The sequence below is a fragment of the Pseudoalteromonas sp. L1 genome, assembly GCF_021728095.1.
GTDB lineage: Bacteria > Pseudomonadota > Gammaproteobacteria > Enterobacterales > Alteromonadaceae > Pseudoalteromonas.
On the sequence record NZ_JAKKCT010000002.1, the window covers coordinates 115344 to 230686 of the forward strand.

Annotated in this window: 110 protein-coding genes (2 of these 110 cut by a window edge); 36 read left to right on the forward strand and 74 right to left on the reverse strand. The window is 40.1% G+C overall.

The window, feature by feature from the left end:
- The 4 genes from L3V38_RS06725 to L3V38_RS06740 form a co-directional block, all read right to left on the reverse strand.
- Nucleotides 1–86, reverse strand: partial view of an iron ABC transporter permease gene (locus L3V38_RS06725; protein ID WP_130152090.1) — the beginning only. It extends 1414 nt beyond the left edge of the window; only the first 86 of its 1500 coding nucleotides appear in the window; the start codon lies at nucleotides 84–86; its stop codon lies off the left edge, out of view.
- Nucleotides 86–1126, reverse strand: coding sequence for an extracellular solute-binding protein (locus L3V38_RS06730; protein ID WP_237118849.1), 1041 nt, complete (start codon nucleotides 1124–1126; stop codon nucleotides 86–88). Before L3V38_RS06730 ends, L3V38_RS06725 begins: the two co-directional genes overlap by 1 nt.
- Nucleotides 1126–1938: a hypothetical protein gene (locus L3V38_RS06735; RefSeq protein ID WP_130152092.1), complete on the reverse strand. Its 813-nt coding sequence runs from the start codon at nucleotides 1936–1938 to the stop codon at nucleotides 1126–1128. Before L3V38_RS06735 ends, L3V38_RS06730 begins: the two co-directional genes overlap by 1 nt.
- A gap of 94 nt (nucleotides 1939–2032) precedes the next feature.
- On the reverse strand, nucleotides 2033–2488 hold the full coding sequence (locus tag L3V38_RS06740; RefSeq protein ID WP_237118850.1) for a MarR family winged helix-turn-helix transcriptional regulator: 456 nt from the start codon (nucleotides 2486–2488) through the stop codon (nucleotides 2033–2035).
- Between the two features lie 103 nt (nucleotides 2489–2591).
- Here L3V38_RS06740 and hmgA point away from each other — a divergent pair, with 103 nt between their 5' ends.
- Together hmgA and maiA are read left to right on the forward strand one after the other, a co-directional pair.
- Nucleotides 2592–3896: a homogentisate 1,2-dioxygenase gene (hmgA, locus tag L3V38_RS06745; protein WP_237118851.1), complete on the forward strand. Its 1305-nt coding sequence runs from the start codon at nucleotides 2592–2594 to the stop codon at nucleotides 3894–3896.
- Entirely contained in the window at nucleotides 3896–4525 is a 630-nt protein-coding gene (gene maiA / locus L3V38_RS06750) for a maleylacetoacetate isomerase (protein WP_237118852.1), read from the forward strand. The genes hmgA and maiA overlap by 1 nt, the downstream gene beginning before the upstream one ends.
- 66 nt (nucleotides 4526–4591) lie before the next feature.
- On the opposite strand, the gene L3V38_RS06755 is transcribed toward maiA, so the two are convergent.
- Entirely contained in the window at nucleotides 4592–4822 is a 231-nt protein-coding gene (locus tag L3V38_RS06755) for a TIGR02647 family protein (RefSeq protein ID WP_130152096.1), read from the reverse strand.
- Between the two features lie 121 nt (nucleotides 4823–4943).
- On the opposite strand from L3V38_RS06755, the gene L3V38_RS06760 reads away from it, so the two are divergent.
- Together L3V38_RS06760 and L3V38_RS06765 are read left to right on the forward strand one after the other, a co-directional pair.
- Complete coding sequence (locus tag L3V38_RS06760; RefSeq protein ID WP_130152097.1) at nucleotides 4944–5213, forward strand: DUF1496 domain-containing protein; 270 nt, start codon at nucleotides 4944–4946, stop codon at nucleotides 5211–5213.
- Between the two features lie 67 nt (nucleotides 5214–5280).
- A complete protein-coding gene (locus tag L3V38_RS06765) occupies nucleotides 5281–5547 on the forward strand; it encodes a VF530 family protein (protein WP_237118853.1) in 267 nt (88 codons plus the stop codon).
- Nucleotides 5548–5549: 2 nt separating this feature from the next.
- Here the strand turns inward: L3V38_RS06765 and L3V38_RS06770 are convergent, their stop codons facing one another.
- A complete protein-coding gene (locus L3V38_RS06770; protein ID WP_237118854.1) occupies nucleotides 5550–7172 on the reverse strand; it encodes a diacylglycerol kinase family protein in 1623 nt (540 codons plus the stop codon).
- A gap of 343 nt (nucleotides 7173–7515) precedes the next feature.
- On the opposite strand from L3V38_RS06770, the gene L3V38_RS06775 reads away from it, so the two are divergent.
- The 6 genes from L3V38_RS06775 (at nucleotide 7516) to L3V38_RS06800 (ending at nucleotide 13121) form a co-directional block, all read left to right on the forward strand.
- Nucleotides 7516–8046, forward strand: a complete 531-nt coding sequence (locus L3V38_RS06775; RefSeq protein WP_062567927.1) for a sigma-70 family RNA polymerase sigma factor — start codon at nucleotides 7516–7518, stop codon at nucleotides 8044–8046.
- Nucleotides 8043–8732: an anti-sigma factor gene (locus L3V38_RS06780; RefSeq protein ID WP_130152100.1), complete on the forward strand. Its 690-nt coding sequence runs from the start codon at nucleotides 8043–8045 to the stop codon at nucleotides 8730–8732. Before L3V38_RS06775 ends, L3V38_RS06780 begins: the two co-directional genes overlap by 4 nt.
- 124 nt (nucleotides 8733–8856) lie before the next feature.
- Nucleotides 8857–10449 (forward strand): DUF4331 domain-containing protein, encoded by a 1593-nt coding sequence (locus tag L3V38_RS06785; protein ID WP_130152101.1) that lies wholly within the window; start codon nucleotides 8857–8859, stop codon nucleotides 10447–10449.
- A gap of 10 nt (nucleotides 10450–10459) precedes the next feature.
- On the forward strand, nucleotides 10460–10972 hold the full coding sequence (locus L3V38_RS06790) for an Ig-like domain-containing protein (protein ID WP_130152102.1): 513 nt from the start codon (nucleotides 10460–10462) through the stop codon (nucleotides 10970–10972).
- 40 nt (nucleotides 10973–11012) lie between these two features.
- Nucleotides 11013–12011 carry a hypothetical protein gene (locus L3V38_RS06795; protein ID WP_237118855.1) on the forward strand — a complete coding sequence of 333 codons (999 nt, stop codon included), beginning with the start codon at nucleotides 11013–11015 and terminating at the stop codon, nucleotides 12009–12011.
- A gap of 9 nt (nucleotides 12012–12020) precedes the next feature.
- On the forward strand, nucleotides 12021–13121 hold the full coding sequence (locus L3V38_RS06800; protein WP_237118856.1) for a HupE/UreJ family protein: 1101 nt from the start codon (nucleotides 12021–12023) through the stop codon (nucleotides 13119–13121).
- A 31-nt stretch (nucleotides 13122–13152) separates the two neighbouring features.
- On the opposite strand, the gene L3V38_RS06805 is transcribed toward L3V38_RS06800, so the two are convergent.
- The 10 genes from L3V38_RS06805 to L3V38_RS06850 all read right to left on the reverse strand — a co-directional run bounded on the left by L3V38_RS06805 (nucleotide 13153) and on the right by L3V38_RS06850 (nucleotide 27250).
- Nucleotides 13153–13770, reverse strand: coding sequence for a TetR/AcrR family transcriptional regulator (locus L3V38_RS06805; protein WP_237118857.1), 618 nt, complete (start codon nucleotides 13768–13770; stop codon nucleotides 13153–13155).
- 128 nt (nucleotides 13771–13898) lie between these two features.
- Nucleotides 13899–15302 (reverse strand): efflux transporter outer membrane subunit, encoded by a 1404-nt coding sequence (locus tag L3V38_RS06810; protein WP_237118858.1) that lies wholly within the window; start codon nucleotides 15300–15302, stop codon nucleotides 13899–13901.
- Nucleotides 15302–18433, reverse strand: a complete 3132-nt coding sequence (locus L3V38_RS06815; RefSeq protein ID WP_062567935.1) for an efflux RND transporter permease subunit — start codon at nucleotides 18431–18433, stop codon at nucleotides 15302–15304. The genes L3V38_RS06810 and L3V38_RS06815 overlap by 1 nt, the downstream gene beginning before the upstream one ends.
- Nucleotides 18434–18445: 12 nt before the next feature.
- Entirely contained in the window at nucleotides 18446–19609 is a 1164-nt protein-coding gene (locus L3V38_RS06820; RefSeq protein ID WP_130152108.1) for an efflux RND transporter periplasmic adaptor subunit, read from the reverse strand.
- Between the two features lie 205 nt (nucleotides 19610–19814).
- A complete protein-coding gene (locus L3V38_RS06825; RefSeq protein ID WP_237118859.1) occupies nucleotides 19815–20903 on the reverse strand; it encodes an ATP-dependent 6-phosphofructokinase in 1089 nt (362 codons plus the stop codon).
- Nucleotides 20904–21016: 113 nt separating this feature from the next.
- On the reverse strand, nucleotides 21017–22681 hold the full coding sequence (locus tag L3V38_RS06830; protein WP_237118860.1) for a cyanophycinase: 1665 nt from the start codon (nucleotides 22679–22681) through the stop codon (nucleotides 21017–21019).
- A 78-nt stretch (nucleotides 22682–22759) separates the two neighbouring features.
- Complete coding sequence (locus L3V38_RS06835; protein WP_237118861.1) at nucleotides 22760–24052, reverse strand: hemolysin family protein; 1293 nt, start codon at nucleotides 24050–24052, stop codon at nucleotides 22760–22762.
- Nucleotides 24053–24242: 190 nt separating this feature from the next.
- The gene (locus L3V38_RS06840; protein WP_237118862.1) at nucleotides 24243–24941 is read right to left on the reverse strand and encodes a transporter substrate-binding domain-containing protein; all 699 of its coding nucleotides are present in this window, start codon (nucleotides 24939–24941) and stop codon (nucleotides 24243–24245) included.
- A gap of 128 nt (nucleotides 24942–25069) precedes the next feature.
- Nucleotides 25070–26179 (reverse strand): arginase family protein, encoded by a 1110-nt coding sequence (locus L3V38_RS06845; protein WP_237118863.1) that lies wholly within the window; start codon nucleotides 26177–26179, stop codon nucleotides 25070–25072.
- A 291-nt stretch (nucleotides 26180–26470) separates the two neighbouring features.
- Complete coding sequence (locus tag L3V38_RS06850; RefSeq protein WP_237118864.1) at nucleotides 26471–27250, reverse strand: DUF2189 domain-containing protein; 780 nt, start codon at nucleotides 27248–27250, stop codon at nucleotides 26471–26473.
- A 142-nt stretch (nucleotides 27251–27392) separates the two neighbouring features.
- Here L3V38_RS06850 and udp point away from each other — a divergent pair, with 142 nt between their 5' ends.
- On the forward strand, nucleotides 27393–28148 hold the full coding sequence (gene udp / locus L3V38_RS06855) for a uridine phosphorylase (RefSeq protein WP_062567943.1): 756 nt from the start codon (nucleotides 27393–27395) through the stop codon (nucleotides 28146–28148).
- Here the strand turns inward: udp and cdd are convergent.
- Together cdd and L3V38_RS06865 are read right to left on the reverse strand one after the other, a co-directional pair.
- The gene (gene cdd, locus L3V38_RS06860) at nucleotides 28137–29066 is read right to left on the reverse strand and encodes a cytidine deaminase (protein ID WP_237118865.1); all 930 of its coding nucleotides are present in this window, start codon (nucleotides 29064–29066) and stop codon (nucleotides 28137–28139) included. The genes udp and cdd overlap by 12 nt on opposite strands.
- A 117-nt stretch (nucleotides 29067–29183) precedes the next feature.
- Entirely contained in the window at nucleotides 29184–29552 is a 369-nt protein-coding gene (locus L3V38_RS06865) for a hypothetical protein (protein WP_237115598.1), read from the reverse strand.
- Between the two features lie 340 nt (nucleotides 29553–29892).
- Here L3V38_RS06865 and L3V38_RS06870 point away from each other — a divergent pair, with 340 nt between their 5' ends.
- A complete protein-coding gene (locus L3V38_RS06870; RefSeq protein ID WP_237118866.1) occupies nucleotides 29893–31941 on the forward strand; it encodes a tetratricopeptide repeat-containing sensor histidine kinase in 2049 nt (682 codons plus the stop codon).
- Here the strand turns inward: L3V38_RS06870 and ppc are convergent.
- Nucleotides 31938–34583 carry a phosphoenolpyruvate carboxylase gene (gene ppc / locus L3V38_RS06875; RefSeq protein ID WP_130152118.1) on the reverse strand — a complete coding sequence of 882 codons (2646 nt, stop codon included), beginning with the start codon at nucleotides 34581–34583 and terminating at the stop codon, nucleotides 31938–31940. The genes L3V38_RS06870 and ppc overlap by 4 nt on opposite strands.
- Nucleotides 34584–35006: 423 nt before the next feature.
- On the opposite strand from ppc, the gene L3V38_RS06880 reads away from it, so the two are divergent.
- Together L3V38_RS06880 and L3V38_RS06885 are read left to right on the forward strand one after the other, a co-directional pair.
- Nucleotides 35007–35753: an SDR family NAD(P)-dependent oxidoreductase gene (locus L3V38_RS06880; protein ID WP_237118867.1), complete on the forward strand. Its 747-nt coding sequence runs from the start codon at nucleotides 35007–35009 to the stop codon at nucleotides 35751–35753.
- Nucleotides 35754–35764: 11 nt separating this feature from the next.
- Entirely contained in the window at nucleotides 35765–36373 is a 609-nt protein-coding gene (locus L3V38_RS06885) for a flavin reductase (RefSeq protein ID WP_237118868.1), read from the forward strand.
- A gap of 3 nt (nucleotides 36374–36376) precedes the next feature.
- On the opposite strand, the gene L3V38_RS06890 is transcribed toward L3V38_RS06885, so the two are convergent.
- Nucleotides 36377–37456 (reverse strand): Xaa-Pro peptidase family protein, encoded by a 1080-nt coding sequence (locus tag L3V38_RS06890; RefSeq protein ID WP_237118869.1) that lies wholly within the window; start codon nucleotides 37454–37456, stop codon nucleotides 36377–36379.
- 130 nt (nucleotides 37457–37586) lie between these two features.
- Here L3V38_RS06890 and L3V38_RS06895 point away from each other — a divergent pair, with 130 nt between their 5' ends.
- From L3V38_RS06895 to L3V38_RS06905, 3 genes are all read left to right on the forward strand, one after another.
- Complete coding sequence (locus tag L3V38_RS06895; protein ID WP_237118870.1) at nucleotides 37587–38807, forward strand: Xaa-Pro peptidase family protein; 1221 nt, start codon at nucleotides 37587–37589, stop codon at nucleotides 38805–38807.
- Between the two features lie 160 nt (nucleotides 38808–38967).
- Nucleotides 38968–40374: a TIGR00366 family protein gene (locus L3V38_RS06900; RefSeq protein WP_237118871.1), complete on the forward strand. Its 1407-nt coding sequence runs from the start codon at nucleotides 38968–38970 to the stop codon at nucleotides 40372–40374.
- A 422-nt stretch (nucleotides 40375–40796) separates the two neighbouring features.
- Nucleotides 40797–44426 carry a hypothetical protein gene (locus tag L3V38_RS06905; RefSeq protein WP_237118872.1) on the forward strand — a complete coding sequence of 1210 codons (3630 nt, stop codon included), beginning with the start codon at nucleotides 40797–40799 and terminating at the stop codon, nucleotides 44424–44426.
- Between the two features lie 166 nt (nucleotides 44427–44592).
- Here the strand turns inward: L3V38_RS06905 and ppiC are convergent, their stop codons facing one another.
- From ppiC to L3V38_RS06940, 7 genes are all read right to left on the reverse strand, one after another.
- Nucleotides 44593–44871 (reverse strand): peptidylprolyl isomerase PpiC, encoded by a 279-nt coding sequence (ppiC, locus tag L3V38_RS06910; RefSeq protein WP_055021968.1) that lies wholly within the window; start codon nucleotides 44869–44871, stop codon nucleotides 44593–44595.
- 63 nt (nucleotides 44872–44934) lie between these two features.
- On the reverse strand, nucleotides 44935–45567 hold the full coding sequence (locus tag L3V38_RS06915) for a lysoplasmalogenase (RefSeq protein ID WP_237118873.1): 633 nt from the start codon (nucleotides 45565–45567) through the stop codon (nucleotides 44935–44937).
- Between the two features lie 58 nt (nucleotides 45568–45625).
- On the reverse strand, nucleotides 45626–46024 hold the full coding sequence (locus tag L3V38_RS06920; protein WP_346729897.1) for a DCC1-like thiol-disulfide oxidoreductase family protein: 399 nt from the start codon (nucleotides 46022–46024) through the stop codon (nucleotides 45626–45628).
- Between the two features lie 2 nt (nucleotides 46025–46026).
- Nucleotides 46027–47049, reverse strand: a complete 1023-nt coding sequence (locus tag L3V38_RS06925; RefSeq protein WP_237118874.1) for a zinc-binding dehydrogenase — start codon at nucleotides 47047–47049, stop codon at nucleotides 46027–46029.
- A 13-nt stretch (nucleotides 47050–47062) separates the two neighbouring features.
- On the reverse strand, nucleotides 47063–48469 hold the full coding sequence (locus tag L3V38_RS06930) for a TolC family protein (protein ID WP_237118875.1): 1407 nt from the start codon (nucleotides 48467–48469) through the stop codon (nucleotides 47063–47065).
- On the reverse strand, nucleotides 48462–51608 hold the full coding sequence (locus L3V38_RS06935) for a multidrug efflux RND transporter permease subunit (protein WP_237118876.1): 3147 nt from the start codon (nucleotides 51606–51608) through the stop codon (nucleotides 48462–48464). The genes L3V38_RS06930 and L3V38_RS06935 overlap by 8 nt, the downstream gene beginning before the upstream one ends.
- Nucleotides 51609–51614: 6 nt before the next feature.
- On the reverse strand, nucleotides 51615–52781 hold the full coding sequence (locus L3V38_RS06940; RefSeq protein ID WP_237118877.1) for an efflux RND transporter periplasmic adaptor subunit: 1167 nt from the start codon (nucleotides 52779–52781) through the stop codon (nucleotides 51615–51617).
- Nucleotides 52782–52899: 118 nt separating this feature from the next.
- Between L3V38_RS06940 and L3V38_RS06945 the strand changes: the two genes are divergently transcribed.
- Nucleotides 52900–53850: a LysR family transcriptional regulator gene (locus L3V38_RS06945; protein ID WP_130152137.1), complete on the forward strand. Its 951-nt coding sequence runs from the start codon at nucleotides 52900–52902 to the stop codon at nucleotides 53848–53850.
- 4 nt (nucleotides 53851–53854) lie between these two features.
- Here L3V38_RS06945 and L3V38_RS06950 read toward each other — a convergent pair whose 3' ends face one another.
- Nucleotides 53855–54910 (reverse strand): diguanylate cyclase, encoded by a 1056-nt coding sequence (locus L3V38_RS06950; RefSeq protein WP_237118878.1) that lies wholly within the window; start codon nucleotides 54908–54910, stop codon nucleotides 53855–53857.
- Nucleotides 54911–55135: 225 nt separating this feature from the next.
- On the opposite strand from L3V38_RS06950, the gene L3V38_RS06955 reads away from it, so the two are divergent.
- Nucleotides 55136–55642 carry a hypothetical protein gene (locus L3V38_RS06955; RefSeq protein WP_237118879.1) on the forward strand — a complete coding sequence of 169 codons (507 nt, stop codon included), beginning with the start codon at nucleotides 55136–55138 and terminating at the stop codon, nucleotides 55640–55642.
- 45 nt (nucleotides 55643–55687) lie between these two features.
- Here L3V38_RS06955 and L3V38_RS06960 read toward each other — a convergent pair whose 3' ends face one another.
- Complete coding sequence (locus tag L3V38_RS06960) at nucleotides 55688–56533, reverse strand: DUF6279 family lipoprotein (RefSeq protein ID WP_237118880.1); 846 nt, start codon at nucleotides 56531–56533, stop codon at nucleotides 55688–55690.
- Nucleotides 56534–57071: 538 nt separating this feature from the next.
- Between L3V38_RS06960 and L3V38_RS06965 the strand changes: the two genes are divergently transcribed.
- Nucleotides 57072–57797 (forward strand): tetratricopeptide repeat protein, encoded by a 726-nt coding sequence (locus L3V38_RS06965; RefSeq protein ID WP_237118881.1) that lies wholly within the window; start codon nucleotides 57072–57074, stop codon nucleotides 57795–57797.
- Between the two features lie 16 nt (nucleotides 57798–57813).
- Here the strand turns inward: L3V38_RS06965 and L3V38_RS06970 are convergent, their stop codons facing one another.
- The 13 genes from L3V38_RS06970 to L3V38_RS07030 all read right to left on the reverse strand — a co-directional run bounded on the left by L3V38_RS06970 (nucleotide 57814) and on the right by L3V38_RS07030 (nucleotide 71987).
- On the reverse strand, nucleotides 57814–59211 hold the full coding sequence (locus tag L3V38_RS06970; protein WP_237119321.1) for a coniferyl aldehyde dehydrogenase: 1398 nt from the start codon (nucleotides 59209–59211) through the stop codon (nucleotides 57814–57816).
- Nucleotides 59212–59357: 146 nt separating this feature from the next.
- Complete coding sequence (locus tag L3V38_RS06975; RefSeq protein ID WP_267136340.1) at nucleotides 59358–60788, reverse strand: SLC13 family permease; 1431 nt, start codon at nucleotides 60786–60788, stop codon at nucleotides 59358–59360.
- Between the two features lie 56 nt (nucleotides 60789–60844).
- A complete protein-coding gene (locus L3V38_RS06980) occupies nucleotides 60845–61759 on the reverse strand; it encodes a porin (protein WP_237119323.1) in 915 nt (304 codons plus the stop codon).
- A gap of 230 nt (nucleotides 61760–61989) precedes the next feature.
- Nucleotides 61990–63360: a sigma-54 dependent transcriptional regulator gene (locus L3V38_RS06985; protein ID WP_237118882.1), complete on the reverse strand. Its 1371-nt coding sequence runs from the start codon at nucleotides 63358–63360 to the stop codon at nucleotides 61990–61992.
- Nucleotides 63357–65096, reverse strand: a complete 1740-nt coding sequence (locus L3V38_RS06990) for an ATP-binding protein (protein WP_237118883.1) — start codon at nucleotides 65094–65096, stop codon at nucleotides 63357–63359. Before L3V38_RS06990 ends, L3V38_RS06985 begins: the two co-directional genes overlap by 4 nt.
- 23 nt (nucleotides 65097–65119) lie before the next feature.
- The gene (locus tag L3V38_RS06995) at nucleotides 65120–67138 is read right to left on the reverse strand and encodes a TonB-dependent receptor (RefSeq protein WP_237118884.1); all 2019 of its coding nucleotides are present in this window, start codon (nucleotides 67136–67138) and stop codon (nucleotides 65120–65122) included.
- Between the two features lie 149 nt (nucleotides 67139–67287).
- Nucleotides 67288–67560: a hypothetical protein gene (locus L3V38_RS07000; RefSeq protein ID WP_062567966.1), complete on the reverse strand. Its 273-nt coding sequence runs from the start codon at nucleotides 67558–67560 to the stop codon at nucleotides 67288–67290.
- 149 nt (nucleotides 67561–67709) lie between these two features.
- Nucleotides 67710–67961 (reverse strand): hypothetical protein, encoded by a 252-nt coding sequence (locus L3V38_RS07005; RefSeq protein ID WP_237118885.1) that lies wholly within the window; start codon nucleotides 67959–67961, stop codon nucleotides 67710–67712.
- Nucleotides 67962–68003: 42 nt separating this feature from the next.
- Complete coding sequence (locus L3V38_RS07010) at nucleotides 68004–68408, reverse strand: DUF1761 domain-containing protein (protein ID WP_130152145.1); 405 nt, start codon at nucleotides 68406–68408, stop codon at nucleotides 68004–68006.
- A 99-nt stretch (nucleotides 68409–68507) separates the two neighbouring features.
- Nucleotides 68508–69041: a response regulator gene (locus L3V38_RS07015; protein WP_130152146.1), complete on the reverse strand. Its 534-nt coding sequence runs from the start codon at nucleotides 69039–69041 to the stop codon at nucleotides 68508–68510.
- Nucleotides 69038–70249, reverse strand: a complete 1212-nt coding sequence (locus L3V38_RS07020; RefSeq protein WP_237118886.1) for an ATP-binding protein — start codon at nucleotides 70247–70249, stop codon at nucleotides 69038–69040. The genes L3V38_RS07015 and L3V38_RS07020 overlap by 4 nt, the downstream gene beginning before the upstream one ends.
- A gap of 17 nt (nucleotides 70250–70266) precedes the next feature.
- Nucleotides 70267–70671: a DUF4440 domain-containing protein gene (locus tag L3V38_RS07025; protein WP_062567970.1), complete on the reverse strand. Its 405-nt coding sequence runs from the start codon at nucleotides 70669–70671 to the stop codon at nucleotides 70267–70269.
- A gap of 8 nt (nucleotides 70672–70679) precedes the next feature.
- Nucleotides 70680–71987 carry an amidohydrolase family protein gene (locus L3V38_RS07030; protein ID WP_237118887.1) on the reverse strand — a complete coding sequence of 436 codons (1308 nt, stop codon included), beginning with the start codon at nucleotides 71985–71987 and terminating at the stop codon, nucleotides 70680–70682.
- Nucleotides 71988–72138: 151 nt separating this feature from the next.
- On the opposite strand from L3V38_RS07030, the gene L3V38_RS07035 reads away from it, so the two are divergent.
- Entirely contained in the window at nucleotides 72139–73212 is a 1074-nt protein-coding gene (locus L3V38_RS07035; protein WP_237115620.1) for a ketoacyl-ACP synthase III, read from the forward strand.
- Nucleotides 73213–73269: 57 nt separating this feature from the next.
- Nucleotides 73270–73656, forward strand: a complete 387-nt coding sequence (locus L3V38_RS07040) for a VOC family protein (protein ID WP_237118888.1) — start codon at nucleotides 73270–73272, stop codon at nucleotides 73654–73656.
- A 2-nt stretch (nucleotides 73657–73658) separates the two neighbouring features.
- On the opposite strand, the gene L3V38_RS07045 is transcribed toward L3V38_RS07040, so the two are convergent.
- Both L3V38_RS07045 and L3V38_RS07050 read right to left on the reverse strand, forming a co-directional pair.
- Entirely contained in the window at nucleotides 73659–75020 is a 1362-nt protein-coding gene (locus L3V38_RS07045) for a leucyl aminopeptidase family protein (RefSeq protein WP_237118889.1), read from the reverse strand.
- Nucleotides 75021–75119: 99 nt separating this feature from the next.
- Nucleotides 75120–75530 carry a hypothetical protein gene (locus L3V38_RS07050; RefSeq protein ID WP_062567975.1) on the reverse strand — a complete coding sequence of 137 codons (411 nt, stop codon included), beginning with the start codon at nucleotides 75528–75530 and terminating at the stop codon, nucleotides 75120–75122.
- 102 nt (nucleotides 75531–75632) lie between these two features.
- Here L3V38_RS07050 and L3V38_RS07055 point away from each other — a divergent pair, with 102 nt between their 5' ends.
- From L3V38_RS07055 to L3V38_RS07065, 3 genes are all read left to right on the forward strand, one after another.
- Nucleotides 75633–75788: an oxidoreductase-like domain-containing protein gene (locus tag L3V38_RS07055; RefSeq protein ID WP_130152154.1), complete on the forward strand. Its 156-nt coding sequence runs from the start codon at nucleotides 75633–75635 to the stop codon at nucleotides 75786–75788.
- Nucleotides 75789–76080: 292 nt separating this feature from the next.
- Nucleotides 76081–78666, forward strand: coding sequence for a TonB-dependent receptor (locus L3V38_RS07060; RefSeq protein ID WP_237118890.1), 2586 nt, complete (start codon nucleotides 76081–76083; stop codon nucleotides 78664–78666).
- Nucleotides 78667–78790: 124 nt separating this feature from the next.
- Complete coding sequence (locus L3V38_RS07065; protein ID WP_237118891.1) at nucleotides 78791–80275, forward strand: sulfotransferase; 1485 nt, start codon at nucleotides 78791–78793, stop codon at nucleotides 80273–80275.
- Here L3V38_RS07065 and L3V38_RS07070 read toward each other — a convergent pair.
- The 7 genes from L3V38_RS07070 to L3V38_RS07100 all read right to left on the reverse strand — a co-directional run bounded on the left by L3V38_RS07070 (nucleotide 80208) and on the right by L3V38_RS07100 (nucleotide 86158).
- Nucleotides 80208–81110: an alpha/beta fold hydrolase gene (locus L3V38_RS07070; protein ID WP_237118892.1), complete on the reverse strand. Its 903-nt coding sequence runs from the start codon at nucleotides 81108–81110 to the stop codon at nucleotides 80208–80210. The genes L3V38_RS07065 and L3V38_RS07070 overlap by 68 nt on opposite strands.
- 256 nt (nucleotides 81111–81366) lie before the next feature.
- Nucleotides 81367–82593 (reverse strand): MFS transporter, encoded by a 1227-nt coding sequence (locus tag L3V38_RS07075; RefSeq protein ID WP_130152158.1) that lies wholly within the window; start codon nucleotides 82591–82593, stop codon nucleotides 81367–81369.
- Between the two features lie 764 nt (nucleotides 82594–83357).
- A complete protein-coding gene (locus L3V38_RS07080; protein WP_237118893.1) occupies nucleotides 83358–83870 on the reverse strand; it encodes a ClbS/DfsB family four-helix bundle protein in 513 nt (170 codons plus the stop codon).
- Between the two features lie 110 nt (nucleotides 83871–83980).
- Nucleotides 83981–84418 carry a GNAT family N-acetyltransferase gene (locus L3V38_RS07085; protein WP_237118894.1) on the reverse strand — a complete coding sequence of 146 codons (438 nt, stop codon included), beginning with the start codon at nucleotides 84416–84418 and terminating at the stop codon, nucleotides 83981–83983.
- Nucleotides 84419–84627: 209 nt separating this feature from the next.
- Entirely contained in the window at nucleotides 84628–85128 is a 501-nt protein-coding gene (locus L3V38_RS07090; protein ID WP_237118895.1) for a GNAT family protein, read from the reverse strand.
- A gap of 138 nt (nucleotides 85129–85266) precedes the next feature.
- Nucleotides 85267–85485 carry a DUF6500 family protein gene (locus L3V38_RS07095; RefSeq protein ID WP_130152163.1) on the reverse strand — a complete coding sequence of 73 codons (219 nt, stop codon included), beginning with the start codon at nucleotides 85483–85485 and terminating at the stop codon, nucleotides 85267–85269.
- Between the two features lie 67 nt (nucleotides 85486–85552).
- On the reverse strand, nucleotides 85553–86158 hold the full coding sequence (locus L3V38_RS07100) for a DUF998 domain-containing protein (RefSeq protein ID WP_237118896.1): 606 nt from the start codon (nucleotides 86156–86158) through the stop codon (nucleotides 85553–85555).
- A 731-nt stretch (nucleotides 86159–86889) separates the two neighbouring features.
- Between L3V38_RS07100 and rlmF the strand changes: the two genes are divergently transcribed.
- Complete coding sequence (gene rlmF / locus L3V38_RS07105) at nucleotides 86890–87795, forward strand: 23S rRNA (adenine(1618)-N(6))-methyltransferase RlmF (protein ID WP_237118897.1); 906 nt, start codon at nucleotides 86890–86892, stop codon at nucleotides 87793–87795.
- Between the two features lie 10 nt (nucleotides 87796–87805).
- The gene (ltaE, locus tag L3V38_RS07110) at nucleotides 87806–88813 is read left to right on the forward strand and encodes a low-specificity L-threonine aldolase (protein WP_237118898.1); all 1008 of its coding nucleotides are present in this window, start codon (nucleotides 87806–87808) and stop codon (nucleotides 88811–88813) included.
- Here ltaE and L3V38_RS07115 read toward each other — a convergent pair.
- The 10 genes from L3V38_RS07115 to L3V38_RS07160 form a co-directional block, all read right to left on the reverse strand.
- Complete coding sequence (locus L3V38_RS07115) at nucleotides 88796–89380, reverse strand: thymidine kinase (RefSeq protein WP_130152169.1); 585 nt, start codon at nucleotides 89378–89380, stop codon at nucleotides 88796–88798. The genes ltaE and L3V38_RS07115 overlap by 18 nt on opposite strands.
- Before the next feature lie 87 nt (nucleotides 89381–89467).
- Nucleotides 89468–90001, reverse strand: a complete 534-nt coding sequence (locus L3V38_RS07120; RefSeq protein ID WP_237118899.1) for a hypothetical protein — start codon at nucleotides 89999–90001, stop codon at nucleotides 89468–89470.
- Nucleotides 90002–90330: 329 nt separating this feature from the next.
- Nucleotides 90331–90798: a methylated-DNA--[protein]-cysteine S-methyltransferase gene (locus L3V38_RS07125; protein WP_237119324.1), complete on the reverse strand. Its 468-nt coding sequence runs from the start codon at nucleotides 90796–90798 to the stop codon at nucleotides 90331–90333.
- Between the two features lie 2 nt (nucleotides 90799–90800).
- Entirely contained in the window at nucleotides 90801–92150 is a 1350-nt protein-coding gene (locus L3V38_RS07130; protein ID WP_237118900.1) for an AlkA N-terminal domain-containing protein, read from the reverse strand.
- 91 nt (nucleotides 92151–92241) lie between these two features.
- Nucleotides 92242–92853 carry a superoxide dismutase gene (locus L3V38_RS07135; RefSeq protein WP_237118901.1) on the reverse strand — a complete coding sequence of 204 codons (612 nt, stop codon included), beginning with the start codon at nucleotides 92851–92853 and terminating at the stop codon, nucleotides 92242–92244.
- A 15-nt stretch (nucleotides 92854–92868) separates the two neighbouring features.
- Nucleotides 92869–93375 carry a hypothetical protein gene (locus tag L3V38_RS07140; protein ID WP_062567989.1) on the reverse strand — a complete coding sequence of 169 codons (507 nt, stop codon included), beginning with the start codon at nucleotides 93373–93375 and terminating at the stop codon, nucleotides 92869–92871.
- Nucleotides 93376–93488: 113 nt separating this feature from the next.
- A complete protein-coding gene (locus L3V38_RS07145) occupies nucleotides 93489–93974 on the reverse strand; it encodes a GNAT family N-acetyltransferase (RefSeq protein ID WP_237118902.1) in 486 nt (161 codons plus the stop codon).
- A 132-nt stretch (nucleotides 93975–94106) separates the two neighbouring features.
- Complete coding sequence (locus tag L3V38_RS07150; RefSeq protein ID WP_237118903.1) at nucleotides 94107–97217, reverse strand: CusA/CzcA family heavy metal efflux RND transporter; 3111 nt, start codon at nucleotides 97215–97217, stop codon at nucleotides 94107–94109.
- 9 nt (nucleotides 97218–97226) lie between these two features.
- Nucleotides 97227–98345 (reverse strand): efflux RND transporter periplasmic adaptor subunit, encoded by a 1119-nt coding sequence (locus L3V38_RS07155; protein WP_237118904.1) that lies wholly within the window; start codon nucleotides 98343–98345, stop codon nucleotides 97227–97229.
- Nucleotides 98346–98403: 58 nt separating this feature from the next.
- Nucleotides 98404–98781, reverse strand: coding sequence for a hypothetical protein (locus tag L3V38_RS07160; RefSeq protein ID WP_237118905.1), 378 nt, complete (start codon nucleotides 98779–98781; stop codon nucleotides 98404–98406).
- A gap of 157 nt (nucleotides 98782–98938) precedes the next feature.
- Here L3V38_RS07160 and L3V38_RS07165 point away from each other — a divergent pair, with 157 nt between their 5' ends.
- The 7 genes from L3V38_RS07165 (at nucleotide 98939) to L3V38_RS07195 (ending at nucleotide 105502) form a co-directional block, all read left to right on the forward strand.
- On the forward strand, nucleotides 98939–99799 hold the full coding sequence (locus tag L3V38_RS07165) for a cation diffusion facilitator family transporter (RefSeq protein WP_237118906.1): 861 nt from the start codon (nucleotides 98939–98941) through the stop codon (nucleotides 99797–99799).
- 64 nt (nucleotides 99800–99863) lie between these two features.
- The gene (locus tag L3V38_RS07170; protein ID WP_237119325.1) at nucleotides 99864–100934 is read left to right on the forward strand and encodes a PepSY-associated TM helix domain-containing protein; all 1071 of its coding nucleotides are present in this window, start codon (nucleotides 99864–99866) and stop codon (nucleotides 100932–100934) included.
- 42 nt (nucleotides 100935–100976) lie between these two features.
- Nucleotides 100977–101312 carry a DUF3703 domain-containing protein gene (locus tag L3V38_RS07175; protein ID WP_237118907.1) on the forward strand — a complete coding sequence of 112 codons (336 nt, stop codon included), beginning with the start codon at nucleotides 100977–100979 and terminating at the stop codon, nucleotides 101310–101312.
- A 151-nt stretch (nucleotides 101313–101463) separates the two neighbouring features.
- Entirely contained in the window at nucleotides 101464–103599 is a 2136-nt protein-coding gene (locus tag L3V38_RS07180) for a TonB-dependent receptor (protein WP_237118908.1), read from the forward strand.
- A 211-nt stretch (nucleotides 103600–103810) separates the two neighbouring features.
- Nucleotides 103811–104284: a bacterioferritin gene (gene bfr, locus L3V38_RS07185; protein WP_054552096.1), complete on the forward strand. Its 474-nt coding sequence runs from the start codon at nucleotides 103811–103813 to the stop codon at nucleotides 104282–104284.
- Between the two features lie 11 nt (nucleotides 104285–104295).
- Nucleotides 104296–104760 carry a bacterioferritin gene (bfr, locus tag L3V38_RS07190; protein WP_237118909.1) on the forward strand — a complete coding sequence of 155 codons (465 nt, stop codon included), beginning with the start codon at nucleotides 104296–104298 and terminating at the stop codon, nucleotides 104758–104760.
- Between the two features lie 310 nt (nucleotides 104761–105070).
- Nucleotides 105071–105502: a helix-turn-helix transcriptional regulator gene (locus tag L3V38_RS07195; protein ID WP_237118910.1), complete on the forward strand. Its 432-nt coding sequence runs from the start codon at nucleotides 105071–105073 to the stop codon at nucleotides 105500–105502.
- Nucleotides 105503–105536: 34 nt separating this feature from the next.
- Here the strand turns inward: L3V38_RS07195 and L3V38_RS07200 are convergent, their stop codons facing one another.
- The 6 genes from L3V38_RS07200 to hutH all read right to left on the reverse strand — a co-directional run bounded on the left by L3V38_RS07200 (nucleotide 105537) and on the right by hutH (nucleotide 110792).
- Entirely contained in the window at nucleotides 105537–105992 is a 456-nt protein-coding gene (locus tag L3V38_RS07200; RefSeq protein WP_237118911.1) for a hypothetical protein, read from the reverse strand.
- Between the two features lie 109 nt (nucleotides 105993–106101).
- On the reverse strand, nucleotides 106102–106311 hold the full coding sequence (locus tag L3V38_RS07205) for a hypothetical protein (RefSeq protein WP_237118912.1): 210 nt from the start codon (nucleotides 106309–106311) through the stop codon (nucleotides 106102–106104).
- Between the two features lie 17 nt (nucleotides 106312–106328).
- Nucleotides 106329–106568 carry an HIT domain-containing protein gene (locus tag L3V38_RS07210; protein WP_237118913.1) on the reverse strand — a complete coding sequence of 80 codons (240 nt, stop codon included), beginning with the start codon at nucleotides 106566–106568 and terminating at the stop codon, nucleotides 106329–106331.
- 189 nt (nucleotides 106569–106757) lie between these two features.
- Nucleotides 106758–107165 (reverse strand): GFA family protein, encoded by a 408-nt coding sequence (locus L3V38_RS07215; RefSeq protein ID WP_237118914.1) that lies wholly within the window; start codon nucleotides 107163–107165, stop codon nucleotides 106758–106760.
- A gap of 121 nt (nucleotides 107166–107286) precedes the next feature.
- Entirely contained in the window at nucleotides 107287–109287 is a 2001-nt protein-coding gene (locus tag L3V38_RS07220) for a urocanate hydratase (protein WP_237118915.1), read from the reverse strand.
- Between the two features lie 11 nt (nucleotides 109288–109298).
- Nucleotides 109299–110792 carry a histidine ammonia-lyase gene (hutH, locus tag L3V38_RS07225; protein ID WP_130152187.1) on the reverse strand — a complete coding sequence of 498 codons (1494 nt, stop codon included), beginning with the start codon at nucleotides 110790–110792 and terminating at the stop codon, nucleotides 109299–109301.
- Between the two features lie 120 nt (nucleotides 110793–110912).
- Here hutH and L3V38_RS07230 point away from each other — a divergent pair, with 120 nt between their 5' ends.
- On the forward strand, nucleotides 110913–111809 hold the full coding sequence (locus tag L3V38_RS07230; protein ID WP_237118916.1) for a LysR family transcriptional regulator: 897 nt from the start codon (nucleotides 110913–110915) through the stop codon (nucleotides 111807–111809).
- On the opposite strand, the gene L3V38_RS07235 is transcribed toward L3V38_RS07230, so the two are convergent.
- The 6 genes from L3V38_RS07235 to L3V38_RS07260 form a co-directional block, all read right to left on the reverse strand.
- A complete protein-coding gene (locus L3V38_RS07235) occupies nucleotides 111787–112194 on the reverse strand; it encodes a DoxX-like family protein (RefSeq protein ID WP_237118917.1) in 408 nt (135 codons plus the stop codon). The two genes, L3V38_RS07230 and L3V38_RS07235, sit on opposite strands and share 23 nt — an antisense overlap.
- 56 nt (nucleotides 112195–112250) lie before the next feature.
- Entirely contained in the window at nucleotides 112251–112667 is a 417-nt protein-coding gene (locus tag L3V38_RS07240; RefSeq protein WP_205989592.1) for a DUF805 domain-containing protein, read from the reverse strand.
- Nucleotides 112668–112935: 268 nt separating this feature from the next.
- The gene (locus L3V38_RS07245; protein WP_130152191.1) at nucleotides 112936–113454 is read right to left on the reverse strand and encodes a DUF4240 domain-containing protein; all 519 of its coding nucleotides are present in this window, start codon (nucleotides 113452–113454) and stop codon (nucleotides 112936–112938) included.
- Nucleotides 113451–113645: a YwbE family protein gene (locus L3V38_RS07250; protein ID WP_130152192.1), complete on the reverse strand. Its 195-nt coding sequence runs from the start codon at nucleotides 113643–113645 to the stop codon at nucleotides 113451–113453. Before L3V38_RS07250 ends, L3V38_RS07245 begins: the two co-directional genes overlap by 4 nt.
- Nucleotides 113646–113793: 148 nt before the next feature.
- Complete coding sequence (locus tag L3V38_RS07255; RefSeq protein ID WP_237118918.1) at nucleotides 113794–114072, reverse strand: hypothetical protein; 279 nt, start codon at nucleotides 114070–114072, stop codon at nucleotides 113794–113796.
- Entirely contained in the window at nucleotides 114069–114272 is a 204-nt protein-coding gene (locus L3V38_RS07260; protein ID WP_130152194.1) for a hypothetical protein, read from the reverse strand. Before L3V38_RS07260 ends, L3V38_RS07255 begins: the two co-directional genes overlap by 4 nt.
- Before the next feature lie 88 nt (nucleotides 114273–114360).
- Here L3V38_RS07260 and L3V38_RS07265 point away from each other — a divergent pair, with 88 nt between their 5' ends.
- The gene (locus L3V38_RS07265) at nucleotides 114361–115167 is read left to right on the forward strand and encodes an ion transporter (RefSeq protein ID WP_346729899.1); all 807 of its coding nucleotides are present in this window, start codon (nucleotides 114361–114363) and stop codon (nucleotides 115165–115167) included.
- Between the two features lie 59 nt (nucleotides 115168–115226).
- On the opposite strand, the gene L3V38_RS07270 is transcribed toward L3V38_RS07265, so the two are convergent.
- On the reverse strand, nucleotides 115227–115343 hold the final stretch of the coding sequence (locus tag L3V38_RS07270; protein ID WP_062568013.1) for a VOC family protein. 264 nt of this gene lie beyond the right edge of the window; the window shows 117 of its 381 coding nt (coding positions 265–381); the start codon falls outside the window, past its right edge — the gene reads right to left on this strand; its stop codon occupies nucleotides 115227–115229.

Consider the following 115343-nt stretch of genomic DNA (forward strand, 5'->3'; position numbering starts at 1 on the left):
CTGGCTAATGTGATCAGAATATAAACTGGCACTAACGCCAAAAGCGCTGCAAGCAGCGCCATGGGATAAGAAGCAGGTATGCGCATTATAAAACACCGCTACTGCGCATAAGGTCGAGTGTTGGCCTTAAATCTGCCAATTGAGTTAAATCGATTTTCGGCGGTGAAATATCCGTTAATGCTGGTAAACCAGCTGGTTGTTCAATACCTTGGATCAGTGGAATTTCATAGGCTTCACGCGCTAAGTAACTTTGTACTTCTTCACTTAACAAGTAACGCATGAAATTCATAGCATTAGGATTGTCGGTCAGCGATAATACACCTGACGCATTTACTAAACAACCGGCATCTTGATTAGTGAACGCAAGGTCAAGGTTAGCATCTGGTTTACCTGACTTAAGACGTAATGTGTAATAATGATTTGCAAAACCAATATCAACTTCGCCACGTTCAACCGCCATCACTACACCAAGCTCACCCGCATAGGTTTTTGAGCGTTTTTGAACTTTCTTAAGCCATTTCGCTGTTTTATCTTCACCTTCAAGAATACGCATTGCTGTTACAAACGATTGAAATGACGCATAAGCCGGTGCCCAGCCGATTGATAAATCGCTATCTGCAATCGCCATAATACTATCTGGGATCTGATCTTTGCTAAGGCGCTTAGTGTTATAAGGTAATGTACGAATGCGACCTGTCACTGGAGCCCAACCAGGATAGCGAAACTGTGGTTGTAACTGTGTTTCTAAATCACTTGGTAAAGGTTTAGCCAGACCTGCGTCTGTAACTAAGCCAATTGCACCAGAATCAACGGCCCAAAATAAATCAGCACGTTTTACACCCGCTTTTGCTTCCGCAACAATCATATTAGCTAATGCTGCAGTAGGCCCACGTCGAATCGATAAATTAAGTTTTGGGTTTTTCTTTTGGATTGATTGCAGTACATTTTCATACAAACCGCCTTCGCCGCGGCCTAAATATAATGTTAAATCACCCTCAAGGGCTGGTAAGTCTTTCACTGAAATTGGGCTTGCAACAGTCGCTGCAAAGGCCTGTGATAGAGGTAGCGGCATTGCGCCCACTACCCCAAACGCAGCCAGGCCTTGAATAAAGGTCCTACGCTTCACTAAAATACATCCTTACGTGCTTTTTCGGCTTCTTCTAGTAACACCTTAGCGCGATCTAGTTTTTCTTGCATATCAACAACCACTGCACGTACTTGGTCAACAGACCCTTTATCTGAAATAGCTTTTGGCAGGGTTACGTTAAAATCTTTTTCGAGAACTTCTACTAACTTCGCATCTTTTTCAATCAGTGTACCTTCAACCCCTTCGAATAAGTGAAGGTAAGTATCGTGTACAATCTGTGTTGCTTCTTCGCTTAAACGCTCTGCATATTTTGCAACAACACGATCTAACTTGTGTTTAATTTCATCAATTGTTGCACTTTGCGTCATTGTTTCAGAAGCCGTTGCTTTTACAGCTTTTAATAAACCTTTTTGCTGGAAGTCGGCAGCCAGTTTAACAGCTCCTAAACCTTGCCACAAGGCAGCATTCAAGGCCTTTTGGTGCGTGCGTACTTCGCTTGCTGGCTTTTTATCATCAATGGCCATTTTAATGCCATAGATACTCTGCCAAATTGATGCATAAACCGGTACGTAGTTTGTTTCTATCGCACTGTGAAACTTCACCGATTCCCAATATTCGAGTAGGTCATCGCTTTTTACCGCTTTTGCACCTTTTGTTTCGTAATCGGTTACCAAAGTGTCTACTTTGCCGATCATCCACTCTACGTCCTCAGAATAATCTTTTAAATTTTCTTTTAGATGATTAACGTGCTCACCAATTGGGCCATTTGCCAATACAGGTTGGGCAATAAAAGTAGATGCTAATACTAGGCTAAGGCCTAGCGTTTTCACGGTGTTTAACGCTAATTTCATAGGGAGACATCCAAGTTTCTAATTGTAAATGATAGCCATTATCATATACGTATAGATTGCCTAAATCAATTGCTATAAAGCACTGATTACAGATTTACACATTTTTATTTAAGTGATTGGAAAGCTTAGTAAGAATGTTAAAAAATTGTGTTAATTCATGATTATCTAAGCCACTAACTAAATGTGCTTGCCATGCAATTGCTTCGGGTACAATTTGTTCATGTAAACAGACCCCTTTTTTAGACAACATAAGCAGGTTTGCACGTTTATCTATCGGGTCTGGCTTCGCCGTTAAGAGCTCTCTTGCTAATAGTGACTTTACTGCACGGGATACAGTCGATTTATCCATTTGTGCCATATCACACAAAGCTTTTGAACTACACTGACCATATTGAGCAAGATTGGCAATAACGCGCCATTGCGGCACCGTTAAATCAAATTGTTGTTGATATAGTTCACTAAACTGATCACTCATTTGCACAGCTATATTAGTCAGTGAGTAAGGTAAGAATTTTTGTAAATCGAGTGTTGGCTGTTTATCTGTTGTCATGGCTTCACTACTGTCAAAGAATGTTTACATAATGAAATTCAGCGTGGTTTGAATTTACTCTCACATGAGAGTATCTTACCTAAAACCTTTCAGGAGTCTAGTGATGAATAACGAATTACAATATATGACAGGCTTTGGTAATGAATTTGAAACCGAAGCATTACCCGGTGCATTACCTATCGGTCAATTCAGCCCACAAAAAGTAAAATACGATTTATATGCTGAGCAGTTCAGTACAACGGCATTTACAGCGCCTCGTGCTGATAACCGCCGAACATGGTTTTACCGTATTCGCCCTTCAGTTGTACAAGGTGATTATACACCAATTGATAATGGCCTTATTCGCACCGCACCTATCACAGAAGTACCAACGCCACCGACAATGCTACGTTGGGATCCAATTGAAATACCTGAAAAGCCAACTGATTTTATTGATGGTTTAGTCACCATGGCTGCCAACGGCAGTGCCAATGCACAAACAGGTATTGGTATTCATATTTATGTAGCCAATAAATCAATGCAAAACCGTTACTTTTATAATGCAGATGGTGAAATGTTGTTTGTGCCGCAAGACGGTGAGCTATTGCTGAGAACCGAGTGCGGTAAACTGACCATTCGTGCAGGTGAAATTGCAGTTATTCCTCGAGGGATTAAATTTGCAGTTGATTTATTAACAGATACAGCCCGTGGCTATATTTGTGAAAACTATGGCCATGCCTATATTTTACCAGAGCGCGGCCCAGTGGGTGCTAATGGTTATGCTAATGACCGTGACTTCCACTACCCTGTTGCGGCCTATGAAGACATTGAAGGTGATTTCGAACTAGTTGCTAAATTTAATGGCAATATGTTCCGTTGTGATATCGGCCATTCTCCTTTGGATGTGGTTGCTTGGACGGGTAATAGTGCACCTTACAAATATGATCTTGCCCGATTCAATGTTATGAATACGGTAAGTTATGACCACCCAGATCCATCAATCTTCACCGTATTGACATCACCATCGGGGACTGAGGGGGTTGCTAATATCGACTTTGCTATTTTCCCACCTCGTTGGATGGTTGCAGAGAATACATTCCGCCCACCTTATTATCACCGTAATATTATGAGTGAATTTATGGGCTTAATCGAAGGTGTGTATGATGCAAAAGAGCATGGTTTTGTGCCAGGTGGCTCAAGTTTACATAATTGTATGTCGCCACATGGTCCAGAAGCTGATGTATTTGAAAAAGCCTCAAATGCTGATCTTCAACCACAACGCTACGAAAATACCTTGGCATTTATGTTCGAATCACGTTACGTTATTTCACCAACAAAATATGCCCTTGAAGGTAAAGAGCGTCAGCCTAATTACACAGACTGTTGGCGTACTATTAAAAAACATTTCACTGGTAAACAGGACGCATAATGAAACTTTATAGCTATTTTCGTTCATCTGCTGCATACCGAGTGCGCATTGCCCTTAATTTGAAGAACATTGATCACGAGCTGGTGACAGTTAACTTATTAAAATCAGAGCAACAAAGTGACGAGTACCTAGCAAAAAACCCACAGGGTTTATTACCTGCACTTGAAACTGAGCAGGGTGTACTTGCTCAGTCTCTGGCTATTTTAGAGTGGCTTGAAGAAACGCACCCAGACACACCGCTTTTGACTGGTGATGCATGGCAAAAAGCTCAGATCCGCAATTTATGTTATGCCGTGGCGTGTGATATCCACCCTATTGATAATTTGCGCGTATTAAAGTATTTAGCTAACGATCTTGGTGTTGACGAAGAGGCAAAAACAACCTGGTATAAGCATTGGGTAGAAGTTGGTTTTCAAAGCATCGAAAAGCTACTTGATGAAGCGAACACTTTTTGTATTGGCAACAAGCCAACGCTTGCTGATGTGTGCCTTGTACCGCAAGTATTTAATGCACTGCGCTTTAAGGTCGATATGACTAAATACCCAAAGATTGCAGCTGTCTACGAGCAATGTAATAAGCTTGATGCTTTTATTGATGCTGCGCCGCAGAATCAACCTGATGCAGTTTAATTAAACTAACTTGCAAGGAACAAAGTAAAGGCCCGTTAATATCGGGCCTTTTAAATTTTATCTTTTCTAACTGAGCGCTGAATTAATAACGCTTACATGCTTGATCAAATCCAGTCCTAAATCCGTTAAATAGCCACCATCTGGACTATCAGTAATGCCTTTATCATAAAGGCGCTTTGCAGCATCCCTTATTGAAGTATCTGCATCTGAGTGGATTTTAATACCCTGCATTTGTGAATCACGCGGAAACTTTGCAAGAAGCGTTAACTCATCAAGCATATTAGTATCAAATTGCATGTGTTCTCCTTTTTATTATAGATATGTGTATTTTTATAGTAACAAGGATTAAGCTTAGTGTAGTTATATAAAACTGCATACACAGAGGTACATTTTGAGTCTATTAAAGCATACGTTTTTAATGTTTAGTATTTTATTTTCAGTGAGCTCAATCGCAAGAGATAAGCCTGTTGTTGTATTTGATTCTCAAGATATATATGACCAATCAAAGCTGTGTTGGTATGACAACAAACGCTACACTGAAGGTGCAATTATTCAGATAGGTCAAAGCGAGCTCGTTTGTGCGGCAAAGCATACACACTTTAACAACAGCGAGTTATCTTGGTTAAGAATTGATAAAGATGGCAACATTATGAGACCACGCCCAGCCAAAACTATTCGTGTTAACTAAATCTGCAAATAGCAAAGGTAGCGGTTATAAGTTAGAATGCACTGGTTTAAAGTTATAAAGAAGAGTCATGGACAATCAACCTAACAATCCTCTACATGGTGTTAAACTCGCTGATATCGTAACTAAGCTGCAAGAAAAGCTTGGTTGGGATGGTTTGGCGGCGCAAATTGATGTGCGCTGTTTTCAAAATGATCCGAGTGTTAAATCAAGCCTCAAGTTTTTACGCAAAACACCTTGGGCACGCGAAAAGGTAGAGCAATTATACATTGATACCTTTTCTAATACCTCTAACGATGACGACGCACCGTTCCAATGGAAAAGTATAAAAAAGTAGCGTTAAGCCTGCTCTGAGGTTATCACCGAAAGTGATTTCGGTGATACTTCAACCACCAGCTTATCGGCCGTTTTAACTTCCCCGTCTATCACATAACTCAGCGGTTCATCCGCACTTATAGTCACTTCCCTTGCATTTGTGTGATGGCTGTCAATCGCGAAACTTGTTTGCGTAATACTCGAGAAAACCAATTCGGCAATACTCAAGGTACTTGCTTTTGAATCTGTATTAGGTGTTAACCAATTCACATCTAATAGACCATCTTGATGATCAGGCTGACCCGCTGACTGAGCCAACAAAGTAGTAAAAGGTGCTGCATTTGCCACAATCAAACTTGTGGTATTAATCACTTGCGGCTCATTACTGTCGATTGTCACTGTATAGTCCTGTGCCTCATGCTCACCCAACGCCTGCCAAAAGCCTTGCAAGTACGCAAGTTGACCAGATTCATTCTTGGCTTCACGGTGCGCTTTTTCAATCATTTGTTGCTCGAACCCTACACCGGCTAAAAGTAACATTCTTTCGCCATTACAAAGCGCTGTATCAATGCGCGTCGCCTGTCCTTCTATGATTAATTCGCAGGCTTGCTCAACGGGAATAATTTTTGACTTAATTCCCATTAAAACATGGGCAAGCGCATTTGCTGTGCCAAGCGGGATGATACCTAGTTTACAATCTGTATTAACTAATACTGTGGCAACCTCTGTCACAGTTCCATCGCCACCACATGCAATGATTACATCAGGTTGTGACTTTATCGCCTCTTTGGCAAGCTCTGTTCCATTTGTATCCTTAGTGGTTGTATGTACAGTAAGATCATAATATTGCGATAACCGTGAGGTTATTTGCTTATTTTTAGATTCCCATAATTTGGTGCCCGAAACTGGGTTTGCAATTAACACAGCTTTATTTTTAATTAATAAATCGCCATTTCGATGACGACGAACTAGATGGCGCAATTGGCGCTTATTTAAATTTGCAGTTTCGCGGGTTTCTTTAATTTTCAATAGAATGTCGTGCACATCTGCATCTTTATTTTGACTTAACAGATAAGCAGCCATCACAAAAACGGAGCGTCCACGGCCAAGAGCACAATGAACGACAACACGGCGGTCTTGTTTAACCTGATGATGGATCCAGTTAATTGCTTGGTTTAATTGTGCCCTAGTTGGCACACTATGATCTAAAATTGGGATATTTAAATAACGAATATTTTCTTGAGTAGATGACCACTCAAGCCCATCAAATTCACATGTAACATCTAAAATAGCTGTTATGCCCATCTCTTTCATAGTGTCTATGTCAGAGGGGAATAAACGGCATGCTAAAAATAACTGCTCGTCAATTTGCTGTAATGGCGGAACTTTGTCATTTTTGCGAGACCAAGCATTGTATAGTTGTGCACCCATCAGAAAAGGGATAAATGCCCAGCGGATATAAATGGGAATAACGCCATTTTCACGCTTACGAAATATACGTGCCAAGTTAAAGAAATAAGCACCGCTTACGAGAAGTAAAGATAAAGCAGTCCAGTAAAAAAATAACGCAAAATAAATAGCCTTAACGCTCAACCCTGCAATTATAAATGCAATTCCCAGCGCCAAATAACTTATAGCAGCCCACATAATCACTCCTTGTTTTTCTAATTTATTAATTAAAAGCAAGTTTCAAACCAGTAATTTACTTAAACACTCATAATTAGAGCTAATAAAAACAGTGACTTAATAATTTAAAATAAATCTATCTTATAGTTTAGGTCATATTTTCACAAAATTATGAATAACTTACATAAGTGCATGAAAATAAATGAGCTAAAGTTGCCAAGTTGGACATCCATGCTAGGCTAACTAATAGAAAAGGTGTGGTTTTATCATTTAATTACAGTCTTTTCTCTAAAAGTAATGTTTTTTTGCATCTAAAAAGATGAGTTAACCGTTAACTAAATACAACAAGAACAACAGGAACTTTATGGACAATGATCAACTATTAGCACTGCTCAGTGCAACAGCAAAAGGTGATAAACGCGCTTTTGCTGATTTGTACCAGTCAACCAGTGCAAAGTTATTTGCTATCAGCGTAAAAATGCTGGGTAATCGAGCTCAAGCTGAAGAAGTTTTACAAGATGCTTTTGTTAAAATATGGCATAACGCCAGTGACTATCAGGTATCTAAAGGTGCTGTAATGTCTTGGATGATAAGTATCGTGAGGTATCGCTGCTTAGATCTGTTACGTCATAAAAAAGTACGTAAAGAGCAAAGTTTAACTGATGAGCAAGAGCAAGAAGATCTGACCTCCATACAGGTGTCCTATGAGGATGACTCAAAATTAGTAGACTGTATTGAACAACTTGATCCACAACAAAGACAAGTTATTCACTTAGCTTATTATAAGGGTTTGACTCATCATGAACTTGTTGATCATATATCGTCTCCTCTAGGTACGGTTAAAAGCTGGATCAGACGCGGGTTACAACAGCTACAAAGGTGCTTAACATTATGAATTATGAAAACCAAACACTTATTGATATGTTAGCCGCTGAATATGTGCTTGGCACTTTAAGAGGCCCTGCCCGTGATAGGTTTGCCAGATTAATGCTAACATCAACTCGTGCCAGAGAAGCAACATGGATGTGGGAACAGCATCTTAACAACTTAGCAAGTTCCATTGAGTCTATCCCTCCTGATGATCATGTATGGGAAAAAATAGTTAGTCGTGTCGACCCAGATGTTATTCCTATTCACAGCAAAGCAAAAAAATCGAATTCATCGATACTCCAAGCATGGTCATTAATAGCAACTGCTGCATGTATTGTGCTTGCTCTGATCATTTGGCAGCCTCATGAGTCTGCAAAATCTCAAGCACAACAAATCGCATTATTCAAAAACCAAGAGCAAACACCTTTATGGTTTATTGATGTTCAACAAAATAACTTATCAGTGAAAGCATCTGCCGCGTTAATTCCTCGCACCGATAAGGATTATGAACTTTGGATGATAATAAAAGGGCAAGAAGCGCCTATCTCCCTTGGCCTATTACCAAAGTCAGGAAGAATAGAACTACCTAAGGATGCCCGCTTTAATGCGGATGACATAAGCTTACTTGCAGTCAGCCTTGAACCATTAGGGGGCTCCCCAAATGGCTCACCAACTGAGGTTCTTTACACCACAGAGCTAGTTGTTCTTTAGACTAATAAGCCGTGCTAAGCACGGCTTTTTATATTTTTGTTAAAAAACTTTAAAATTATTGCATCCAGTTAAATTACTAATACGTATTCACTATGACTTAATTTAAAAAACTAAGGATAAAGTCATGAAGAACGTAACTCCATCTCTTATTGCAATTGTAGTATGTAGTACCCTATTCAGCTCTCCAACTGAAGCTTCAAGTCATCGTGAAGCGCCAAACATCGCGCGCTTCCCGACATTAGATTCAACTGACTTTTACGCGTTTAATAGCTACGAAGAAGGTCGTGGCGACTATGTCACCTTTATCGCTAACTATATCCCACTTCAGGATGCATATGGCGGCCCTAATTATTTCGCTATGGATCCTGATGCAACTTACAGCATTCATATCGATAATGACGGTGATGCCATAGAAGATATGACTTTTGCTTTTAATTTCAAAAGCATGCTCCCTAATGACAATATGGGAGTTGCACTCACAGTGGGACCAGAAGGCAACCAAAGAACCGTGGCAGTACCTCTTAAAAACGTAGGTGGTGTCGCAGCTGGAAATGACGCTGCAGTAAATTTTAGTGAATCATATACAGTTAGTGTTATTTCAGGCCCACAACGTACCGGCACTAAAGCAATGCTGACCAATACCATGAACAGCAGTAATGAGTTTTACAAACCACTTGATTACATCGGTAACAAAACATTTTCATCGATGTCTGCTTATAAAGAATATGCAAACCAGTATATCTACACTGTTGCGATTCCAGGATGTAGCGGTATGGGTAAAGTATTTGTAGGCCAGCGTAAAGACCCATTTGTTGTTAACCTTGGTAAAACCTTTGATTTAGTTAATTATGTACCAGTTGAAGGCGACAGTGCCCCTGGAGCAGGTGACGGTAATGGCTTTCCGGGAGGTATTACGCAATCTGCAGACAATGATGATTTAGCAATGAAAAATGTCACTGCAATTGCAGTTGAAGTACCCAAAGCATGTGTCACCGGTGAAGGTAACGGCACAATTGGTAGCTGGACAACGGCAAGTTTACCTCAAGCACGCATTTTAAACCCGAATGCGTCATTTGCTAAAAATGCTGTGAACGGGGGTGCCTTAACACAAGTGTCTCGCCTTGGTAACCCACTTGTAAACGAGCTTGTCATTGGCCTTAAGGATAAAGACACTTTCTCTACATCTGCTCCTGCTGATGATGGTCAGTTCGCTGATTATGTAACACACCCTTCACTACCCGAGCTACTTAACATCTTATTTAAAGATGCTGTAAATACTACCTTAGGTACGAATATCGAAACTCTTGCACCAACCAACTTCCCTCGTGTTGACTTGGTAACTGCGTTTTTAACTGGTTTCCCAGGTGTAAACCAGCTTGCAACTGTAACACCATCAGAAATGCTACGTTTAAATACCGCTATTGCTGCAACAGCGCAGTCTGAACAATCCGCATTTGGCGTAGCAGGTGATGATTTAGCTGGCTTCCCTAACGGTCGTCGTCCGGGTGATGATGTTGTTGATATTGCGCTTCGTGTTGTAATGGGTCGTTTGTGTTATCCAATCCCTGTCAACGGCACTGACACAGACTTAGGCTTATGCACATCAGATGATGCGAGTGTAGGTACTGTTCCATTCACAGATGGTGCACCATTGGATGCAAGTATGATGGATGCTAGTTTCCCTTATCTTGCAACGCCAATTGCTGGGTCTAAGTAAGGAGGCAATTATGTGTAAATTCAATCGTTCTACCTTACTCCTTAGCGTTTTTGCAGGCGTACTCGCAGGCTGTGGCGGTAGTGATAATGATGACAAAATGAAACCGACACCTGTAAACAATGCACCCAGTGCAATTGATGCAATGGTAACAACACAAACAGAAGTTGCTATTGAAGATATGCTAAAAGGGTCTGACCCTGACGGGGATGCACTCACTTACAGTTTAGTGTCTGAACCGAGCTTAGGTGATGTTGTTGTTAATGCTGATGGCAGTTATACGTATACGCCAAATCCAGAAACAACAGGCTCTGACAGTTTTGATTTTGCTGTGACTGATAGTAAAAACAGTCAAGCAACAGCCACTGTGAGTATCACCATTGAGGCGTTGCAAGTTGACTTCGCAACAATTGGCCGTGCTGCATTTAGTCAGAGTGCATCAGATAAACCATTGAGCCTAAACGGTCGTGTATTTACAAATACAGGCGCAGAGGCAAACTTTGATGATCTGGTTAGTGGAAATTAATTGCAAACTTGGCCATGGATGGCCTTTATAAGGATAAATCATGAAATTATTTTCTTTCTTCCTACTATTTACAACAACGCTATTGCAAGCAGAGCCATATATACCAAACGACCAAGATGTAATAGCAAGTTCAAGAAGTCCTTTACCTGCCACATTAACAAAATACGAATTGGCAACGTTATTTGAGCAGAATCAATGGGCTGGTAAAACAGAATCAAACCAAGGCCTGTTAAAAAATTACTTATCAGAAAAAATTCGCGAAACTGATGACCCTGATATCCACTACTATTATGCACGCCTGCTGCAACGCGAGCACAAGTTCGAACTTGCTTTGGCGGTACTGAATGATTTATTGAAAAACGACCCTAGCCATGTGAATTCAATTTTACTAAAAGCAAATATTCTTAAAGTACAAGGCCAATTTGCAGCAGCAAATTCAAGTTGTTTATCGCTGATGGGTAAAGCCAGTATTGAGACAATTTCAACCTGCTCACTTGATGTTAAAAGCCAAATGGGTGATTTGGCAAAAAGCTATGAAGGCTTAAAAAAAATTATCAAAGAACGAAACATAAGCATGAATACACGCCATGTTCTTGCAGAAATGGCTTATCGATTAAACATGCCAGAGCAAACCTTACAGTATTTAAATGAAGTTGACTTAGCCAAAGCACCTGTCAGCTTAGTTGTGTTGTGGGCAAATGCGCAATTAGCACTTGGTAATAACGAAAAAGTGCTCGTGACACTTTCAAAACTTACAGCAGATGAAAGCAACCTAGAAGATGCTTTATTACTTCGCTTGGCACAAGCAGAACTAAATAAAGAAGACAGCCAATCAAGTAAGTGGCAAACACTGCTGAAAAAGCGAGTAACACTACGAGAATTGAGACAAGACACCTACCATGCCAGTGACCTAGCTTGGTATTATTTAATGATAAATCATGATCCTACAAAAGCCACTTATTGGGCAAACGTTAACTGGCAGCATGCTAAGTTAGAGAGCGATAAACGCCTGCTCGAATTAGCGACCAAGAACAACTAGGAAATTACAATGAAACAGTCACTTTTAATTGCTTTAATGCTTTTTGTTTGTAGCTTTACGTTAAAAGCGCACCAATTAAGTACAGCCTATTTGAATCTCGAAGCTGATTCGACCGAGCAGTTAAAGCTATCGGGCTCTTGGCAGGTTGCCGTTGGTGATTTAGAACAAAAAATCCCCTTTGATTTAAACAAAGATAACGTGATTACATGGCAAGAAATTAAAACCAAACAATCGGCAATTACCTCTTATCTAAGTAATCATTTTTCTACAGTGCAATCTGCAGCGCCTTGCTTGTTATCTTACAATGGAGAATTAAAAGTAGACTCTCACTTTAATCAATCATACATTGATGTCCCTGTTCAGATAATTTGCCCAAGCGCGTCTGCCGCAATTACCTTAAAATACACCGCGCTATTTGATATAGACTCAAATCATAAAGCGATTGCAGCTGTTGCTAATTCAAGCAGAGTGTTTAGTCAGAACAAACAATCGCAAGTCGTTAATTTCAATAAATCGAGTTACAGTGACACATTCATCGAATATGTCTATCAGGGCGTGTTACATATTTGGATGGGTGTCGACCATATTTTATTCCTTGTGGCTCTATTATTAACATGCGTTCTCGTTAGAAATGATAAACGTTGGCAAGGGATTAATTCTAAAAAGAAAATAGCCGTGGATACAGCGTGGATCATCACCGCTTTTACACTCGCCCACTCAATCACATTGACAGCTACTGCATTGGAACTGGTATCACCTAATAGTCGTTGGGTTGAACTGGGAATAGCAATTTCAGTGCTATTTGCAGCGCTTAATAATATTTGGCCACTAATTGTTCGCTTAGGATGGGTAACCTTTGCATTTGGTCTTTTGCATGGAATGGGCTTTGCCAGCGTACTCGGTGAGCTTGGCTTATCTTCTAATTACCAATTGATGAGCATACTTGCATTTAATCTAGGTGTAGAGCTAGGTCAACTTGCAATTTTAGCTGTTTGCTTACCGTTACTTATTGCTATGCGAAATTATGATTGGTACAAAAAATGGGTCATGCCAGTAGGGTCAGTTGCGATTGCTCTTATCGCGTTACAGTGGTCAATAGAACGATTTTAAAAATAGAGGCGTATCGCGCCTCTATTTGATATTACTCAAAAGGGACTAACAAAGTCTTCATGGCGGGTTTTAGTGCCTTCATTATTTGCTCAGTATCAAGGGAAGGATTAAGCATCTTTCTGAGCAATAACCCGCCCATTACTGAAAACATCACTTCAATACGGGCATTTACCTCAGACAGCTCTGTGTCTTGCAAAGGGCCTCTTTCGCCGATTAGTAACTCACGCATAGAATCACGAGCATGGGTATCGGACTCTCTCAGTAAATTAGCCACTTTTTCATTGCGCGCAGCTTCAGCTAACATTTCTAAATCAAGCGCACCTTGGTTTAAATCAGTATGGCGTTCAACCCCTCGCTCTAGGCCATCGAGTAGCACCGTAACACGGTCACCAGGTTTGTTAGCAAACTCTTTAAAGATAGAGAACATCTCTTCCATGTCGCGCTCGACAATAGATTCAATGATAGCTTCTTTACTCGCAAAGTAATTGTAGATATGGCCAGCACTCATACCCGCTGTTTTAGAAATTTCAGCCATACCCGCACCATGGTAACCTTTGCGTCGGAAACAATCAGCAGCCGCACAAAGCACTTGATTCCGTCTGGCCTCAGCAAGCGCAGGGTCGTTGTGTCTTTTGGTTTTTTGCGTCATTTTGTCTCCGAGGTAATGTGACGAGGGTTAACTATAACTTAAATAAGGTTTACATGATCTTAATCATTGCTTTGTGGTAAAACAACTAAGATCATGCAAGTCCTTAAATAAATTATGCAATTGATAGTTTATTGAGCAACCTGTTGGGCACTCCAGCCACCACCGAGGGCTTTGTAAAGGTTAATTTGGCTCGCAAGATACGCTTGCTTACCTAAAATTAACTGCTGCCCTGCACTATACCAATTACGTTGTGCATCCAGCACTTGCAAATAACTATCTGCACCTTTTTGGAAGCGTGCATCCGACAAGGTAAAAGACACCTCATTGCTACGATAAAGATCATTTAAAGCATCAAGCTGTTGTTTATAACCTTGACGGTCTGCAAGTGCATCAGACACTTCTTTAAACGCCTGCTGGATGGTTTGCTCATAACTTGTTAACGCAGCTTCTTGCTGTGCTTTAGCCACATCTAAGTTAGCCTGATTACGTCCCATATTAAAAATAGGTAAGTTAATCGAAGGTACAAAGCTCCATGTGCCTGAGCCTGAATCAAACAAATTATCAAGATCAGCAGAAGCTGTTCCAGCATTGGCTGTTAAACTAATACTTGGATAAAAAGCCGCTTTCGCAACACCAATATTTGCATTAGCAGCAAGTAGGTCATGCTCAGCAGCTCTTATATCAGGACGCTGTGTTAATAACTCAGACGGTAAACCAACAGGCACCTCAGGCATGTTAAGCACTGTATCAATACTTTGCGTAGGTAATAAATCGGCACTCACCGTTTTACCCACTAAAAAGTCTAAGGCATTTTTATCACGCTTAAGTAAGCGTTGATAATTTGCAATATCCACCTTTGCTGTTGCTACTGTGCTTTCTAACTGAGATAGGGTTAACTGTGAGGCAGCACCCAATGCGAAGGTCTTTCGCGTTAACTCTAATGACTCTTGTTGTGATTTAAGCGTATCGTTAGCAAGCGCAAGTAACGCTTTATCGGTTGCGTAGTTAAGCCATGCATTAACCAATTCAGATATCAAGCTGATGCGAACACTGGTCAAGCTATACTCTGCTGAGTATAAGTTTTGCAGTGCCTGCTCAGACTGATTACGTACTTTCCCCCACAGGTCAATCTCGTAAGCCGTTAAGCCAACCGTTGCAGAGTATTGCTCTGTGATTGTCGCTTGCCCTGTGTTAGATAAATCTGCTGGTAAACGCTGACGTGTGCCTGATGCATTTAAATCGATACTTGGATACAAATTTGAATCCTCGATTTGATACATAGCTCTCACCTGCTGCACATTGAGTGCAGCAGTTTGAATGTCTTTGTTATTCTCAAGCGTGAGTTGAATTAACTGTTGTAATTGTTCATCACTAAAGAAGGTTTGCCAATGCAGCGCGTTTATATCGCCTTCACTACCCTCTACATCATAGTTTTGCGCAACGGGTAATTCACGTTGTTCAAGGTCTGGCGCCATATTACAAGCAGAGAGTAACAAAGCTGCCACAGAAACAGAAACGAGTTTAAGGGTCATTATACTTGCTCCTCATTTGTCGCTTTATGCTTACCAGGGAAGATACGACGTACTAATACAAAGAATAACGGCACAAACAACACCACAATACTTGATGAAGCAAGCGTACCGCCGATAACCGCAATACCTAGTGCATTTTGAGCACCCGAGCCTGCACTTGAGGCTATTGCAAGAGGTAATACACCACATACAAACGCCATTGAAGTCATAAAGATCGGGCGTAAACGTAGACGAATAGCTGCCACAGCCGCATCAACTAACTTCATTCCTTCATCCATTTTATGAATAGCAAATTCAACAATAAGAATGGCATTTTTGGATGCTAAACCTATGGTGGTTAATAGACCTACCTGTAAATAAATATCATTCGATAAATTAAATACAAATGACGCAACTCCTGCACCAAATACACCCAATGGTACAATTAACATTACAGCAGCAGGCACAGACCAGCTTTCGTATAATGCGGCAAGACACAGGAATACAACTAATAATGAAAGCGCATACAATAATGGAGCTTGACCGCCGCTTAGGCGCTCTTCATAAGAAATGCCGGTCCATTCAAAGGCAACACCTGGCGGTAATTTCTTAACAATTTTTTCTACTTCAATCATTGCTTGACCAGTACTATAACCCGGCGCAGCTGCACCTTGGATTTCCATAGCTGAAAAACCATTATAACGTTCTAGTCGTGGTGAGCCATACGTCCAGAATGAACGTGCAAATGCTGTAAATGGCACCATATCACCTGCTGAGTTACGCACATACCATTCATCTAAATCTTCTGGAACCATACGTGATTCAGGGATACCTTGCAGATACACTTTCTTAACGCGTCCACGGTCAATGAAGTCATTTACATAACTACTACCCCAAGCGGTTGATAGCGTGTTATTTATATCAGCCTGTGTTAAACCTAGTGCCTCAGCTTTAGCCAAATCAATATCAAGTTCAAGCTCTGGCTTATCTTCTTGACCATTTGGACGTACACCTGAAAGCACAGGGTTTTGAGCCGCCATACCAAGGAACATATTGCGCGCTTCAAGTAACTTGTCATGCCCCAAGCCAACACGATCTTGTAGGAATAAAGTAAAACCATTTGCCGTGCCTAGTTCAACAACAGCGGGAGGTGGAAAAGCAAATACAAAAGCTTCTTTAATAGTTGAGAAAAAGCCCATTGCTTTACCAGCTACTGCACCAACAGATAGATCGTCACGTTGACGTTCATCCCAATGCTTTAAGCCAACGAAGCCAATTGCAGCATTTTGCCCAGAACCTGCAAAACTGAAGCCTGTTACTGTGAAGATAGAGCGAACAGCTTCAGATTGGTCTTCTAAAAAGTGACGCTCCATCTTTTCGACAACTTTTAACGTTTGTTCTGTTGTTGAACCTGCAGGTAAGCTCACTTGGTTAAATAAAATCCCTTGGTCTTCATCTGGCAAGAAAGCAGATGGCAATTGCGAGAAAATAAATACCATGCCACCAACAATCAAACCATAACAAAGTAAGTAACGTTTGCTGTGCTTAATCATGCGTGACACGAAGCTTTGCGCACCATTATTGGTTTTATCGAATCCTCGGTTAAACCCTAAGAAGAAGCGGCCAAAAAGTGATTTATCATTATGGACATGGCTAGGCTTTAACATAGTTGCACATAAAGCAGGTGTTAAAATTAACGCCACCAATACCGATAAACTCATTGCTGTTACAAGGGTGATCGAGAATTGACGATAAATAACGCCTGTAGAGCCCGCAAAGAATGCCATCGGAACGAACACCGCTGAGAGCACCATAGCAATACCGACAAGCGCACCTTTAATCTCGTCCATCGATTTACGTGTTGCTTCCAGTGGAGATAAGTTCTCTTCGGTCATTACACGTTCCACGTTCTCAACAACAACGATGGCATCATCAACAAGCAAACCGATTGCCAGTACCATTGCAAACATGGTTAATGTGTTAATTGAATAACCAAACACCTGCAAAATCGCAAAGGTTCCCAGTAATACAACAGGCACCGCTATGGTTGGAATAAGTGTGGCTCTAAAATTCTGCAAGAATAAGTACATTACTAAGAATACCAATACAACGGCTTCAATTAATGTACTGACTACTTTTTCAATTGATAATGATACGAATGGCGTCGTGTCGTAAGGAACAACAGTTGTTAGCCCTTCAGGAAAAAATGGCTCAAGCTCAGCAAGTGCTGCTTTTACACCATCGGCAGTATCAAGTGCATTTGCACCGCTGGCAAGTTTAACACCTAAACCAGAGGCTGGTTTACCGTTAAAGCGCGCAACAACGCCATAGTTTTCGCCACCAAGTTCCACTTCTGCCACATCGCTTAAGCGAACAACTGAACCATCTGCATTCGTTTTTACAAAGATATTTCTGAATTGCTCTGGTGTTTGTAAGCGGCTTTGTGCAGTTACTGTGGCATTCAATTGCTGCCCATCAACTGCAGGCAGCGCACCGAGCTGACCAGCGGAAACCTGCGCGTTTTGAGCACTAATCGCAGCGCTGATATCCGCTGGTGTTAGTGCGTATTTTTGCAGTTTTGATGGGTCTAACCAAATTCGCATGGCATATTGTGAACCAAAAAGCTGAACTTCACCAACGCCGTTCACACGGGAAATAATATCAAGTACATTCGATGAAACATAATCACCGATATCAATATTATTCATGCTGCCATCTTCGGATACAAAGCCCACTACCATTAAAAAGTTTCTAGCAGACTTAGCAACAGAGACACCTTGACGCTGCACCTCTTGCGGAAGTAATGGTGTTGCAAGTGACAACTTATTTTGTACTTGAACTTGCGCTATATCAGGGTCCGTATCAGCACTAAAAGTCAATGTTAATGTCGCTGAACCATTCGATTCTGAGGTAGACGACATATATAACAAGCCATCAAGACCCTTCATCTTTTGTTCAATAACCTGGGTAACCGTATCTTCTAATGTACGGGCCGACGCACCTGGGTAATTGGCTTGAATACTGATTGCTGGTGGCGCAATTGATGGATACTGTGCAACCGGCAAACTTCTAATTGCTAGAATACCTGCCAGCATCACTACAATGGCAAGTACCCAAGCAAATATGGGCCGATCAATAAAAAATCGTGACATTAAGTTTCTCCGTTACTGGCTATTTGCAACTGACTCAGCAGGCATAGGATTAACAGGTGCACCAGGTCTAATTTTCTGAAGACCTTCAACAATCAGCTTATCGCCGCTTTGTAGTCCCTCAGTCACTAACCAGTTAGCACCGACTGTACGGTCTGTTTTTAAAATACGAGGCTCAACTTTGTTATCTTTACTTACCACCATCGCAGTTGGCTCACCTTTAGTATTACGGCTTACACCACGTTGTGGAGCTAGGATAGCGTCGTTCTTAACGCCTTCAACAACAACAGCACGTACATACATTCCCGGTAATAACAATTTTTCAGGATTAGGAAATTCAGCACGAAGAGTGACAGAGCCTGTGCTTGGGTCAACAGTCACTTCAGAGAACTTAAGTGTCCCTTTATGAGCATAAGTGGTGCCGTCTTCCATTTTTAGCTCAACTTTAGAATGCTGTGCGGCATCTTTATCAAGCTGACCTGTTGCAATTGCTTTTTTAAGACGGGTTAATTCACTGCTTGATTGCGTTAAATCCACAAAAATAGGATCAAGTTGTGTAATTGTCGCTAATGCCGTTGCTTGATTCGCACTGACAAGTGCACCCGCTGTAACATCTGACTTACCAATTTGACCGCTAATAGGTGCTAACACTTTGCTGTAGTTCAAATTAATCTCTGCAGTTTTTAATTGTGCTTGAGCTGTCAACAAATCTGCTTTAGCGCCTTTGTATGCCGCATCAGCTTCATCATAATCTTGTTGACTCACTGCTTTAATATTTAACAGTTCTTTATAACGCTCTGATTTAGCTTTTGCATTTGCAATACTTGCTTCTGCTTTTGTGATTGCCGCTTTACTTGTTGCTACTTGCGCTTCAAACGTCGATGGGTCAATTTGATAAAGAGCTTGGCCTTTTTCAACCTCAGCACCTTCAACAAATAAACGCGATTGTATAATGCCGTTCACTTGCGGTCTTATTTCAGCGATACGAGACGCTGATACGCGACCAGGAAGTTCTTTTGTAAGTGTAAGTGGTTTGCTTTGCATCTCAATTACACCAACAGGAACCGCTTGAGCTGCCTGAGTCTGCCCTTGAGCCTGTTCTGATTGGCCGCAGCCTGATAAAAAAACAGCACCAGCAAGAGCTGACACTGCAAAAAATGGAATGCGAGAGCGCTGCATGTTTAAATCCTTAGTTTAGAGTGAACGATCATTCTAAACTAAAAAGCACGCAGATCAAGCGTCTTTAAACTAATTTACATTAAATAAAAAGCTTGCCTTGGAGCATGTTTTTTGTGCAATAAATAATTACTATTCGCAGATTTGCGGTGATAACTGATAATTTTGATTATAAAATCGTTTTAAAACTATCAGTTAGGGCCGTTGACTAATAGCCTAAGCAAATGCCCATTGCACGAGCACTTGTAATTAACGAATGTTCTGAAGGGATAAAACGATATTCTGAAGTTGCTTCTTTTAAACTGATCGGTTTAATTTCACCGTCTTTACTAACAGGGATAAAACCAAATCGCCCCTGCTTAACTAGCTCGAATGCCTGCACACCAAATTCTGCTGCTAACACCCTATCAAACGCATTAGGTGTACCGCCGCGTTGAATATGACCTAACACGGTTACTCTGACATCAAGGTCAAGCGCAACTCGTATTTGTGAGGCAAGCTCCTCTGCAATACCACCAAGCACTGGGTTTTCGTAGCCTAATTCATTTGATTGTTTACTAACAACACCACCAGCAACAGGTTTAGCTCCTTCTGAAATGACAATATTGGCGAACCCATGGCCTTTATCAAAACGTGATGCTAGTTTGGCTTTTATCACCTCAATATCATAGGGAATTTCTGGGATAAGCGCCACTTCTGCACCAGCAGCAATAGCTGAATGCAAACAAATCCAACCGGCATCGCGACCCATTACTTCGGTAATAATCACTCGGTTATGGCTTTGCGCTGTTGGTATTAAGCGGTCTATCGCTTCTGTAGCGGTGTCGACGGCAGTCTGAAAACCGATCGTATAATCAGTACCATATAAATCATTATCAATGGTTTTTGGTACGCCTACGATATTTAAACCATGTTCAAACAAGTGCTGAGAGACTTTATGAGAACCGTCACCACCAATATTGATAACCGCATCAAAACCAAGCTCTGCTAGCTTCTCAATTAACTCCTTAGAACGGTCAACTAGTAGGTGTTTACCATCAACATTTATAGGAAAGGCAATGGGGTTGCCCTTGTTCACCGTTTCCAATATTGTTCCACCACGAACATGAATGCCTGCAATCAGCTCATTTGTAAGGTGGACAATGTCGTTCGGTGTTTCTAATACCCCGCAGTAGGCTCTTCGGCTACCATATACTTGCCAGTTACCATCATGTTCAGCGGCTTTGACAACCGCTCGGATCACCCCATTGAGACCAGGGCAATCCCCTCCACTTGTTAATAGCAGTAATTTTTTCATACATTTTCCACTGACGCTAAAGCACTTTTTACAGGTTAGCTTATATTAGTAAGAAAAGCGTATGACCTAAATCAACTCAATAACAAAATCTATACAGCCATTAAGTTAAAAAACTAAAAGGTCTTAATAGAAAATGCTAGGTTGCTTACAGCACACCCTGTTTGTGAGTTATTAAGACGATGATACTCTGTATTTTTATTTGCATTAAGAGCAAGTAAAAACTCGTCTTGTTGCGCTACTGCTTGTTTTTCTTGTGTTAAGCAAATAGCTTGCAATAAAGAACGCAATTTTTCAGCTTCAAAAATATTTCCAAATCGCTGCATGGGTAGTGGTGGAATTTTGATTGTAGGTAGCGCCTTATCTGTCGAACTTTTTGATAAAGTAAAATCATTATCCTTAACCTCGATGACAGCCCCCGTTGGCCAATAGTCTATTAGACCTTTATTTTCACCCTCTGACTGTATATGCGTTACACCACTTTGACCAATAACGGTCATTAAGCGAGTATCAGTAGAGTGGATCATAACAAGAGCAGTTGCTTCATCAATTCCAAAGCCATTTCGCTGGCCTGTTGCATTTAAAATGCTCATTAGCCTAGGCATACGATTATTTTCACTAAATTGACTATCAACAGGGCCGTAATTGAATGTTCCGAGTCCGCCAATAGATGAGTAAATAAGTCCACCTGTTGCTTGCTCGTTCACACAACCCATACATGCTTGCTCTATGGGCTTGTCTCTCAGTGAAGTAATACCGCCACCACTAATTATGCTAGGCACAGAACCGAATGTATTCTGGCCACCTGCTTGCAATAAACTACTGACTCCAGTTGACATAATCACTGGACGAGATTGCAAATCATCAAACCAAGGCAGTTTATTGCCTTTGTTATCAAACAAAACTTGTTGCAGGTTTGTTTGCTGTTCATCGTTAAAGATCACAGCCGTTGCCGACTGAATTTTTTCCCGCACAGTTTTTATACCAGCGTCACACATAGCTTGTTCAGCTAATACCCTATCTGCGTAGACTTGTTCACGGTTATAAACATGCATTGTTGCTTGGCGAAAATTTTTTAAATCAGCACATTGATTATGTGTAATAGCAAACGCTGAGGCTGGTGTTAACGCAAGCCACTCTGTTTTGATTCCTTTATTTTCAAAAAGCGACTCGTAAAAATCTGCTGAAGCATATGGGTCACGATCTGCTGCTGTTATAACAAGCACTGTCGGTGTTTGACTCGAGACTTTTATACTTGCTCCAACAAAGTCAACAATATCTGAGTTCGCCTGTTCTAGGTTAAGGTCATTAAAAACCTGCTCTTTTAGTCTATTCCCATTAGAATCGAGAACAGCTACTTCGAGCATATCCAACATAAAGTTAAACTCATGGCTGCTAAGTTGACTCAAGCTTTCATTGTCAATATCACGCCACGCCCATAACAAAGCTGACTTTGTCACTGTCTCTGAATGACTTTTAGCCAACTTGCTGAGTACCTGAATTACTCGTTTACGGTGTGATTCGTTGTTACTCGGCCATGCGTTTTCTAATTCTGTTAAAGCACGCTCAGTGATCTTAAATTGAGCAGCTTGTTTACCTTGTAGCTCGTTTTGATTTGTACAGTGATGAGTTTTGGCACTACTACATACGTTAAGAGCACCACCAACCATTACTAAGGTTTGATTTTTTGATGATTGCGCAAAACTTGAAATCGATAATATTGATAAACAGGCTATAAATGTGGTCAGAAAAATACGAGACAAGGTTTTAAAAAGAAACATAAAAAATCTTTTAGTATTAAAGGAGCTAAACCGCAGTATACAGATTTTTCATTATACTTAAAATAATGACGAAGGCGCTTACGCGCCTTCACTTTCAGTCACTCGTGAAACAATTAACTGTTCGATTTTCACGCCCTCAACATCAACTATTTCAAACTTGTATCCGGCAAAATTGATAAATTCTGCCCGCTTAGGTAAACGTTTCATGGTGTAGATCAAAAATCCTGCGACAGTTTCATAATGAGATTGCTCAGGAAACTCTTCAATCTCAAGAACCTTAGCGAGTTCAACTACGGGTGTAAGGCCATCCACCAGCCAAGAGGAGTTATCACGTTTAATAATCAGCTCTTCACCTTGGTGAGTGATCAAGTCGCCCATAAACCCTTTCATTAAATCTTTAACAGTGACAATCCCCACCATTAGCGCATACTCATTTACTACAACCGCAAATGGTTCTGCTGCTTTTTTAAAGGTATTGAGTGCTTCTGACAGGCTCAAGGTTTCTGGTAAGTAGAAGACATCACGAGTAATTAGTTCGCTGTCAATTTCAGCGTTTTGCCCTTTGAGCACTTTACGAAGGATATCTTTAGACTCAACAGTGCCAATTAATTTATCTAAACTACCGTCACAGACTAAAAAGTGATTATGTGGATGCTCAATAATTTTTGTAGCAACCTCTTGTGCATCTGCTCTAACATCAAAATAAACAATCTGATCCCTCGGTGTCATCACACTGGATAAAAAGCGCGCTTCTAAATCAAACACATTACCAATCAATTGATATTCTTGCTGCTGAAGACTGCCATATTCAGCACCCGCTTCCATCATCGCAACAATATCTTCGGTAGTAACAATATCCTCACGTTCAGCAGGCACCTTAAAGGCACGCAAGATAACATTCGTTGTACCATTAAAAAACATAACAAACGGCGTTAAAGCAAATGTGACCCAACGCATAATTGACACAACTCTGACAGCGACAGCTTCAGGCATAATCATCGCTAAACGTTTTGGTAATAAATCAGCAAATAAAATAAATAAAGAAGTAATACTTAAAAACGAAATCAAAAAACTAATTTGACTAAGCAAAGGACCTTGGTAAATCATCACAAGGACTTGCTCAATATAAGGTGACAATGCCTGCTCACCGACAATACCACCAAGAATTGCAATCGCGTTCAAAGAAATTTGAATCATTGCAAAAAATGCCCCTGGGTTTTCCTGTAAAGCGAGAACCGCTTGGGCTTTGTTATTCCCTTCATCAACCATGACTCGTAATTTAATTTTCCGTGAAGCTGCAATTGCAATTTCGCTCATCGCAAATAATGCACTTATGAAAATTAAGAAAACAATAACGAGCAGATCACTCATTTTAAAACTCCTAAAAAAACAGGCGCATTGAACTTTTCAATGCATAATACTTTTTGCACGTTTTGGCGCTGAGTAACCTGATTAAACTGGCCTACATTGAAAATGTTTAACACTAGAAAATCGGTTATTTGGGTTTGCGAAATTGTTCAAAAAGCAGCTGATTATAGCTAGTTTACTATAATCAACAAGCCTATTTTGCTTGGTTCGATGAAAAGGCGTTAGTTAATTTTTCTAAGGTGGTGCTTTCAAGATTTTTATTACAAGCAAAGTACAAATCTTGATAATCGGTAGGAATTTTATAAATAGCTTTTAGCAATGAAAGGGTTTTATCTTTTTTAAGCTCATAATTGAATTGTTCATCGCTAAGCACAACCATATCAATGCTAGAGCGGCGGCTTTTGAGAACATCATAAATATTCTCAAAGCTATCTAGCAAAATAAGCTGATTTTGTTCATTAAAACCGCGTTCAGACAAATATACGTGGCTGTAGTTGTCTTTTAAGACTGCTATTCGGTATTTTTTTGCTTGCTCTAGGTTTTCAATTTTAACCTGTTGTGACTTAAAACTATAAAAAGAAGCTGTGAAATTACCTAGCTTTGCAACCCAGCTAAACTTATCTTCTCTGCTTGGTAATCTAGCAATGGAGAATATACACGTTTTTTCATCTCGTAAGGCGGCATTATATGATATGGGCCATGCATTTACTGATAACGTATACTCAACACCACTTTTCTTTAAAGCGTTAGTTACTTCTTCAACCACAGTCCCTACAAGAACACCTTGCGCATTCTGATATTGAAAACTAGGAAGATTTTCTGTCACAACGGTGATTGCTGCAAAGCAAGGTTGCAACAACATAGCAAGTGATAGAACAATAGGTTTAAGCATAAATTGACTATACCAAAAATTTATAATTATTTTTTATATAAATATAGTCTGAAGTGTAAGATTTGGAAATAAAATTTGAAGTACCCAATGATAGGTGAAAGGCAAACTACGCCTTTCACCTAAACCCGTTACTTATTTATGGCGTTAATTAAGAAAGCTGAAATCTTTGCCCCTTCACGAAGCGTCGTCTCAGAACTTGTTTGGCCAATTAAAGAGCTATCTGTGAATGGCGCTATTTCCATCATATCCGCCCCCGTGATCGGAAACTCATCAGCAATAGCAACTAAGATATCAAGTGCATGCTGCGGCGTTAGTCCGCCGGCTTCAGGCGTGCCGGTGGCTGAGGCAAAGCTTTCATCTAATGCGTCAATATCAAAGCTAACATACAGCTCATCAATGTTATCGGCTTTAAGTTGTGCAATTACTTCATCAGCGACGGCTTGCGCGCCGCGTTCTAAGATTTCATGTGCCCAATGCTGTTTAACACCAAACGTTGATTCCCAATGCTCTTTCGGTTTACCACTCGAACGAATACCAAACTGAATTAAATTACGCGGTGAAGGTAAATACTCAAGAATATGCGTACACCATGAGCCAAAACATAAATCAATACCTAAACGCTCAACTAATAAGTCTGTATGAGCATCAAAGTGAATGATTGCAGTGCGTTTGCCTGCATCACGTTTTGCCTTTAAATATGCTTTTGTTAGCGGGTAACTAATTGAATGATCACCGCCAATACCGAAAATTCCTTTGTCTGGGTAGTTAGCGTAAAAACCATCACACACATCTTCTGTAATCGACAAAGGTGATACGTGGTATTCACTGTTTTCGTCTGCGTACAGCGCCTTTTGACAGTTAGTGATTGTCGCATCGTTTAAATATTTATCGTGTAGTAAATGAGGGATCACACGAACATCACCTAAATCAAAGGCGCGTGCTTGTGGCTGTTGGTCAATTAAGGTTGAACGTAAGAATAACGGGCCCCAGTTAGCGCCTCGTAAAATACCACCACCACAATCAGAGCTAATACCTAAAATTACCGCTTTGTGCTCAGAATCAGCCAGTGTTTCAAGTGACTCCTTCCAAAGCACATCAACGTTATCAGTTTGCCCATAAAGCTTTGTACGTAATGCATCTTTTCGTTCCTTTGCCGTATTAACGGTAAAAACACCATCACCCGGTGGACATAAACACTGGCTTAATTTTTCATGGAACGCTTTTTGTGTGTTACTCATTTTCACTCCGCTGGTAAGTATCTGCATATTCATGCGTAATTTAAAAAATTACGCTCTCCTCTACTTTTGATTATGTTCAACTCAATCAAAGGTAAAAGAAAATAAAACTTGAAAAAACAAACAATTGATATAATTGAAGTTCTTTTTCAAAACAGAAGGGTTTTGCTGGCTTATCTCGAGCATAAGCACCTTGCTTTTGGCAGATATAACATGGGGAATTTTAAAGTCAAACTTTGCAGCAACCCTTTAAGTTGCTGCGTTAAATTAATATTCAATCAGAGTGAATACTCATTATTCGTAGCCTCTTGGCTTCTTAGTTTTGATAACGGCTATGTATGCATGCCAGCTGGCATAACTAAGTAATGGCATGATTACAATAAAGCCAGCTGTGCCTGTAATAAAACCGACAAACACTAAACACAAAATTAATGCAGCCCAGACAATCATGGCGCCTACATTGTTTTTTACTGCATTAATAGAAGAAATAACCGCAGTCATGATATCTACACGACGCTCCATCATTATTTGAGGCGCGAATGCTGAAATGGCGAAAACAGTGACTAGGAGTATTCCACCGACAATACTACCCAACGTTAAAAAAGCAGATAACTGTTCAAAGCTTGGATTAACTACATTAGGGTATAAAGCATGAATAAGCGCTGCCAATCGCATCCACACTATCATGATCACCATGAGTAAAACGGCAAACCCCCACTCCCCAGCGGGGTTTCTGAACATTGACTTTAAGCTGTGCAGTAGTGTTGGTTTATGGCCTTTTTCTAGCTCCCACGCAACGTCATACAGCCCAGCAGCAAATGCAGGTCCAACTAATGCAAAACCAACTACGGCAGGTAAAATAACCAAATGCGTGTCGAACCTGTATACAAAAAACATTATCGCGGCAGGTATCAGGGTAAAAACTAACCCATAGACTAAACTGAGTATCGGTGCATTTGCGATGTCTTTAAACGCCAACGCCAACCAGTGAAAGGGGGCCATCGTAGAAATTTGAGTGCTTTGTAAACAACGAGCAAATTGTTGATGTTTACTCATAGAAGATGAAGCAGGCATAGTATATCCTCATTTATCATTATCTATTAAGGTTTAGGTTATCTGCTCGATTCTTGCAACAATCGCATTGCAGGACATCTGTCCTGTACATTCACGGCAGATATATAAAGTATTACGCTTTAGCTAAAAATAAGGTTCAAAAATGGAAAAGGTATTTCACTTAGGACTAACACGTGACGACTTAAAAGGTGCAACTCTTGCAATTGTGCCTGGGGATCCAGATCGTTCTGCACGTATTTCTTCTCTTTTAGATGATCCTGAATGTCTTGCAAAAACCCGTGAGTTTCATGTCTACCGTGGTGTCTTAAATGGTCACAATATAGTTGTGTGTTCTACTGGTATTGGTGGTCCATCTACATCGATAGCCGTTGAAGAACTAGCACAACTTGGTATTAATACCTTTTTACGAATTGGTACCACTGGCGCTATTCAACCGCATATAAATGAAGGTGATATTCTAATTAGCCAAGCATCTGTTCGTTTAGATGGCGCAAGCCAACATTTTGCTCCACTTAGCTACCCAGCTGCATCAGACTTTTTTGCAACACAAGCAATGGTCAATGCCTGTAATGAGTTAGGTATTCAATTTCACATTGGCATTACTGCGTCTAGTGACACCTTTTACCCAGGACAAGAACGCTATGATACCCATTCGGGTTATGTGCCTCGCGCTTTTCAAGGTAGTTGTGAAGAATGGCAAAAACTGGGTGTAATGAACTATGAAATGGAATCAGCGACCTTATTCACTATGTGTGCTGCTTTAGGATTACGTGCAGCCTGTGTAGCTGGGGTGCTTGTTAACCGTACTAAGCAAGAAATTCCTAATGTAGACCACGGCGAGATTGAAAGAAAATCAGTCGCCGTAGTGATTGAAGCTGCAAAACAATTACTCGGATAAAGCAGCAATAATGTGTTCAAATGCTGGTGAGAAATCAAAACTCGCCAGCACGCTTTTAGTCACCTCTAATTGATTCTCTGCACCTTGTGTTTCGAGCAAGCTAATCGACTCTACATTTTCGCCAGTAAACGCGACTCCAGCCAAATAAAGTTGGCTTAATGCACTTTGTAAAGGTGAAAGGCTTGGGCTATATGCTGCATTCTCTGCATAGCCGCCATAAAAATCTCCATGCTGATAGGTAGCGATCTTCACGGCACTGTAATTGCCTGTATAAGGCACATAAGAATTTAATGCGGTGATAACTAATTTTTGCTCAATGCTATCTACATCAACAAAGCTAAGTGATTGACTGCTGTTAGATAATAAGCTGACCTTGTTACCTAAATCTTTTGGACCAAATGCATTGGGGAGTAGCTCGCGTAGTGTAAAATCACGCTCTGGAAGATGAATGTCCAGTGTGTCTGCGGTGTTTAGTTCATTCATAAATTGGCGGCAATAACCACACGGAGCGTCACTTATCGCTATTTTTACTATACTTGACGCACCATTTAACCACGCATTATTTATCGCCGATTGTTCTGCATGAACAACCAAACTGAGCGCTTGATGGGAAAACTCGACGTTTGCGCCAAAATAAAATTGCCTGTCACCTTGTTCTGTTATTCCAAGGGCAACTGCGCCTACATAAAATTTAGAGATAGGTGCAACAGAAAATAGGCTAGCGACTGGCACGCATGCTTTTAAAAGCTCTAATTCGGTAACTTGGTGCTCATTGCAAAGCTGGATTATGTCACTGTGGGATAAAATACCGCGCTTAGTTTTAAGTTCAGTGAAAAGTGTATCTTGTTGTTGTTCAGAAAAGCTAAATGGCGCTTGTTTTTGCTCTGTTTGACTATGTTTTCTATTACTTGCTGTCATAACAAATTATATTTATTAATTGGCTATACAGTGTAAAAGGTTACATCATGAAATACTAGGTTTTCATCGTCATTATAAAACTAAAACAAGCCTCATATATCAGTAATTAAAGTCAATTTATTGCGCGACCAACCAAGTTTTGGCCTTTTGAAAACACTCAAAGTTTTCAGCATGTAAGTTATAACGCTTCGCCTTTTGAACAAACAAATCATGCATGAAACCATCAAAACTTACCACGATTGCTACACATGCTTTTTTTAATGAATGAGCAATTACTGGCATAATATTGAATAACTCAGCAGGAGCAAAGTTATGAGTTAACTCTGACACATCAACTAAAATTTTATCTGAGCCATATAATAACGAGTATTGATGCGCTATTTGGTAAAAATTAATCACATCCTGTGCACTTGCAGTCCCTCTTAACGTCATCATTACTAATGACGTCGTTGTATCATAAGTGATACAAGTAGACACGTTCGACATAAACTAACTCGGGAAAAAGACTATATAAAAGCTTAAGCGATGGGGGGCAAAAGCCGAGCCATTCTAGTGCGATCTTCTAACGAGTCAATAGTCTAAGCCCAAATAGGTCTGACCAGATATAAAAACCATACTTTATAGCTATCTAGTGTTAGGCCATTTGTAACGGCTTTTAACAGTTAACTTACTTTTACAATAACTAAGGATTTTCCCAGATAAGAATAAGCTTTTTCAGATAACGCTCAGTTTAAATACAATTTAAAGTACTCACCTCAAATTATGCTGTGCATCGACTATCCTCGCCTGATGCTTTGGTTTTTACTGTTAACCGGAATAATACGTTATGAGTGCTCGTATCTTCTTTTTTATAAGCCTACTCTTTTTTGCTGGCTTAAATACAGTGGAAGCTGAAACTATTTCTAATGCTGAATTTGATAAACTCCGCGAGTCAATTCGACAAAGCTATGCTCGCTCCCCTATAGAAGGTCTTGAACGTGTAAACTTTTTGCTCGATAGCCAATCTTTCTCGCTTGAACAAAGCATCATGGTTACTAATTACAAAGCTTGGTTTTTACTAGAGGTTGATGAATTAGAACAGGCAATGAAAACCATTGTTGAATATAAAAGTATGGTTGCACACTCAGAAGAAAAAAGCTTGATGTATGGGTACTTCAATATATCAGGCGGTATTTATGCGCGATTAGGGCTATACAATGAGGCATTAAATTACTATCGAGATGCCATGCCATTTGCTAAATCAAGAGATGAACGCCTTGTTTATCAAACAGAAAACAATATTGCGCTTATTTACCTTAAATTAGAGCGCTTTTCTGAAGCCTTGGTTACCTTCGAAAATTATAAAGACTATGCCAAAAAAAATAACCAACATTTAAATGAGTCTTTTGCATCAACCAATATAGCATTAGCTCTGATCGGACTTAACAAGTACGATGAGGCATTAAAAATATTAGATCAAGCAATTGCCTTACAAGAGCAGCATAATTTCACAAACCATTTAGCCACAAGTTTAGTATTAAGAGGAAAAGCACTCCGTTTAAGTAACCGTTTAGCTGACTCAGAAGCGGTGCAAATTCAAGCCTTAAAGATTATCAACGAGAAAGATATTGATAGCGAGTACATGAATGCAATTTTGTGCTTAGCAACGACCTATGATGCTCAAAACAATGTTAAAAAGGCAATAGAAATACTCACCTCTGTTGGTTTAAAAAATAATAAATATGTAGATTTCACTACCCAGCTAGATATTGCTAAATTTTCTTCACACTTATACGAAAAGCAAGGGAACTTTGAAAGCGCCCTATCTGCTTTTAAACAATATAATGAAATTAAAACCGCAGTGTTAACCCGACAAGCTAGCGTAAATATTGCAAAAGCATTAGCCGAGGCTGACTTAGCTGCAAAAGAAATACGAATTGCAGAACTCACCAAAGCAGAACAAATAAAAGCAACCAAAGCAAAGGCTTTTAAAGAACTGACAATTGCTATATCGATATGCTTAGTTGTTATTTTGTTTGGCTCATTCGCCGCAATTCATAGCATTGATAATAAAAATAAAAAGTTAGCCAATGCACTCAAACAACTCCATGATACCCAAAAGCACTTAATCGAAATTGAAAAAATAGCGTCTCTTACGGCTTTGGTTTCAGGTATGGCGCACCAATTAAATACGCCTATCGGCACAATTGTCACTGCCAGCTCTTTAATTGATGAATATTTGCTATCAATCTCAGAAAAGTTCAAGGCTCAGCAGCTTACCAGTAAGTGTTTTCACCAATTCATTACTCACACAGCCAGTGCAAAAGAATTGGTCATAAGTAATATTAATCGTCTGGCAAGTATTGTCGAAGAGTTTAAGGCACTCAATGTGTCAATTGCTCTTGATAAACCACCCGTTGAAATTTCATTGCCTGATTATTTGAAGCAACAACTCTCTTTTTTAGATAATTATTTAGGTAAGCAAATCTCATACTCTGTTACAGGTAGCAAAGTATCCATTGTTTCGCACCCCTCTATCATCACAGACGTACTTAAAACCTTGGTAATAAACAGTTATGAACATGGTTTTAAAAATCAGGACAATGGCAGTGTTAATATGCACCTAGTTGAGCATGGAGACTACGTAGATATTGTCTATCAAGATAATGGCGTGGGTATTAAAGATGAGATTTTGTCAGAAATATTTACACCTTTTTACACCACAAACTTAGGTGAGCAACACTTAGGTTTAGGCTTGAATGTGGTATTCAACGCTGTTCAATATAACTTAAAAGGTGAGATATGCGCCGAGTCATGTGAACACGGCGCACGATTTATTATTACTCTGCCTCTAGATATTCGTTTAGTTACAAACAATCAAGAGGCATTTGATTAGCCAGTATTACGCATACCCGCTGCGATGCCTGTCATGGTGATCATCAAGGCATTGTCGATATCACCCTCAGAGCTTTCATCTGCTTCACGTGAACGGCGCAACAACTCAACTTGTAGTAAGTTAAGCGGATCGGTATACGGATTACGAAGCGCAATAGACTCTTTAATCCAAGGTTGATCTGCCAGTAAGCTTTTTTGTGGGCTGAGTGACTGTACAAGTTCAATCGCTTCACTTAACTCTTGGCGAAGTTTTACACCAAGTGGTCGATATTGCTCAGTGACTAATGCATCGTCATAATGTGCACTTAACCAGCTATCAGCTTTACTGAATACCATTTCAAGCATCTCTAAACGAGCACGGAAGAAAGGCCACTGTAAACTCATTTCATGAAGTGTTTCAATCCCATACTTATCAAGCGCAGCCTTAAGCCCTGTTAATGCCCCAAGCCATGCAGGCAGCATCAATCGGTTTTGACTCCAAGCAAATATCCAAGGAATTGCACGTAGGCTTTCCACGCCACCATTAGGATTTCGCTTCGCAGGACGTGAGCCAAGCGGCAATTTCGATAGCTCTTGCTCTGGGGTTGCCATTCTAAAGTAAGGTACAAAGTTTTCATCATGGCGGACAACTGCACGGTAATGCTCACATGACTCATTACTGATAAGCTTCATAACATCACGCCACTCGCTTTTAGGCTCTGGTGGCGGCAATAAGTTACTTTCAAGCACTGCTCCGGCATAAATGTTTAAGCTTTGTAGTGCCACAGCTGGTAAACCAAACTTAAAGCGGATCATCTCCCCTTGCTCAGTTACGCGCAAACCCCCTTTTAAAGAACCCGGCGGTTGTGAACGCAATGCTTGTGCGGCAGGTGCACCACCACGACCAACAGTACCACCGCGACCGTGGAATAAAACAAGCTCAATACCACGTTGTTCAGCTAATTGAACGAGCTTATCCATTGCTTCATATTGTGCCCAGCCTGCGGCCATCATACCGGCATCTTTTGCCGAATCAGAATAACCAATCATAACATTTTGCTGATTTTGAATATGACCACGGTACCAAGTGTTATCCAACAGGCATTCAATTACATCTTTACCTGCATTTAAATCATCAAGCGTTTCAAAAAGTGGGGCAACAGGCAAATTGAACGTACAGCCGCTCTCTTTAAGCAATAATTGCACAGCTAATACATCAGATGCTGTGCGAGCCATTGATATTATATAAAGGCCAAATGTCTGTGAATCCTGAGCAGCAATAACATCAAAGGTATCAAGAACCTCTTTCACTTCTGGGCTTGGTTGCCAATGTTTCGGAATGAGCGGCCTACGAGAGTTAAGCTCTGCAAGTAAGAAGGCTTGCTTGTCATCTTCTTGCCACTGGTGATAATCACCTAAACCTAAATAACGTGTTAATTCAGAAAACACATCACTATGGCGAGATGAGTCTTGGCGAACATCAAGCTTAGCAAGTCGCAGGCCAAAGCTGTTTACGCGGCGTAAAACATCTAATAGCAAACCATCTGCGACAACTTTCATGTTGTTTTTAAGCAATGAGCGATAACAAACATCTATCGGTTGCTTAATTTGTGCTATGTCAGTGATCAAGTCTTGTGCATCAGTACGCTTTTGTTTGATCTTTGCCCCCAAGTGGGCAACCGTTTCAACAATTTGATTTCTTAGGTTTTTAAGAACAGCACGGTAAGGTTCAAATTCTTGTCCTGCAAGTGCTATTAGCTCATCACTGGCTTCTGACATTGATAACTCATTACTGAGTGTTTCAATGTCGCGGGAATATAAATCAAGTGCCATCCAGCGGCCATGATCAAGCACTTGCTGAGTCACTTCGGCAGTTACAAATGGGTTACCATCACGGTCACCGCCCATCCAAGAAGTAAACTCAATGGGGCTATAATCAATAGGTAGCTCTAGATTTAGTTGAGATTTAACATCTTGACTAAACTCGCGTAAAAAACGCGGCACAGCATGCCAAAGGCTATTTTCAATAACTGCGAAACCCCATTTAGCTTCATCAATTGGCGTTGGTCGTGAGCGACGAATATCATCGGTGTGCCATGCTTGGCTTATTAGCTGTTCTATGCGATTTAAAAGCTCATCACGTTCGGTTGGTAAATTATCTTTGCGCTCAAGCGTCGCTAAGCAATCACTTAATTCAACGTGTTTATTGATCATAGTACGACGTGTCACTTCTGTTGGGTGAGCTGTCAGTACAAGGTTTATGTGGAGTTTTGAGAGAGTTTGCGCAAGGTTATTAGGGTCAACCTGCCCTTGTTTTGCCGCTGATGCTAACGCTTTTAATGTTTGAGTGAGAGGGTTTAGTTGGCAAAAACCAACGTCATTAAAGCGCGATACTGTATGAAATTGTTCAGCAACATTAGCAAGATTCAAAAAATGATTAAATGAGCGTGCAACCGGTAATAGTTCTTCATCTGTGAGAGCGTGTAGTACATCGATAAGTGCTTGCCTATCAGCTTCGTTACCACTACGTGACGATTTAGATAAAGCGCGAATCTCTTCTACCTTATCTAAAATGGCTTGACCCTGAGCATCTTTAATAGTTTGACCCAGCATTTGTCCAAGCATACTAACATTACCGCGAAGTGCAGCGTATTGTTCACTCATTCTCATACTCCTTTCTTTAACTAAGTTGAAAGTACTTACTGCACAGTATTTAAGCTTGCAAAAATGCCGCTAAATACTGATCCTTTTTATTAATATCATTGTCAGCGTTAATTTAATAGATCGAATTTTCTAACAAACTCGTAAAAAAGAATAACCAATATCTCAACATAAAAGTGTAATAAATACGCAGCTTGGTTAAGTGTTGCACTTTGCAATACAGTTAATTGGTAAAATGGACTTACCAATTAAAACGGTAAAATCCCCATGTGTTAAGGCATCCTTGATGTGCGCGTGGTCAACTTTTTACCTTTCACTTATTCTGCGCTTTAGCTTTGCCCTATGAGAAAAGGAGCTGCTGTCACTTTCTTATTGGCTGATAGTTTGTACGAAATTTTTTTCAAATATTTTTAAAACAGGTCAAAAATGCAACTATATATTCTTTGTGGAGCAAGTAGTGAGATTGCAAAAGCCTACTTCACAACACTCAATAAACATTTATCGTCATGTCTAATAGTGACAATTAGTCGACAACCTCAACCTTTGATTGATAGCTCAAATATAAAGCACAGCAATAAACACCTTCATTTTGAAACAGATTACAGCGAAGCTAGCTTATCGGCGATAGCAAAAACCCTTACAGAGCAACAGACCCCTTTGAGTGAGTTAGTTATTTTTAATGGGATTTTGCATGATCTAAACAACCAACCGGAACGTAAACTTGAACAAATTTCTGACACGCATTTTATTAATAGTATGCAAACAAACGCGCTACTGCCAATTCGCTGCGTAACGGCCTTTTCTAGATTATTAGATACAAAAACTAAAAGCGTCATCTGTGCACTGAGCGCCCGCGTGGGCAGTATTAACGATAATAATTTAGGGGGTTGGTACAGTTACAGAGCATCAAAGGCCGCATTAAATATGTTATTTAAATCAGCAGCAATTGAGCTTAACCGTCGTTACAAACAAAATCGTTGTGTGCTTTTCCATCCAGGTACAACGGATACACCACTATCAAAGCCTTTTCAGGTAAATGTACCTGATGGAAAGCTCTTTACCCCTGAGTTTGTAGCAGAACAGCTATTTAAATTTCTGTCAGACACTCGCTTTTTAGCTAATTTTGACAACCCTGCTTATTTTGATTGGCAGGGACAACCCATAGATTGGTAATAAGGAACTTCATGCATTTAACAAAACAAGCAATTGCAAACCTTGATAGCCGTTATCGCGCTCATTTAATTAATAGTTTATCAGGGTTCAAAAGTGCTAATTTGATAGGCACTCAAAATTGCCATAATCAAACAAACCTCGCTATCGTCAGCTCAGTATTTCATTTAGGCGCGCATCCTCCGCTAGTGGGAATGATAATCCGCCCTCATTCTGTACCGCGACACACCCTTGAAAATATTCTTTCAACAGGTTGTTACACCATTAATCAGGTTAATAAAGATATTTATCATCAAGCACACCAAACATCTGCACGTTATGATAAAGAAGAATCTGAGTTTGATGCTACAGGGCTAGAAACACAGTATTTGAATGATTTTTTAGCGCCTTTTGTTGCAAACAGTCGGTTAAAATATGCTGTTACCTTAAAAGAACATCACCACCTAGCTATTAACGGAACTGAGCTGATTATAGGTGAAATAACTGACGTACACTTAGATGAAAATTGCCTAGCTGAAGATGGCTTTATTGATATTGAAGCCATCGATACAGTCGCCGTAAGCGGGCTCGATAGTTACCATGTAACTGAACGTTTAGCCCGCTTAGCTTATGCTAAAAAGTAATCACTAGATTATAAATGGCTTAGGCGCATGGGTTAACATCTCAAAGCCAGATTCGGTGACAACTATGTCATCTTCAAGGCGCACACCGCCGTAGCCTGGTATATAAATGCCAGGCTCAATGGTGATCACATTGCCAACCTCAAGCTTGTAGTCCGTCAATGTGTTGATAAATGGCACTTCATGTAAAAATAGTCCTAAACCATGACCTAAGCCTTTACCCGCATATTCGCCAAAGCCCGCATCAGCAATCACCTTGTTTGATATAGCATTTAAATCTAAACAATTAATGCTTGGTTTAACCATTTCAAGTGCCGCATTTTGTGCATCAAGCACCGTGTTATAAATACGGGTTTGTTTTTCTGACGCTTCGCCAATAATGTAACTGCGTGTCATATCAGAGCGATAGCCATTCACAACCGCGCCAAAATCAAGCGTTACAAAGTCACCTTGCTTTAAAACCTGATCTGATGGATTACCGTGGGGCAAGGCTGAGCGCTCAGCAAACAGCATAATGGTTGCAAACGACATTCCTTCTGAACCTAGCTTTTGCATTCTAAATTCAAGCTCTAAGGCCAAGTCTCGCTCAGTTACACCTGGTTTAAAATAAGGTAACGTTTGTGCTAGTGCTTCATCAGCGATGGCTGCGGCCGCTTTGATTTGCGTAACTTCCCAGTCGTCTTTAACGCGTCTTAGTTTTTCTATTAAACCGTTTACAGCTGTTAGAGTGTGGCCGCTTAGCTCATCTGCCACACCTTGCCAAATTGCTACTGTCACATAACTTGCATCAAATGCGACATGGCTGTTTGGTTTAAGGTGCCTATTAATACAATGACCAAGGGTTTCGTTGTCTCTGTCTCGACAAACAACTTCAAAACCCGTTGTTTCTGCGATTGCACGTTGATGGTAACGATAATCTGTGATCAGCACACAATCATTTTGAGTGATTAATGCATAAGCGGCATTACCACTAAAGCCACTTAAGTAACGAATATTTTCATGACCTAGAACTAACATGGCGCTGTAATCGTGTTGTGCTAGCAAGGCTTTAAATTCAGCTTGTCTTTTTAAGTAATTAACTTGCATTGTCGCTCCTTATTTTTTGTGCATGCTAACAGTAATAACCATAAATACGAATATAATGCGATTAGTCGCAGTGAGTTTGCATCAAGTGTTTACTCAAGCCACAATGCACAAAAAAACCAAGGAGTACACGATGACAACATACGGTATTGGCACACAAACGCCAGAGCAGGCGCTTGACTCTTTGTCAGATATGACAACAGATTTAACCCCTATTCAAAATGACGAATTTTATGCACGTATCGCAAAAGCACAAGCGTATATGCAAGCAAATAATATTGATGCAATTTTTTTAAATGCAGGCACTAACCTTGCTTATTTTACGGGTATGCGTTGGTACGCAAGTGAGCGTTTAGTAGGTGCTATTTTACCCGCCAAAGGTGACGTGCAATACATAGCGCCGTTTTTTGAAATCGGCAGCTTAAACGATTTCATGGTGATTGATGGCCCAATTCGTGGCTGGCAAGAGCACGAAAACCCATACCAACTGTGTGTTGAAGTACTTTCAGAAATGGGTATTAGCAAAGATGGCACCCTTGGTATTGATGAAAGCGCACAGTTTTTCATCTACGACGGCATTAATAAAGCGAACAGCGATTACACCATTATTAACGCGCAGTGCGTGACTGCTCATTGCCGCATGCATAAATCGGCAAATGAACTTGCCTTAATGCAGCGTGCTATGGATATGACTTTAGAAGTACACAAAGCAACGGCAAGTATGCTTTATGAAGGCATTACCACCACTGAAGTTGAAGCCTTTATTAAAAAAGCGCACCAAAAGGTCGGTGCACCAGGTAACTATTTTTGTATTGTGCTATTTGGTGTTGCGTCATCTTTCCCGCATGGCGTTAAAAACCCGCAAACTCTTAAAAAAGGTGATGTGGTACTGATTGATACTGGCTGTAAAGTACATGATTACCTCTCTGACATTACCCGTACGTATGTATTTGGAGATGCCACCGAACGTCAACGTACGTTTTGGCAGCACGAGAAAAATGCCCAACTTGCTGCTTTTGCTGCCGCAAAAATTGGTGAGCCATGTGGCAAAGTAGACGATGCAGCAAGACAGTACCTAGCCGAAAATGGCATGGGGCCAGAGTATGAAACACCAGGCTGCCCACACAGAACAGGCCATGGAATTGGTTTAGATATTCATGAATGGCCATACCTTGTAGGTGGTAACCCTACCCCACTCGCTGCAGGCATGTGTTTTAGTAATGAGCCTATGCTTGTAATACCAGATGAGTTTGGTATTCGCTTAGAAGATCACTTTTATATGACAGACGAAGGTCCGCGTTGGTTTACCGAGCCTGCTCATAGCATCGATGACCCATTTGGTTTAGCTAAGTAAAATAAAAATAACTTCTAAAAGGCCAGTGTTCTGGCCTTTTTTGTATCTAAATTATTACAATCTTTAACAGTGTGAACATTTTAGAGACAACCTACCCGCTTTTATTGTGTTATGATTTTAAGAATTTAACCTAAATACCACACATAATTACGGAGAATAAATGGGTTTACGTTTTAAAGTCCCGCATACACTTATCTTACTGCTAAGTATGATGGTCATTGCACTTATTGCTACTTGGCTAGTACCACAAGGTTTTTTCACCACAACACTCAGTGAATCTGGTCGCGAAATGGTCGTTGCTGGCACCTATCAAACAGTTGAAGAACGCCATTACTTAACCCCCTGGGATTTATTACAAGCCATCCCCCGCGCGTTTGCTGCTGCTCAGGATGTTATTTTCTTTGTGTTAATTGTTGGCGGCGTCTTAGCTGTTGCACGTGCCACAGGTACAGTCGATGCACTTATTGGTAGACTTTTAGAGCGCCACGGCAAAAAGCCACAACGATTAATCTTTATGGTGGTATTTTGCTTTGCTTTAGCATCAAGCAGTATTGGTACCGCTGGTGAATACATTCCCTTTGTTATTATTCTCGTCGCGCTTTGTAAAGCAATGCGGCTAGACGCAATGACCGCTGTAGGTATGATAGTCGCAGGTTATGGTATTGGTTATGGTGTATCGGCATTTAACCCATTTACCGTATTAATCGCACAGCAAATTGCAGGGATCCCGGTTTACTCTGGGTTGTGGTTACGTTTAGCTATATTTATTCCATTTGTGCTCATTGGTTTTCATCATGTTTGGCAATACACCAAAAAGGTAGCTAACGATCCGTCTAAATCAATGATGATTGGCGTACCTTGCCCACTTGAAAATCAAACAGCCACCAGTTACCCAGCACTTGCCCTGCGCCATAAACTTATTTTAGGCAGCTTTATTATTACCCTTGCAATTGCAGTATGGGGCATCGCAACTAAGGGCTGGTATTTATACGAGCTAGGTGGTGTTTTTATTGCCTGGGGTGTGGTTGTCGCCATTTTAGGCAAACTCTCTGCTGATAAAGCAGCAAACAAATTTATAGAGGGCGTCTCTGATCTTGTTACAACCGCAGTCTTAATCGGTGTAGCACGTGGGATTGCCCTTATTTTAGAAGACGGCCAAATCCTCCATAGCTTGGTACATGGCATGTCGTTACCGCTATCTTATGTATCAGCAGAAATATCAGCAATTGGCATGTTAGTTATTCAAACCCTGCTTAATACCTTTATTCCTTCAGGTTCAGGGCAGGCTTATGTCACCATGCCACTGATGGCCCCGCTGGGTGATTTAGTGGGTGTACCAAGACAAGTAGCCGTACTTGCATATCAATTTGGTGATGGCTTTTCCAATATGATCATTCCGACCAACGCTGTACTTATGGGTATTTTAGGTATGGCAGGTGTGCCTTACGGACATTGGTTTAGGTTCTGCTTACCACTACTGATTAAACTAATGGTCGCAGCATCAGTTGTATTAGTATTAGCTGTAATGTTTGGCTATGGCTTAGATGTGCAGCCCACACTAAATTGAGTTAGTTGATTTTAAAAAAGCGCCTAGGGCGCTTTTTTAGTTTATATAAACTAATTTCTAGAATACATTTTAGATAGAAATGCGTTGGAGCTGAAGGACGGCTCTGTGACAAAACCAGAACATTAGGCGTAACTTGATTCTGCCCCAAAACGTGTTTGGCAAATGCCTCAAAAGAGCAAATTGCGGATGTTAACCAGTTAAAGTTTAATTGTCGGCTGTTCGAATATACTTGAGTTCCTTAATCTGCTTTTTTACACAAGATATCATTGGAAAATTAAGCTAGCATTCACTTTGATAATATGAGAGTTTTCTTAAGTAGTATTACAAGGCTTGCTTTGATCTTTTGTTTTGACCACTTCAATCAATGTTGTTGTTAGTATCTTCACTGAATTTGTTAACTGCATATTTTTATTAGAGACTTTATGACCGATGCCACTGAAACAATCAAAAAGCTTGCTGAGCTAAAAGATCCAGCTAGATTTGAGAGGCTCGGCACTGCATTTTTAAAAGCCTACAATCCCAGCAAATATGCATACACTAGCCATTTAGGTGTTAACTATAAAGGTAGTACAGTAAAAGCTCCCTTAGATAGTTTTTCTATTTATTACGACCGTGGTGAACTTTGCATCGCAGGTGCCGAATACACAGTAACTGAACTGAATGCACTACATGATAAGTTCTTAAAAGATTTAAGCACCGTTAAGGCAAAAAATCCTGAGATAGGAGCAACTGGGAACGAAGGTGATCTATTAAAGGCTATTAATAAAATTAAAGAATTTCGAAATGAATTTCCCGACATAAAAAAAGCAACCGTTGCGCTACTATCAACATTAGATCCTAAGCCAGAAACTGAGTTAGAAGCTCATAAGCTAGCAAAAAAAGATAACATTGAGCTCGAGATGTACAGTGGATCAACCATAGCTCACTTTTTAGATACAAAGCCAGAAGGGCAGTATCTAAGAAAAATGTACTTTGGAGATGAGCCAGATAAATTATCTGTTTCATTACTAAAAAATATCACTGAGCGGCAAATTACTCAGTACACTGCGACTTTTGAGGCTGAGCTCATAGTTCAAAGAGGTTTTAACCAAAGAGTTTTCACTAATCATACATTTATTGTAGGCGAATCTGGTACAGGTAAATCTACTATTGCTTTTAATACACTGAAACATAACTTTGAAAAAGACGTCGCTGGTATAATATTGTCTGAAAAGCTGGTTGAAGAATCTAGTTCTTTAGAAGAGGCCTTGACTAAACAGTTAACTTTATTTGAGGGTAATCTAAGTAGTGACGCGGGTTCTTTAGCGTTGGATATTGGCACACGTACACAGCCGATAATTATTTTCATCGATGATATAAATAATGCAGATTCACCCGTAAGCGTATTAAAAAAATTATTGAAATGGATTCCGATCAGTAAATCAAAAAAATGGGTATTCATTTGCCCTGTTCACCCCGTTCATTTGAATAAATTGGATCATAACGAAGAAAAAAAAATCAGAAATCTAACTCTATTTGTTGATTATTTTTCAAAGTGTGAAGCAAAAAAAGCAATTCAACTCAAAGCATTGAAAAATGGAATAGAGCTATCAGAATTAGATTCAGAGTCCATTTGCGCTTCCCTTGGCTATGACCCTCTATTAATTTCTTTATGTGATTTAACGAAGAAAATCGGGACTCACATTGAGATAATTGAAAACTATATTGCAAAAGAGCTACAAAAGGTAGCAGCTAGATTTGATGAATTATATGAAGAGGATGTGAAAGCATTATTGGATAATTTTGTTCGCGTTCTTTTATGCAAAGGAAACTTTCGTCCAAGCGTTCAAAACTTAAATGATTGGTATAAAGGCTCCCAGAACGATCTAACTACCCTAAAAAAGATATTTAAATTAAGCTCTTCTGTTTTTGTATCAAAGAAGAATGGGAGTAATTTTGTTTCCTTTAGGCATGATAGAGTGCGTTTAGCAATGATAGCTGATGTAATAACCAATGATTTAACGCTTGAAACAAAACCTGAATATTTGAGTGATCCTTTTTATGCGGAAGCAATTGGATTGGCATTAGTTAAAATAAAAAATGAACCAGAGTTTGTTAATTATCTTAAAAATATCAATCCATTAAGTTTGTTTTATGCATTAGCATTTTCAGCACACAATACATTTTTAGATACAAATTACCTTGTTAAGCGGGTTAATGAATGGATTATCGAAAGTGAAAAAAATACATTGGCAAACGAGTTTGTTTTATTTGAAGCAATTTACTTACTGTCCAAAATAGATGCTAAATTCGTTATTTCGATTTGCGATACTTTTACAAAAGTTACAAGGAATGAATTTTGGCTAATAGCAAAGTTTAGAAATGGGCACATAGAATCGGGACTTAATTTAGTTTTAAGGAATGATTTGGGTGTAACTATAGCAGGGAGAAAAGCGCTATTTGATCATATCTTTGGCACATATAGAGATTCTTACTGTGAACAAATCAAAGTATTGCTTAGTTCCGACATAAAGCAGATAAACACTCTGAATGCTTGCTTATTGTTAGCTGGTTATATAGGTGACCCTTCACTTGAACAATCTATACATGAAATATGGACAAAGGTTGACGATAAAAAATTGTATCTAAAAAGTTTTTTTTGGGCTGTATCGCGCTGCTATAAAAAAGCTGAGGCTTTATTACGTGAACTATTCGATCAATGGGTGTTATTGCCAGAGGTGCAAGAACCAATTGATGAACTCACATTAAACTCATTTGCCTGTTATGGTTTATCTTGGGCTTTTCTGGAATATAAGCCAGTTAATGCTCTTGCCTATTTCGTACAACGAGCAAGTCAAGATGAAAAGTTAGAATGGCCTATAACTTTCATGATTCGAGACTTCGAGGATTTGATAGCAATTGAGCATAAAGTAAATTTTTTGGCCAAAAATTATGATAGAACAAAAAAACGATTTTCTATAAATATTGAATTTATCGCAGACAATTTCAGACGTGAAAATATATTATCCGCAGACTCTAAAGGTTTTTTACAAAAAATAATTAAAGACAAAATGTCACCAGATGAAATACGTAAAGCTGCAACTAGTATATATAGCACTACTGCCGACCGAGCAGATCTAGCATTTTTGCAAACAATCGATTCAAGTGAACCTGAATATGAATGGGCTATTTTTGAAAGAGCTGTCCGAGGTGACTTGTCTACTATTGATGCAATAATGAAGTTGATTCCATCGAACAAAAATTTCTGGTGGCAAGTTGGTCAATATGTATGGGATGAAAGATTATCATCTTGCTTGGCTGCAACAATAAGTGATATTGATCAGGAAACAGATTCATACGAGATTTACATTCTCTCCAAATTTCTCATTAAACAAGAAGTAGAAGAAATAAGTAAGGTTCTGTTAGACAATTGGGGGAAAGTAAAATATATCAATGATTTTTTACAAGCTGCGTTGTTTACTGCAAACCCTAGACTAGTTGAATTGTTTCATAGAGAAGTTGAGCATTCCAATAACCCTAAAGGTATTTTTTCTCATATCCTTTCACATTACGGTGTAAAAACCAAAGGTGAAAATGGGATTACAAGATTAGAGCAGGTTGAAGTATTGTGGAAGTATAGAGATTATCTTAGTGAATTCGATATTTTACAACTCTGGGAGATTTGCAACAGAAATAAATGGTTTGATTTTAGAATAAGAGAAATAGATAAGGTCATTTTAACTACAACTTACACAGTAATATTAAACCTCGATAGTGAAGTTTTAGAAAACGCTTATACCAATAATAATTCAATCTCACATTGGGAGGCAGAACGTTGGTTTGAAGAATGCATTGAGGCTGGGTTATGTCATGAAGATATAGTAAATTTTATTTTAGATTGGTTCAAATCTAAATTGGACTTGCGAAGTTTCCAAGTCGTAAAATATATTGCGTCAGATAAGTTTAGTAGGAAAGATATAGCTGCTTTGGAACAAATCATGGTGAATATGAGCTCCTCAACTAGCCTTTTTCAAAACTTAGATTTTTGCGTCAAAAAAAGGACACTAAACTAGATGAATGAGCTTAATCGGAGATAAATCTGTTTTTAAGCATTTGTTTAGCAGTAGGCAGCAGACGTTTAAAAGTTTTGAACGAATTTCCGCTATATATGGCACAGAGCCGTCCTTCGGCTCTAAATTGTTTCTGTCCAAAAATGAGTTAAAACCTAAGGCTTTAACTTTACGTTCTATACAGCACTTTGATTACATGCCAGCCAAAGCGTGTTTTCACTAAATGTGGCTCTAAGATTTCGCCGCTGAATGCTACTTTGTCAAACTGTGGCACCATTTGACCACGTCTGAATTCACCCAAATCGCCACCTTTTTTACCCGACGGACAGGTTGAATGTTTTTTAGCTAAAGTCTGAAATTTAGCACCTTTTTTAAGTTGCTTGATAATGTCTTCAGCTTGTTCTTTATGCTTAACAAGAATGTGCAGTGCGTGCGCTGTATTTGCCATGGGAGATCTCAAAAATTTAAACGCGCGTATTTTATCACGGCTAAGCTAGTACAGCCACAAAGCCTACTTGCTTTTGTCTGAAGCTTCTAAAAAACCTTTCACTAAACAAAATTGTGCTAAATAATAACTACACATAATTGCGATATCAGCGTAAGAAAAGGGCATATAAAAACGATTCAAAGCCAGTATTGAGTCAGATATAACAAAAACCGCCCCACCTAATACTAAGAAGCCGTTCGATTTATCTGTCATCCAAGTAAGGCTTGCCATTATCATCAAAACAATCGTATAGAAAATCACAGGGATAAGCATTTCATTTAAAGTGGGATACAATAAGCAAAATACCCCTATCGCTAAAAATAAATAAAGCAGCAACACATCAATGCGGTACTTTTTAACGGGTAGCATTGTGATGATGTAAAATAAGTGACTAACAAAGAATGCAGCTAAACCGCCTATAAAAAGCTGTCCTGTATCAAGTGCTAGCAGTACATCCCCTAATGCGGAAAAGCTAAGAGCTAATAATAAAGTAATAACAGTACGACTTTGAAATTGCTCTCGATATTTAACTACCATCACAATTAAAAAGAGTATTGGCATTGCTTTTAATAGCGCAGTAACACCATGAGGAAGCGCAGGTTGTAACATCAATAGAGCGATGTAAAACGTTGCTAAGAGTAAATAGAGAATGTTCATTTTTTTGTTATTGTTGTTCGTTCCCAATAACGACAATAGCAAGCTTTAAATAAAAAGTTTATAGAAAATGCTGTTTTTGTTTTTCTGTCAGCAACCTGCACTGTGTTTGCTTTCCAAAAAACCGGTATCGGTTACGACCAACCCAATCATAAAAACGATCACGCAAGCCTTTTGGGATTAGATAAAACACTTTAGCAAGGGAAAATGGAAAACCTAATTTAGTGGCAATAAATAACACAGCATCACTTTGTTTATATAGCTGGTTTTTATCAATCACTAACATTGAGGAAAGTGGATCGTCAACTTGATGCGCCTTTAATAAACGTTCACCTTTATCACTTTGCATGGGGCATAACTTAAAGGTTATTTGCTTATCAAAGCGAAGAATAAAGCGCACACAAAAATGGCACAGGTTGCACTGACCATCAAACAAGATAATTGGGCTGCTCGTTTGCAAACTTAACCACTGACTTGTACAACTTGTTTGCCCGTTAAGCCACCAGCAAGTTGTTTATTTAATGCAGCTGAAACAGCTTCAGCGGTAAAATCTACAGCATGAATTTGCGGCAATTTGATCTCGCCTCTGGCTGCATTATCAAGTAATAAATTACCCATAAAACTCAGCCTTTGCTGAGCACATAAGCTATTTGCAAGCCACGCACCACCTAACGATACAATGCCAATGTTAGGTGCACGCCTAAACATGAGCTCTTGTTCAAATTTAGGTAGTTCATTTAAACACGCAATGTGGCCACAAAAACGCATTAACTCAACGTTACGAATGGTGGTATCGCCACCAATACAGTCAAGCACGGCATCAAAACCTTGGGGGCCAAGCTCACGACGAATTTTATCTTCAAGTTTTGGGTCTTTGTAATCAAACACCACATCAGCACCTAATTGCTTAAGTAACTTATGATTGTGTTTGCTGGCAGTGGTAAACACTGTTGCCCCACGTTGCTTAGCAAATTGAATAGCAAACTGACCTACACCACCTGCGCCTGCATCAATAAACAGTGAATCCCCTTCGCTTAGCTGCAACTTATCAAGGGCAATTAATGCCGTCATACCTGAACACGGTAAGGTTGCGGCATCGCACGGTGAGACGTTATCTGGCACAACCGACACTGCATAGTTTGGCACTGTTGTGTATTCAGATAACACACCTTGGTCACCAAGGCTAGCGTGCCACACAACACGTGCGCCTACGCCAGGAAACACACCTTTATTGGCATGAATCACAACACCCACAGCATCATGACCAAGTATATGGGGATAACTCCACTTGCAAAACCCCTGCTTTGCAAAGTTAGCATCCCCATGGTTTAAGCCCACATATTCAACTCTGATCAAAAGTTCGTTGCCTTCAGGGCAAGGGACTGGCACAGATAACTCCGATAACGCGATAGCGTCATTAGGCTCAAGCAGTGCTAGTGCGCGCATTGTTGAAGGAAGATCAGTGTTTTGTTGAATATGTGACATTTAATACTCTGGGTTAAAGGTTGTTTAGTTCAAAGCTCCAGCGACCATTAAACGCTTGATAAGCGCTCACTTTGGCCTGCAATGAAGCAATTGTTGAATCAACAGCATTTTCTTGCGCTATTAAAACATCCTGTCGAGCATCTAACAACTCTAAGTAAGGAATTTGCCCTTCTTCGTACATTGCTTGTGCTTGACCAAATGCTTTATTCGCATAATTAAAACGCTCGTCAGCGAAGTTTAACTGCTCACTTTGTTTGACTAACCTTTGCAGCGTAAGTTCACTGTCGCTTATCGCTTTTAACACTTTACTTTGGTAATCGCTATAAGCCGCTTCACTTAAAAATTGCTGCGCATCACGTTGAGCTAATAATGCAGGATAACTCAGCAATGACCATTCAACTTTTGGCGTTACTTGCCATTGTTGCACGGTATCTTCTAAACCATTGCTAGTTAAGCTAACCACACCTGCAAACCCTGCCAGACTAATATCGGGCAGTAACGCTTTGGAAGCTGCAACACTCAGTGAATAAGCCTGACTAAACTGATACAAGGCACTGGTGATATCGGGTCTCAGTGCCATTGCTTCACTGGCTTTATTAAACGACACGCTAAATTCGTGGCTTAATAACTCAGGCTCTTCTATCAATGATATGTCACTTGCCAGTCGCCCTGTTAGCACCGCAAGGGTTGCCAAGTCGCGATATTGCAAATAACTAAGCTCAGGTATAAGCGCTTGTTGCTGCTTTAACTGCGCAAGGGTACGGTTAAGATCGAGCTCATTCGCAACACCCTCCTCTACTCGCGCTTTGAGCACATCAATACTTTGCTCAAGCGCTTCGATTTGCATCTCAATAATCGCTTGCTTTTGCACATTACCTTGATAGCTTACATAGCCTTGCACTACGGCAGAAACCACTTCAACCTGTAATGCTCTTAGCTGTTCTGCTTGGTTGAGTGCCCCCGCATTAGCAGCATCGACTAACGCTGTAATACGGCCAAACAAATCAAGCTGCCAGTTTACGTTAACACCAGCGTTTGATTGGCGCGTAATTGCGCCATCTAAGCTGCTGCGCTCTGCGCCTACGCTTAGGCTGCCCTGCGGATAATAATCCGCACGGGCTGCACCTAAACGGGCAATGGCTGCATCAAGTTGAAGTTGACTGGTTTTTAAATCGTGATTCATTGCTAATGCATCAGTCACTAAATTGTTTAACTGCGCTGAATCTAAACGGCGCCACCAGTTATTTTCGCTCGCACCTTGGTTTTGTTCACCAATTTGTGTATCGCTAACAAATTGTGTCAAGCTCACTTGCTGCGCTTGCATATCGACGCTTTGTGCGCAGCCTGCGAGTGCACCAGCTAACAGCATTGCACTAACTAGTTTGCCGTGTCTCAAGATTGCATGAGAAAGCTTATGCATCGTGTTGCTCCTTCTGCGATTTTTTAGTTACTAACATATAAAATACCGGGGTGAACAATAAGCCAAACACAGTTACACCAATCATGCCTGAGAACACTGCGTTACCCATAGCATGACGCATCTCAGCACCAGCACCTGTTGCTAAAACAAGGGGGACAACACCTGCCGTAAAGGCTATTGACGTCATTAAAATTGGGCGAAGTCGTAAGCGACACGCTTTAATTATGGCTTCAAGGTGAGACATTCCCGTTTTATGCTGATCTCGTGCAAACTCAACCATCAAGATGGCGTTTTTACTTGCTAGCGCAACCAGTACAATTAATGCAATTTGCGTAAAAATATTGTTGTCATCACCGACAAACCACACACCTAACAAAGCCGAGAAAATCGTCATAGGCACAATCAGAATAATCGCCAGTGGTAATCTTAAGCTCTCGTATTGCGCAGCGAGCACCATAAACACAAGCAATACTACCAGTGGGAAAACATACACCATGGTATTACCCGCTAATATTTGCTGATACGTTACTTCTGTCCACTCAAACTCAATACCATTTGGTAATGTCTCTGCAAGGATTGCTTCTATCGCATGTTGCGCTTGGTCAGAGCTATAACCTGGCGCTGGGCTACCATTTAATTCAGCTGTAGGATAACCGTTATAATGCATTACACGATCTGGACCGGTTGTTGGCGTGACCGTTAATACAGAACCAAGAGGCACCATCTCACCCATGCGGTTACGCACTTTAAGATTCAAAATTTGCTCTGGATCTTGGCGATAATCAGCATCAGCTTGTGCATTAACCTGATAAGTACGACCAAACAAGTTAAAGTCATTCACGTAAACAGAACCTAAGTACACTTGTAAGGCATTGAATACTTCATCAAGTGGAATACCTTGAATAAGCGCTTGCTCACGGTCGATATCGATATCCATTTGTGGCACTTGAATTCTAAAGCTTGAGTAAAGTCCCATTAATGCAGGGTCTTGCTGCGCTTTATTAATGGTTGCTTGTAAGCTGTTAAAGAGTGCTTCAAAGCCTTTATTAGCACGGTCTTCAATTTGCAGTTTAAAGCCACCTGTTGTACCTAAACCTTGAATTGGCGGTGGCGGAAATACCGCAACAAATGCTTCATCGATAGTCGCAAACTTTTGATTTAACTGCGCCGCAATCGCCATTGCTGACATACTCGGGTCTTGACGCTCTTCAAAAGGGGCAAGCGGAGTAAATACAATGCCGCTATTTGGACTATTAGTGAAACCATTCACCGATAAACCAGGGAACGATACTGTGTTTGCAACACCGGGTACTTGTAATGCAATTTTTTCCATTTCTTGCACGACTTCCTGGGTTCTGTCTAAGCTTGCCGCATCAGGCAACTGCGCAACAGCCACTAAATATTGCTTATCTTGCTGTGGAATAAAGCCACCTGGTACCGCATCAAATAATTTAACTGTGCCACCGACAAGCGCAACATAGGCAACTAATACAATCACACTCATACGAATCAGTTTTTGCACCAGCTTTTCGTAGCCATTGGCGCCTTTATCAAACAAGCGGTTAAAAGGTTTAAACAGCCAATTACCGAATACACGGTTTAATAACGTCGTTAAACGGTCTGGTTTTGCATCATGACCTTTTAATAATAACGCCGATAACGCTGGCGATAATGTTAACGAGTTAAATGCTGAGATAACCGTTGAAATTGTAATAGTTAACGCAAATTGCTTATAAAATTGACCAGATAAACCTGTAATGAAAGCAGTAGGAATAAATACCGCACACAGTACGAGTGCAATGGCGATAATTGGTCCTGTAACTTCGGTCATCGCAACTCGGGTTGCTTCAAGTGGTGATAAACCTTGCTCGATATTACGCTCAACGTTTTCAACTACAACAATGGCATCATCAACAACAATACCAATGGCAAGTACCAAACCGAATAGCGATAAGGTATTAATTGATACACCTAGCCATTGCATTACTGCAAACGTACCAATCAAAGATACCGGTACTGCAATCAGTGGGATTACCGATGCACGCCATGTTTGTAAAAACACCACGACAACGATTACCACTAATGCAATTGCTTCAAGCAGTGTTTTGATAACAGCATCAATAGAACCACGTACGAAAATAGTTGGGTCATAAACAATGTCGTATTCAACACCTGCCGGAAAGTCTTTTGATAATACTTTCATGGTTTCACGTACTTGATCAGACAGCTCAATCGCATTAGAACCCGGACGTTGGAATACCGGCATAGCAAGCGCAGGTTGACCATCTAACATTGCTCTCAGTGCATAGGTGTCTTGACCTAATTCAAGGCGTGCAACATCACTTAAGCGTGTAAGCTGACCTTGCTCACCCACTTTGATGATCACATTTTCAAATTCTTCTTGTGAGCTTAAGCGCCCTTTTACATTCATCAAAATTTGAAATTGATTACTTTTCGACGTAGGTTGAGCACCTAGGCTACCCGCAGCAACCTGTTGGTTTTGCGCGCGTAATGCATTTACTACATCCATTGCTGTTAAATCGCGTGCCGATAGCGCATCTGGGTTAAGCCATACCCGCATTGAGTATTGACCACCACCAAACATACGTACATCACCCACCCCAGGAAGGCGTGCAATTTGGTCTTTGATATACAAATCAGCATAGTTCGCTAAGTAAGTTGTATCATGCGTTTTTTCTGGTGAATATAAATGCACCACCATGGTTAAATCTGGTGATGATTTTTCTGCTACAACACCTAAACGCTGAACTTCTTGTGGTAAGCGTGGTAGTGCACTATTTACACGGTTTTGCACTTGTACTTGTGCGCGGTCTAAATCAGTGCCTAACGCAAAGGTTACCGTTAACGTCATACGGCCATCACTGGTTGCTTGCGAAAACATATACAACATGTTTTCTGTACCATTGATTTCTTGCTCAAGCGGCGTTGCCACCGTTTCAGCTATCACCGTCGGGTTTGCACCTGGGTAACTTGCTGTTACAACAACCGTTGGCGGTACCACTTCAGGGTACTCACTCACTGGCAATTGAAATAACGAGATTGCCCCTGCGATGAGAAAAATAAGCGACAGCATCGCTGCAAAGATGGGTCGCTGGATAAAAAAGTGTGAAAATTTCATTTTGCCCTACTGTTTTGCAACCAAATCTGAATGATTATTTGAAAGAGTGAACGCAATACCATCGCTATTAATGGTTACTGTGTTTGGTGAAATTGGCATACCAGGGCCAACACGCGCAGGACCATTCACAGCAATCACATCGCTTTCGTTTAGACCCGATGTAATCGCGCGTAAGCTGCCGTAACGCTCACCTACTGTCACTAATTTATATTCAAGAACATTGCCCTCACCCACAGTGAGTACAAAGCGATTCTTTAAATCAGTCCCAATTGCACGCTCAGGCACGATAACTTTTTCGCTTACTTTATCTGCGGCAAGCTTAATACGTGCGAATGAACCTGCACGCAGTTGTTGCTCATCGTTTTCGAACACCGCACGCACACGAAGAGTACCGGTAGTTTGATTGATTTGGTTATCAATGAAGTTGATTTTGCCATTGAAGTTAAAGCTGGTTTCACCCACTTTTTGCATCACAACTGCTTGTCCACTTTGCGCTGTTACATCAGCAAATGACTGGTTCCACGTGCGCTCATCAATATCAAAATAAGCATACATTTGCTGGTTTGACACAATGCTGGTTAACACACTTTGACCAGCAAGTACGTTGTTACCTTTGGTGATATTCGCGCGTGATACCACACCATCAATGGGTGAACGCACTTGGGTAAACTCTAAATCAAGCTCTGCCGAAGTAAGCTCAGCCTGTAGTGCTAGCAACTGCGCTTCGCGTTGTCTAAGCGTTGATTTACGAGATTCAGCTTGCTCAGTTGAAATCGCTTTACGCTCTGTTAAGCGCTCCGCGCGTTTGGCTTCACTTTTAGCTTGCTCAAGTGCTGCCTTAGCACTTTCGATTTGTGCTTTTAGGCTATCAACCACTGCAGCAAAAGGACGTGCATCAAGAGTGAAAAGCAAATCCCCCTCTTTCACGCTGTCGCCTTCTTTAAAATTAATTTTATCAATAACACCCGAAACACGCGGCATAAGTGCAACTTCTTGTGGCGCTTCTAAACGCGTTGTATAGGTGTGCCAATTTTGCACTGGTTTAACAAGTACTTTTGCTACGTCAATGGGTTGTAAATGTTGTTGCTGCGCTGCTTGGTTGGCTTCTGTACCGCACCCAGCAAGCGTTAAGCTCGCAATGGTCACCGCCACTGCAAGAATAGATTTGTTCATCACGACTCTCCTGTTAATAGATTGGAGACAATGTTACGGAACTAATTAGCGGATAAAAATGATAGATTTTTAAATTCATTAATGCCAGAATGGCACCAATAAAATTTAAGGAACTGCTATGGATACCACCAGCCGCTTATTAATGTTGCTTGAAGTGATTGAACGAGGCTCATTTGCTAAAGCAGCAGAGTCTAGGAATATAGACCGCTCGGTCATATCAAAACAAATTAGCCGCCTTGAAGATGAATTAGGGGTGCGCTTACTTAATCGTACCACGCGCTCGTTTTCATTGACTGCCGCGGGTGCTGAAATGGTAAAAAAAGCAGCCGAACTCAGAGATTTGTTATCAGATACCGTCAGACTTGCTGAGAATTATCACCAAGAACCCCGTGGTACATTAAAAATTACCTCATCAAGTATTATTGGTAAACGGTATATTCAGCCAGTAATTAACGACTTTCAAAAACGCTTTCCGCAAGTTGAAGTAGAGCTTCGTTTAGACGATAGACTGATTGATTTAGTGTCAGAAGGCTATGATTTGGCTTTTCGTGTTGGCGAGCCAAAAGACTCGTCATTTATAGCTCGTAAAATTGCCCGCAACCGAATGTTACTACTGGCCTCACCGGAATTTATTGAAACCTACGGCATGCCAAAACATGTTGAAGATTTAAAAGACCTGCCTGCTGCCAGTTATTCGAGCCCAAGTAAACGTATTAGCGGGATTCGCTATCGCGATGCCAAAGGCGATGTTGTTGAGCAAAACATTAAAAGTGTTTTTCGTGCTAACGATGCCGAAGTACTTCTTATGAAAGCCATCTCAGGTAATGCTTATGTTCTTGCACCAGCGTTTATTCTTGATGATGAAGTAAAACGTGGTGATTTAGTGCCTATTTTAACCGATATGGAATTACTCGATTACAGCGCAGTATACGCGGTTTATCCGCACAGAGATTTACCTGTAAGAACGCGGCTATTCTTTGATGCGATGCGTGAATTCATCGGTAAAGATATCCCTATATGGGAAGCGAATATTCCAGAGTTTGATAGCATGTACAAAGGTAGTGCGTAGTATCTTAACTCGCTTTATCACACTTAAGCGCTTGTTGATTTAACTCATAGGCTGTTACTACCCTGTTTCGCCCCTGTTTTTTTGCTTGGTAAAGCGCATCGTCTGCACGTTTTATGAGATTTTTAAGCGTTTGGTTTGGCATATAACAAGCAACGCCAATACTGATTGTTAAGTTTATCGCTTGTTCATCAATAGTGTGAATAGTCTTTGATAAATTCTCTCTAAGCATGTCCGCAAACTCATAGGCGCTTTGCGGATCACTATGGGAAAGGAATATAGCAAACTCTTCTCCGCCGATGCGGAAAATAACGTTTTTATTGATTTGCTCAGCAAAAAAAGCCGTTACATTAATTAATACGCGGTCACCGACTCCATGACCAAACTGATCGTTTATTTTTTTAAAATAATCAATGTCGATCATTAATACATATGTGCCAGGTTTATCAGCCAAATCCACTTCAAAGTAGTGAGTCATTGCTAAACGGTTACCAGCCCCTGTAAGTGGATCTAAAAGTGCTAAATTTTCAAGCCGTTTTCCGTACTCTGCCCGACTATTTTCAAAGGTATGAGACACTGCCCAGATACTAATATAGGTAAACGAAAAATTAAGTAGAAAGTTAATCGTATTCAAAGGCTCTAAGCTCTGCTTAGTGCCGAGAATTAATGCTTGAACAACTGCCACTATAAGCGAAAAAACAACGCCGTATTGTTTACCTAGCAATAGGTAAAACAAAATTGGTAACGAGCACGTCCAAATGAACAACAAGCTTTTGATATTACTGAAATAAGTACCTAATGTAACTAAGACAGTTAGGAAAATAGATAAAGTAAGCGATTGCCACAAATGACCAGTGCGCTTACGTGTGTACAAATAGATATAAAAACAAAAAGCCGCAAAACCAACTTCTAAAATACCGAGTAGGTAAAAGTCGTTTATAAAAAGATTAAAAAAAGCAAAAATACTTGCAAGGATCCCCAAACAAAATCCCATCCATTTAAGAACGTTATTTCGTAAAGCTTCGGTGCCACGCAGTGCGCCAATATCCATTATTAATCTCATTAACTTTGTTATTGACTAATTTTAACGCGAAACCAGTATTTTCGGAACATTTTTATTTAATGCAATAATATGAACAATTTAAATACTCGACTAAGAGTGACGATTATGAAAAAGTCCGATCTATCAGATTAGAAAGTTACAACAGCGAGCTGCACACTAACTCTTTTCTTTAAAATAAAAACGGACTACAATAAAAATTACCCAAAACAGATACCCGCTAAGACTATGATCATTTCATTACTTGCTACGACCCTAGCAATGACAGAACCTAGTAACCTGTTACTAGAAAAGCAAGTAAATAATTTATGGAACAGTTTATCCAATGACCCCCAGAGCAAGCCAAATATAGATTCACTTAATCAGCTATTTAAAGAAAATGCTATCGTTGTTGGTATAACGTATAAAAATGGAGAGGCGTCATTTAACTTGATGCAAGCAAGTAAATTTATTGCGAGCCAAAATAGAATAAAACCTAACGGTTTTTATGAATGTGAAATATCACGAGAACTTCGTGTGTCAGGGGATTTTGCGACGGTTTTAAGCGTGGTTGAATCTCGGCGTAACCTAGAACAAAAAAAAGCTGACTTTACAGGCCTTAACAGTATGCAATGGGTCAATGTAGGGAATGATTGGAAACTTATATCACTCTATTACTACCTGCCCTATGACGAAAAAGGTGACCTTTTATTGAGCGGCACGCCTGGCAAATGTTTAAATCAGCAAACAAGATAAGCCTGCTTTTTAACATCACTGAGCTTAATTCAAGGTAATAAATATTTAGTCATCAATTAGATCACTCACTTGTTCGATTAATTCATCAAACTCGTCATGAATGTTACGTCGCTGCTTCTGTGTGAGGGTTCCTTTTAACGCGACAAGTAGCTCCACATAGTTATCAAGGTTCTCATCATCAGCCTTAATTAGCGCTTCGCTCATATACAAACTGCGATTATTAATTATCACCGCTAGGGCTTGGCCAAAATCTTCTCGTTTACTCTCTGCTGTAAAGAGTTGTTTTAGTGCATCCAAACGTGTTTGCTTATATTCCAGCCAAAGTAAAGAGGTTTCAATTCGATCGTTAGCTGCTGTTTCAATTAACTTTTTTTGCTCATTAGAGAGTTTTCCGAGCCATTCTTTATAATTTTCAAGATTCTCTTCTAAGCGTTCTTTTTTATGCTCTGCAAGTGTTTTCTTTTTATATTCCTCATACTCATCGTCAATTGAGGCTTGGATAGCAGCAACAAATTCAGTGCGCTGTTCTATCGACAACGAGTTAGCTAAATTGATCAGATCAGGTTCAAGCTTTTCAACTAACGTTTGCCAATGTTGTTTAGCTTGCAAGAAGTGTTGTTTTAACTGTTGTTGATTAACATCTACATCAAGCATCGATTTTAGACTCTCTAAATCTTTCTTGTATAAAGGTAACTGTGTTTCCCTGTGCCAATCTCTGCTGGTTTTAACTATTTGCTTAAATTTGTCTGACTGCTGAGAATTTAGATCAACATAATCATCAATCCAAAAGCCTGATAACCAACCCAGATTGTTATATGTAAAACTGGCAGAGCATCCTACCGTGGCAAAAACTAAACATAAAATGACGAAATATTTTAATAAATTGTTCATTGTTCTTTTTCTAAACCTTGTTCCTAATGAGTACTTTAGCAAGTTAATAGACTGTGTAAATATTATTTGGCCAACTTAAATGAAATTAATTATCATTTAACTATTGACGAATGCGAGAACCTAAGTAATAATCGTTATCAACAACTTGGTTCACTTCAAAATTCTCACAGCAAAATCAATGCTTATAAAAGATTGATATTGCTTCGCCAAGTTTGTTCAAGATGTAACTCTTGATTGTAAGTTGCTTCCTCGACCCGAGCATCGACATAAAACGTTACACTTTACTTGCTACATTGCTCATATCGGTGACGGTAGATATGACACGAAAAAGCCCGCTAAGGGCTTTTTTTATTTCTTTAATTTTTCTGTAAAATCTGTATCTTAGGCCTACTTAAAATTTTTAAAGCATGCCATTGCTGCTAAATTGGGCAATTGAAGTGGTTGGGTCTAAACTAAAAGTGATGTTTCGCCCTTTGCTACGATGGCAATGCAATTATCAATAAAAGTTGATATTTAAACACACATTTGGAGGCCGACTATGTTCAAGCCTAATTTAAAATCACTCATACTTTGTGGTGCGCTAATTATTTCACCTTTAGCAGCAAGTGCTAGTTTCGAAGACGCCCAACTAGCCGCTAACGAGGGACGATTTGAAGAAGCTCTACAGACGTATAATTATATGGCTGATAGAGGTTATGCCCCTGCCATGTATGAACTTGGCAAATTATACGAAGGTGGTTTTGGCGTAAAACGTGACTACCATAAAGCTGCTGAGCTTTATCAAAAGGCAGTTAAGAAAATTCATGCTGACTCTATGTTTGCCCTCGGCGTACTCTACCAAGAAGGCAAAGGCGTGAAGCTAGATAAAGAAAAAGCAATTTCACTTTTTGAAATGGCGGCGCAAAAAAATCACCCTGCAGCACAGTACAATTTAGGTGTGATGTACGCGAATGGCGAAGGTGTATTACAAGATTACCGTACAGCCATGAGTTGGTATCAAAAAGCAGCTGCGAACAACTTTTCCCTGGCGCAGTTTAATATGGCACTGATGTATTATGATGGCTTAGGCGTTCCTAAGAATCTCGAAAAATCATATATTTGGAATACTATTGCTGAATACAACGGCAATATGGATGCAAGTCATAGCCGTAAACTAGACGAGCGAAACATGATGCCAGCAGAGGTTGAAGCAGCAAAAGAAAAGGCTGATGCCATTTACGCTAAAATTCAAGCAGGTCTCTATGCGCCTGATGGACGTCTGTAATGTATGGTACTTGCGCCTACTGGCGCAAGTACATCCATTTTAATAGCTTTATTAATAATTTATTTTGTTTTAACAGCATTGATGTGCGCGGATTAAACTTTCCTGACACCAGTGTATTGCGAGCATGGCTAAAAGTCTTAAACCCCTCTATGCCATGATAATGCCCCATTCCAGACTCACCAATACCGCCAAACGGTAGTTGATCCGCGGTTACCTGCATCAAAACATCATTAATCGCAAGTGTACCACTTCGTATTGCCGCACTAAGATCAGAAATGACCGTCGAATCATGACCAAAAATATACAAAGCCAACGGATGCGGACGACCATTAATATAGGTGGTTACTTGGCTGAGTGAGTCATAGCTCATAATTGGTAATATCGGTCCGAAAATTTCCTCTTGCATGACTTTCATATCATCACTTACTTGAGTGAGAATATGCAAACCCATACGATGCTTAAGCTCATCAGCCGTATTCTCTTCGTGAGCTGTAAACAATTGCGCGCCCTTTGCCTGTGCATCTTCTACATAGCTAGATAAACGAGCAAAATGTGCATCGGAGATTATTGAGGTTAGGTTTTTTCCTTCAACACCTTGCTGATAATGCTGTTTATAAAGTTCACAAAGCTGCTGAATAAGTTGGTGCTCTAGGTTTTTTGGAACAAATACATAATCAGGCGCAACACATATTTGACCTGCATTATTAAGTTTGCCAAATAATAATGTGCGAGCAACGGCTTTAATATTCACATCATCAAGCACAACAACGGGAGATTTACCTCCTAATTCAAGGGTCACAGGGGTTAAGTGCTGACTTGCCGATTGCATCACTTTACGACCAACCGAGGTTGAACCCGTGAACAACAGATGTGCAAACGGTATGTCACTAAATGCGGCGGCAATGTCAGGGCCTCCTTCGACTACAAAACAATGGTTTGCAAGCTCATCTTTGAATATTTCTGTTAACTGTGCATTTGTATGGGGGGTAAACTCGCTGAGTTTTAGCATAACCCGATTACCAGCGGCTAAAGCGCTAATAACAGGCACAAGGGATAACTGAATAGGGTAATTCCAAGGCGCTATAACACCCACAACCCCTTTAGGTTGATATTGGATGTGGGCATGTGAAGGCCATAAGCTGATCCCAACAGAACGAGATTCGTTACGCGTCCACTTGGGTAAACGCTTTATGGTATCAGAAATCGCTTTAACTGTCGGTAGCAAATCTCCTAGCACAGTATCAAAACTTGTTCGATAGCCAAAGTCTTTACTCGCAGCAGCAACAAGCTGTTGCTCATTCTCAATCAACCTCTTTTTAATCGTTTTTAAGAGGTTTATACGTGTCTGTATTGGCAGGAAAGGTTGAGATAAAAAAGCGTTATTCAGCTGCTCGAATTGATTAATCAAACCCATTTGAGTATTCGTCAAAATTGAACCCCTTAAAAGATTAAGTTCAGACTATAACCTTCTATAATTCTGTGGGCAATATTACACATTGAAAAACAGCACCCAGTTGGGTGCTGTTTATTGGTTGGATGGTTGGTTTAAACGCTGACTGTTCAGAAGCCGAAAACAGCAGCTACAAGGGTCATTGTCACTATAGTGATCATCGCAATGGCGATAATATTCAGTGCAAAACCAGAGCGGATCATGTCACGCATTTGAATTTGCCCAGAACCAAACACAATGGCATTTGGTGGTGTTGCTACAGGCATCATAAATGCACAACTACACGCGATTGCCGCTGGAATAACCCAAACAAGTGGGGTACCAAATACTGATTCAGCAACCGGACCTAACAGTGGCAAGAAGCCAGCAGCTGTCGCTGTGTTACTGGTAATCTCTGTCAAGAAAGTAATTAACGCGGTTACGGCTAATACGCTCAGTACCAGAGGTATAGCACTGGCACCTTCAATCATATGCGCTATGTATTCAGCTAAGCCTGATGACTTTATTTGTGCTGCCAATGTTAAACCACCACCGAACAGAAGTAACACACCCCACGGTACTTTCGCTGCACTTTCCCAATCAAGTATACGCTCACCATCGCCTTTATTAGCAGGCAGTACAAATAACAGCAGCGCAGCTGCAATAGCAATCCCAGTATCTGATACATTCAACCCTGAGTAGTCAGCGATCAAAGGTCTGAAGATCCAGCAAATAGCTGCTAAAGCAAATACCAAGGCAACGCCCTTCTCTGCACGCTGCATTGCTCCAAGCTCTTGAAGCTGAGACAAAAAGAGTGATTTAGTGTCTTTACTGGCCGCTTTTGCACATTGTGTATCTACTTTATAAGCAAATTTAGTCAACCACACCCAGCATAAAATAAGCATAACGGTCGCAAGTGGTACACCGACTTTCATCCACTCAGCAAAGCCAATATCTATCTTGTAGCTGTCTGATAAATAGGCGGCCATTAACGCATTTGGAGGAGTACCAATAAGTGTTGCAATACCCCCAATACTTGCACCATAAGCGATTGATAATAATAATGCTTTACCAAATTGGTCATTTTCTGGGTTTGACTGCTTAACCAACATAGTAATCGACATCGCAATTGGTAACATCATAACCGCTGTTGCTGTATTAGACATCCACATTGACAAGAATGCCGTTACCAACATCATGGCTAAAATTTGTAGGCTTGGCTTTGTCCCTGCTCGAAGCATGGTATTGAGTGCAATACGCTTATGTAGACCCCAACGCTCCATCGCGATTGAGATCAAAAAGCCGCCTAAGAATAAAAAGATCAAAGGGTGTGCATAAGGTGCTGCGACGCCTTTGATTGCTGCAATGTCAGCAAGAGGAGATATAACAAGAGGCAATAAAGATGTTGCAGGAATTGGCACAACTTCACTCACCCACCAAGAAGCCATCCAAAAAGCAAGGCCTGCCGTTCTTAAAGCTGGCACACTCATACCAGCAGGTGGCTCAATAAAACACGTTAACAGCATCACTAATGGGCCTAGTAATAACATAACTGTGCTCATTAATGGACGTGGCTGTGTACCATCTTTTGTTTGATTAACTAATGACATACTAACTCCTAGAACTTGTATTTAAGACCAAGCGCAATACTGTTGTCTGATTCAAGTTCAAGATCTAAATCAGTGTAAAATAGGTAAGCCGTAGTTTGTTTATCAAATACGTAATCAAGTCCCGCTGTCCATTGCTTGCCCTCTTCTGCATGACGGATTTTAGAGTCATCTTTCACGTATTGAAGCTTTGGTACCCACTTATCAATCGTGTAACTAGCACTGAGTGCATAACCATTCCCTTCTTTTATGCCGTCGGTAGATTCACTGCGTTGAAATAAACCACCCAGTTGCAAATTGTCATACTTCCAAGTTGCAACAACACGACTTGCTGTTAATTTATTTAACGCATCAACATGGCTTATGGCAACATAGTATGTTTTTGATTTTAATGCACGGTCACCATAAATAATAGTTGCAGCAAAACCAGCCTCATCATTACTGCTATCATCTTTAGGCGCATAAGTAAGTGCTAAAGATGCACCACCATAGGTTTTAGAACTGTATGTAATCGTGTCACCAATACGATCTTGGCCTGGAATAAGCTGTGCAATATCTGCTTGGGTTTCGTTAAAGCCGTCTATCTTACCTTCTGAGTATTTAAAACGGGTATCATTACGACCAACAACCACTTCACCAAAATCGCCAGCAAGGCCTAAGTAAGTGTTGCGAGCTGAAAACGGTTCGTCAGTATCATCATGCTCAAAGCCTTTTACTTGCACTTCATATTTGAAAACGGCTTTTAAAGACTCGGTTAGTTTATGACTACCTTTAATGCCAATTCGAGAAAACGGTGCTTCAATTTGAGTACCTTCATCGACATAGCGCATAACACCTGTATCTGTGTTTGCGATTTGGACTTCTGCTTTACCATATATTGCATAATCAGCAGCAAATGCTGAGTTTGCAAAACAGGCGATAGCCATACTCGCCGCTAGGTATGTTTTTGTTTGAGTTAATATTGTTGTCATTATGTGCCCCCTGTTATTAGGTTCAAATTGCTGTTCCTAACTACAGAGGCAAATTGGTTGCCAACTCAGAATGTTAAATTAAATACCTTTAATAACAGTGCTATGTCACTATTTAATCAATTTAGATGGTGAAAAACGTGCGGTTTTCCACACAATTAAAACGCTTAGTTGTCACCAAACCCACACTAGTCTTTAAACATATCGCGGTTGATTCCATATTTTGCCATCTTGTCATAAAGAGTTTTGCGTGCAATCTGCAAGGTGGCCATGGTATTTTTGATACTCGCGTTATTTCGCTCTAGCGCATCTTCAATTAATGATTGCTCATAAAAACTGACTTTTTCCGCTAAGCTTAAATCCTGAGCAAGTTCATTGTCATTATTGCTTTGGTTATAAGAGGCAAATGCTAAATCAGAGCCGAGCAACACAGCACGCTCAGCTTGGTTTCTGAGTTCTCGAACATTCCCAGGCCAATCATAGGCGAGCAACCGCTGCTTAGCCTCGGTGCTAAGTGGTGCGGGCGGCTTATGAAAGCGTGTCGCAGCAATCGAGCTAAAGTGCTTAAATAACAATGGAATATCTGCCTTTCTATCTCGAAGAGCAGGAATACTTACTTTAACTAAATTTAACCGATAGTATAAATCGGCTCTGAAATCGCCCGTTTCAACCAGTTTTAGCAAATCAACTTTGGTCGCTGCAACAATACGCACATCAAGGTCGATTGCATGGTTATCCCCCACTGGAGTTACTCTCCTTTCTTCAAGAACACGAAGTAACTTTACTTGTAAGCTAGCCGGTGTTGATTCGATCTCATCTAGAAAAACGGTCCCACCTTTGGCAAATTCAAACTTACCTTGGCGCGACTGAGTCGCTCCTGTGTATGCACCACTGGCCGCACCAAATAATTCACTCTCGATTAATTGCTCTGGAATAGCGCCGCAGTTAATAGCAACAAAATTAGCACTAGAACGATTACTTTGATCATGTAGGTAACGAGCCACAAGCTCTTTACCGGTACCTGTCTCTCCCTCAATTAATACATCTGCGGGCGTATCTATCACGGCATTGAGTAAATGCATCATTTGCTGCATTTGTTCGGTTTCGCCTAAAATACGCACACCTGGGGCAGAGGTTTTTTCGACTGCGAGTTTTAATGCGCGATTCTCCATTACTAAAGCACGCTTTTCACAAGCGCGAGCAAGACAGTCAAGCAGTTGCTCTGTGAGTGGCTTTTCAAATAAATCATAGGCGCCAAGTTGCATGGCTTTTACAGCAACAGAGACATCAGCAAACCCCGTTAAAAAGATAACAGGTAATTCGCTATCAAATGCTTTTACTTGCTCAAGAAAAGCCAAGCCGTCCATTTTCGGCATATTAATATCACTTAAAACAACTCCCTCAAAGCGGCGGCTTAACTTTGTTAAAGCGCTCACAGGTTCATTAAAACATTGCACTTGATAGCCTTCAATTTCCAGTAGTTGCTTCAATGAATCTCGGATCATGGCCTCATCATCAATAACAATGACTTGCTTACAAGCCCCCGTAACTAAGCTCATTGTGTTTCCTTATTCGTTTGCAATGTAATAATAAATTGAGCACCACCAGCAGGCCTGTTATGGGCACTCAAACGGCCATTGAATGAGTCTATTATTTGCCGTGAAATTGATAAACCCAACCCTAAACCATTACTGGTCTTAGTGCTGTAAAATGGCTCAAAAATATTTCCTAAGGCGTGCTGATCAATACCAGGCCCCGTATCTAATATCGATAATTTCACACGATTATCAAATAACTCTAATTCGAAACTTAACTCTCGCTGTTCACACTCAGACATAGCTTGGCTAGCATTGGTTATTACATTCACTAAAACTTGTTCAAACTTAACGCTATCGACCCACACGCTTATATGCTCATCGATAGCTGCGCTTTTAATAGTAACGGCATCTTGCTTAAGTTGGGCGCTTGCGATCATCAAGGCATTTTTTAACATCTGGGCGAGGCTATGTTGGCGTAACTGAGTCTGTGATGGCTTACTAAAGTGCTTAAGTTGTGCAACAATTTTATGAACGCGTTCAATTAATGACTGAACTAAAACGAGATTTTCACTTGCCCGCGCTATATCGCCTTTTATAAGCAGGCGTTTGGCACTCACCAAATAAGTATTCATCGCGCTAAGTGGTTGGTTTATTTCATGGTTTATACCTGCACTTAACTGCCCTATTGTCGCAAGCTTAGCGGTTTGAATAAGCGCCTTTTGTGCCTTCTCTAATGCTTGTGTGCGTTCGATAACTTCTTGCTCCAAGCTATGACGAGAAAAAAGTAACTTTTTATAGCCAGCAAACCTCACCATTGACATGTGAATTAACGCCGCAACAACGACATAAAATAAACAAAACCATAAAAGTCTGGGGATTTGTGCAGCAGATAAATGACTTATATCAACCAGCACAGTCGCTCTCGCTTGAATAATATCGATATTTTGGGATGCGGCAACAAAGCTTGCGCGTTTATCGTTGAGCATAATTCGCTGTAATGCAACATTTTCGCTAAGCGCTTGCCCTGAATAAGCTAATCTTTCTGGGATATGCGATAAATACCGCCTTGAATCAATGAGATTCACCATATCTTGTTCACTTAACTTATTCAACGAAGTCAAACGCCAACTTGCTACATCAGACATCACGATGACACTATCGGGCAAAGAAATATAAAAATGTGTGCTTTGAGATGTATTTAGTAGTTGGCGATCTTGTTCAAACTTTTTTGCATTGACTTTTAAGCTGACAACGGCAATTACTTTGCCATCTTCAATCACAGGTTCCGAAAAATAAAAGCCTCGTTCACTAGAACGCATTCCAAGGGCGAAGTAGGCTACTTTTTGTTTGTTTTTAGCTAAATAAAAGTACGGCCTAAACGCAAAGTTACTTCCTAAAAAGGTATAGTCAACTTGCCAGTTACTACTTGCGATGACTGAGCCTGTTAAGTCCATTAAGTAAACATCCGATGCTCCGCTAGCTCTTTGAATATCTTCTAAATAATAATTAACGGCTTGCTCGCCAACTTTTTTATTCGAAACGAACGATTTAACTAAGTTATTTGCACTAACAAGAGAGGGGATTGTTGCAAAGCGAGCCAATTCACTTGAAAAGTAATGGCTCAATTGCGACGCTTGAACAGCACTTTGCTGCTTGGCTTTATCAAAGTCGTGTTGTCTACCAAAGTAAAAAACAAGTACTAATAAGCACACCAACAGCGCTACCGCGCCCACTAATTTTTTACTTAACGATGACATTGTGACCTTAAGTCATAACACTACTAGAATTTGACTTGGTAGTGTAACGATAATTCTTCGGTTGTTCCAGCGACAGCACCACTGGCAACGCGAGGATCAAAAACGTCATAGCGTTTGCCAAATAAATTCTCAGATTTTAAGGCTAAATGGCTTTTATCCGTTAACTGCCATTTGATACTTCCACCCAGTAAACTATATGCAGATTGTTTAAAGTAATCGCCATTTTCAGCAGTTACCTCTACTGTATCACGCCAAATTACATTTAAATTGAATTGCCAGTTATCAAAAAGATTGTAGCTGGTAATTAAACTAGCAAATCGCTTAAAGCTAGGGTTAATTGGATCATGGAAGTACTGCGTGTAAGTTCCAGACAAGCGCAGGTTTTCATCAATTTGCCATACGCCATCTAGCTCAACACCACTATTTTGCGTATTAAATGAGTTAGCAAAGGTAAAGAAAGCCTCATTTCCTTGGTAGGGTTCTACGTTTACAAAGTCATTTAATTCGTTGTAGAACAAAACTGTATTCGTTTGTAATTTGTCAGTTTCATAATGCCAAACAAGCTCTGTCGTTTTTATTTGTTCAGAGCTGAGTGAAGGGTTGCCAATGGTTACATTGTCGTTTGAAAATAACTCATTAGTGACAGGTGTCCTGAACGATTCGCCATATTGAACTTTTAATGTATGTTGAGGATTAATAACAAGTATACCTGCTAAGCGCGGTGATAATTTACTATCAATGTTCTTAACGTTGTCATAACGTGCTCCAACAAAAAACGTTAACGTATCAGAGTAAGGAATTTTTACCTGCCCATAGGCACTGTAAGTCTCAAAAGTATATTTCAACGAGTCAAATTCAGGAAAGTCTAATACAGTAACAATGCCTTGTTGATAATACTCTGGCGCAACTATGACTAGTTCAGATTCGCTATCATAATAGGTGGTTCTAACGCCCGCCTCTACCTGCTCAGCTTGAGCATATTCTAAACCCGCTACTAACTGCCATTGATTATCAAATTGGTAGTTTAATTCGGTATCAAATTTAGTGTCTGTCGTTTGCCACTTAGGCCCAAGTAAAAAATCGGGTATATCAGTAAAAGCCGCAATTAAGCCTGCACTAGAAATAGCATGTTCGGTATAAGATACATGGCTATCAATGGTTAGATTCTCGCTTTCAAACCATGTGTAGTTGGCACCTAAAAACTGATTATCACTTGTGTGTTGGTTTTGAGATGAGTAACCAGCAAGATTTAAAAATTCATCCAGTTTTGTTTTGTTGTATCGGGCACGCAGTTCAAGTTGCTCAATATCAAGCCCTGCTTCAAAATAAACAGCTTCTAAAGGATCTCTTACGCCTTGTGAGTATTTCTCGCCGTCTTTTTTGTCATAAGAAAATGAAAAAAAAGCAGATGTTTGTTCGTTAAATTGTTTGTGGAACTGCCCAGTCACCCCAAGACGACCGTTACTACCAGCAAGCAGATTGAGTGAATTACGATCTTTACTTGTGACAATATTCATCACACCAAGAAACGCATTACTACCGTACAAGGCCGAGCCTGGACCTCTTATAAACTCAATTTTTTCAATAATATCAATAGGAATATATGGCATGTAAACTGATGCTTTACCAAATGATGATTCATTGACTCGCTCTCCATTGATCATCACTAAGACATTACCATTATCTAAATAGACGCCGCGTGCATGTTCTTTAGGTACCGCACCAACCCAGTCTCCTCGCGTTGATTGCATGCCAGGAACAAAGTTCATCACCTCATAGGCATTATCGACCCCTAAAGCCTGTATTTGTTTTCGAGTAAACACACTCATCGTTGAGGGAACTGAAGAAAGGGTTTCATTCGTTTTACTAGCGATATCAACCTGCACATTGAGTAAATCTTCAAAGCTTAGGCTAAATAAATCTTGCTCAATATTCACCAGTTCAGCAGTAGAAGCGGCCGAATACAAAGAAAGTGAGAGAATTGCTGAACATCTTAAAAACATTTGCTGCGTAAGACCTGTATCAAAGCAACGTGCTGACATGCAACACACCATTTACACTATTAATACAAAAGATAGACACGCTTGCAATATTTTTATAGTTAAAGACACAAAAAAGCTCATTAACAATAGCTTAAATGCGTAATTAATGAGCTTTTATCTCTTAGCCACAAAGAGATTATTAAACTTTTCTAGCTAAATTGCTTTGCGCTGTCTGTGCGTTTGTTTTTGATGTATTTATACAACCCGATTAAAGAGGCTGCAATCCAGAAGATCTCAATAACAAAACTGGCTAAGTTGAAATTGTAGCACAGGCTAATTAACAGCAAAATCGCGCCTGTTAAGTTCATCATGTTGTAAACAAGCCCTGTAGGAGAGGCTTTGTTTAGTTGCAGTAAGAAAAAAGCACCAACAACTAGAAATGTACCTGTCATGCCAATAATATCAAATAAAAGTGCTATCACGTTTATGTGTCCATTATATTCAATTTGTTTATACCCAAATAACTGGCCCAATCCATGGGGAGGGTTGATTTCATTCGTTGAAACAGCAAACCGAGCAATGGTATCAAAACAAAATGTACAAACGAGGATAAATGTCCGTATTTTAAATTCTATTTATGGGTCACCTTGCCACCAATAATTTTTAATGCGGGTGCACCACGGATCATCGTTTCGCGTGCAAACGGGCGTTCACATTGCGGACATACACCCTGTTTAGAAGTAAAATCTTGACTTATGCGCTCGATAAAACATTTAACCAGCGCGCCTTTGCCACCTTTTCGATATTTGAATAACTGTGTTTTACATTGACTGCAGAAAATATCGACCGTTTTTGTCGGCCCTTTTTTATTAGGTTTAGCCATGAACCTCTCATCACTTGAATTTGACGAGCTATGCTAACATGGCTAAGGCCATACACCCAAAACCAAACCAATAACTGAAAATTGTAGAATTGAATAACCAGCGTTAACTAAAAACAATTTTAATGGCCGTTGCTCAAAGATGTAGCACAAGCCAAGTGAACTACTCACCCAGCATAGTCCTACCATAAAACCTGTTCCAACAGACAAACCAACACTTATTTGCTTTCCAATAAACAAAGCTAAGGTAAAAGAAATGACGCAACATAGAATAAAACTGCCGCCAAACACACGAAAAGGATTAATTTGCTGTAAATCCAGCTCGGTTAAGCCACAACTTTCCATCCAAATACGTTTAAATAACCATGGAGAATACCAAACAGCGCCCAGTAAAAAGGAAGCAAGTGCAGCAAATAAGATAGCCAAAAAATTAAGCTCTGAAAAATCCATACACCAAGACTCATACAGCTAGTGATTATTTCTGAATGTAGTTAAGGATCCTCAAAGCAGCAAATAAAATGGGACAAATAGAAGGTGAGCAGTTTGGAGTTACTGCTGAACAGGCTTTTTTTGTAATTTTCGTTGTAACGTACGCCTATGCATATTTAATTGCCTAGCTGTTTGGGAAATATTCCCCTCGTTCCTGTGCAGCACATGTTGAATATGCTCCCATTCAAGGCGTTCGGGCGACATAACTTGACTCGGCTGAGTGTCACTCAGTGATGAACTTATCTCAGTGTCACCTAACATGGTTTTTAATAATGAATTAAAATCGACAGGTTTTGGTAGGTAGTCGTCTGCACCTAAACGAATAGCTTCGACAGCACTGGCAATACTAGCAAACCCTGTTAATAACACTATTCGAGCCGTTGGAAATTGTGTTCTGATTGGTTTAATTAATGTAAGACCATTATCATCGCCAAGTTTTAAATCCACCAAAAAGTGACTTGCCTTAAAAGCGGCAACTTTTTCAAATGCATGTTCACTGCTATGAGCAAGTTCACATTCAAAACCCTGTTTTGCAAAACGCCTTGCCAATGTATTAGCAAGGTTTACATCGTCTTCGATAATTAAAAGTTTCATACAATTTTTAAACTAACCATCGCAATGGCACCTTGCTTAGGGTGATTACATAGTGTTAATGAGCCATTTAAGCGCTCTAAGGTCGCATTAGATAGCATGACTGCCATACCCATACCTGCGCTACTTGGCATTAGCTGACCACCTAATGATGCCATTTGCTGCTCACTAAAGCCTTGACCAAAATCACGTAAAGACAATGAAAGTTGTTGCTTATCGCTTTGCCAATCGGCTTCAATAGTATTTTGCTGGTTATTATTATTTGCCGAGACTGCATTTTGCAATAAATTTAAAATGGCAGGCAGCAGCATGGCATCACTTAATATAGAGCACTTGGGCGCATCATTTAACCAATGTAAGCGTTGCTCAGGGAAATGCAGTGTCATAGCATCTTGAATGGTGTTTTGTAATGTTTCGGCGCTAATCACCTGCTGAGTTTCGCCGGTTCTTAAGGCATTTGAAAGTGCTCTGAAATGCTCAAGTTGTTCTTTACATTGTGCTAATGGCTTAGCCATTTCTCGTACAATAGGATCATCTGACTGTTGCTCTTGCAGCTCTTCGAATAACAACTGTAAGTTGGCAATCGGTGTTGCTAATTGATGCGTCACTTGGGCTGCGGCACCATCGAGTGTCAATAGTTGCTCATGTCTTAACTGCTGCTCGCGGGTTCGAGCAATAGTGGCTTCTCTTGATCTTAACGTGCTATTTAATGTGCCAATGACAAACGCGATAACAATGGCACTAATAACAAAGTTTATCCACATACCGATAAAATGATGCGTCATCTGCATTTGGTGCATGGTGTGTTCAGGCATTTTTATCAGTAAAAAACTGTAGGCAGCTATTGCTAACACTGCGATATAGGCAAGCCCCTTAGCACTCACAGAAACCGCGGCTATCATTATTGGCAACAACAATAGCGAGACAAATGCATTCGTTGCACCGCCACTTAACGAGAGTAAAATAGTTAAAAACAGGAGATCAGCGGTAAGTTGCATTAAAACAGCCATTGGCTTGGCTTTTGTTACTTTTCGATAAGCAAAAATACTCAACAGTTGAAAAACGGCTTCAACACAAATAACAGTGAGTAGAGGCAGTAAAGCAATCTGATATTCAAATAGAAAATAAACCGCAATCACCGCAATAAATTGCACTGCAATGGCGGCACTACGAAGTACTAATAAACGACTTATAGCCGGATCGGTTTGCATAGCGGACTCTTTACGACTTAATCATCGTCCATAGAAATAGTAAACACAGCACAGGGGGTGCCTTGATGAAAGACCATTTGCCATTGCTTGCCATTAAAACGCCAAAGCGACATACGCACAGAATAATTAAATTCTGCACGCGCAGAGCGCCTAAACGCAGCTTGATAGCTTAATTGCGCAATATCATCACTCAGCATACGGCCTTTAAAGTGTTGATTATAAAACTGTGGAACAACTTCTGTAGGTAGACGGGTTAACACTTGGAATTTATTAAATGACGTGCCGTCTGCGGCAATCTCAATAAAATCATCATCGAGCAATGCATCAAGAGCCTCAGTTGATTGTCTCACCTCAGGCTCTAGCAATTGTCTTTCCGCATCAATCAAATGATTAAATAACGTCGCTTTAATTTTTCCGCTCATCTTTACCCTTACTGTTTGAGCACTTTACCGCCCTGCATAACAAAGTTGACGCTGTTTAGCTGACTTATATCATTAAGAACGTGTGTGTTAACACTGATGATATCCGCTTGCTTACCAACACTCAAGTCACCCAGTTTCTCGCTTTGCCCTAACAACTTTGCCGCCTCAACAGTCGCTGATTTTATAGCCTGCGTAGGTGTCATACCATACTTTACAAGGAGTGCAAATTCATCGGCGTTATCACCATGCTTTGAGACGCCTGAATCAGTACCAAATGCAATTTTAACGTTATTTTTTAGCGCTAGTTTAAATGAGGCTCGCATTTTTGGAGCCACAAACTCAACTTTATCTGCTATGGCCTTAGGCATGTTTGGATTACTTAAAACCTCTTTTTTAACAGTAGCACCTGCTAACAAGGTTGGTACCAAATACGCGTCATGCTGTTTAAATAGCTTTATCGTTTCTTTATCTAAAAACGAGCCATGTTCAATTGAATCAACCCCCGCCTTTAATGCGGCTTTTATTCCTTGTGTACCGTGTGCGTGAGCCGTTACTTTTCGCCCCAAATGATGCGCTGTATTAACGATTGCAAAAAGCTCTTCATCGGTAAATTGTTGATTAACACCTGCGGCAGTATTACTCAAAACCCCGCCAGTTGCCGTGATTTTGATCACATCAGCGCCACTTTTTATCACATCACGAACTGCTCTAGTGCAATCGTCAGCCCCATTACAGACCCCTAACCCCGCACCTACAGCTTCACTGATGTCTCGACGATAGCCATGCATATCAGCATGACCACCCGTTGGAGTGATCATATCTCCTGCAGCAAAAATACGCGGGCCCACGATATCGCCACGTTCTATAGCTCGCTTCAATGGAAAAATAACTTGATAGCTACTACCAAGGTCACGCACAGAGGTAAAACCAGCATTCACGGTGCGCTGTAAATACTTTAAAGAACGTAGTGCATTATCTGCTTCGTATTCGGTGGTCCATTTATGTGGGTTACGTTTTGCATCGCGCTCAAACGTAACATGTACATGCATGTCAATAAGACCTGGCAATACCATCTGATTTTTTAAATCAATAACATCAGCATCACTGAGATTTAACTGCTCTTTAGTTAAGTAGCCTGATTTTATCGCAGCAATTTTGTTATCTTCAATAACAAGTGTTTGCTTCTCTTTTACATCTTGCTCAGTGCCTGCGAGCATTTTTCCAGCGTAAATAATCGTCGTTTGTGCGTTAACAGCAAATGCGGATAATAAAGACAGTACCGATAATGTGCTTATTTTTAGATTTATTTTTTTCATGATCGCCTCTTTTTTATACTAGGTTTAACTTAAATACCGAGTAAATGCCATTATTTACGATGTGAAACTGCGTTACGCTAGTCTTAGGATGTGAATTTTGATATAACTTCGAAAAAATTAAAGTCGTCTGACCACATAAAGAGAACACATTATGTCTTATGCCCAAATTACTGGCTGGGGTAAATGTATACCACCAGCAAGCATCAGCAATGATGAAATTAGCAATATTGTTGATACCAATGATGAATGGATCACAACACGTACAGGCATTAAATCTCGTCGTGTCAGTCATGTTTCTACTGCCGATTTAGCCACTGTTGCCGCAAAGCAAGCTCTTGCCTGTGCTGGTGTTGACGCTAAAGACATTGATTTGGTGTTATTAGCTACGTGTACCCCTTCAACGATGGTTGCTAACACAGCGTCTTTGGTTCAAAAAAATATTGGGGCGGTAGGCGCCGCCGCGATGGATACCAACGCTGCATGTTCAGGCTTTTTATATGCATTACAAGCTGCAACCGCACAAATTCGTGCAGGCATGATCAAAAAAGCTGTCGTTATTGCTGCTGAGCGTATGACTTGGTATGTAAACTGGGCTCGCCGTGACAGTGCGGTATTATTTGGTGATGGCGCTGGTGCAGTTGTGTTAGAAGCGTCAGATACACCGTCTGGTTTGCTTGCAACCAAAACGGGTTGTGATAGCGAAGACAGAGATATTCTTCACATCGAAAACTTTGGTAGCGATCTTAACAAGTACCAACCAATTGGCCCGTCTAATTTATTATTCGAAGGCCGTGAAATTTTCAAACGTGCAGTAAAAGGCATGAGTGAAGCCTGTGATGATGTTTTAAACCAAGCACAGTTACAACTTGATGATATTGATGTATTAGTGCCTCATCAAGCTAACTTACGCATTATCCAAGCAATTCAACAACGCCTAAAAGTAGCTGACGAAAAAGTAATGGTTAACATAGCGGATTACGGCAATACCTCCGCAGCAACAATTGCCATCGCACTTTGTGAGGCCGTAGAACAAGGCTTAATCAAACCGCATTCAAATATAATGTCTGCTGCCTTTGGTGCTGGTTTAACGTGGGCTGCAAGCTACATAAAATGGGGGGAGCGCGTTACACCAATAGCGAAGTCTGACGCAGCTTTACCACCTTGTGATAAGACAGGGCTAGAGCTAGTGGCCCCTGCGGTAGCAGCGTGTAAAGGCACTGAATAATTCAAATTAAATTAGATATTAAGCGCGGCAATAGTCGCGCTTTTTTGTGAGGGCTCAATGGAATTATTAGGCATTCATCATGCAGCTATCATTTGTAGTAATTACGCTCACTCAAAGCATTTTTATACAGAAATTTTAAAACTGCCTGTCATTCATGAGCAGTATCGCAGTGCACGTGATTCTTACAAGCTAGATCTAGCACTTCCTGATGGCAGTCAGATTGAATTATTTTCTTTTCCTGATGCACCACAAAGGCCAAGCTACCCAGAGGCTCAGGGATTACGCCATTTAGCGTTTAAAGTTGCTGATATTGCTAAAGCGAAAACATATTTAGAACAGCATGGAATTGTAGTTGAAGAAATAAGAGTGGATGAAATCACCGGGAAGCAGTTTACGTTTTTTGCCGATCCCGATGATTTGCCATTAGAGCTGTACCAACTTTAATTTTATTGAAAGCGCTCTTGTAGGTAATTAAACACCGCTCGAATACCCAGTGCTTCACCGCCAACAGGGCGTCCAGGTAATGCACGTAAGTTCCAAGCCATTACATCAAAGTGAACCCAAGGCGTGCTTGGTTCAATAAACTCCTTCAAATAAAGCGCTGCGGTAATTGCACCGCCGAATGGAGTTGACGCACAATTGGCAATATCTGCCACATCGCTTTTTAATAGTGCTTTGTATTGATCAAACAGCGGAAGTTGCCAAATTGGGTCATGACAGCTTTCGCCGGCATCTAATAATTTATTGGCAACATCACGGTTATTCGCAAAAAAACCAGGTAACTCAGTACCAAGGGCAATACGACATGCGCCTGTTAACGTTGCAAAGTCGATAATAAGTTCTGGATTATCATTTTGCGCTTCAGCTAAAGCATCACATAAGACCAAACGACCTTCAGCGTCAGTGTTGTCAATTTCAACCGTGATCCCTTTACGTGTTTTGATCACATCGCCTGGTCTAAATGCATTACGTGATACGGCATTTTCAACCGCAGGTACTAAAACACGTAAACGAATAGGCAGGTTGGTAGCCATGATTAACTGTGCAAGACCAATCACGTGTGCAGCACCACCCATGTCTTTTTTCATGTTGCGCATGCCCGAACTTGGTTTTAAATCTAAACCACCTGAGTCAAAACAAACCCCCTTCCCTACTAGCGTTATTTGAGGTGCATCTTGTGCTCCCCAACGTAAATCTAGCAAGCGAGGTTTATTTTCACTCGCACGACCCACCATATGAATAGTTGGGTAGTTTTGTTCTAAAAGCTCATCCCCAACCCATTCACTGAAATCACCATCGTAGGTGTCGGCTAGGTCTGCCATAACCTGAGATAGATGCTGAGGCATCATATCTGCAGCGGGCGTGTTTACTAAATCACGAACAAGATTAATTGCATTTGCTTGTTGTGTTAAACGCTCAACAAGGCTTTTATTTGTAATTGCTAATTGCGCGCGCGGTGAAGGCTTCTCTTTGTATTCGCTAAATTCATAGCCGCCTAGCATAAAACCAAGCGCAACCTGTTCTATGAACTTTTCTTCACCTTGTATTTGGTAACAACCAGCAGGCAGTTTTGTCGATAGCTCACCGGCTAACCAAAAATCTTGAAGATCTGCCACTAAACAATAAACGTGAGTAAGCTCACCGGATTCACTGTCGGCAACCAAAGCCAAACCTTTATTCTTAAAATCACAATTAGCAAGCCAATTTTGCAGTGCCTTAGATTGTGATTCAAGCCAATCTGAAAGTTGCGCTTTTTCAACGAAAGATAAAGGAATACCCGATGAAGAATGACGAATTAATGAACTCATTAAACGACTCTAAATGAAGAAAAGATAATTAAGCATACCAATAACAAGCAACAAAAGGTATAGCATTCAAGCTATTTGGCTAAATCAAAGAAATAAAAATTATTTTTGATTTTTCTCTTCGGCCTCTTCTTTGGCTACTTGCTGATCGATCTCTTTAATTGACTTGTTGATATTAAAAGAGCTAGGTAAAACATCTACACCAACCCAATGACCTAACTTTACAACTAAGGGGATCGTTATTGGTGCAAAGGGTAAAACAGCAAAGACGCCAAGACCCAAGCCTTTTAAAATATCTAAGAATTGTTCATTAGCAGTGTGTAATTCTTCTTTGCTGGCATTGCCTTGGGTGTAACGCTTGTAGATATGCAACATTTCTTTGGTTTCTTGCTTTTCTTGGGCAAGTGCAATTTTTAGTGCCACCATAGCGCGCTTGAAACGTAATTGCTGACGTCTTTTTGTAATTTTAGCCACCCTAAACGGGGCTCTATGAATGACTTTATATAATCGCATGTTGCTATTCTCACACAGCAAGGGGACTTCACAAAGCATAATTTACTTATATTAATTTTTACATTACCCTGCACATCATTTTATTACTATTTTAAATTTCACATGTACGAAACTAACCAGCACAGCGATAATAAACCACAAAAGCCAGCCCCAGATGAGTGCTGTGGTGGAGGTAGTTGCTGTCCTTGTGTTTGGGATGAATACCGTGAAAAATTAAAGCAATGGCAATTAAGTAATAAAACACAACAAAATAAGTAAATCGTTCCAACCTGTTTTCAGCTCAAAAATCATACAAACAATCAATAATTAAATTTTTTTTCTAACAAACCGATAAATCCTGACTATTTTCAATCAATTTAAGAATAATTTATCTTCTTAACTTTCATGCACATAATAAAGATAATCACAATAAATTAGACTCCTCCGAACCAAAAACAACACACCATTAACAATTTGCAAAATAAATTTACAGTCGGTATAAGTTGTTTACACCAAGTTTAAATACCTATTTGGTGGCATAATCATAACTATTCTAACTGGGGAAGTCAGAATGAAATTAAAAAATAGTGCGCTACATCACGCAATTAAGTTTGCATTAGCAACCACAACGGCTGGTCTATTTGTATCAGGTTCAGTCGTTGCGGCAGAGCAGACAGCTGAAGAAACAAAAGTTAATAAAAATGTTGAAAAAATAGCTGTTGTGGGAACACGTTCAGCACCACGCTCAATTGGTGATTCACCGGTACCTATTGATATTATCGGTGGTGAAGAATTAACGAAAGCAGGTAACACAGACATGCTTGAGCTATTAAAAGGCTCAGTTCCGTCTTTTAACGTGCATCAAAACCCAATCAGTGACGCTGCGTCACTTGTTCGCCCTGCCAACTTACGTGGCTTACCGTCTGACAGTACATTAGTATTAGTAAACGGCAAACGTCGCCACCGTGCTTCTGTTATTGCATTTTTAGGCGGTGGTATTAATGACGGTGCTCAGGGTGCTGATATTTCAGTAATTCCTAGTATTGCTCTAAAACAAGTTGAAGTACTTCGTGATGGTGCTGCTGCACAGTATGGTTCTGATGCTATCGCGGGTGTAATGAACTTTGTATTAAAAGATGCCTCTGAAGGCGGCTCTTTTGAGATCCGTAAAGGTGAATACTATGAAGGTGATGGCGATACCACGCAAATCTCTGGTAACGTAGGTCTTCCTTTCACTGATGATGGCTTTGCAAACTTAAGCTTCCAATACAAAACGGCTGACGCAACAAGTCGCTCAGTTCAGCGTCCTGATGCAGCTGCACTTGCTGATGCAGGTGTTCCTGATGTCTCTCCTCTAGCGCAAGTTTGGGGGGCACCAGAAGTTGATGACGATATCTCAATTTTCGGTAATATCGGTCTCGATTTAAGTAATACATCGCAATTTTACATGTTTGGTAACTACTCTGAGCGTGATGTGCGCGGTGGTTTCTACTATCGTAACCCACATACTCGCCCAGGTGTGTACTCAAATGACGGCGGCGAAACGCTACTTGTTGGTGATTTAACTGGCGACATGAGCGGCAACTGTCCGACTGATATCATGATTGATGACAACGTGTTAGATAACCCAGATTACATTAACGGTGTTGCTAACAACCCTGACTGCTTTGCATTTAATGAAATTCTACCAGGCGGTTTTACACCTAACTTTGGCGGTAACATTACAGATACTGCACTAACAATTGGTACTAAAGGCGAAGTAACTAGCGGCTTTTTAGAAGGCGCATACTACGACTTAAGTGGTTCTGTTGGTTTTAATGAATCTCGCTATTTCATTTACGATACAATCAATGCTTCGCTTGGCCCTGAAAGCCCGCGTGACTTTAGCCCTGGTAAATACACACAGTTAGAAAAGAACTTTAACGCTGATTTATCAAAAGGCTTTGACTTTGGTTTAGCTTACGACGTAAACATTGCCGGTGGTTTAGAGTGGCATGAAGAAACATTCACTGTTGTTTCAGGTGATGTGGCTTCTTTTACTGCGGGTCCTTTAACAGAGCAAGGTTTTGGTATTGGCTCAAATGGTTTCCCAGGTTTCAAACCATCTGATGCTGGTGAATACACACGTCGTAACTACGCAGCTTACGTCGATATTGAAGCACCATTTACCGAAGACTTTTTAATGGGTTTAGCACTTCGTTACGAAGATTATGACACCTTTGGGTCAACCACTAACTACAAATTAACAGCGCAATACCACTTAACTGAAGACTTAAATATTCGTGGTTCATTAAGTACAGGTTTCCGTGCTCCAACCGTTGGTCAGGCTAACGTTAGTAACGTGCAAACAAACCTAAGCAGTGGTGTGTTAGTGGATTCTGCTCTATTACCACCAACAAACCCAATTGCAGTGCAATTAGGTGGTACAGAGCTTGAGCCAGAAGAATCGCAAAGCTACACATTTGGTGCAGTTTGGACATTGGGTGACTTATTCTTAACGGTTGATTATTACAACATTCAAGTTGATGACCGTATCAGTCAATCAGACAAAATTGAGTTAAGCCAAGCGGATAAAAACACACTAGAAGCTGCAGGCGTACCTAACGTACAAAATCTTGCTCAAGTTAGTTTCTTTACCAATGACTTTGATACCACAACGCAAGGTGTTGACCTAGTAGCCAACTATGCAACTGAATTGTTAGGTGGTAGCTCTACATTCAGCTTAGCTTATAACTGGAATGATACTGAAGTAACTAAATCAAGCCCAATCACAGGCGAATTTAAAGTAAGCCGCCTTGAAAATGATTTACCAAATCACCGCGCAACACTTAGCTGGGCGCAACAATGGGAAGATTTCTCTGCATTTACACGTGTGAACTATTTCGGTGAATACCAAGGCGTGCACGTAGATTACGACGCAACAGCTAAAACAGCTGATGCAGCTGTAACCATTGATGCAGAAGTAACGTACTTCTTAACTGAAGAAATCAGTTTCTCTGTTGGTGCACAAAACCTGTTTGACCAAGAAGCTGAAAAACTCGATTTCTTTGATAACACAGGCATTCCAAATAGCAACTGGGGTGGTAAGTACTACGAAACCTCTCCGTTTGGTATTAACGGCGGTTTCTACTACGTAAAAGCAACCTATACGTTCTAAGCGAGCTTAGTAACTAACTGTGCTTCATACAGAGTAGGAACTAACCAAGCTAAATAAAAAGGCGAAAGACATTTCGCCTTTTTCGTTTTATAGTGAATAAAAATAATAATTTCATCGTAATGTCATGTTGCTAAATAAAGCCAATCAACTCCTTGCAGAAAACAAATTAAAAGAAGCTGAATTTCACTTCAAAGCATTGTTAGATGCCAACCCTGAAAGTGGTGAAGCCCTATTTGGTCTAGGTAGAATTGCGCTACGCTTAGAGCGATATGACGCCGCTGTTTACTTATTACAACGCGCTTGTGAGCGGCTTCCTTATATGCTTGAGCCTTTGCATGCACTTGCAGATGCGTTTAATGGTGTTTACTCTCCAAACGATGCTTTAACTGTGCTTGAGTATGCAAAGTCCATCGCCAGTCACAATCCTGAGCCTCATTACTACCTTGCTCAACACTACTTAACTTATGGCGAGCTAGATAAAGCGTACAGCACATTGCAACATGCTTTGACTATGGGTGACTACCCTGTAAAAGCCTATATTTTATTTGAACTTGTGCAGTTTGCACGGTTTAATCACGAGCAAAACTACATACAAGAACTGCATCAGTTTCTCACACTCACGAATAACTTACGCTTAAAAATGGTTTGTTATTATGCGCTAGGCAAAAGCTACGATATTTTAGACGACACAGACCAAGCATTTAATTACTTTACACTTGCCAACAAACTACAGTCTAAGTTAACAACATTTAAAACCGCAGCGCTTACGCCGTTTTACCACGATATTATTCAACATAATAGCCAGGCTTTAATCAATTCTCGCGATCGCTTTTTTAGTGGCACTATTACGCCAGTGTTTATTATTGGTATGCCCAGAAGTGGCTCAACTTTGCTTGAGCAAATGCTAATAAGCCATGATAGCTTTTCAAGCTTAGGCGAAGATGCAAGCATTAGTAATGAAGTAGTCGCGTATATTGAACAACAAACGCAGACCCCTTACCCTGCTTGCTTGACAAAGCTTGATCAAGGGCTGATCAATCATGCCCGTAACATCTACATTGAACGAATAAAACAAGCGCCCCAAGTGCGCCCATTTATGATCAACAAACTACCCGCTAATTATCAATCTCTTGGCTTAATCTATTTGTTATTTCCAAATGCCAAGTTTATTAATATGCAGCGCGACTACAATGCGATTGCATGGTCAGTCTTTAGTAATTATTTTGCTGAAAACGAACCCTACTTTTGCTCTCTCACTGAGTTCAAACAGTACTATGATTTATACACTGAACTTATGGAACATTGGCAGCACATTATGCCAGAAGCGATTTTTGATCTTAACTATGAACAACTTGTTACAGAGCCAAAACAAACATTGCAATCCTTAAGCGAGTTTTTGACTATTAAATACAGTGACCACTTTTTAGATTTTTATAAATCGAACAAGCCTGTAGCGACACTCAGTAAAGCGGCTGTCAGGCAACCGCTTTCAACAAAGGCAACAGAAAAATACAAACGCTACGAAGTAGCAATGCAAAAGCTTATGAGTGGTCCTCAAACCAATTCAGAAGATCAACAAACTGGTCCTGACGAGCCTGTGGGTGAGTAAGCATGTTAATGTGGTCATAATCGACTTTATGACCATATTTTCGCCCATAAATAGTCATAGTTTGTTTACCTATACCTGACTCAGCCATAAACTTTTCGATATCAATGGGCTGGCACAGTGCTTTGTCTTTAATCCCCGCAACATGCATAATAGGTGGTAACGCTTTATCGGCTAATGCTTTAGCGTAATCAAAACCATCATCAGTATCGACCCAAGGTTTGCGCTTAGCCCATTGCATACTTTGGTAATGGGATTTACGGGTTTCATCATCACTGCCCCACTTAAGTTTTTTAGCAGGAACAAAGCCATGCTTGCGGGCAACTAATGGCGCCAGTCCATACCAAATTAAATTACCTTGAATATACTTACTCGGATGGTGGTTATACAAAGACCGCTTAGAGCCAAAATAAGCACACGCTTTTACATCGTCAATCAGCTCAGGAAAACGCGCAAATACACTGTTCATTAACACCCCGCCCCAAGAGTGCGCCACCCAATAACGAGCAGGCTCACCTTCAAGCTGTTTAATCTTTTCTAAAAATGCGGGAATATCTTCTAAAATAGCTTCAGTTTGACCATACTTTGCATGCTTTGATATGGCAGGCTTGCTCTCTCCACGACCACGTAAATCAGCTACATAGCAAACATAACCCTGCTCAGCTAAAAAAGGGGCCAAGCCTTTATTACTGTGGGTGTAAAAGATTTTGCCATTTTCTACAGCACCATGCATAAAAAACACTGCAGGCCCTTTGGCATCCGTTCTACTAATACGGCGAAAGTGTAATGTTTGGCTTTCGGCGAGCTTTATAAATACTGATTCTTGTTTAATCGTCACGTTTGACCTTTTTATTCTTATAGACTCATCGTACCAGTATTAAGTTACGCCAGTCTATTAAGCAAAGCAAGCATGATGCGATGAACTCTAATTGTATTTTTAAAGCCAAATATGTATCAAATGTTTAAAAAGTTAAACCCTAGAAATTTTGCTTTTAAAGCTGCCTCCTTTATTGAGCCTTACCATTTAATGAAACAATTCTCACAATTTGCAAAAATAAACCTCTAAAGTCACAATTACCTTGTAAAGAATAAACCTAGCTTTCTTCACTAGTATCTTGCCTAGAGAGTCGCTTTACCCAACTGTAACACCAACTCAAAAGAAAAATACCACTTAAAATAAGTAAATATAAAGCAGAGATATTAATAACATCAAATACGTTCAAGAATTCTATTAGCTCACTTGCACTAAAAGAGCCTATGGGAAATGACAATAAAATTAGCATTGTTGAAATAGAGACAACATTAGTAATATTAGACTTATCAACTTCTTTCTGTCTTTCTGTATATAAAATAATAAGATTGATTGTACTCATCATTGTTATGACACTCCATGCAACAACCACTGCTACAAAACCTATCCTAATAGATAACAAATATATGCATAATGCAGTTACCAAGCCTGTGCACGTTAATAGTAATTCTATATCAAACCTATAATTATAAATAAAAGACGTAATTCGTTTACCGACTAATAACCCAATAAAAGAAATGGCATAAACAATACCGACATCTACATCTGAAAGAAAATATTCTGTTTTAAGTAAAAACATAAATAAAGAAACAAAACAATTCAAACCAATACCAGCCATAAAAAACCGTAGAATAGCAAAAGAGAGAAATCTTGATTCAATTATTATTTTGAATCCGTTTTTAATAGTTTTATAAAGGCTGCCAGTTTTCTCTAGCTCACGATCATGAAATACAATAAATAAAGTTATAAACCAAGAAACTAAAAAGCCAAAACCAGTAAGAAGCAAAGCAGATTTATAGCTTATAACAGAAGCCACAACAGCTCCCAGCATAGGCCCCAGAATGGGAAAGAATGAATCTATAAAAGCGATCCCACCTGACACAGAATGGATTTGTTTTGATGTGAAAGCTCTTGGGATAGCACCATGAAAAAAGCTATGATAAGAAGTTGTTATAGATGCAATTAAAAATGAATATAATATATATAGCTCACTAGGCATTTCATCATGCCACAGACTAAATAAAGCTAAGCACAATACAAATCCTATAAAATCCATAAGCAGCAACAGTTTTTTATTATCGAAGCGCTCGGATACGTAGCCAACAAACAACGAAAAGAGAACGACAGGTAAAAATTGCGCTGCATACGCCAAAGCCATTAGCTGTGCGGAGCTTGTTGCAGTAAATATATACAAGGGGGTGGCAAATTTGAAAATCCAATTTCCAGCAGACGAGATAAAATAAGCCATCATTAGCAATGGCATATTTTGATTTTTCTTACAACTGCTCATAAATTAAGGCCTAATAAATCAAACGCTATGTCGCAGAAATGCCTCTTTGCACTTGATAACACTGCCTTATTTTTATTCATAATAAACCTCTGCTTTTTCAATATATCTAAGAGTTCAATAGCCCTTCCAATTTACCTTAAAAAGGAACACTGTAAACATTAAACACATTTTTTATTAGTATTTCCTTAACCAAAAGAGAAGCGGTTAAGTTACTTAAATAGAAACAGGCACCTACAAAGGTTAATTTGAGAGTAAAGGAAAGTTAAGACATGTTTACTTATTCAGGAATCCATTTAACAGTATGAATAGCTCATACAATTAACTGATGGTTTTTATTTTTTTAAGAAAATTTTCCATATTTGAAATCTAAACTTTTTTAAATTATACCCACCGTAACTACATAACCTATGGCGTTTAATAAAACCAGCAGATAGCTTTTGTTTTTTCTGAGTAATCGTTTGGCAGGCGAATATGTAACTTATAATCCAGTCCAGTTTCTTGAGATTTTATTTGCAGAGTATGCGTATTTCGAATTTTAAATTCCGTCCCTTCCTTGGCACTTAGAGACGCAGAGAAAAAACAACAGAAGAAGCTAGCTTATTAAACTTAAAAATTATTTATATTAAATTTCAGTGGGTTAAGAAAAATCTGTGAACTATTAAAAGTACAAACAATGCAACCACCTGACCTAACTTGCGGTGCTGTAAACACTAACGTTAAAACTAATCGAAGATGCCAAGCACTGAGAATCCCTTTGATACGCCCTAATATGTATACTCTCTATTGAAACGTCGAACTTTAGTACGTATATTTTTCATAGGGGATAACGTATTCAACTGGACCATACGCCCTAAAGTCCATTGCTCATACCACGCGACACCATATAACTCATGGTCACTTAAACTTGAAACAAGTAAAAGTACCTCGTTCACCGTAGACTCAAGCTCCATGAGAAGAACATCGTATTTCCAATCACGATATTCTTCGTGGAAACTTTCGGCGAGTAACCCCAGTTGATTCCATTTATAACCGGTTTCAGGGAAATCCACATGCTGATTTTGAGATTTTAGGTGGTACCATTTAAGAACGAGCTTGCTCCAACCAATCAGGTAAGCCACTGTGTCACTAACGCTAATGATTGTACCTTTGACGTTTCCCTCTATGCCAAGCTTACGAGCTTTGCTTTGTGGAATTGAGCGATAATCAGCCATTAATTTTGGAAATGTTGAGTCTATAGCTAACTTAAATTCAATCTTATTTCTTGGTACTGAAGACATTTTAACCTCTATCTTTATACTACCCGTTAAGGGTGAGCAACATAATATAGCCGTTTCGGCCTACCACCTAAACACCAAAGCTAATGTGGTTGGAGCGTTTTATTAGGTTTTTATAGCTTAATAAGAGCGAGCATGTCTTGACCATCTTCGTCCATGCCAATCTCCTCAAAACCAATACTAGAATAAAAGTCTTTTGCCACTGGGTTTTTGGGGTTGTAGCAAATCTCGATTTCCTTGATTGTCGAATCTGTCGTGATTTCTTTTAAAACCATCTTTAACGCTTTTCTTCCAATGTCCCTTTTCTGATGATGTTGGTCTACCATAAAACGCCAAATTGAAATTTTTGATGGGTTCTCTAAAACCCACATAAAAAAACCAACTGGCTGACCATTGTGGCAAATCGCTTTGCAGATATACCCTGAGTTATAATGAGCTTCTACAAGAGACCACATGTTGCTAGCTACATACTCTTCTTGCTCATCGGTTACATCTAAATCACAAACAGCTTCGTAATTCGATTTACCTATTCGTTCCAGTGAAATATACATGTTACTCCTTAACCTTAATAATATTTGAACGATTAGTTCAATTCTTTGCCTCAAACCGTCTCGCGTTTCTACTTACGGATGTTTACTTTACGAGGTAATTAATTGATAAAGTTAACAAAAAACAAAGTTCTGTGATTCGCTCTTTATCGAAGCTTGGCTCAGTTAAAGAACCAAGCGTTAGCTATGTGTGTGGGCTCTTGATTGCATAGTCATGCATATTTTAAGATGAGTTCAGTGCAACTTAATTGTTTATTATTTAATTTTATAAAGTTTGGTGTTGTACTAACAGCTTCAAAACCAAATTTGTGCAATATGTGCATTGAAGTAGGATTATTATTTAGCACTTGGGCGTTGAGTTGTTTTAAATTAAGCTTACTTTTTCCAATATCAATTAATTGCTCTAAACAGTAAGTTGCCACACCTTGAGATGTAAAATCTTTGCCAACACGATAACCGACATAAGCACTTTGGTCTGAAATATTTTTTAAGTTAGCTCTCGCGACAATAACATTATATTTAAGTATAACTCCGCAAAAGGCATTACCTGAATTTATTTGATTAAGTAGAGAATCAATATGATTATTAACACCGCTGTGAGAGTAAAAGTCATTAGGCCTTGGCGAAATATAACTTTCAAACCATTCTCTATTTTTCAATTCAAAGTCCAATAGTTTACTTACATGACTTTTAGTGAGGGCTTCAAATTTCATATGTACCTTTAATGTGGTAGTAATTTAGAAAATATTCCAAGACAGCATACTTGTAAAGTTGATACCGATTGTCGTTCACTCTTAAACCAAGTGCAGTTGAATATCAAGACACATGTTAGTGGCGTCTAAGAGAGCTTGTTATAAATTACTTTCTACCATCTCTTTGATCGTTTTTGCTTTAACAAAGTGATCCAACTTATGAGTTTGGATCCACCATGTAGCCGCTTCCATTAGCAATTCAGGGCAATCATTTTTATTTTTAAAAAAGGCGTAAAATGACAGACCAACATTCTCTCCCTTGCTCTTCATTTTCTTATCGCAAACTTCCAGTATTTTGGCTCTCAATTCTTCTCTCATAAATTTCCTGTCAATCTATTGTTTGTATTTTTAGTGCTATCAGCAGACTTTTACTATGTAACTAACCTTATATTAATAACAAAGATAGAACACTTAGCCAGATCAACTTGACCCAGTACGATAGACGCTGGTAAAAGCCAGTTAATTTTCTATTTTTCAAACCTTTAGCCATTTTTACTATATAAAAAATAGCTAACAAAACTACAATGATTGAAAGCACTCTGAACTCAAAAGAAATATAAGTAGAGGGAGGGCTGAATGCGACTATTATTGGGGCAAGTAAAAGAGATAAAAGCATGATAACACCCGCCCATGAGTGTATTTTACAACTCAACGTTGGTGACTGGGTATAAGGGTCTTTATCCATTGGGAAGTAACCCGCAACCCATGTTCCTATTCCATGGAGCATTATAAGAATACCTGTAACGACAAGAGCTATGTTCGCATTATTAAGCTGTATTAAATGCCAACCAAATAAACAAAAGATAAAACCGAGCGGATAATTATTGATAATAGGTGATAACTTTTCAGTGGGGCTACCCGCAGCACCTAATTCACTGCAAAATTGGTTTTTATGATCGTAATTCGGGTAAAACTTAGCCGTTACGAAAACACCGACAGAAATCCAAATCGTAGCCAGTAAGCCAGATAGCGCAGAGATGCTCTCAAACATAAAAATCCTTTTATAATAAAATACATCTTAATAAAAACTGCCGATGAGAATATCCTATTGAACTTAATTATACTAGCGCACGCAATTTGCTTATCGCTGCCTGTGACATAAACAAATTCAGTGAGTTATTTATGTTAATGCCAAAACAGGAGTGTAGTAACGCTGCATTAAGTAATAGGCAAGGCTAGCTCCGACCTAAACAATTGCAACGTAAACACTAAAGCTAATTTAATAAGATGCCATGCGTTATGGTTCTGCATTAAGCGGCTTGTTATGCGAGCGGTATCAAGCACAGGTTTTCACTAGCCATTGGTGCTTCAAAATACTGGGTTACTTGATGATATACAGCTTTTGTGTCAAACACAGCTCTTTGTAGTTGCTCAATCCGACGTTTAGCAAGGTGAGATAAACATTGCTCATCGGTTAAATCTAAATACTAAAATTCATGTTCACTGTTTATTTCACTACACAGTGATATAAACCAAGCTCTTTGCTTTACGGTATTAGCTGGAAAATCCATAACGATGTTACCCCCAGCATTCAGCAAGTTTTGAACATGACTATTAACAAAGGGCTTAATCAAGCTTGAGTACTTTATGTAATCACCAAACATTTGTATCAAACATACTAACCTTTTGCTACTTATAAAAATATCCACCGTAACTGCGCCAGAGCCAAGATTAATTTGTTACAATCTGCTTTTAATATGGCTAATACATAGGTTTTTCTTAATGCATCCGCGAAATCGCCACTTAAATGGCTACGACTTTACTTTGCTATGCAAAGATACCCCTGCCCTAGCAGCCTTTATAAAGCAAACGCCAACGGGGACTGATACGATAGATTTCACCAATGCATTAGCGGTCAAAACGCTCAACCAAGCGTTATTAAAAAGTCATTACAAAATCGATTTTTGGGATTTGCCCGCCACCTACCTTTGCCCGCCGGTACCTGGGCGTGTTGATTACATTCATCACTTAGCTGACTTACTAGCAAAAGATAACCAAGGGCACATACCAACAGGTAAACAAGTAAAAGTGCTTGATGTAGGCACAGGTGCAAATGTGATTTATCCGCTTACTGGTAATCACGAATATGGCTGGCACTTTACAGGTTCAGATATCGATGCTTTATCCGTTAAAATTGCAAAGCAAATTGTGCAATTTAATCGACTTAAAATTACTATAAAGCAGCAAAGCAATACCAATAAAATGTTTACAGGGATTATTTCTCATAAAGATGTGTTTCACCTTACTTTATGTAACCCACCGTTTCATGCCAGTGAACAACAGGCCAAACAAGGTACTGACCGTAAGTGGAAAAACTTAAACAAAGCCCCGCAAAAAGTGCTTAATTTTGGTGGCCGACAAAATGAGCTCTGGTGCGAAGGTGGTGAGCGCGAATTTATCAGTAAAATGATCATTGAAAGCCAAGAGTTTGCTGCGCAATGTATTTGGTTTACGTCACTGGTTTCTAAGTCTGACACCTTGCCAGCTTTAAAAAAATTGCTTAGTACACTTGATGTGAAAGATGTAAAAGTTATAAAAATGGCACAAGGCCAAAAAATAAGTCGCTTCATCGCTTGGAGTTACTTTGATAAAAACGACCGCCAAGCCATTCTCAACGAACTAGTATAAGGATAATAAGATGATCGACTTTCGTTCAGACACAGTAACTAAACCAACAGCACAGATGCGCGCAGTTATGAATGACGCAGCTGTCGGTGATGATGTTTACGGCGACGACCCAAGCGTTAATCAGCTTGAACAATATGCTGCTGAGCGCCATGGTTTTGAAAGCGCCCTTTATTGTAGCTCCGGTACACAAGCAAATTTACTGGCATTAATGGCACATTGTGAACGTGGCGACGAATACATTTGTGGTCAACAAGCACATAACTACAAATTTGAAGGTGGCGGTGCTGCTGTTTTAGGTTCTATTCAGCCACAACCTATCGAAAATAATACTGATGGCACAATAAATTTAGACAAAGTAGTGGCTGCAATTAAAGCTGATGATTTTCACTTTGCAAAAACCAAACTACTGAGCTTAGAAAACACTATTGGCGGCAAAGTACTCCCACTTAGCTACCTTAAACAAGCAAGAGAATGTGTAAATAAACATAACCTTGCTCTGCACTTAGACGGTGCTCGTGTGTATAACGCTGCGGTTAAGTTAGGGGTTGATATTAGAGAAATCACCCAGTATTTTGATTCGGTGTCTATTTGCTTATCGAAAGGGCTTGGAGCCCCTGTAGGCTCACTTTTGTTAGGTAAAAAAGCATTAATAGATAAAGCGCGCCGCTGGCGTAAAGTGCTCGGTGGTGGTATGCGCCAAGCGGGTATGCTTGCTGCCGCAGGGCAGTATGCACTTGAGCATCACGTAGCACGACTTGCTGATGACCACGATAACGCCGCTTATTTAGCACAGAAGTTAAATTCGTTAGCGGGTTTTGACACATCATCGTTTCAAATCGACACCAACATTGTTTACGCAAATGTTGATGAAAGTATCGATTTAAACGCTGTAGTAAAAGCCCTAAAAAAGCAAAGCATACTATTTTCAGCAGGTAAACCACTGCGCTTAGTAACCCATTTAGGTGTCACTAAGCAGGATATAGATAGCTTTATTTCGGCGTTATCGGCCGAGATTTAACGCTTCTTTATAGTGTTTGCGGCATACCGATACGTAGCGGTCGTTGCCGCCAATTTCTACCTGATTACCGTCAGCTATTGCATTGCCCTGTTCATCTGTGCGCAGTACATGGTTCGCTTTACGGCCGCAATGGCACACCGTTTTTAGCTCAATGAGTTTATCTGCCCATGCAAGTAGGTATTGTGAGCCGCTAAACAACTCGCCTCTAAAGTCATTACGTAAGCCATAACAAAGTACCGGTATACCTAATTCATCAACCACATCAGTCAGTTGCATAACTTGCTCTTTTGATAAAAACTGACATTCGTCAACTAAAATACAGTGACGCTTTTGCTCCGCGTGCAACGTTTTAATCAATTCAAATACGTTTTTATCAGCATCAAAAATGTGTGCATCAGCTTGTAAACCAATTCGCGATGACACTTTACCCACCCCTGCACGATCATCTATTGCCGCAGTTAAAATAACGGGTTCCATACCTCGTTCACGGTAGTTAAATGCAGATTGTAAAAGTGTTGTCGATTTTCCTGCATTCATCGCAGAATAATAAAAGTACAGCTGTGCCATGAGGTTGCCCATAAAATAAAGTCGCAATATGCTACCTTAATCACGCCGTAACATCACCCTTTCCTTTGCGTTTTAAAGTGCAGTGCTTTAATCGGTCACGTTTAGATGAAGAAGTTGAGCGTAATGAGAGGAAATAGGTTGTTTTGCTAGCTGCTGCCACACTAGTTTAGCCACATTTTCATGTTTTGAATAAAAGCTGTTTGAAAAAGCTAAATAAGCCGTTGTCGTATTAAGCGGCGGAAATACAGGCGCTAATTTATGTTTATGGTATACAGACAAATCAACTGTGTTATTACCGATTTCGCATATTGCTAACGTTGCATCTGCATTTCCTGCTATAACTCGATTCACCGCCTCTTGTTGCGTAAATGAATGCTCTATAAAAAATGTTTCTTCACTTGCAGCATCACCTATAAATAACCCATTTGGCACAACAAGAGAGAACGCTTTTCGCTGAAACACTTCCCGCGACTCCCACTTGGTATGAAAGCGCCTATTACCAAGTAAACATTGGCTAAATCGTGTAAGTGCAAATTCGCTAATAGGTTGCTTATTGTTATTAACAGGAAAAGCCGCATAGCTTAACTTTTCGTGATTAAATGCGCTTAGATGAGCATCCATTTCGCCTGTTTTTATTGCTTCGATACAAGCTTGCCGTGTTTTTTTGTGCAAAATAAAATTTATCTTAGCCAGGTTATCGTCAATGTGTTTTAAAATATTGAATTGGGTTTGGGCCGCAAAAATGGGGATTTCATTCCGAGCGTTCAAAAATAGTGGCGCTTTCGCAGAATCAGCATAACAAATATTGATAGTCTGTATGCTTCTGGCTTGCGAATAAAATGTGGCAAACATGGCAATGGCTACTACACACCTAATATAAAATAACGTCACTGTCATAATAAACTACGAATTTAGTAAATTAATACCAGTGTAGAAGCCAAACTTAATTTTTACAAAATGCCTTCGTGCCTAAGCAACCACTCTTTTCTACTAAGCCCCCCAGCGTAGCCTGTTAGTTTACCATTTGCGCCAATAATTCGATGGCATGGCACAATTATACTGATTGGATTTTTACCATTTGCCGCCCCAACAGCACGCACTGCTTTTGGGTTATTAATAGCCAGCGCAATATCTTGGTAACTCTTACTTGCGCCAAATTCAACGTTCATTAGTGCACGCCAAACTTGCCTTTGAAAGTCTGTACCTTTGGTATCTAACGGCACAGTAAACGCAGTACGCTCACCGTTAAAATATTCATTCAGCTCGCTAATACAGATTAAAATCGGTGTCAATGTATGTTCATTCACCTTATCTGTTTGCATGTTCTCAACTGGGTAAAAGCCTACATAACTAATACCTTTTGAAGTACTTTGAATGGTAATGTCGCCAATGGGGCTTGGCATAATAACTTGTTGCATGCTCATAGTTGCTGCCATAGTTGAAAAGTTAAATATGAACGAAAAGGTGCGCATCGTTCGCTATCAAATTCGCTTACTCCAGCGAGGGCTTTTTTAACCCCTAAATCGCCAGCCAGTAAAATATCAGGGTGGCTTTGACCACGCAGTTTGGCGTAATTAACTGTCCATGGGCCAATACCTTTTAGTTCTAGCCAATTATCAAGTTCTTGGTTGTCTGGGTTTTGATAACAATAAGCACTTAAACGCCTAAGCGCATCTTTACGTGCTTGCGGCATTTTAAAAAAGTCGAGCTCTGAGTTAGCGACCCACTCGGGGCTTGGAAAATAAGAGGTGTCGCTGTGCTGATTAAACTCGTTCACAAGCTGCGTCACTAGGTTATGAGCAGCCGTTACACTTACCTGCTGACCAAGGACGGAGCGAATACCCGCTTCATACTCTGACCAAATCCCAGGTAATCGCAGCCCTTCACTTAGCGGCATTGCACCTTTGAGCTCTGCATTTAAATGCAGCTCTATGGTGTGCGTATCGGCATCTAAATCTAGCACACGTCGAATATTGTTGATCACTTGCTGTAAATAACGGGTGTTATCAATATCAATGACCACTTTAAAGTGATTTTTATGCTCAACAAAATGTGCGGTAAATTGCCCTTGGCAATGTTTGTCTTTAAAGGTTCGACCATAGCTCGTTGCAGTAAGCCATTCAAGGCCACTAATCAAACGGCGCTGTAAAAAGCCATGGTATGCCTGCCAATTATAAGGCGGCCTAAAAGCCAGTGTTAAATTTAATGTCGCACTTGGCTTTTTATCTGACTTACGCAGCTTGGACGGGGCAATATTTAATTGCTTCAAAAATGCATCATTAAAACGGCGGATACTGTTAAAACCTGATGCAAATGCGATATCTGCCACCGACAAATCGGTTTCTTGTAATAACTGCTTGGCAAAATTGCATTGATTAAATAATCGATATTGGGTGATCGAGAGTCCAAAATGTTGATTAAACAAACGACGTAAGTAACGACTCGACACCCCTAGCCTATCAGCTAATACCTCACAATCGTAGGCTTCACCTTTATCAATGAGTTGCTTAGCACGTAATGCGGTGGTTTTGGTTCCTAACCATGCAGGGCTATTGGGGGCACTGTCTGGACGACAGCGTATGCACGGTCTAAAACCAGCTTGCGCGGCTAAATGCGCGTACTGATAGTACTCAACATTTTTCTCTTGCGCAGTCGGTGCGGGGCAAATGGGTCTGCAATAAATGCCCGTGCTTTTAACAGCAACAAAAAATACGCCGTCAAAACGAGCATCACGGCTTTGCCTCGCTGTTTGCCATTGTTGGCTAGTCATAATTATTCTCGTTACTCGCTAATATGCTTAGCTTAACTGAATAATTTTTTTTGACTAGCCAGTTTCGGACCTTAACCTATTTGATTAACGTTTAGTTAGTTGCTGCTAAATAACGGCGCTCAACTTCAGGCCAATTAATAACCTCATAAAATGCTGCGATGTATTCAGGACGACGATTTTGATATTTCAAATAATAGGCGTGTTCCCATACATCTAGGCCCAGTATAGGTGTGTGGTTATGCATCAAAGGGCTATCTTGATTTAGGCTACTTTCAACAACAAGCTGGTTGTTCTTATCAACACATAACCAAGCCCAGCCACTACCAAAGCGACTAACCGCTGCATTGGTAAACTGCTCTTTAAACTTATCAAAGCTACCGAATGCTTCAACAATCGCTGTATTTAATTCACCACTTGGCTGACCGCCGCCGTTTGGTGTCATCACTTGCCAAAATAATGAATGATTATGGTGACCGCCCACATGCTCTTGCACCGCTTGTTGTAATGATTCAGGAAGTGAGCCTATAGTACGAAGTAACTTTTCAGCATCCTGCTCACTATAGTGGCTGCCTTCTAATGCGGCGTTAGCTTTATTGATATAAGTTTGATGATGGAGTGTATGATGAATCTCCATCGTTTTCGCATCAATATGTGGTTCAAGTGCTTCATAGCTATATTCTAATGTCGGTAATGTGTAAGCCATCATGTTTCCTTATCATTAATGAAGTAACTGTGTTTTGTGAGGATGATCACTTAATACATGATTTATGCGTGTGATCAATTCAGGAAAATCTGCGGACATTTGGGCAAATTTAACCAATTCAAAATAGGTTTTGTGATGATGATGCAGAACGAGATGTCGTATTTTTTCATTGGGATGGCATAACACCAAACTAAGCTTTTGATGAGCATGACATAACCAATTACATGCTTTTTCTGGTTGACCCATCACTTTAAACGTATCTGCTAAGTTATGCGTTGCAACAACAAACGCCGGGAAGCAATGTGATAGTGAATCGGCCACTGTGTGGCTGTAGGGTATATTCGTAAACTGTGCCATTAATGTCTCTGCAATATTTGCAGCGACTGTATAGTGGTCACGAGCAACAACTAAGTCCCCACATTCAAATGATAAATTACCTTCATAAATTGCCTTTTGCCATGGGGCAAGTGCATCGTCAATTGGTTGATATGTTGGCGCTGTGTGGGATGTTGTTTGAGTCATAAAATCACCTGCACTTAAAACCTGTATATTTAAACTACACACAGAAAAGATCAAATGCAAATGATTTTTATTTATATTTTAATTTGTTGTTTTACAGCTAAACTTAGTTGCTTTTACTGATGCGCAAAATCAATCAGCTCTTGACCTGTTAAGCGGTAAATAATCCATTCGTTTTGTGGTTTAGCACCAATGCTGTCGTAAAAATCAATGGCTGGTTTATTCCAATCAAGTACCACCCACTCAAAGCGACCACAGTCTTTTTCGAGAGCTTGCTTAGCTAGGTATTGCATAATCTGCTTACCCGCACCTTTACCACGGCTATCTGAACTGACGTAAAGATCTTCTAAATACAAACCATTTTTGCCAAGCCACGTTGAGTAATTATAAAAATACACTGCAAAGCCAATAGGTGTGTCCCCATCTAAACAAATAACACTGTGAGCCGTTGCGCCTTCACTGAATAACGTTTTTAAAATAGCTTGCTCGTCTGTTTTAACTGCGTCAGGCTCTTTTTCGTAGATAGCGAGCTCGGTAATAAAATGTAGGATTGTTGCAGCATCACTTGCTACTGCAGGACGGATTGTAATTGCGTTACTCACTCTGTATTCCTTTTTACATCATTATTGTAACGCCCAGTTTATAAGGGCTTTAGCATAGTGTAAACGCCCTTTACAGAAATACTGTGCATTAAAAATGAGGCAACTAAAAGTTAGCCCCATTTCGCTTTGTTTTTACTTACTCATCGACTTATAAAGTACCGGAAGTACAAATAAAGTTAAGAAGGTTGCACTGACTAAACCGCCAACAATAACGGTAGCGAGGGGCTTTTGAATTTCAGCCCCTATTCCTGTACTGAGCAGCATCGGAATAAGCCCCAGCATTGAAGTGAGCGCGGTCATGAGTACGGGTCTAAGCCTTGAAACAGCGCCTTCAAATACCGCTTTATCTTTGCTATCGCCAGCGCTAACTCGATGGTTAATGCTTTCAACCATCACTACACCATTCAATACCGCAACGCCAAATAAGGTGATGAAACCAACGGAACTAGGTACTGATAAATATTGCCCAGAGACATATAGTGCTATCACCCCACCAATCACAGCTAGAGGAACATTAACTAAAATTAGCAACACTTGCGATAAGTTACTAAATGCAAAATAAAGCAATAATGCAATGAGTAGCAATGCCACAGGCACTACAATCATCAGCCGCTGTTGTGCCCGTTGCTGGTTTTCGAACTGCCCGCCAATAGCCACACTGTAACCACTTGGCAGCTGCATTCTATCAGCAATGGCAGCGCGTATATCAGCAACCACAGAGCCCATATCTCGCCCCTGCACATTTGCTTGAATAACCACCCGCCTTTGCACATCATCACGACGAACTTGTGGAGCGCCAGATTCAATCTGTACATCGGCTACATCCCCCACCCTAACAATGGCACCCGCAGGGGTTCGCAGTCGAAGATCAGCAATCACATCCAGGTTTTGGCGATAGCTTTTTGCTATGCGTACATAAATATCATAGCGCTCATTAGCATTGATGATTTGCCCTGCGGATTGCCCACCAATACCGTGCTGAACTACATCCATTAAATCAGCCACCGATAAACCAAAGCGTGATAATGCTAAACGGTTGGGTTTGACTATGAGCTGTGCTTCACCGCCTATTTGCTCCATCGCGACATCTTTAGCGCCAGGTATTTGCTGAACTAGCTGCTCAATTTGTTGGCCTTTTTCACTCAACACCGCCAAGTCACTACCGAACAACTTAATTGCCAATTGCGCTTTAACACCCGATAAAAGCTCATCTACTCGGGTAGCTATAGGCTGTGAAAAATTGAACAAAAGTCCAGGGAATTGCTCAAGCTTGGCTTCCATTAGCTGTTGCAATTCAACACGCGTTTTCGCATTTACCCATTGTTCATGGGGTTTTAAACCTAAATAGATTTCAATATTATTAACAGGTTCAGGATCGCCCCCCACTTCAGCACGACCGATTCGGCTTAGCGCATATTCCACCTCACTAAACTCAAGCAACATGGCTTCAAGCTTTGGCGCAACTGAGATTGCCGTATCAAGACTTGCAGAGGGAGCAAGTGTCACACGTAGATTAATAGTGCCTTCTTCAAGCTCTGGCACAAATTCAGTACCCAGCCTTGGTAGCATAACGGCCGCTATAATCAGTAATAACCCTGCTATAACTAAAACGCTGCGTTTAGCCTGCAATGCTTTTTGTAAAGCCCGTTGATAAAGCATATCGATAGGTTTTAACAGAATACTTTGTTTTACTGTCACGCCCTTAGCAAATAAATACACACACAGAGCTGGTACTACAACCAAGGCAACGATCACAGCACTAATAATTGCCAACATGATGCTCACTGCCATTGGTTGAAATAACTTCGCCTCAACGCCTTCAAAGCTAAACAGCGGTAAAAATACCGTTAGAATGATCAAAGAGGCAAAAAAGATAGGCCGTGCCACTTCTTTTGCAGCAATAGCAACCAGCTGTGAAGAAGGCTTATGTTGATTATGCTTTAGCCCTAAATGCCTAAATACATTCTCAACCATCACCACTGAGCCATCTACCAGCATACCGATGGCAACAGCAATACCACCTAACGACATTAAGTTTGCCGATAATCCAAGCCATGCCATGACACTCAGTGCTAATCCTATCGAAATAGGGATCGACAACAGCACCAAAAATGTCGCTCTTAAATCTAACAAAAATAATGCTAATACTATGATTATAAATACAAAAGCTAAAAGCAGTGCATCAATAACTGTTTGTACCGCTTGGCTTATAAGCTCTGCTTGGTCGTAAATTGCTTTAAATTCAACCCCCTTTGGCAGTGCTTGATTTATCATCTCGATACGCGCGTTGATTCCATCAATTGTTTGCTTGGTATTTGCGCCCATTCGCTTTAGCACGATACCAGTAACCACTTCACCACGATTGACTATTTCGCCTTGATCATTGCGTTTTGACAAGGTGACAGCACCTTGACGAATTTCACTGCCAAGCTCAACATTCGCAACATCAGCCACTTTAACGACCATCCCATCAATGGTTTTGATAGGTGTTTGTGCAATCTCAGCAAGCCCTTTTTCGCCTGGGGTAAACCAACCTGTACCACGAATAACAAGCTGCTCTTGACCACGGTTCATATACCAGCCACCCACATTAGAGTTGTTAGCATCTAGTGCGTTACTAACATCTTGTTGTGTTAAGTCATAAGCTAATAACTTATTGGGGTTTAAATTTACTTGATACTGCTTTACCTCACCGCCAAATGACAGAATATCGGTCACACCATCAATGGGTAAAATAAGTAATTTAACCACCCAATCATTTAAACTACGCAGTGCCATGCTATCAATGTTTGCATCTGGCTTTGCTTCAAGTAAATACTGATAGACTTGTCCAAGCCCTGATGTGTTAGGGCCCATTGTTGGCATACCCACACCATTTGGGATCAACTCTTTAGCAGACTGCAAACGTTCAAAAACCAGTTGCCTAGCAAAGTAAATATCGACGCCTTCTTTAAACACCACAGTAACACCCGATAGCCCCGTTTTAGAAATAGAACGGACCTGCTCTACATCGGGCAGTGCATACATAACCGCTTCTATCGGGTATGTGATCAGTTGCTCTACTTCTTCAGCCGCAAGCCCTGGCGCTTCGGTATTCACCGCGACTTGTACATTCGTCACATCGGGAAACGCATCTAGATTGAGCTTTGGGATCATAAATACACTCACCGCGATCGCTGTAAGCAAGGCCAGTACCACCAGTAGACGGTTCTTTATCACCGCCTCGATTAATAAATTAAACATGCGTCACCTCTAGTGGTTATGCGGATCGAATCCGCCTTTAGCTAGTTGTGATGCAATAAAAAAAGCACCTTGGGTGACAACTTCAAGCCCAGCTTCAATATCAAACACTTCACGGTAATCACCAAAGCTTCGGCCGAGAGTCACTTCTTTTGCGATAAAGCCACCATCATCATCTACAACAAATAATTGCCAGTCGCCATCGGCACTGCGTGTTAACGCATTTTCCGGTACGGCAAGTACAGCTTGCTCTGTTTCAAAATGGAAATACACATCCGCAAACATACCCGGATGCAAACTATGTTGCGTGTTTTTTACTTCGAGCCTGACTGTTCGCGAGCGTGTTTGTTCATCAATCGTATGCGCTTCTTGAATAACTGTTGCTTGGTAGCGATGGCCATTTACTTCTAATTGCGCCTTAGAACCATTACTGATAGTACGGTCTTGATTAGCTGAAAGCTGTGCGGCAACCCAAAGCGCTGACTCATCGGCTATAAGCATCAGCTCAATACCCGAATCAACACGCTGACCTTGGGCAAAGTTATCAGTTAAAACAGCACCCGATGTTTGTGCAAACAAGGTGTATTCACCGAGTTTTTCAGGCGTTATAGTGAGTGTTTGCGCAATGGCTTGTTTCGATAAACCAAAGGCAACAAGTCGGCTATAGGCGACTTCATATTCGGCTTTAGCGGTCAGGATTTGCTTTTCGCTCAGTGTGCCGCGTGTCATTTTAGTGACTCGTTGCCACTCAGCTTCTGCTAATCTAAATTCAGTTTGTTGGCTGGCAACTTCACCACTAAATAAGGTGACTAAAGAGTCTCCTTTATTTACGTGTTGCCCAAGCAAAGCATGGCGCTTTACAACAATTGAATCAACACGCGGTGATACCACATAACTGGCATAGCCATTGGCTTTAATTTCACCTGGGGCATACAAGGTTTGATTGTGTGTTTTTAGTACAAGGCGTTCAACCTTTATATTAGCTAGTTGCTGTTGTTGCTCAGTTAAACTTACTTCATTAGCTTGCTCATTTTCTTGGTGATCATGCGCCTGCTCTGAAGCGTTATTATTTGTGACATACATAAAACATACGCACAGCAATGCGTAACGCATAAAATTTCTTAAAAACATATATTTTCTCTTACTTAAAATGGGCTAAGCCCAAATAAAATCTAAAAAGGGTTTTGGATTAAGTAAGAGCTAAAATTGGTGGGCGATGTAGCGGTGCTAAGTCAGCCGATTTGAAGTTTAAATTGAGTGATTCTATTTTAGTAAAATAGATATCAGTAGGCTCAGACAATTGCAGCGAATCTACAAATGCAGGGCTATGACAAACGTGACAATGGCCTTTCTCAGCTGAGTCAGATAACTGTTTTGCAAGCTCGGCATGTTCAGATTGGTGTAGTTGATGATCGCCATTGACAGCGCAATGGGCTTCAAGGTCGATTTCTTCAGATAACAGTACCGAAGCTTGGTTAAACGCAGCATTATGATCGGCCACATCAAAGCTATCCAGCAATGGCTGGAGCAATAATACGCTAATCAAAATAAAAAATGTTGCTTTCACATAGAACCTAAAAATTGGTACATCGACGCTAAACTAACAAATCCACCTGCATTTGAACAGTAAATTATTAGTGTACGCAAGCAAATGATTACAAACATTTCAAAACGCGTATTCCCATGATATAAAAATAAGGCAAATCAAAAACTAGGTAATTTTTATGGGACACGGACACCACCATCATCACGATACAAATAACCAAAGCACCCGCCAACTTATGTTGGCTGTTGCGATTAATGTGTTATTAACTGTCGCTCAGGTGATTGGCGGACTTGTTTCTGGAAGCTTATCCTTAATTGCCGATGCATTACATAATTTAAGCGATGCGTCGTCACTCTTTATTGCTTTGATTGCGCGTAAAATTGGCGCAAAACCTGCCAATGAACGCTACCAATATGGTTATAAACGCGCCGAAATCCTTGCAACCTTGTTTAACAGCCTAAGTTTAATTGTGATTGGCGGTTACCTAATTGTTGAAGCCATCTCCAACTACTTAAACCCAGAGCCCATTGACGGCTGGATCATCATTTGGGTTGCAGGCCTTGCGCTCATTATTGACCTGCTCACCGCCCTTTTAACTTACAAGGCGGGTGCAAAAGACAGTATGAACATTCGTGCTGCATTTATTCATAATATATCGGATGCAATGGCTTCGGTGGTGGTGATAATCGCCGGTACCTTAATCATTTTGTATCAGTGGTACATTGTTGATTTAATTGCCACCATGCTAATTTCGATTTATGTCATTTACCACGGTATTTTACTGTTAATTGCCAGTAGCAAAATTTTAATGCAAGCGGCCCCTGATAACTTTAACTCACCAGAAGCTATAAATCAGTTGAAAGCACAATTTACAATGGCTGAAGTTGATTACCTTAAAACATGGCAGATAGATGACCATCATATTCATTGTGAGCTTAAATTTAGTGCCAAGCAAAACATCAATAACGATGAAATTCGTCATTTTTTACATGCTAATTTTGCCATCGAAAGCTGCACTATTGAACAAGTTTTAGTGTAAATGTTACGCGTTATCATTTACTATTCAGTTTTGTTTTAACAGCATACTGAAGGAACAAACCTTGTTGAAGTTGTGGTTACGTCGTACGCATTTATTCTTTGGCCTAATTAGCGGTTTATTTTTAATTTGTTTAAGTTTGACCGGTGCATTGCTTATTTACGCAAAAGACATTCAATACCTTACTCAAAGCGATAAGTGGACAGTTACCCCAGCAACATCAACACTTGATTTTGATAGCCTTATCAAACACGTTTCAGCTTCTACCGAGCAACCCGTCACTCTGTTAATGCCTGAGCAGCGAAGTGATCTTGCGTGGCAATTACAGTTGGCCAATAGCCGCTATGTAAGTGTTAACCCTTACAACGGCCAAATTTTATATGAATACGATTACTACAGCACTATTTATGGCTTTACCATGGCTTTGCATCGTTGGCTGCTTTATGAAGATGGTGATAAAAACCGCCCTTTAAGAAACTGGGTATCTGTGTGTGCGCTCATTCTTATTATTGAAATTTTGCTTGGCTTTTATATCTGGGTTAAACCAAAAAATCGTATGAAACGCTTGGCTATTAAGCGTAAAGCAAAGTTTAGAGTGTTGATGTATCAGCTACATACCGTTCTGGGCGTGTATTTTTTAATTCCTCTTATTTTAATTGCTTATACAGGTATGGCGTTTAACTGGAAAGAACAAACAAAAGCCGTATTAGAGTTTGTGATGCAAGGCACTGTTGAAGACAGACCTAAACCACCGGCGGTGATTCCCCCTTCTGAGAACGCGCCTCATCAAGTTCAAAAAGCATTTGATAATGCGCTAACCGTATTTCCGACAGGTCAGTTATTTAGAATTTACTTACCTAAAAAGCCAAGTGACAACATTGGTTTTAGGATAAAGAATCCAGGTGAAAGTCATGCTTATAGTTGGGTATGGGCTAACCCATACTCAGCGGATATTGTGGCAAGTTATGATGCCAGTAAAAGCTCTTGGACCACACAAACATGGAACTTTAAATATAAGTTTCATATAGGTGATTTTGCAGGACCGATTGTGCAATTACTGTGGTTAATACTTGCTATTTCTCCTTTATTTTTTGTGGTTTCGGGCGTTTACTTTTGGTACAAGAGGCACAATAAGTAGCAAGCTTTTAATCTTGATTGCTCCTTTTCATATGGACTGATTATGAAAACTAAACTCAAAAACGCGTTCAATAACGAAATGCTGCAGGCTAAATCAGCATACCTTAACGGCGAATACACGCAGGCTTTTACACATCTAGAAAGAGCCCATATTCTAGGCCAATCTTATATTATTCCTCACACATTATCGCACTGGTGGATGTGTAAAATTGGTTTTAAAACACATAATTACAAAGAAGTTATCGGCCAGTTTATGCGCATTTTTGCATCGGTTATATTTTCTCGTTTATGGGTTCCTAAGGGAAATACAGGAGGAACTAACGTTAATCCATTTAAAGTAATGCCAGTACCTGAGGACTTAAAACACTACTTAGACTAATTTATTAGCCAAGGTACTCGTAACCATTTTTATATTTTATTTTTCACCCATTATTGCAAATCATTATCATTACCCTTGCCTTTACACTTCTTTACATTTACACTTCTGCCCCACTAAACAGTCTATTTATCTTTTTTTAACAAGGACAACCATGTTAAGAACGTCGTTAACACTTATTGCACTGGCAGTAAGTAGCTATTCTTTCGCTGATGACTCAATCAATAAAAAATTAACCGCTGAAGAAATGGAGCATGTTGTTGTTTCTGGTAGCCGCGTATTTGAAAGCATCGATGAAGTTCCTGCGTCAATAACCATTATTAACCAAAAGCAAATCGAAGAGCATTTAAAGGTTAATCCAGAACTACAAAGCTTACTATCACAGATGGTTCCAGGGCTTGCACCAGACACAAATAGTTCAAGCAATACGGGTCAGAGCTTACGTGGTCGTGCTCCACTGGTTATGATTGACGGTGTGCCACAATCAACACCACTTAGAAATGGCTCATTAGGCGTTAAAACACTCGACCCTAGTGCCATTGCTCGCATTGAGGTAATTAAAGGTGCTACATCGGTATATGGTAATGGCGCATCAGGCGGCATTATTAACTACATTACTAAGCAAGCTAGCAGCGATGGTAAAACAAAAGGTGAAATCAGCCTATCGTCACGTTTTAGTGCAGTTAAATTAGAAGAGAGTGCGGGTGCACGAATCTCAGCTGCAATTAATGGTCGCGCAGATAAATTAAGTTACTTATTTACAGCTAGTTATGAAGAAAATGGTGTGCAACGTGACGCAGAAGGCGATATTTTAGGCCTTCAGTACGGCTTATCTGATGCTGTAACTGAAAACTACTTCACAAAGCTAAGTTATGACTTTGATGACGAAAAGCAACTACAATTTAGCTATAACTACTTCAGCTCACAACAAAAAACTGATTTAGGTGATGTAGTTGGTGATGGTAACAAAGGCGAGAAAACATACGCTATTCACGTACCAAAAGAGCTACAAAAACGTGGCAAGCCGCAAGGTCCTGACGGTAATGAAAACATTACTTTAAAATACACAGACTACGCGTTATTTGAAAACACCCAAATGACCCTAGATCTGTATATGCAAGATATCGAAAATATATTTTTCTTTTCACCAAACCTTGCTAACCCTGACGAAGGTTACGATGGCGGTCAATCAATCATCCGCTCTGAAAAAGAAGGTGCACGCGCTACATTTAACACACTTGTTGATTTTGACACTGTTGAGGCAACATTTATTTATGGTTTAGATGCTTTGAACGATACCACTTCTCAACCGCTTGTAGATGGTCGCGTTTGGGTTCCTGAAATGGAAATGGAAAGTATTGCTGGCTTCCTACAAACTAAATGGGTTATCAACAACGACATCATTGTTAAAGCGGGTGTTCGTAAAGAAAGCATTGATTTAACGGTTGATGATTACAACACTTTAAAGCTTTGCCGTTCAGCAACACAATGCTCAGTACCATTGAGTGTTAAAGGCGATACCATTGATTATGACGCTACAACCTACAACATTGGCGTAAAATACAACTTATCGGATGCATTTAGCCCGTTTGCAAATTACTCGCAAGGCTCTGATATTTCTGATATTGGCCGCCTTTTACGTTCTGCAACTGTGAACGATATTGGGTTAATTCAAACTGAAGCTTCAATCATCGATAACTATGAGGTTGGTTTTACATCTCAATTTGATGATGTACGCTTTGAATTTGCAGCTTACCGTAGTACGTCAGAGTTCGGGACAACGAATAGCTTTAATGAAGTAACGGGTGTTTATGAGCCTGTACGTGCACCACAAGAGATCTGGGGTTACGAAACAATAGTTGACTACACTATCAACCCAACTTTAAGTCTAGTTGCTACTTACAGCTATGTTGAAGGTAAAAACACAGAAGACGATATCTACCTTGGCTCTCGACAAATTAGCCCACCAAAAGGCACAGCTAACTTAAACTGGCAGCCAAGCGATGAGCTTTCATTAAGTGTGAGCTACCTCTATGTAGGTTCGCGTAAACGCTTTGAACCAAATGCAGACGGTGATTACGTGGGTGATCAAGGCCCTATTGATAGCTATAACATTTTCAATTTGAGCGGTCGTTACAATTTTGCTGACAATTGGCAAGCATTTATGGGCGTAGAAAACCTCTTTAATAATGATTACTTCCCTGCTCGCGCTCAAGCATATACATATGGTGGCTATAACATTAAAGGTTTAGGCACCACAGTAACACTCGGTGCTAAATATAGTTTTTAATATTTAACTGAATATTACTTTATAAGCCCTTCTAGTAAGGGCTTTTTTATTTGTGAAAATACAAACAATAAATTGTTCACAAATCGATCACTAACGCAAACTTAAACGAGAATCACAATCAATAGTAACCAACTGATTTGCAAGGAAAAATATTTGCATTCTTGTTTTAATGTACTACAATTATCGCAACTTGGAATTTGAGGACAGCACGATGAAAGGTAACCAAAAAGTCATAGACAGTTTTAACAAACTACTCGCTAACGAATTAGCCGCTATAGATCAATACTTTATCCACTCTCGCATGTATGATGATTGGGGCCTAAATAAACTGTACGAGCGCCTTAACCATGAAATGGAAGAAGAGAAAGATCACGCAGATTGGCTAATCAAACGTATTTTATTTTTAGAGGGCGTGCCTAACATGACGAAACGTCGTGACCTATTAATCGGTTCTGACGTGAAAAGCATGATGCAAAATGACCTAACTCTTGAACTAGAAGTCGTTGACTGCGTTAAAGAAGCCATTGCAATTTGTGAGCAAGAGAAAGATTATCAATCTCGTGAAGTACTTGAAAAGCTATTATTTGATACCGAAGAAGATCATGTTTATTGGCTTGAACAGCAACTTGGCTTAATCGACAAAATTGGTAGCCAGAACTACCACCAATCTCAAATGGGCGAATAGAGGCTAAACGTATGAAAGGCGATAAAAGCGTAATTGCAGCATTAAATAAAGTGTTAGCCAACGAACTAGTTGGTATTAACCAATACTTTTTACATGCACGCATGTTTAAAGATTTTGGCTTTTCAAAACTAGATAAAGCTGATTACAAAGTATCTATTCAAAAAATGAAAAACGCTGACCGTCTAATTGAGCGTATTTTATTTTTAGAAGGTCTACCTAACCTACAAGACTTAGGGCGTCTTCGTATTGGCGAAAACTCTGAAGAAATGATCGAAGCAAACATGGGCTTTGAACTTGACTCACTCCCTGATCTTAAAGCAGCCATTAAACTTGCTGAAGAGAAAAAAGACTATATTAGCCGTGAAGCGTTAGATAACATTTTAAACGAGCAAGAAGAACAAATTGATTGGCTTGAGACACAACAGCAGCTAATCAAAACCGCAGGACTTGAGAATTACCTGCAATCGCAAATGTGATACTAATTTGATCTACAATAAAGCAGCGCCAGCTGCTTTTTTTTATTCTATTACCCTCACCAAAACCCAAAACTTAAATACTAGTTAGACTGAGCAGTTTTAAGCCAAACAGATCAGAAAAATCAGATATTACTGTAATTGTCGCAATTAAAAATGACTACACGATGAACAAAGTAATGATTTTTATTATCATCTCATTGTTTTCTTTTTAGAAACGGATCCTGCCCTTTTTAAATTTAAAATCAGGTCAAAAATACACCACTAAATACTGACCATTGCATCTATTACTAACATAAATTTAGGTTAAATAATGAATGATTTAGGTAAACGAGTAGCCCTTTCACCTTCTTCTAACAACTTTAAGGAGTGTGTAGATAAAACCCTAAACGAAGGCATTATTGCCGGCAAAAAAATAACGATGAACTGGCTAGTTGACGCACTCAACTACCCCAATAGAAAAAAGCTAGAACGGGATTTTCGGCGCAACTTAAATACTACTTATCGTGTCTATGTGATGGAAAAACGCTTAGCTGTTGCCATTAAGATGTTAGATGATGAAAAGCTTTCAGTGAAAGCGATTGCACTATCGAGTGGCTTTAGTAACTCAGCCACTTTTTGTAATGCATTTAAACGAGAGTTTGGCTCTGCCCCATCGGTTTACAGAACATATAAATTGAAGGAAATTGTTAAAAGCAGTTGCCATATAATAAACACAGATCAGTCAGCAGCTTTTCATTCATAAGCTATTTTTGCGCACTTTATTGGTGCGCATAACCTCATAACTTTTCATATACGCAGCTTATTTCTGGTTGGTTAAGTGTGTAAGTTATAGTGTTCGAATCTTTAAAGCGTAAATCTTCCACTATGGTTGTAGCATCACTTTCATCATCGCAACGAAAATAACGTTTGGTTCTAACAATACCGTTTACGAAATATTTCAGTTTTGAACTAACAATACAAAAATTCGGTATTTTTCTCGTACGCGTGCCGTTATGTAAATCACTAAAATCAATAAGAGTACCTAAATTAAAGCCTTGCGTAGGTTGCTTAACAAGTTTGAAAGGGGCACCTTTGCATAGTTCATTACTGCCCTCTTTCGCTTGATAATCACCCTGTTTAGTCTTTATAAGAGATAAGAACTGCGTTTTATTACTTGGTTTCACATCAAGCAAAGCACTTGCAAAAAGCGAAGTTGAGAATAAAAAGGCCATTAAACAAAGGTAATATCTCATTAAAAATCCGAAAGCTTATACATGTTCAACTAGCATAGCATGCTGATGATACTTGTTGAATCTCCAAACAATTTACATTCATACGTAATAAGTCACAAATTCGTTTGAGTTAAGTGGCTTTTTCACCTCTAATTTTCTTAGCCAAGGCTGCCAGCTCCTCATCACACGCTCTTTCGCAGTCGTGTGATGATAAATAACCTTCATACTTTTCAATAAATGGGCCAAACGTAGGCTCAATATGGGTGAAGTCAGACGAATTTCCAGTACCATGCAGCGGGGACAACTTGCTATGTAAATGATCAATTTCATAGCCTTCCAAAAACATACCTGAACGCCCTATATCTTCAAATGCATCATCAAAAAGAATAGCAACTTTTTAGTGGCTATTATTAATTTTGATAAATCTTCATCCGTTTGGGCAAAAGCATAGCTAGAGAGGTGTTTTTTCGGAATAACAACCGTCGCACCTCGCGTATTGGGGTAAATAGATAAAAAAGCCAAATGTTCATCATCTTCCCAGAGTTTATGGCACGGCTCTTCACCTTTAACTATTTTACAAAAAATACAATCATGCATCCCAAATATATCCTTATTTTAGTTTTGTTATTCAACAAACCATAAATTGTAGAGTCCAACACAACTCGATTAATTAAGCCTTCTGTTAGCTCAAGCCTTGGCTGAAAGATTTAAAGACAGTGCTAACAATATACACTGTATTCGAACTCCTTATATTTCCTTATTGTGATATACCATTTATGTTAATTTTTACCGACCAAAACCAATGACCTTTTTGCCACTTAACCCTTTTTTATGCCATTCGGTTTGTTCTTCACAAAATATTTGCGCATCTAATTCTTTACTTGGCTCTTCGTTTAAGCTGCCTGCAGGCACAAGTAAGTATTTGTTGTCTTGAGATGCAAAAGGCAGCGCAGAGCCACAAGTCTTACAAAAGGCCCGTGACAGCGCACGCCCAGGATAATTAAAGCGCGTAATATGATGCTCACCTTTAATCCATTCGATAGCATCGGGTGAAGTAAATAAATTTGCAGCGTGCGCAGTGCCAGACAATTTTCGACATTGCTCGCAATGACAAAAGAAAAAACGCTTAAAGCTATCAGTTACTTTAAAAGTCACGTCACCGCAGCAACATCCGCCAGTAAGTAGTCTAGTCATCTCTATCTCCTCATTAGCTAAGCCAAAAATTTATAACCTAAACAATGCGCTATTTAAAAATTTTAGGCAATAAAAAAGGCCATGTTGCGTTTACAACATGGCCTTGTTTAATTGATACAAATTAGAAATCTAAATTTGATAGAACGTCATCATCAACGTTATTAGACAAGGTCACTTTAAGTTTAGGGGTACGAGCCATTTCACGTTTGATCGCAAAATTAGCTTCTTCGTTACGCGCCCAACTACGACGAGCAATACCGTTGTTTACATCAAATAATAGCATAGATTTCAAACGACGCTCGGCAGCTTCACTACCGTCTAGTAGCATACCAAAACCACCGTTGATCACTTCACCCCAGCCAACACCGCCACCATTGTGAATAGATACCCAAGTAGCACCACGGAAACCATCACCAATTACATTGTGAATCGCCATGTCTGCGGTGAAGCGGCTACCATCATAAATGTTTGATGTTTCGCGGAAAGGTGAATCTGTACCACTTACGTCATGGTGGTCACGCCCAAGTACAACCGGACCAATTTCGCCACGATTAATGGCATCATTAAACGCTTTAGCGATTTCAGCGCGGCCTTGTGCATCTGCATAAAGAATACGCGCTTGCGAACCAACAACAAGTTTGTTTTGCTTCGCATCTTTGATCCACGTGATGTTGTCTTGCATTTGCTGTTGGATCTCTTCAGGCGAGTCCGCCATGATTTTATTTAAAACGTCTGCAGCAATCGCATCTGTTTTATCAAGATCTTCTGGTTTACCTGATGTACATACCCAGCGGAACGGGCCAAAACCGTAGTCAAAACACATTGGGCCAAGAATATCTTGTACGTACGATGGGTATTTAAAATCAATACCATTTTCAGCCATTACATCGCCACCAGCGCGTGATGCTTCTAGCAAGAACGCATTACCGTAATCAAAGAAGTAAGTGCCTTTGGCCGTGTGCTTGTTAACAGCATCGGCGTGGCGCTTAAGCGTCGCTTGTACTTTTTCTTTAAATACTTCTGGCTCTTCACGAATTAAACGATTTGACTCTTCATAGCTAATATCAACCGGGTAGTAACCGCCTGACCATGGGTTATGAAGTGAAGTTTGGTCTGAACCTAAGTGAATGAAAATATCTTCAGCTAAGAAGCTTTCCCATACATCAACCACGTTACCAATAAAGGCAATTGAAACCACTTCTTCATTTTGCTGAGCCTTACGTACACGCTCAACAAGCTCTGGCATGTTATCGATTAGCTCATCAACCCAACCTTGTTGATGACGCTTAATAGCTGCCTTAGGGTTAACCTCGGCACATACGGTGATACAGTTAGCAATGTTACCCGCTTTAGGCTGAGCACCACTCATACCGCCTAAACCAGCAGTTAAGAAGATTTTACCTTTTGGTGATTCGCCTTTTTCGAGCACTTTACGGAACGCATTCATTACGGTAATAGTTGTACCGTGCACGATGCCTTGTGGCCCAATGTACATAAATGAACCCGCAGTCATTTGACCGTATTGAGTTACACCTAGTGCATTGAATTTTTCCCAGTCATCTGGCTTTGAGTAGTTCGGGATCATCATACCGTTAGTCACAACCACGCGCGGTGCTTCTACTGATGATGGAAATAACCCCATAGGGTGACCCGAGTACATGTGTAGCGTTTGGTCTTCTTCCATTTCGCTTAAGTACTTCATGGTTAATAAGTACTGCGCCCAGTTTTGGAATACTGCACCGTTACCACCGTACGTGATTAGCTCTTCAGGGTGCTGTGCCACTGCTGGATCAAGGTTATTGTCGATCATTAACATGATAGCGGCAGCTTGTTCGCATTTAGCTGGGTAATAGCTGATTGAGCGCGCTTTAAGTTCATAGTTTGGCTTAAAGCGATACATGTAAATACGGCCAAATTGCTTAAGCTCAGCGGCAAATTCGGCGGCTAATTCTTGATGCCATTCTTTAGGGAAATAACGCAATGCGTTACGAATTGCTAATTGCTTTTCGTCAGCCGATAAAATGTCTTTACGTTTTGGAGCTCGGTTTGCATCACTTGGATACGGTTTTGGCTCTGGCAATACGCATGGGATACCTTGCTTAATTTGTTCTTGAAAAGTCATTATTTGCTCCCTTAGTTAACTTTAAACGCTTGCGATTTCACAAGTGCAACCATGGCATCAATGTCAGGCTTAAGTAAGCGGTCTTCTTCTAGTTTGGCAACTTTGCTGCGAATGAGCGCAAAGTTTTCTTCAATGATGTCTGAACACGTGTTAGGACGTCTAAATTCGATTGCTTGCGCTGCATACATCAGCTCAATAGCGAAGATTTTATCAAGGTTACCTAAAATCTGGTTTAACTTACGGCCAGAAATACTACCCATAGATACGTGATCTTCTTGGCCCATTGATGTTGGTACGCTGTCTGCTGATGGCGGGAAGCACAATGATTTATTTTCTGTTACCAGTGCCGCTGTCACATATTGCGGGATCATCATGCCTGAGTTTAGGCCACCCGATGTCGTTAATAAACGTGGTAAGCCGTGTAAACCCTCAAGCAGTAAATAACAACGACGATCAGCAATGTTACCAAGCTCTGCCGCTGCAATTGATGCGTAATCTAATACCATCGCAAGTGGTTGACCGTGGAAACCACCACCCGAAATGGCTTCTTCTTCGCTGATCACAATCGGGTTATCTGTTACAGAGTTCATTTCTGTTTCAGCAAGCTCTTTTAAGTGGTAATACGCGTTACGTGATGCACCATGAACTTGTGGAATACAACGCAATGAGTAAGGGTCTTGAACACGGTCACAATCAGTGTGTGAAGCCATGTTTTCAGAGCCTGCAAAAAAGCTACGCATGCGCGCTGCAACTTCGACGTTACCTTTAAAAGCACGAATTGCGTGTAGTTCTTCACGAAACGGTGATTGACTACCTTGCATACCTTCAATACTCATAGCACCTGCGATATCTGCAAGGTCTAATAAGTAACGCATTTTAGTAAGCGCAGTAATGGCATGCGATAAAATAAACTGAGTACCGTTAATTAACGCTAGGCCTTCTTTAGCATGTAAATCTAAAGGCGCTAAACCGTGCTCTTTTAATACGTCTGCTGCTGGCTTGATTGTGTCGTTTACCCAAAACTCACCTTCACCTAAAAGAGGTAAGAATAAGTGCGATAACGGTGCTAAGTCGCCCGACGCGCCTACTGAGCCTTGCTCTGGTACAACAGGAATAATATCAAGTTCAATAAACTTAAGCATACGCTCAACAACAGTTAAACGAATACCTGAAAAACCTTGGCTTAATGCATGTACTTTGGTGATTAACATCAGCTTTGAAATAGGTTTAGCGATTGGCTCACCCACACCAACAGCGTGTGTGATCAATAAGTTCTTTTGTAATAAGTTAGTTTCTTCTGGAGAAATTTGTGTATCACACAATGGACCAAAGCCCGTATTGATACCATAAATGGCTTTATCTGAGGCAGCCATTTTGTCTACGTTTTGGCGGCTTTTATTAATTTTATCAATTGCTTCTTGGCAAAGCTCTGCCTGTAACGTACCGGCTGCAATAGCATTAACGCTGTCTAACGTTAATTGGTCAACACCATACTTAAATGTCATTTATAACTCCTAAAGAACAGGATTAAGTTTTATTTAGATGGAGTCTAACTTGCTCTAGTTGTTTTACAAATGCATAATTATCGTTATTCATTCCAGATTTATCGAACTAAAAGAAGTGCTATGCAAGTTCATGACGTAGACCTGCGCTTATTGCGCGTTTTTGTAGCAATTGTTGAGTGTGGCGGGCTTTCAGCCGCAGAGTCACGTTTGAATATTGGCCGCTCAACCATTAGTGCGCATTTATCAGATTTAGAAGTAAGGCTTGGTATCAAGTTATGTAAACGTGGCCGCAGTGGTTTTGAAATTACAGACGCGGGCGCAATCACTTATCAGGCATCAATTGAACTGCTTCAGCAATGCGAAGCCTTTGCTAATACCGTAGCAAGCTCTAAAAACGAGTTATCGGGGCGTTTAAGTATTGCCATGATAGATACCATGGTCAGTGACCCACGCTGTGCCATTCCCCGTGCTATAGCAAGGTTAAAAGGCAAAGGTAAGAACATTCAGTTTGATATTAATGTGTGTGAGGCACGAGAGGTAGAAACCGCAGTAGCCAATGGCCGTTCATTAGTGGGGATTGGTGTCAGCCGCCATCATATTCGCGGACTTAATTACACCGCTCTACACAACGAAACTAACTTTTTGTATTGCGCAGTCGGTCATCCATTATTTGACTGTGAAGACAAACAAATAAATGAGCTCATTAAAGAAGCCGAAGTCATTACCAGTAACTACATGCGCGATAAAGAAAGCCGAAACGACGGTTTAAACTATCAAAACAGTGCTGTTGCTTATCACGATGAAGGTATCGCACATTTGATTTTATCGGGTGAGTTTATTGGCTATTTACCCGATCACTATGCACAGTTCTGGGTTGATAAAGGTATTTTTAAAGCTATTCAACCAAGTAAATATCACTACGATATTCCTGTGGTATTAATCACCTCAAAAACAAATGCAAGTTCGCCTTTAGCAAACGCCATGATTGATGAAATTAAGCGTTGTTATGCGGTTTAGTGTTTTTGTTTAAAGCTTTTTGCTCATTGATAAGCACGAGACTAAACGCGATCATGGCAAGGTTTGTAGTCACTGGATTAAACGCTTCGATTAAGAGTGCGGGTTGTAAAACGGCAACAAACAGCATTAACCCTACTAAAGCAGCTATATTGAGAATATTGATTAAGATTGAACGATAGAAAATAAAAAACAGCACGGCAAAAATCATTTCACCAACCCCAGCTGCTTGGGTAATCAGCGTTGAGATTTCAGCATTAAAACCAAAACTGGCTGTCATTTTTAGTTCAAGGGGGGCAATGTGAATAAGTTTTGGCATCAGCCCATGATAAAGCCAACTAAAGCTGATAATAAATCGAGCGATTTGAATGCTAGTGAGGTATTTCATAAAAGATTATGTGCAGAGTTATTGTGTGCTCAGACAGAGCACACAACGAATACGGCTTAAACCGTTGGCTTACCAAAACGGTTTTCTGCTTCATCACCCGCTAAGAAGCCATTTTCAATCAGTACCCAAATACCACCAATCACTGGTACTAAACCAATTAGTACCCACCAACCTGACTTGTTGCGGTCGTGCCAGCGTTTAACTTGAATAGCAAGCGATGACCAAATTAGTGGGATGTAAATTAAAAGTGGCAGGAAAATGGCCGCATTTTGTGAAATCATTGCGCCAATACCACTTAACACAAGCATACCTAAAACACTAATTAGCATTAATCCTAATACTGATAACCAATAAGTTTTACGCGGGATTCTACCTTGGAAAGAGAATAAGATATCTTTGCGACTCATGGTTGTTGTATCTGTTGAAATATTAGCAACATCTGATTCAGGAGCTTGATAAACGTTTTCTGACACTGTCATTTCCTTTTGAGTTTTACTTTGGTTTTAGCAAGGCTACCACTCCGTGCAGCTTACTGATTAATCAAAAAATAATTTTTGCACTGTATTAGATCCAACTGAAACTATTGCTGAATCCAACATGAACAAAAGTACCATAAATAATACTATTTAAGGAACTAAAAATTAATAATACAATTAAATTTAATACTTTTTAACTAGCAAAAATAAATAAACTTTAGCTCTCGATATCTCTTTCAACTACAAAAAGCCATTTTAATGATTGCTACTGCCAATATTTAGCAAACAGACGAGGATATGCCTGTTTTAAAAATTTCGGCTTATCTTTAAAACGCTTGCCTTTTGGCTGTTCAAGCCCAGAGGGAATAAATGGTAGCTCATCGTCATTACGCTCTTCAAACAGCATACCGGCGATTAAATCATACTCATCTAAATAAGGATAAGGTTGTTCGTTCAAATGATAAACGGGTGTGCAGTCAGCAACAGAGTCTGGGTTCTCTAAGGCTTTTAAAAATGCGCCTTCACCACGAGATATAAGCCAACATAAAAACTCTGAAAATCCATAATCATCGTTACAACCAGCCATTACAAACGCAGCACCAAATAAGTCCCAAGTGTAAGCTTTACGCATACGCAAACTAAACTGCTTGTCAAACTCCATAAGTTGCTCATCGGATAGATGTGTTAGCTTTTCTCTTAATGCATTACACACAGATTCTGGCTCTGCCGTTTTATCTTCTGCGGTCACTAATTCCCAAAATTCACTTTCGGTTAGAACGCTCATGATAGGATCTCTTTAACACGACCAACTTGACCGTCATCGAGTTGTACTTTAATGCCATGGGGGTGGTTTGGTGACTTAGTTAATATACGTGACACCACACCTTGCGTTAAATGACCTGTGCGTTGATCTTGTTTAAGAACAATATTAACTTCACAGCCTAGGGTTATTTGTGAGCGTGTTGGTACGGCCATAATAAACTCTCTTACAATATTTTTGCAGATTATAGCCATTTGCGACTGTGTTACCAATGTTAAACTCACTTGATGTGTATGTTTTCATGCACTTGACATGGTGTCAGTCAAAGCTGTGTCTATTGTAAGGAAAAAATAAACGGCGCATTTAATCCTTACAAAATAGAATAGCTTTTGCTGATATCACTACGTCTATCTCTTTCAGCTCTTTTATAATGACTTGATTTATTTGGTTTGCAAGCGGCGAATTTGATAGAGGCATTTGCTCAGCAAAATAACAACTTACTTTCATAGATAATGGCAGTCTCTTTAAGTCAGCGGTGTGAGTTAACCATAAAAAGTTGTCGCTTATGTCTTTTAGATTTTCACATGCCGACGTTAGCGCTGTCCGAATAGCTTTATCGAGGCGTTTTTCAGTTTTGGTCATTGTTCTGACTTTTGCTTTTTAAAGTTTTCGTAGCTATCTTGCTGGCGCTTTACACACTCATGATATTCTTTATCAGCTAAATAGTTGCATTCAGTTAAGCGTGCAGACTGAAGTTCATGAAAACGCGCATTTGAACTACACCCTGTTAACAAAATAAACATTGATGCAATCCCAGTAAACTTTATAGCGTTTAAAAACATTAAATTTCCTTTCTTCAGTTATACATTGGTACTGCGATTTATTGTATATTGCGTGGGTTTAAATACTATCACCAAAGGGTCATATATGATGTTGTCGCAGTTACAAGAGCTGTTTCAGCGTATCGATAAAAGCAAAGTTTTTCAATCATTCGTTATTGCCGTTATTGTTATTTCAGCATTAACCGTCGGGGCTCATACTTATTCGCTTCACCCAACTGTAGAGTTAGCTCTTTATTGGATGGATATGGGTATTACCGTATTTTTCCTTGTTGAGCTTGTGATCCGCTTTATTGCAAGCCGCGGCTTTAAAGACTTCTTCAGTAAAGGCTGGAATATCTTTGATTTTATCATCGTAGTGGGTAGCCTTTACCCTGCCGCGGGCTCTACGATTTTTATTGCTCGCTTACTGCGTATCTTCCGCGTCCTACGACTTGTATCTATGATCCCCGAACTTAGGCTGCTGGTTAACTCGCTTTTAAAAGCGATTCCACAAATGGGCTATATTGCCCTACTGATGTTTGTAATCTTCTATATTTATGCCGCCATGGGAAGCATGTTATTTGCCGACATTAACCCCGTTTTATGGGGGGATGTATCAATATCCATGCTCACCCTTTTCCGTATAGCGACATTCGAAGATTGGACAGATGTCATGTACGAAACCATGGCCGTGTATGAACTTAGCTGGATTTTCTACCTAACATTTATCTTCTTAACTGCATTCGTATTCTTAAACATGATGGTAGGAGCAATTTTAGAGGTTATGTCTGAAGAGCATCGTAACGCGCGAGAAGAGCAGATAAACGACGATGATATGCCAGCAACCAAAGGACAAATCACTCAATTACAGGCTGAAGTAGCTGAATTAAAGCAGTTACTGAAAGAAAAGCAGTAACATTTAAAGGATTGGCTTTTAAGATATTAGGCGCTAGGACATAGACCCTAGCGCCTTTTTTACCCTCGTTTTTCTACTTTCCATGGTGGGTTTAAGCGGTTTTCTCCGGCCCAATATAGTTTAATCTTATTCCCTGATGGGTCTTTTAAAATTGCTTCCGTCCACAAATAGCGCTG

Excerpts from the sequence above, each read along its gene's own strand:
- L3V38_RS06735 (WP_130152092.1), bottom strand. The coding sequence starts at position 1,938 with ATGAAATTAGCGTTAAACACCGTGAAAACGCTAGGCCTTAGCCTAGTA.
- L3V38_RS06740 (WP_237118850.1), bottom strand. The coding sequence starts at position 2,488 with ATGACAACAGATAAACAGCCAACACTCGATTTACAAAAATTCTTACCT.
- hmgA (WP_237118851.1), top strand. The coding sequence starts at position 2,592 with ATGAATAACGAATTACAATATATGACAGGCTTTGGTAATGAATTTGAA.
- maiA (WP_237118852.1), top strand. The coding sequence starts at position 3,896 with ATGAAACTTTATAGCTATTTTCGTTCATCTGCTGCATACCGAGTGCGC.
- L3V38_RS06755 (WP_130152096.1), bottom strand. The coding sequence starts at position 4,822 with ATGCAATTTGATACTAATATGCTTGATGAGTTAACGCTTCTTGCAAAG.
- L3V38_RS06760 (WP_130152097.1), top strand. The coding sequence starts at position 4,944 with ATGTTTAGTATTTTATTTTCAGTGAGCTCAATCGCAAGAGATAAGCCT.
- L3V38_RS06765 (WP_237118853.1), top strand. The coding sequence starts at position 5,281 with ATGGACAATCAACCTAACAATCCTCTACATGGTGTTAAACTCGCTGAT.
- L3V38_RS06770 (WP_237118854.1), bottom strand. The coding sequence starts at position 7,172 with ATGTGGGCTGCTATAAGTTATTTGGCGCTGGGAATTGCATTTATAATT.
- L3V38_RS06775 (WP_062567927.1), top strand. The coding sequence starts at position 7,516 with ATGGACAATGATCAACTATTAGCACTGCTCAGTGCAACAGCAAAAGGT.
- L3V38_RS06780 (WP_130152100.1), top strand. The coding sequence starts at position 8,043 with ATGAATTATGAAAACCAAACACTTATTGATATGTTAGCCGCTGAATAT.
- L3V38_RS06785 (WP_130152101.1), top strand. The coding sequence starts at position 8,857 with ATGAAGAACGTAACTCCATCTCTTATTGCAATTGTAGTATGTAGTACC.
- L3V38_RS06790 (WP_130152102.1), top strand. The coding sequence starts at position 10,460 with ATGTGTAAATTCAATCGTTCTACCTTACTCCTTAGCGTTTTTGCAGGC.
- L3V38_RS06795 (WP_237118855.1), top strand. The coding sequence starts at position 11,013 with ATGAAATTATTTTCTTTCTTCCTACTATTTACAACAACGCTATTGCAA.
- L3V38_RS06800 (WP_237118856.1), top strand. The coding sequence starts at position 12,021 with ATGAAACAGTCACTTTTAATTGCTTTAATGCTTTTTGTTTGTAGCTTT.
- L3V38_RS06805 (WP_237118857.1), bottom strand. The coding sequence starts at position 13,770 with ATGACGCAAAAAACCAAAAGACACAACGACCCTGCGCTTGCTGAGGCC.
- L3V38_RS06810 (WP_237118858.1), bottom strand. The coding sequence starts at position 15,302 with ATGACCCTTAAACTCGTTTCTGTTTCTGTGGCAGCTTTGTTACTCTCT.
- L3V38_RS06815 (WP_062567935.1), bottom strand. The coding sequence starts at position 18,433 with ATGTCACGATTTTTTATTGATCGGCCCATATTTGCTTGGGTACTTGCC.
- L3V38_RS06820 (WP_130152108.1), bottom strand. The coding sequence starts at position 19,609 with ATGCAGCGCTCTCGCATTCCATTTTTTGCAGTGTCAGCTCTTGCTGGT.
- L3V38_RS06825 (WP_237118859.1), bottom strand. The coding sequence starts at position 20,903 with ATGAAAAAATTACTGCTATTAACAAGTGGAGGGGATTGCCCTGGTCTC.
- L3V38_RS06830 (WP_237118860.1), bottom strand. The coding sequence starts at position 22,681 with ATGTTTCTTTTTAAAACCTTGTCTCGTATTTTTCTGACCACATTTATA.
- L3V38_RS06835 (WP_237118861.1), bottom strand. The coding sequence starts at position 24,052 with ATGAGTGATCTGCTCGTTATTGTTTTCTTAATTTTCATAAGTGCATTA.
- L3V38_RS06840 (WP_237118862.1), bottom strand. The coding sequence starts at position 24,941 with ATGCTTAAACCTATTGTTCTATCACTTGCTATGTTGTTGCAACCTTGC.
- L3V38_RS06845 (WP_237118863.1), bottom strand. The coding sequence starts at position 26,179 with ATGAGTAACACACAAAAAGCGTTCCATGAAAAATTAAGCCAGTGTTTA.
- L3V38_RS06850 (WP_237118864.1), bottom strand. The coding sequence starts at position 27,250 with ATGCCTGCTTCATCTTCTATGAGTAAACATCAACAATTTGCTCGTTGT.
- udp (WP_062567943.1), top strand. The coding sequence starts at position 27,393 with ATGGAAAAGGTATTTCACTTAGGACTAACACGTGACGACTTAAAAGGT.
- cdd (WP_237118865.1), bottom strand. The coding sequence starts at position 29,066 with ATGACAGCAAGTAATAGAAAACATAGTCAAACAGAGCAAAAACAAGCG.
- L3V38_RS06865 (WP_237115598.1), bottom strand. The coding sequence starts at position 29,552 with ATGTCGAACGTGTCTACTTGTATCACTTATGATACAACGACGTCATTA.
- L3V38_RS06870 (WP_237118866.1), top strand. The coding sequence starts at position 29,893 with ATGAGTGCTCGTATCTTCTTTTTTATAAGCCTACTCTTTTTTGCTGGC.
- ppc (WP_130152118.1), bottom strand. The coding sequence starts at position 34,583 with ATGAGTGAACAATACGCTGCACTTCGCGGTAATGTTAGTATGCTTGGA.
- L3V38_RS06880 (WP_237118867.1), top strand. The coding sequence starts at position 35,007 with ATGCAACTATATATTCTTTGTGGAGCAAGTAGTGAGATTGCAAAAGCC.
- L3V38_RS06885 (WP_237118868.1), top strand. The coding sequence starts at position 35,765 with ATGCATTTAACAAAACAAGCAATTGCAAACCTTGATAGCCGTTATCGC.
- L3V38_RS06890 (WP_237118869.1), bottom strand. The coding sequence starts at position 37,456 with ATGCAAGTTAATTACTTAAAAAGACAAGCTGAATTTAAAGCCTTGCTA.
- L3V38_RS06895 (WP_237118870.1), top strand. The coding sequence starts at position 37,587 with ATGACAACATACGGTATTGGCACACAAACGCCAGAGCAGGCGCTTGAC.
- L3V38_RS06900 (WP_237118871.1), top strand. The coding sequence starts at position 38,968 with ATGGGTTTACGTTTTAAAGTCCCGCATACACTTATCTTACTGCTAAGT.
- L3V38_RS06905 (WP_237118872.1), top strand. The coding sequence starts at position 40,797 with ATGACCGATGCCACTGAAACAATCAAAAAGCTTGCTGAGCTAAAAGAT.
- ppiC (WP_055021968.1), bottom strand. The coding sequence starts at position 44,871 with ATGGCAAATACAGCGCACGCACTGCACATTCTTGTTAAGCATAAAGAA.
- L3V38_RS06915 (WP_237118873.1), bottom strand. The coding sequence starts at position 45,567 with ATGAACATTCTCTATTTACTCTTAGCAACGTTTTACATCGCTCTATTG.
- L3V38_RS06925 (WP_237118874.1), bottom strand. The coding sequence starts at position 47,049 with ATGTCACATATTCAACAAAACACTGATCTTCCTTCAACAATGCGCGCA.
- L3V38_RS06930 (WP_237118875.1), bottom strand. The coding sequence starts at position 48,469 with ATGCATAAGCTTTCTCATGCAATCTTGAGACACGGCAAACTAGTTAGT.
- L3V38_RS06935 (WP_237118876.1), bottom strand. The coding sequence starts at position 51,608 with ATGAAATTTTCACACTTTTTTATCCAGCGACCCATCTTTGCAGCGATG.
- L3V38_RS06940 (WP_237118877.1), bottom strand. The coding sequence starts at position 52,781 with ATGAACAAATCTATTCTTGCAGTGGCGGTGACCATTGCGAGCTTAACG.
- L3V38_RS06945 (WP_130152137.1), top strand. The coding sequence starts at position 52,900 with ATGGATACCACCAGCCGCTTATTAATGTTGCTTGAAGTGATTGAACGA.
- L3V38_RS06950 (WP_237118878.1), bottom strand. The coding sequence starts at position 54,910 with ATGAGATTAATAATGGATATTGGCGCACTGCGTGGCACCGAAGCTTTA.
- L3V38_RS06955 (WP_237118879.1), top strand. The coding sequence starts at position 55,136 with ATGATCATTTCATTACTTGCTACGACCCTAGCAATGACAGAACCTAGT.
- L3V38_RS06960 (WP_237118880.1), bottom strand. The coding sequence starts at position 56,533 with ATGAACAATTTATTAAAATATTTCGTCATTTTATGTTTAGTTTTTGCC.
- L3V38_RS06965 (WP_237118881.1), top strand. The coding sequence starts at position 57,072 with ATGTTCAAGCCTAATTTAAAATCACTCATACTTTGTGGTGCGCTAATT.
- L3V38_RS06970 (WP_237119321.1), bottom strand. The coding sequence starts at position 59,211 with ATGGGTTTGATTAATCAATTCGAGCAGCTGAATAACGCTTTTTTATCT.
- L3V38_RS06975 (WP_267136340.1), bottom strand. The coding sequence starts at position 60,788 with ATGAGCACAGTTATGTTATTACTAGGCCCATTAGTGATGCTGTTAACG.
- L3V38_RS06980 (WP_237119323.1), bottom strand. The coding sequence starts at position 61,759 with ATGGCTATCGCCTGTTTTGCAAACTCAGCATTTGCTGCTGATTATGCA.
- L3V38_RS06985 (WP_237118882.1), bottom strand. The coding sequence starts at position 63,360 with ATGAGCTTAGTTACGGGGGCTTGTAAGCAAGTCATTGTTATTGATGAT.
- L3V38_RS06990 (WP_237118883.1), bottom strand. The coding sequence starts at position 65,096 with ATGTCATCGTTAAGTAAAAAATTAGTGGGCGCGGTAGCGCTGTTGGTG.
- L3V38_RS06995 (WP_237118884.1), bottom strand. The coding sequence starts at position 67,138 with ATGTCAGCACGTTGCTTTGATACAGGTCTTACGCAGCAAATGTTTTTA.
- L3V38_RS07005 (WP_237118885.1), bottom strand. The coding sequence starts at position 67,961 with ATGGCTAAACCTAATAAAAAAGGGCCGACAAAAACGGTCGATATTTTC.
- L3V38_RS07010 (WP_130152145.1), bottom strand. The coding sequence starts at position 68,408 with ATGGATTTTTCAGAGCTTAATTTTTTGGCTATCTTATTTGCTGCACTT.
- L3V38_RS07015 (WP_130152146.1), bottom strand. The coding sequence starts at position 69,041 with ATGAAACTTTTAATTATCGAAGACGATGTAAACCTTGCTAATACATTG.
- L3V38_RS07020 (WP_237118886.1), bottom strand. The coding sequence starts at position 70,249 with ATGCAAACCGATCCGGCTATAAGTCGTTTATTAGTACTTCGTAGTGCC.
- L3V38_RS07025 (WP_062567970.1), bottom strand. The coding sequence starts at position 70,671 with ATGAGCGGAAAAATTAAAGCGACGTTATTTAATCATTTGATTGATGCG.
- L3V38_RS07030 (WP_237118887.1), bottom strand. The coding sequence starts at position 71,987 with ATGAAAAAAATAAATCTAAAAATAAGCACATTATCGGTACTGTCTTTA.
- L3V38_RS07035 (WP_237115620.1), top strand. The coding sequence starts at position 72,139 with ATGTCTTATGCCCAAATTACTGGCTGGGGTAAATGTATACCACCAGCA.
- L3V38_RS07040 (WP_237118888.1), top strand. The coding sequence starts at position 73,270 with ATGGAATTATTAGGCATTCATCATGCAGCTATCATTTGTAGTAATTAC.
- L3V38_RS07045 (WP_237118889.1), bottom strand. The coding sequence starts at position 75,020 with ATGAGTTCATTAATTCGTCATTCTTCATCGGGTATTCCTTTATCTTTC.
- L3V38_RS07050 (WP_062567975.1), bottom strand. The coding sequence starts at position 75,530 with ATGCGATTATATAAAGTCATTCATAGAGCCCCGTTTAGGGTGGCTAAA.
- L3V38_RS07055 (WP_130152154.1), top strand. The coding sequence starts at position 75,633 with ATGTACGAAACTAACCAGCACAGCGATAATAAACCACAAAAGCCAGCC.
- L3V38_RS07060 (WP_237118890.1), top strand. The coding sequence starts at position 76,081 with ATGAAATTAAAAAATAGTGCGCTACATCACGCAATTAAGTTTGCATTA.
- L3V38_RS07065 (WP_237118891.1), top strand. The coding sequence starts at position 78,791 with ATGTTGCTAAATAAAGCCAATCAACTCCTTGCAGAAAACAAATTAAAA.
- L3V38_RS07075 (WP_130152158.1), bottom strand. The coding sequence starts at position 82,593 with ATGAGCAGTTGTAAGAAAAATCAAAATATGCCATTGCTAATGATGGCT.
- L3V38_RS07080 (WP_237118893.1), bottom strand. The coding sequence starts at position 83,870 with ATGTCTTCAGTACCAAGAAATAAGATTGAATTTAAGTTAGCTATAGAC.
- L3V38_RS07085 (WP_237118894.1), bottom strand. The coding sequence starts at position 84,418 with ATGTATATTTCACTGGAACGAATAGGTAAATCGAATTACGAAGCTGTT.
- L3V38_RS07090 (WP_237118895.1), bottom strand. The coding sequence starts at position 85,128 with ATGAAATTTGAAGCCCTCACTAAAAGTCATGTAAGTAAACTATTGGAC.
- L3V38_RS07095 (WP_130152163.1), bottom strand. The coding sequence starts at position 85,485 with ATGAGAGAAGAATTGAGAGCCAAAATACTGGAAGTTTGCGATAAGAAA.
- L3V38_RS07100 (WP_237118896.1), bottom strand. The coding sequence starts at position 86,158 with ATGTTTGAGAGCATCTCTGCGCTATCTGGCTTACTGGCTACGATTTGG.
- rlmF (WP_237118897.1), top strand. The coding sequence starts at position 86,890 with ATGCATCCGCGAAATCGCCACTTAAATGGCTACGACTTTACTTTGCTA.
- ltaE (WP_237118898.1), top strand. The coding sequence starts at position 87,806 with ATGATCGACTTTCGTTCAGACACAGTAACTAAACCAACAGCACAGATG.
- L3V38_RS07115 (WP_130152169.1), bottom strand. The coding sequence starts at position 89,380 with ATGGCACAGCTGTACTTTTATTATTCTGCGATGAATGCAGGAAAATCG.
- L3V38_RS07120 (WP_237118899.1), bottom strand. The coding sequence starts at position 90,001 with ATGGATGCTCATCTAAGCGCATTTAATCACGAAAAGTTAAGCTATGCG.
- L3V38_RS07125 (WP_237119324.1), bottom strand. The coding sequence starts at position 90,798 with ATGCAACAAGTTATTATGCCAAGCCCCATTGGCGACATTACCATTCAA.
- L3V38_RS07130 (WP_237118900.1), bottom strand. The coding sequence starts at position 92,150 with ATGACTAGCCAACAATGGCAAACAGCGAGGCAAAGCCGTGATGCTCGT.
- L3V38_RS07135 (WP_237118901.1), bottom strand. The coding sequence starts at position 92,853 with ATGGCTTACACATTACCGACATTAGAATATAGCTATGAAGCACTTGAA.
- L3V38_RS07140 (WP_062567989.1), bottom strand. The coding sequence starts at position 93,375 with ATGACTCAAACAACATCCCACACAGCGCCAACATATCAACCAATTGAC.
- L3V38_RS07150 (WP_237118903.1), bottom strand. The coding sequence starts at position 97,217 with ATGTTTAATTTATTAATCGAGGCGGTGATAAAGAACCGTCTACTGGTG.
- L3V38_RS07155 (WP_237118904.1), bottom strand. The coding sequence starts at position 98,345 with ATGTTTTTAAGAAATTTTATGCGTTACGCATTGCTGTGCGTATGTTTT.
- L3V38_RS07165 (WP_237118906.1), top strand. The coding sequence starts at position 98,939 with ATGGGACACGGACACCACCATCATCACGATACAAATAACCAAAGCACC.
- L3V38_RS07175 (WP_237118907.1), top strand. The coding sequence starts at position 100,977 with ATGAAAACTAAACTCAAAAACGCGTTCAATAACGAAATGCTGCAGGCT.
- L3V38_RS07180 (WP_237118908.1), top strand. The coding sequence starts at position 101,464 with ATGTTAAGAACGTCGTTAACACTTATTGCACTGGCAGTAAGTAGCTAT.
- bfr (WP_054552096.1), top strand. The coding sequence starts at position 103,811 with ATGAAAGGTAACCAAAAAGTCATAGACAGTTTTAACAAACTACTCGCT.
- bfr (WP_237118909.1), top strand. The coding sequence starts at position 104,296 with ATGAAAGGCGATAAAAGCGTAATTGCAGCATTAAATAAAGTGTTAGCC.
- L3V38_RS07195 (WP_237118910.1), top strand. The coding sequence starts at position 105,071 with ATGAATGATTTAGGTAAACGAGTAGCCCTTTCACCTTCTTCTAACAAC.
- L3V38_RS07200 (WP_237118911.1), bottom strand. The coding sequence starts at position 105,992 with ATGAGATATTACCTTTGTTTAATGGCCTTTTTATTCTCAACTTCGCTT.
- L3V38_RS07210 (WP_237118913.1), bottom strand. The coding sequence starts at position 106,568 with ATGCATGATTGTATTTTTTGTAAAATAGTTAAAGGTGAAGAGCCGTGC.
- L3V38_RS07215 (WP_237118914.1), bottom strand. The coding sequence starts at position 107,165 with ATGACTAGACTACTTACTGGCGGATGTTGCTGCGGTGACGTGACTTTT.
- L3V38_RS07220 (WP_237118915.1), bottom strand. The coding sequence starts at position 109,287 with ATGACTTTTCAAGAACAAATTAAGCAAGGTATCCCATGCGTATTGCCA.
- hutH (WP_130152187.1), bottom strand. The coding sequence starts at position 110,792 with ATGACATTTAAGTATGGTGTTGACCAATTAACGTTAGACAGCGTTAAT.
- L3V38_RS07230 (WP_237118916.1), top strand. The coding sequence starts at position 110,913 with ATGCAAGTTCATGACGTAGACCTGCGCTTATTGCGCGTTTTTGTAGCA.
- L3V38_RS07235 (WP_237118917.1), bottom strand. The coding sequence starts at position 112,194 with ATGAAATACCTCACTAGCATTCAAATCGCTCGATTTATTATCAGCTTT.
- L3V38_RS07245 (WP_130152191.1), bottom strand. The coding sequence starts at position 113,454 with ATGAGCGTTCTAACCGAAAGTGAATTTTGGGAATTAGTGACCGCAGAA.
- L3V38_RS07250 (WP_130152192.1), bottom strand. The coding sequence starts at position 113,645 with ATGGCCGTACCAACACGCTCACAAATAACCCTAGGCTGTGAAGTTAAT.
- L3V38_RS07255 (WP_237118918.1), bottom strand. The coding sequence starts at position 114,072 with ATGACCAAAACTGAAAAACGCCTCGATAAAGCTATTCGGACAGCGCTA.
- L3V38_RS07260 (WP_130152194.1), bottom strand. The coding sequence starts at position 114,272 with ATGTTTTTAAACGCTATAAAGTTTACTGGGATTGCATCAATGTTTATT.
- L3V38_RS07265 (WP_346729899.1), top strand. The coding sequence starts at position 114,361 with ATGTTGTCGCAGTTACAAGAGCTGTTTCAGCGTATCGATAAAAGCAAA.